Raw genomic sequence first — 109929 nt, 5'->3', positions numbered from 1 at the left:
GGACACGACGCAGCGGTGTTCTTCCTCCGGATGGGCCATCCGACCCGCTTGAGGCGCCGACGGACTGTTCCGCGGCGCAGGGCGCCGAGGCGCGGCGGCCTGCGACGGCCAGCAGCGCGGCGGGGTGGTCGGTGAGCACGGCGTCGGCGCCCAGCCGGGCGGCCTCGCGGTAGTCGGACGCGTTGTCGACCCCGAACACGACGACGGCGACGCCGGCGACGCGGTGGCAGCAGTCCACGGTCCGCCGGTCCCACAGCACCGCGTCGTGCACGGTGCCGCAGGCACGGCCGAGCGTGCAGTCCTCGGCCACGACCAGGTCGCGGCGCAGCTCGAAGCCGACCCAGCGCCCGGGCACGGGTGGCGGGGGGCAGCTGCCGGTGAGGCGGGCGGCCAGCAGCCGGCCCCTGGTGGTGTCGCGGTCCTCGAAGGTCATCACCCGGGGGTGCGCACGCCGGACGGCTCGCAGGGCCGACGGCTCGGTGGAGTAGAACCGGATGCGCTCCCACCCGCGCGTTCCCCGGCGCGTCCGGTCGTCCAGGAGCCGGGCGATCGCGCGGACCAGCCGCACGGGCTGCGGGGATTTGAGGTCGAGGATCAGCGGAGTCTGCGCAGGCACGACCGCCAGTGCCGCCGCGAGGGTCGGCAGCCGGGCCTTCCGGTGCGGAGCGCGGTAGGGGCGGCTGCCGTCCGCGGCGACGAAGGCGTGCCCGGCGTTGAGTGCGGTCAGCTCGGCGGCGGTGTGCTCACCGACCCGGCCGCAGCCGTCGGTGAGGGCGTGCAGTTCGGCCGGCCGGTAGAGCACCGGGACCCCGTCGCTGCTGACCTGGACGCTGAGCCACACCAGGTCGGCCGGCGCGGCCACCGCGGCCCGAACCGCCTCCAGGGTGTTCTCCGGAAGGTCGCCGCCCCCGGCGCGGTGGGCGATCACGAGCGGACGACGGCTGCGGTCGGCCCAGCGGTCAGGCTGCGGGTGCATGGCTGCCGCCTCCGGCCCTCCCCACCCCTCGGCCCCGGGCGTCGCCCGCCGGCCCGGGTGGCGCCAACTGGTCGACGCAGCCGCCCTGGACGGCGGAGTACCCGATGAGCACCGGGCACCGGGCGTGCTTGAGGCAGTACCGCCGGGCCGAGCGGCGGCGGAACCGGTGACCCGGGCGGTGGCCACCGACCCCCAGCACGAGGAGGTCGGTGTCGTGCCGCGAGCAGGCGACGAGGGCCGGGCCCGGCTGCCCCCGAAGGACCGCGGGCGAGAGCCGCAGGCCGTCCGGGACGTCCGCGAGGGCGGCATCGCAGGCGGCCGCGAGCCGCTTCTCGGCCGCCTTCTCGCAACGGCGGCACAGGGCATCGAGGGCCGGGAAGGAGGTCGGCTTCGAGGGGCGCGGCGCGTCGCCGCCGGGCAGCTCCCAGACCAGCACCGGGCAGAGCTCGGCCTGGTGGCGCAGCGCCTCGTACGCGGCCCGCCGCAGTGCCAGCAGGCTTCCCGGGGAGCCGTCCACACCGACCACCACACGCTTCACGAGTACCGACATGCTCCGCTCCTCAGGCTGTCCTGCTGTCCGTGGTGCGGCCCCGCAGTCCGCTGCTGTCGCCGGCCGCGGGGCCGCCTTCCACGCTAGGAGCCGGGCCCGGGCGGACGGGTCGGTCGATCGGGCGACCCGGTGGTGGATCCCGGCCGACCGACCCGACCGGTGGCGCATCAGCATCCGTTTGGGTCACCCGGCCCTCCGGCACGGCCCCGCCCCGCTGCCAGGCTTGATCGCGTGCCGCCGGCCGGCGGCCCCGGGCCACCACGAGCCGCAGCGGGCGCCGCGTCCCTGCCGGCCGCAGGAAGGAGACGGACCGATGTCGGACTACCAGCTGGTGATCAACCTCGCCGTCGCCCTCCTGCTCGGGGCGCTGATCGGCATCGAACGCCAGTGGCGGGCCCGGGAGGCCGGGCTGCGCACCACCGCGCTGGTCGCCGCCGGTTCCGCGCTCTTCGTCCTGCTGAGCAAGTACGGCTTCGTCGACCTGGGCCACGTCCGGAGTCAGACCTACGACGGCTCGCGGGTCGCCGCCCAGATCGTCTCCGGCATCGGCTTCCTGGGGGCGGGCGTGATCATGCGCGGCGGCCGCCGGGTGCACGGCATCAACACCGCTGCGACGCTGTGGTGTTCGGCGGCGATCGGTGCGCTCAGTGGCGCCGGGATGTTCCTGCTGGCCGTGGCGGGCACCGCCGCCGTCCTGCTGACCCACGTGATGCTGCGCCCCGTCGCGCGCCGGCTCGACCGCAGCCCGACGGCCGGCGACGAACTGCCCGGCGCCTACCGCCTGTGGGCGTGCTGCCAGGAGGCGGACGCGCCGCACGTGCGCCGGTTGCTGATCCAACTCCTCGACCGCACCGACTTCGTGCTGCGCACGGTGCGAACCGACCCGGACGAATCCCACGGACAGGCCACCCCCCACGGGCAGGTGGTGGCCGCGGTCGTGACGGCCTCCGGACAGTCGGACGGACCGCTGGAGGCGGTCGTCGCCCGGCTGGGTACGGAGCCGGGCGTCGCCAGCTCCGGCTGGGCCCTGCTCGACGAGGACGGCCCGGCCGCCTGGGGCCGGGACAACGGATCCGGCTCCGAGACCTGACGGGGTTTACGCCATCCGGTGGTATCGCAGGGCCGAGCGGCCCGGACCAGGGCCGGCGCCTTCTACGCTGACCCGGTAGGCGGTGAAGAGCAGTCGTCAGGCCCGGTGGCACAGGACCCGTGCGTCCCTGGACCGTTCGGGGCGGACCGTGACCGAAGGTTGCCCAGCACATGAGGTTCGACGAAGGTCCTGACCCCGTCTCCATGAGACCGTCGAGAATGTCGAGAACGTCGAGAACGTGATGCCGCGGTGAGCACACCCGATCCTTCGACGCACCCGCCCGCCGTGCCACCGCGCATCGGCGATGCGGCTGCCCTCGCCTGGCTGCTGGGGCTCAGCCTCCTCATCGTGACGCCCGATGTGCTGGCGGGCAGCTCCGTCCACCTCACGTCGATGATCATCGTGCTGTGCGCCCTGGCCGCCGGCCTGTGCTCGCTCCGCATGACCGTGGTCGCCGCGCTGCTGACCGCCACCGTCCGCCCGCTGCTCTACCTCGCCGAACCGCCCGCCTCCGTCGCGGACGGGGTGGTCAGCGCGGTGGTGACGGCGATGATCGCCGCGCTCTGCGTGGTCGGTGCCCGGCTGCGGATCCGCCGCGAGGGCGAGGTGTTCCGCGTGCGCTCCACCGCGGCCGCCCTCCAGCGCCAGATCCTCTCCCCCCTCCCGCTGAGCACAGCGCACGTGGAGGTCCACGGCCTGTACGAACCGGTCGAGGAGGACTCCTTCGTGGGTGGCGACATCTACGAGGCCATGGACACCCCGCACGGCACCCGGGTGCTGATCGGCGACGTGCGCGGCAAGGGGCTGGTCGCGATCGGTGCCGGTTTCGCCGTGCTCACCGCCTTCCGCGAGGCCGCCTGGCACCGCGCCACCCTCGACGAGGTGGTGGACGCCCTGGAGGTCGCGCTCCGACGGCACAACGACACGGCGGCCCGGGCCGGAGCGCCGGAGCGCTTCACGACCGCGCTGGTGCTGGCCTTCGACGGGTCGCCGACCGTGCGGATCGTGAACTGCGGACACATTCCTCCGTACCGGCTGCGCGGGGACGGGTGCGGACCGGTCCCGCTCGGCGCGGCCGGCGTCCCCCTCGGCCTGGCGGATCTCGTACCGGATCCCCGGCCGGTGGAGGAGTTCGAGCTGGGGCCGGAGGACCTGCTGCTGCTGTGCACCGACGGCGTCACCGAGGCCCGCGACCGGGCCGGCGAGTTCTACCCGCTGGAGGACCGCTTGCCGGCGTGGCAAGGACTCGGCCCGGCCGCAACGGCCGAGGCCCTGCGGCGTGAGCTGCACGCCTACGCCCCCGGCCGCGCCCGCGACGACGTGACGGCCCTGGTGCTCCGCCGGGTCGGCGCGACCGGGCCCGAGCCCGCGGCCGAGACCGAAAGGACGTAGGAAAGCGTGACGGATACTCCTCCCCTGCACGGCATCTTCCCGTACCTGCCCTCACCCGTGGACGAATGCGGCCGGGTGGACGAACAGGGCCTGCGGCACCTGATCGAGCACCTGATCGCCTCCGGGGTGCACGGACTGTCGCCGCTCGGATCGACCGGCGAGGTGATGTACCTGGACACCGCCCAGCGCGAGGAGATCGTACGCATCACGGTCGACGCGGCCGCGGGGCGCGTACCCGTCGTTCCCGGGGTCGCGGCACACGCGACGGCCGCCGCCGCGGAGCAGGCTCGCCGGCTGGCCGACCTCGGGGCGAACGGTGTCGTCGCGATCCGGCTCGACTACCTGCCGGTTCCCCACGCCGGGGTGACGTCCTTCTTCGCCGGGATCGCCGCCGCCACCGACCTGCCGGTCGTCCTGTACTCCAACCCCCGGCTCGGCGCGGGCCTGCCCCTGGAATGCCTGGTCGAACTGGCCCGGCACCCGACGGTGCAGTACCTCAAGGACGCGTCCGGCGACACCGGACACCTGCTGTCCGTGCAGAACGCGCTCGGGGACCGGATCAAGATCTTTGCCGCCTCCGCCCACATCCCCGCCCTCGTCCTCCAACTGGGCGGCGTCGGCTGGATGGCCGGGCCCGCGTGCGTGGCCCCGGTGGCCGCCGTGCTCCTCTACCGGCTGCACACCGAGCAGCGACCGCACGAAGCCATGCAGCTCCAGCGGGCCCTGTGGCCGCTGAACGAGCTGTTCGCCCAGTACGGCCTGGCCGCTTTCGTGAAGCTCGCCCTGCGGGACCAGGGATTCGATCTGGGCGACCCCGTCGCACCGCAGTCGCCGTGCCCACCGGAAGCCGCCCGGGCCTTCCGCCGTGCCATGCGGGCGGTGGACGAGACCGTGGCCCGGCTCACCGCCGGGACGGCCCCCTGACGCGGGGAGGGGCGATCACACCGGCCACCAGGACCGTCAGTGGTCCGAACCGAAGTCACGGATCACCACGACCGGGCAGCGCGCGTGCTGGACGCAGTGCTGACTCACCGAGCCCGCCAGCACGTTGACGAAGGCGTGGTGCTCCCGCCGGCCCAGGACCAGCAGGTCGGCGCCCGCCGACCACCCCAGCAGTTCCTCGGCGGCGTTGCCGAGCAGAACGGTCTGCCGGATCTCCACGGGCGGGTCGTCCCCGGCCACGTCGGCCACCGTGCGGGCCAGCGTGTGGCCGGTCTCCTCGCCGAGCCCGGACTCCGGCTTGGCCATCACGACCCCGTACATCGTCGGATAGACCCAGCAGGCCACGGCGTCGACCACCGCGCCGGTGGCCCGGGCCTGGCCGATCGCCCATTCCAGGGCCCGCCGGGAGGAGGGCGAACCGTCCACCCCGACCACGATCCGGCCCTCGACCGTGCTCTCGTTCACGCTGCCCATCACGCACCTCCTGGTGGCTGCCACCAGGAGGGTCCCGGCGGACACGCTCCACGCTAGGCAGCCGCGCCCCGGCCCAGGGCCCACCGACCGGTTGACCGGCGGGTGGAAAGCGCCCCAGGTGAGAGTGGGTCGGCTCGCTCCGACAATGGAGGTAGCCGTCGGCCGGACCAGGACGCCAAGCCGGACCAGGACATCAAGGAGGACCCACCATGACCACGGTTTCCGCCTACGCCGCACCCGCCGCCAAGGCACCGCTGGAGCGCACGACCATCGAGCGCCGTGCCGTCGGGGAGAGCGACGTACTGATCGACATCAAGTTCGTCGGCATCTGCCACTCCGACATCCACCAGGTCCGCGAGGGCTGGGGCGAGGCGCTCTTCCCGATGGTGCCCGGCCACGAGATCGCGGGCGTCGTGGCCGAGGCCGGGCCCGGCGTGACGAAGTTCAGGGTCGGCGACCGGGTGGGGGTCGGCTGCATGGTCGACTCCTGCCGCCGCTGCGACAGCTGCAAGGCCGGCCTGGAGCAGTACTGCGTCGAGGGCCCCGTCTGGACCTACAACGCCGTCGGCAAGGACGGGCAGCCCACCTACGGCGGCTACTCGCAGAAGGTCGTCGTCGACGAGAACTACGTCGTGCGCATCCCGCAGGGCCTGTCCCTGGACGTGGCGGCCCCGCTGCTGTGCGCGGGCATCACCACCTACTCACCGCTGCGGCACTGGAACGCCGGCCCCGGCAGGAAGGTCGCCGTCGTCGGCCTCGGCGGTCTGGGCCACGTGGCCGTGAAGATCGCGCACGCGCTCGGTGCCGAGGTCACCGTGCTCTCCCAGTCGCTGCGCAAGAAGGACGACGGTCTGCGGCTGGGCGCCGACCACTACCGCGCCACCAGCGACCCGAAGACCTTCGAGGAGCTCGCGGGCAGCCTCGACCTCATCCTGAACACCGTCTCCGCGCCGCTCGACTTCGCCGCCTACGCCTCGCTCCTGCGCCTGGACGGCACGATGGTCAACCTCGGTCTCCCGGAGGAGCCGGTGCAGATCGTGCTCCAGTCGCTGTTCGGCAACCGCCGCAGCATGAGCAGCTCGGGCATCGGCGGGATCGCCGAGACCCAGGAGATGCTGGACTTCTGCGCCGAGCACGGGGTGGCCGCCGAGATCGAGCTGATCCGCGCGGACGAGATCAACGACGCCTACGAGCGGGTGCTCGCCAGCGACGTCCGCTACCGGTTCGTCATCGACACGGCCACCATCTGACCCTGGGGCACCCCTCTAAGAGAGTTCTAAGAGCCCGGTTTGAGAGGGTTGTCCCATGAGCAGCGAGTGGAAGATCCTCGTCGTGGACGACGACCCGGAGGTCCGCGGCGCCGTCGAGGACGGCCTGGCCGTCGAGGGCTACGCGGTGCGGGGTGTCGCCGACGGCCTCGCGGCCCTCTCCGAGCTCAGCCGCTGGCAGCCCGATGCGATCGTGCTGGACATCCTGATGCCCGTCATGGACGGCCTCGCCGTCTGCCGGCAGTTGCGCGCGCTCGGCGACCGCACCCCGGTCCTGGTGCTCACCGCCCGGGACTCGGTCAGCGACCGGGTGGACGGCCTGGACGCCGGGGCGGACGACTACCTGGTCAAGCCCTTCGCGCTCGACGAACTGGCCGCACGCCTGCGCGCGCTGCTGCGCCGTGCCGTCCCCACCCCCTGTGACGACGACATGATCCGCGTGGGCGACCTGGTGGTCGACCCGGCCGGCCGCAGCGGGCGCCGCGGCGAGCGGCCGCTGGAGTTCTCCCGCACCGAGTTCGCCCTGCTGGAACTGCTGATGCTGCACCCGGGCCAGGTGCTGCCGCGCGAGACGATCGTGGAACGGGTCTGGGGCGTGGACTTCGGTCCGGACTCCAACTCGCTGGCCGTCTACATCGGCTACCTGCGCCGCAAGCTGGAGGCCGGCGGCGAGCCCCGGCTGGTGCACACCGTGCACGGCATCGGCTACCGGCTGGACGCGGCGTGAGGGCGCACGCCCGCTGGCGCCGCCGCCGGCCGCTGCGCACCCGGCTGGCGCTCGCCGGGTCGGCGGCGGTCGCGCTGGTGGCCGTCGGTGTGTCCTGGGCGGCCTTCACCATCGTCCGCTACGAGCTGCGCCACCAGCTCGACCTGCACCTCGTCCAGCAGGCCACCATGCTCCAGCAGCAGGACCGCAACCGTCCGCCGGGCGTCGTCTACGGCGAGTGCGGCTACCTGGCCGCCCCCGCCTGCACCCAGGTCGTCCCGGCCACCGCCGCCCTGGACCCGGCCCAGCCCTACCTGCTACCGGTCACCGCGGAGACCCGCCAGGTCGCGACCGGGCAGCGCCCGGCGTACTACACGGACATCCGGATCAGCGGGCACCCCGCCCGGATGTACACCGCCAGGTTCGGCAGCGCGCAGGCCGCCGTCCAGGTCGCGCTGCGCTCGGACGCGGTGGACCGCGGGGTGCAGCAGGCCGGGGAGCTGATGGCGGCCGTGGCCGGCGCCGGGGTGCTGCTGGCCGGACTGCTCGGCTACGTGCTGGCCCGCACCGGCCTCGCGCCGGTCGCCCGGCTGACCGCCACCGCCGAACGGATCGCGGCCACCCGGGACGCCGGGCTGCGGATCGAGCTGCCGCCGGGCCGGCACGAGGACGAGGTGACCAGGCTCGCGCGCAGCTTCAACACCATGCTCGGCGAGCTGGAGCAGTCGGTCACCGCCCAGCGCCGCCTGGTCGCCGACGCCTCGCACGAGCTGCGCACCCCGCTGACGGCGCTGCGCACCAACGCCGAACTGCTCGCCCGCACCGACCGGTTGACACCGGCGCAGCGGGACCGGGCGGCGGCCGGGCTGAACCGCCAGCTGCGCGAGGTCACCAGCATGGTGAACGACCTGATCGAGCTGGCCCGGGACGAGGAGCCGCAGCCGCTGCTGGAGCGGGTCCGGCCGGCCGCGCTGGTCGAGCACTGCGTGGCCGCGGCCCGCGACCACTGGCCCGCCGTCGCCTTCGACCTGGCCGTCGCACCGGACACCGTCGCGCTCACCCTGCCGGGCGTGCCGGCGCGGCTGGTCCGGCTCTTCTCCAACGTGCTGGACAACGCGGCCAAGTTCAGCCCGCCGGGCGGCCCGGTCGAGGTGACGCTGACCGCCTCGCCGCTGCAGCTGACCGTCCGGGACCACGGGCCGGGCATCGCGCCCGAGGACCTCCCCTACGTCTTCGACCGCTTCTACCGCGCCTCCGCCGCCCGGGCGCTGCCCGGCTCCGGCCTCGGACTGGCGATGGCCCGGCAGATCGCGCAGGCCCACGGCGCCGCGCTCACCGCCGAGTCGGCCCCGGGCGGCGGCGCGCTCTTCCGCCTGCGGTTCGGTCACGGTGCCACGGCCGAGGCGGCGGCGCCGTGACCCGGCCCCGGCGGACGCCCGCCGACGGCACGCGCTCACGCCTGCAGCACCGCGCCCGACGGGGCCTGCTGCGCGACCGCGCGGGTGGGCAGGTTCCAGCCGCGGATCACCGGGCGGCCGTGTTCGGTGCCGAGCCGGCACACCGCGGCGTTGTCGAGCGCGAAGTGCGCGCCGCGGGCGGCCGGGAGCTCCAGGTACCGCGCGGTCAGCACCCGCAGCAGGTGGCCGTGCGACACGAGCACCACGTCGCCGGAGTCCGACGCCTCGGCACCGCCGAGGAACGGCGCGATCCGTGCCAGCACCCGGTCACAGCGCTCGGCGACCTGCGCGAGGCTCTCGCCGGGGTGCTCCCGGTCGCCGGGGACCACGCCGTCGTGCCACAGGTCCCAGCCGGGCCGACGCCGCTGGATCTCGGCGGTGCTCACGCCCTCGTAGCCGCCGTAGTCCCACTCCCGCAGATCGGAGGTGGCCCGCAGGTCCGACAGGCCCGCCTGCACCGCCGTCTCGACCGCCCGCTGCAGCGGACTGACCAGGACGAGGGCCGGCCGGTAGGCGGCCAGCGCACCGCCCAGGGCCTGCGCCTGGGCCCGGCCGCAGTGGGTCAGCGCCACATCCGTGGTTCCGGTGTGCCGCCCGGCGCGGCTCCACTCGGTCTCGCCGTGGCGTATCAGCAGCAGATCACCCATGTCGGGACCTCTCCTCGGTCGTCCACCCGGTCGCGCGGTTCGCGACCGGGTACTCGACCACTCTCCCGCCGCGCCGAGGCTCCCCACCTCGGCCGATCGGCGGAAGCGGCGGACGACAGGCGGTCCGCCGACCGAAGATCGTCGGACCGTAACGACCCACGAAAGGACGGCAGCCATGGAGGAGCAGGACACCACGGGGGACCTGGCGGCCCGGCCGCTGGACAAGGACTCCGTCCCTGCCTGGCTGGAGCTGCAGCAGGCGGTCGAGCACGTCGACCGCAGCGGCTGGCATGCCGACGCCGAGGAGCTCGCCGAAGTCCTGGCGGACCCCAAGCTCGACCTGGAACAGGACAGCCTGGCGCTGTGGGACGGCGCACGGCTGGCCGCGTACGCCGTGCTGTACACCCCGCACGGCGCACTGGACGTCGCGCGCTTCGAGGGTGACGCAGCGGTGCACCCCGACTGGCGGCGGCGCGGCCTCGGGTCCCGGCTCGTCGCCTGGCTGGAGCAGCGTGCCCGGGCCCGGCACGCGGCGGACCCGGAGCTGTCCGCGCTGGGCGGCGAGCTGCTGCTCAACGGCAGGGCCGGGGACGAGGGGCTGCTGAAGCTGACCGAGAGGTGCGGCTTCACACCGTGCCGCTGGTGGTTCGAGATGAAGCAGCCGCTGGACGCGGACCGCCCCCCGGCTCCCCGCCCCGCTCCCGAGGGCACCCGGCTGGTCCCCTTCGAGGCGGCGTACGACGAGGCCACCCGGCTCGCGCACAACGACGCGTTCCGCGACCACTGGGACTTCGCTCCACTCGACCGGACCGACTGGCGCACCTGGGCCACCGGCGCCGGCTCGTTCCGGCCCGCGATGTCACGCCTCCTGCTCGCGGGCGAGAAGGCAGCGGGCACGGAGGAGGTGGCGGCATACCTCCTGGCGGAGGAGAGCCCGGCGAAGACGGCCGTCACCGGCAGCCGGGACTGCCACATCGGCTACCTCGGCACGCGCCGGGCCCACCGCGGCCGGGGCGCGGCACCGGCACTGCTGGCGGCGGCACTGCGCGCGGCGGGCGACGCCGGGTACGACACGGCCTCGCTGACCGTGGACACGGCCAACCCGTCGGGTGCGCTGGGCTTCTACCAGAAGTCCGGGTTCGTGGTGGACCGCGAGTTCGTCACCTATACCCGCCCGCTCGCGTCCTGACGGGGGCTCCGGTCCGCACCGGGCGGCACGGTCCGTGACCGGGGTGATCGTCGTCGCCCGATACGATGCCGCTACGGTCCGGCGCAGCCGCTGAGGACCGCGGCACAGAACAGGACCCCCGGATGAGCGACCATGACCAGCCCGCGTCGGCTCCCGGTGCACCGGGCGGGCGTTCGCGCGGCGCGGGCCACAGCCGCGAACTCCTGCTCCGGGCCGCCCTGGAGCTCTTCGCCGAGCGGGGATTCGACCACACCACCACGCGGGAGATCGGCGAACGGGCGGGCGTCGACGCGGCGCTGATCGCCCGCTACTTCGGCGGCAAGACGCAGCTCTACCTGGCCGCGTTGGAAGCCGAGTCGGGCGAGGGCGCGCCCGCGGGACTGCTCGACGAGGACCGGCTGCGCGCCCTGCTCGGCAGGTCGACCCGGCGCGGCCCCGGCCCCGTGGTCCGGGCCGCGCTGGTCGCGCACACCGACCCCGCGCTCCAGGACGCCGCCCACGCCCAGCTCTACGAGCGCCTGGTCGACCCGACCCGCCACCGCTTCGCCGAGGAGGGCGTGCCCGACCCGGAGCTGCGGGCCGAGCTGGCGGTGGCCGCCCTCGCCGGGATCCTGCTGGCCCGCCACACCGGCGCCCTCGGCACGCTCGCCACGGCCGAGCCGGAGAAGCTGTGCGGGCTGGTCGGCGAGCTGCTCGCAGCCGTCCATCCGGCACCGGCCCCACCGGACGGGCCCCGCTCGACGGAGTGAGCGGCGCTCAGAGCCGACCCCGGGCCCGGTGTCCGGCCTCGTCATCCGCCGCGGGGCCGCCCGCGGGGCCGTCCGTCTGCCCGTCCGCGGGCCCGGCCTCCGGCTGCGGGAGAGCGTCGGTGCGGCGCGAACTCCGCGCGGCCCAGCGGGTGGTGGCGAGCACACCGAGCACAAGGACGGCGACGCCGCAGCCGGTGACGACCCACCAGGCCGAGCAGCTGGCCTCGGCGAACACGGCCAGGCCGACGTGCGTCCGGTGGTGCAGTCCTGCCGACAGCAGGGCACCGGTGACCGCGATCCCCAGGGTCTGGCCGACCAGTCGGCTGGTCATCGCGATGCCCCCGGCGACTCCGGCCTGAGCGCGGGGCATCCCGGAGACGACCATGTGGGTGACGGGGGCGGCGAACATCCCGTAGCCGACACCGATGAGCAGGTATCCGGCCAGAACGAGCGGCCCGGCGGAGGATTCGGCGTGCAGGAGGGTGAAGACCAGGCCGCTGCCCGTGACCGCCGCCCCGGAGATCAGCAGGGGCAGCCGCGGCCCGTGGTTGCCGGTCAGCCGCCCCGCCAGCAGAGCGCACCCGGCGGTCGCGACGGCCATCGGCAGCATCCACAGCCCGGTCCGCAGGGCGCTGAACCCACGGGCGTCCTGGAGGTAGAGGGTGGCGAGGAAGAGGAACGCCGAGCAGGCGGCGGCAGCACCCAGGGCGATGACCACGGCCAGCGAGAACCGCACGCTGTGGAAGAACCGCAGGTCGATCAGCGGCTCGGCCGAGCGGCGTTCCCAGAGCGGCAGCACGGTCACCGAGGCAGCCGCCAGGGCGAGCGCCGCCAGGATCATCGGGTCGCCCCAACCCCGCTGCGGCGCCTCGATGATGGCGTAGCAGAGCGGTGCGAGCAGGGTCAGGACCAGCAGCTGGCCGACGGGGTCGATCCGGCGCGGCCGTGCCGCCTTCGACTCGGGCACGTAGCGGGTGGTGAGGACGAGGGCGCCCAGCGCGACCAGCAGGCTGAGCCAGAAGATCGACCGCCATCCGGTGCTCCCCACCAGCACCCCGCCCAGCAGCGGCCCGGCCACCAGCCCGATACCGGCGACGCCGCTCCACAGCCCGATGGCGCGGGCCCGTTCGCGCTCCCCGGTGAAGGTGTTGCTGATGATCGACAGCGAGACCGGAGCGAGCACCGCGCCGCCGATCGCCTGGAGCACCCGGAACACCACGAGCCACTCCAGCGAGGGCGCCAGCGCGCAGAGCGCCGAGCCGAGCCCGAAGAGCGACAGTCCGGCCTGGAAGGTGCGCCGGCGCCCGATCCGGTCTCCGGTGGACCCGGCGAGCAGCTGCAACGAGGCCAGCACCAGCCCGTAGGCGGTGAGCGTCCACTGCAGTCCCGCGACCGAGGTGTGCAGATCGCGCTGCACGGTCGGCAGGGCCACGTTCATGGCGGTGAAGTCCAGGACGACGATCAGCATGCTCATCGAGCAGGCGGCCAGCACCAGCCGGCGGCGGCGCCGGTCGGGCGCGGCCGCGGCGGTGCGCGGGGAACGGTCGGTCATGGCTTGCTCCTTCAGGCCCGTTGTGCGGACCCCGGCGACACCGGGGCCGGCCGGTTCGGGCCGGTGGTGGCCGGACCGCCCGGATGGACGCGCACGGCGACGGTGATGGCGGCCAGGACTCCCACGACGGCCAGCAGGGACCAGGTCAGCCCCACGCTCGTCATCAGGAATCCGCCCGCGGTGGCGCCGACGCCCATCGCCAGCACGACGCCCAGTCGGCGCGCCGCCCGGGCCCGTCCGCTGCCCGCCAGCGGGGAGTCATGGACCAGGGCGATCAGCGCGCCGGTGAGGCCGACGGTGATCGGGAAGTCGGGCACGTCCAGCCGGCGCACGGTCGAACAGCGCGCACCCATCGCGAGCGCGAGCAGCGCGATCACCACGTAGCGGGTGCCGGCCGCGGTGAGCGGGGCGAACGCGGCCATGGCGGTGGCGGCGGCCACCAGGGCGACCTCGACGGCCATGGCGTGGAAGAACCAGTGCTGGCGCGCGCGTCGGGTGGCGAGCCGCGCGGTCCGGGCGGCCAGCACGATGCCCAGGGCGAAGCTGACGATGGCCAGCGCGGGGCCCGGGCCGGAGGGTCCGACGGTCTTGCCGAGCGCGAGGCCGAGGAAGATGACGTTGCCCGTCATCATGGCGATGAACACCCGTCCCAGGCCCAGGTAGCTGATGGCGTCCAGCATCCCGGTCACCGCGGTCAGCCCCACCAGGGCGGCGGGCAGCGGATCACACCCGTGCCCGCGCCGGTGCAGCCCCCTGACGGCGCACCGGAACGGGCCGGTGCGCCGGGGGCGGCTGCTGCTGGTCATCGGGTGGGACATCGGACTTCCTCGGATCGGCGGATGGCACGTCGATCTCCAGTAGACCGGGCTCCCATCGGCGCCCGGGTCCTGCGGTCGGCTGGTCACCCGGGGCCGTTCTCCATCACCCCACCTATCCCCCGACCGGCCGATCCCCGGCCGTCGGCGGCGGCGCGAGGCTGGGTGGCAGCGGCCCCGGAGCTGCCCTAGTGCCGCGTCAGGCAGCCTTTGCGCGACGGGGCGAAGGTTGCCTGACGCGGCACTCGCAGCGGCCCGGGTGCCCCCTCCCCCGCACGCACCGGTCCAGCCGGTCCGTGCTGCCGCCAGCGAGAAGGGATGTCGATTCCCATGCGTACCACCACCCTTGCGGCCTGCTCCGCGGTCGCCCTGGGCGGCGCTCTGGCTCTGACCCCCGCCGTGGCCTCGGCGAGCACGGCCAAAGCCGCGCCCACCGGCGTGGCCACCGTCGCCGTCCAGCCGCGCACCGCCCACCCCGGACAGACCGTCACCGTGCTCGGCTCCTGCGCCAAAAGCCCCGGCGCCACGCTGAAGTCGCTCACCTCCAACGCCGGAAACGTGAAGATCACCGACCGCGATCCGCAGCACATCCGCGGCACCCTGCGCGTCGGCTTCGGCCCCAGCGACTACCACGTGGTCCTCGTCTGCACCAACAGCCAGGGCGGCACCCTGCTGCCCGTCACTCCCGCGCCCGCGCCGAAGCCCGCACCGCAGCAGCCCGGCCACCACCACCGTGGCGACTGCCACTTCGTCTTCCCGTACGGCGTGCACAGCTGGCACTGCAGCCGGTGACCGCCGAGCACCACCCTCACGACCGCTCGGACCGCTCGGCCCCGGTCGGGGTGCCCGGCGCCGGGTTGCGCCGCCCGCCGGGCCCGCTGACGATCACTGTGTGACCCGACCCGCAGCCGTCCACAGCAGCCGGCCGAAGCGCCCCTCGCCGAGATCGAAGCGGCCGGGCCGCGGCCTCCCGGAGGGGACCGGACGCCCGTGACCGGGCCGCTCGGGTGGCTGCTGCGCCAGCCGGAGGGCCCCTCGGCACTGCGCAGCGCGGTCTGGGTGACGGTGGCCGGGTGCACCGGCTTCTACGTCCTGACCTACGGCTTCGACCGGCCGGTCATGGGCCTGTACGCGATGTTCGGTGCGCTGCCGCTGGCCCTCTTCTCCCACCTGCCGGGCTCCGCCAGGGACCGCACCGGCCCCCAGCTCGCGGCCCTGCCGGCCGGGCTGGTCCTGGTCACCGCCGGGACCCTGCTCGCCGTCAGCACCTGGGCAGCGGCCCTTGGCCTGTTCGTGGTGAGCTTCGTGGTCTGCTTCCTGGGGGTCGGCGGCCCCCGCCCGGCGGGTCTGGCCCCCGCGCTGCAGCTCTACTACGTGCTGCCCTGCTTCCCGCCCTACGAGCCGCACACGCTCGGGCAGCGCCTGGCGGGCCTGACCATCGGCATCCTGCTGACCGTCCTCACCGACCGGCTGCTGTGGGCCGGCCCGCGGTCGGCCCCGTACCGGGTGCTGCTCGCCGAGGCGGTCGCCGCGCTGGCCGACTACTGCGAGGCGACCGTGGAGCTGCTGTCCGGCGACGCGTCCCCGGCCGGACACCAGGTGCGGGCGCAGGCGGTGGACCGGACCTTCACGGCGACCGGGATGTCCGCGGTGCCCCAGGGCGAGCGCCCCACCTCGGTCTCGGTACGGGACCACGGCCTGCTGCAGACCCGGGCCGCCGCCCGGCACATCCGCTACCAGCTGGACGACCTGGCCGAGGACGCCCTGGAGCTGAACCCCGCGGCCGCGCACCTGCTGGGCCGTACCGCGGCCGGTCTGCGGCGGGCGGCGCAGGGGCTGCGCGCGGGCGTCCCGGAGCCGGCGGACGAGGACCTGCACACCGCCCTCAAGGCCTTCCACGCCGAACGGGTGGGCTCGCTCACCGGGGCCACACCCGTGCGCCTGCGCCAGGACGCGGTCACCCGGGTGGCGGCCGAGAGCGCGCTGGTGGCCGACGAGGCGGCCCGGATCGCGCTCGGTACGGCTCCCGGCGTCCGCCGGCACCGCCCCGACGGCCCGTTCGGCTACGCCGTACTCCCCTGGTACACCTTGTGGTGGCGGCGGCTGCGCCTGCACCTGACCCCGCACTCGGTCCTGCTGCAGAACGCGCTGCGCACCGCGCTGGCCCTGGGCGGCGCGCGGCTGATCGTCGGCCTGCTGGACGTGCCGCACGGCTTCTGGGTGCTGCTGGCAACGCTCAGCCTGATGCGCACCTCGGCCGCCGACACCCGGGCCGCGCTGGTGCCCGCGCTGATCGGGACGGCCGCCGGGGCCGTGCTGGCCACCCTGCTGCTGCTCGCCGTGGGCCAGAACACCGCCTTCTACGCGGCGGCGACACCCGTCGTCCTGCTGGTGGGCTTCACCGTGGGCACGGTGCTCGGCCCGGCCTGGATCCAGGGCGCGATGACGCTGCTCCTCGTGCTGCTCTTCACCCAGATCCTGCCGCCCGACGTCCACCTGCCGGCGATCCGGTTCCTCGCGGTGCTGGGCGGCGGCGGCATCGGGGCGCTGGCCGGCCTGCTCGCCTGGCCGCGCGGCGCTCGGGGTCAACTCCGGTACACCATCTCGGACTTCACGGTCCAGGGAGCCCGCACGGCGCGGGCGGTGACCGCCCGGCTCTGCGCCGGCGGCGGCGCGGACGGGGACCCGCTGCGGGCGGGCCACCAGGCCATGGCGCTGGCCCAGGCCGTCTACGTCCAGTACCGCACCGAACGCCCCCGCTCCGCTGCCCCCGAGCCGCACTGGGAGAGCGCGATGATGCCCGGCTACCAGTCCCTCACGGGCGGCGAGCTGGTGCTCCTCGGCGCGAACGGCCGCTGCGGCCCGCTGCCGCCCGAGGCCGTCACGCACCTGACCGCCCTGGCCGACCGGACGGCGGCCGCGTGCCTGCGCGCCGCCGCGGTCCTGCGCGGGGAGGCGGAGCAGAGCGAGCCGGTGGCGACGCACGCCTACCCGGCCCAGACCTCCCCCGTCCTGCGCTGCGCCGTCCAGCAGGCCGCCGGCACACCGCCCCTGGACCTGCTGCTGATCGCCGACACCGAGGCCTGGCTCACCGCGGTCGCCCGCTCGGCCAGGCTGGGGCGCTGAACCACCCGCCGAGGACCGCGCGGGATCTCCGCCTCAGCCGGACTGGTCCTGCTCCCCCGGAGTCCTCGTCCCGGCGGCCCGGTCAGTGGCTGTTCTCGGTGGGGCGCAGGTCGGGTGGGATCAGGGTGCGGGCCAGGACCGCGGCGATCAGGGTCAGGGCGGCGGCGGTCAGGCAGGTGGTGACCAGGGCGTGGGTGTAGGCCGTGGCGATCACGGCCAGCAGGTCCTCGCGTGCGGTGCCGGTCAGCGCGTCCGCGGCGTGGACGGCTTCGCCCACCGAGTCGTGCACCGCCTGCTCGGTGGCGGCGTCCAGGTGCAGCAGCGGCAGGTTGTGGCGGTAGAGGGCGGTGGCGAGGCTGCCGAGGACGGCGACCCCCATGGCGGCGCCCAGTTCGTAGCAGGTCTCCTCGATGGCGGCGGCGCTGCCGACCTGGGCGACCGGGGTCGCGGCCATCAGGGTGACGGAGGCGACGGTGGTGGCCACGCCCACGCCGAGCCCGAGGACCGCCAGGGCGACGGCCATCAGCGGGTAGTCGACCTCGGTGAAGCGGCGGAAGATCCACGGCAGGATCAGGCCCACGGTCATCACGCCCAGGCCGCCGCCGAGCACCTGACGGATCGGGAAGCGGTGCATCAGGGTCGGAGCGGCCACCGAGGCGGCGATCAGCGCGAGCGGGGCGGGCAGCAGCCGCACCCCGGCCTCCAGCGGGTCGTAGCCCTGCGTGTACTGGAACCACTGGGTGACCAGGAAGAGGACGGCGCCGATGGCGACCATGCCCAGGAAGATCGCGGTGGTGGCGATGCTGAACGAGCGGTCGACGAAGAGCCGGACCTCCAGCAGCGGGTGGGCCAGCCTCAGCTGGCGGCGCACGAAGACGGTCAGCGTGACGGCGGCGACTGCCAACAGGAGCCAGGGCACCCAGTCGGCCGGTCCGCTCTTGCCGAGCTGTTTGATGCCGCCGGCCAGGGCGAGCATCCCGACGATCGACTGGGCGACGCCCCACCAGTCCCAGGCTCCGGCGTGCGGGGCACGGGACTCGGGCAGGAGCCACGCGCCGAAAGCGATCACGAGCAGGGCGGTGGGAATGTTGAGCAGGAACGCGGCGTGCCAGCCGTAGTCCTGGACGAGCAGGCCGCCGATCACCGGACCGAGCGCCATGCCGCCGCCGAAAACTGCGGACCACACCGCGTAGGCGAAGGCGCGCTCGCGCGCGTCGGTGAACACCTCCCGCAGGATCGACAGGGTGGAGGGCATGATCGCCGCGCCGCCCACCCCCAGCAGGGCGCGGGCGGCGATGACGTGCCAGGCGGCGGTGGCGAAGACCGCCAGCAGCGAGGCGAGCGCGAAGACGGCGAAGCCGAGCAGCAGCAGGCGCTTGCGCCCCCAGCGGTCGCCGAGCGCCCCGGCGGTCACCAGCAGGCCGGAGAGGACCAGCGCGTAGACGTCGATGATCCACAGCTGCTCGACCGACCCCGGCTGGAGGTCGGCCACCAGCGAGGGGAACGCGACGTTGAGGATCGTGGTGTCCATCGCGATCAGCAGCAGGCTCCCCGACAGGATCGTCAGGACGATCCACCGGTGCGGATCGGGAGCCGTGTGCCGCGCCACGGACTGCGGGGCGGAGGAGGTGTCCACGCGTTCATCCCGTCCGTGCGTCGAAGGACGCTGTCACTCCCCGGCGACCGGGGCGTCCTGGGCCTGGTTGTAGAGGTCCTGGATACGGTCGCCGAAGTAGGGGGCGAGCTGGTAGTCGAGCTTGTCGAAGTTGCCGATGCCGATCGAGTTGACGATCCCGACCCCGGTCTCCTCGTCGAAACCGAGGAACCACGGGCTGCCCCAGACCTTGCCGACCGCTCCCGGGCAGTACAGCGCCTGCGGCAGGGGCGGGGCGGGCGGCGTGTTCGGGTCGTCGACCGAGCGGCCGCTGCAGTAGTAGAGCTCCTCGGGCTTCTGCGACCAGTAGCCGAAGAGGTAGACGTTCGGGTGCGGGTGGATCACCTGGTTGAACGCCACGCCCTGGCCGCCGACCGTGTCCACCAGCAGGCGGCCCGGCGGGATGCTGATCACGGTGGCCGCGCCGACGTCGTAGTTCTCGTCCGCGTCCCGGTGCCACTCGGGCAGCGCGAAGAGCTGGGTCGCCATCCACAGGCCGAAGGGCGCGCAGCCGTCGTGGTAGCCGGGTGCGAAGACCCAGCTGGTGATCGGGGAGTCGATCAGGTCGGTGCAGGAGCCCTTGGTGAGCACGACGCTCCTGTTGTGGCTCTGCACCGCGACGCCGTCGCACGCCACCGCACCGATGACGGCGGGTGAGGTGAGGAAGACGGTGCCCACGGTCTGGTTCACCAGCCCGTGCCCGTGCCACGGGCTGCCGCCGTCCGGGAAGTCCCGCCGCCCGCTCGACGTGGCGGCCGGGCCGGTCACCGGCGCAGCGGCCGGGACGGCGGGCTGCACCACCGTCGGCTCGCCCCGCCGCACTGCCCGCTCGGCCGCACCCGCCGACCGGAGCCGCGGCGAACGGGGCTCGGCGCTGAGGTGCCGTGCGCTGCGCATCCGCTCGGGGGTCCAGAAGTCCGCCACCTGCCGCGGGTCCTGGTGCAGGGCGGCCACCCGCACCTCACCCGGGACAGCGGAGGCGACGGTGGACGGGGCGGGAACGGCTGCCCGGGCGCCCGCTGACAACGACAGGACGGCAGCGGCCAGCAGCGCCAGCTGCAGGCCGACGGCTCGACAGGCCCGTGTGTGAGATCGCATGACCATAAAGTCGGCGCCCCGCGCGCCGACCCTGATAGCCCGATGGGAGTCAACCAGCCTCCCTGGTCGGCAGCGGGGTCCGCTCCGCCGGACGTCTCCACCGATCGGCGGCCCGCGTTCCACCGGCCGGTCCACCGATCGGTGGATATGGCCGGCCCGCCGCCGGTTCCAGAGTGAACAGCACCGCGCATCCGCCGCTCAGAACGAGGAGCGGCACCCGGCGCAACCCCCACCCCTGCTGAAGCCTGGGGTATCCACGGAGGTATCCGATGACGAACAAGCCGATCAGGTTCGGCGCGCGGATGGTCGCCCTGGGCGTGGCCGCCACCGCGGCCATGTCCCTCGCCACGCTGCCCGCCGCCGCCGACAGCGGGCCCACCATCGACAAGCTGATGGCCGACTGCGCCAGCGGCACCGGAAAGTGCACCTTCAACGACCCGGTCGTCGACAGCGCCTACCTCGGCAACTACCGCCAGGTCTCCGACACCCTCTACAACTGCAGCACCTCGCCCGCCACGCAGGGGCTGGGCTGGTCCGACAGCGTCGGCTCCTCCGACTCCCTGGACGTGTCCGTCACCGTCGGCGGCAAGATCGCGGGCATCGTCGAGGCGAGCGTGACGGCCAAGTACGGGCACACCTGGACCACGTCCCACACCGACAGCGGCTCGCTGGGCACGACCGTCCAGCCGGGCGAGGTGGGCTGGATCTCGCGCGCGCAGGTCATGCAGCAGGTCTCGGGCAAGTGGCAGACCCACTACGACGACCCGCACTGGGGCCACTACTACTGGTTCTGGAAGGACACGATCACCAGCCCTGCCCCGAACGGCACCGACGGCGTCAGCAACGCCGTCGTCGTCAAGAGCCGCCCGATGACCGCCGCCGAGAAGGCCTCCTGCACCGCCTCGAACGGCGGGCTGACCCACGGCCCCAACCTGCACCAGGACGAGCCCTCCGGCCACACCGGAGCGCCCGGCCCGCACGACACCACCCCGCAGCCGGGCGACGCTCCGGTCGCGACACCGCCCGCCGAGAACTCCACCAAGCAGTAGTACTGCGCGGCTCGCGCCCGGTGCAGCGTCAACCGCTGCACCGGGCGCGGCGCGGCTCACCGGTGCTTCAGCTCGGCACCGGTGGGTCGGGTGGTGGACGACGCGGGCCCTGCCGCAGTGGCCTCGCCGGTGCCGCCGCGGCGGGGCAGCACGACGGTCACCACGATGGCCACCACGAACACCGCACAGCCCAGCAGGGCGGCGAGGGTGTAGCCGGCGTCGGAGGGCAGCGCGTGCCCGGCGGCGGTGTGGGCCTGGAGCACCACGGCGCTCAGCGCGCTGCCGATCGCGTAACCGACGTAGCGCAGCACCTGGTTGAAGCTGATGGCACTGCCGGTCTCGTGCGCGGGAACCGAGTTGACGATCAGTCCGGGCATCACGGCGAAGGTGCAGCCGACGCCGAGTCCGGCGATGCCCATCGCGAGGAACAGCTCCCACAGGCCGGTGCGCGCGAAGCCGAAGGCCGCCAGCGACGCGAGGGAGACCACACAGCCGACGGGCAGCACGAACCGCGTGGAGGTGTGCCGGGCCAGGACCGGTGCCAGCTTGCTGGCCGCGACGCTGGTGATCGAGAAGGGCAGCAGGATCAGGCCCGTGATGGTCACCGAGGCGCCGAAGCCGTAGCCGGCGCCGGTCGGTGTCTGCGCGAAGCGGGTGACCAGTGACATCAGCAGGTACATGCCGACTCCTGCGATCAGGCCGGTCACGTTGGCGGTCAGGACCGTGCGGTTGCGCAGTGTGCGCAGGTCGACCAGCGGGTGGGCGCAGCGCAGCTCGTGCGTGCTCCACAGGGCCAGCAGAGCCACCGCGACCGCCAGCAGCCCGAGCAGGCGGGCCGATCCCCAGCCCCAGGACTGCCCCTCGCTGAGGGCCAGCAGCAGCGCGCCCAGGGCCGCGCCCAGGAGCAGCGCGCCCAGGCCGTCCAGCCGCCGCGGGGGCAGGTGCCCGGAAGGCGGCAGGACGATCGCGGCGGCGACCAGCGCGACGGCGCTGATGAGGGCGCCGAACCAGAACCCGCCGTGGATGCCGAAGAGTTGGGTGATCAGGCCGGTCAGCGGGTAGCCGAGACCGACCCCGGCGACCGTGGTGATCGAGAGCATCGCCACGGCGGGGCGTGAGCGCTCCGCGGGCAGGCTGTCCCGTGCGGTGGCGATGGCCAGCGGGACCAGGGCCAGTCCGGCGCCCTGCAGCGCACGCCCCACCAGGAGGAAGACGAAGCCGAGCGGGAGGGCCGCCAGCAGGCTGCCGACCAGCACGACCGCGGCCGATCCCAGCATCGCCGCACGGCGCCGGGGCCCGTCGCCCAGCCGTCCGACGGTGGGTGTGGCGACCGCTCCGACCAGCATGACGATGGTCAGCGACCACTGGGCATCGGCCAGTGAGACGTGGTCCGCCTGGGCGATGCGCGGGACCAGCGGTGCGCCCAGGCTGCTGATCACGGCGACCACCATGCCCAGGAACACCAGCACGGGCACCAGCGCCCGCTCGCGCGGCGTGGCGTGGGTGAGACGGGTTTCCATGACGCTCCTCCTCTGTCATCAAATGATGTCAGCAGATGATGACATCAACTGATGACGCAAGTGTAGTGCAGCCCGGCGCCGCCTGGACACCCGCTGGACGGCTGCCCGGGACCAGGGCCGAGCGTCCTGGCGGGCCCTCCCCCGATCGGTGGATGCGAGGATCAGCCGCCCACCGGGCCGTTCCGGCGATCCGCGCGCGGCGCCGCGCTGCCAGGCTTGACCGAAGTGCCGCCGGTGCGCTGCCCGTTGCGGGCACCCGACGTGCGCCGTCCGGCCTTGCGCCCGATTCGGCCGCCTTCGCGTCCGGCACCCCGCTGGGGTTCCGCCGGCCCGGTGTGCGCGTGATCCACCCAGCCCCACCGCCCCCCAGCCCGCGTCCGGAGTGCTGCCGTGTTCCGCCCCTACCGCGACCTGTTCACCCGTCCCGGCGCCAAGCCGCTGGTCGCCGCCGGCCTGATCGCCCGGGCACCGCGCGCGATGACCGGCATCGCGATCCTCGCCATGGTCACCCAGCGCACCGGCGACTACGCCTTGGCCAGCGCCGAGTGCGCCACCTACTCCCTCGCCTGCGCCGTGCTGGCGCCGCTGGTCTCCCGACAGGCCGACCGGCACGGACAGCGCCGGGCCGCCCGGCCCGCCCTCGCCCTCGCCCTGACCGCCCTCGCCGTCCTGGCCGGGTGCAACTGGTCGGGCGCACCGGCCTGGACGGCCTTCCCCTGCGTGGCCGTGGCCGGCACGATGCCGGATGTCGCCGGGATGATCCGGTCCCGCTGGACCGCGCTGTACCGCAGCGACCCGAGACTGCACACCGCCTTCTCCGTCGAGTCGGTCTCCGACGAACTCACCTTCATCGCCGGCCCGATCTGCGCCCTGACCCTCGCCACGCTCGTCTTCCCCGAAGCGGGCCTGCTCTGCGCGATGCTCTTCGCCCTGGTCGGCGTCTGGGCCGTCACCGCCCAGCGCCGCACCGAGCCCGAGCCGGTGGCCCGGCCCACGGCGGCGGGGCGGACGGGTTCGGTGGCCCGCAACCACGGCCTGCAGGTGCTGGTGCTGTCCTTCATCGCCTTCGGGAGCATCTTCAGCGCGACCGAGGTGATCACGGTGGCCTTCGCCACCGAACGCGGGCACCCGGCCGCTGCCTCCTACGCGCTGGCCTGCTACGGCATCACCAGCTGCCTGGCCGGACTGGTGGTGGGCGCCCTGCACCCCCGGTCCGCGCTGCCGGTGCGGCTGCTGACGGGCTTCGCGGTGCTCACCCTGAGCACGGTGCCGCTGGTCTTCGTGCACAGCCTGCTCACCCTGGCGGCCGTGCTGCTGCTGACCGGAGCGTGCATCTCGCCCACCATGATCACGGCGAACCTGCTGGTGCAGCGGCTGGTGCCGGCCGCCCGGCGCAACGAGGGGCTCACCCTGCTGCTCTCCGGCCTGAGCATCGGCCTGGCCGCCGGCTCGGTGGTCGGCGGCTGGGCCGTGGTCCACCTGGGGGCCGCCCACGCCTTCGTGGTCCCGGTCGGCTGCGCCCTCTGCGCGCTGCTGACGGTGCTGGCCGGCCAGCGCACCCTGCGCCGCCACCAGCGGGCGGAGGACGAGCCGCTGCAGCCGGCCCGCGCGCCCCAGCCCGAGCAGCGCGTCACCGGAGGCTGACCGCGCCCCGATCCCGGCCGACGCCCGCTCCGGCGCGCACCGGCCCTCCCCCGATCGGTGGACCGCCGCTCCCCCCGCTCCGGCCACCGCCGGTGGGACCGGGAAGGCCCCGGCGGCTGCCTACGGTCGACGGAGGGGCGGTACGGGGACAGCCGAAACGAAGGAGCGCAGCACGGATGACGACCTCCCCGAAGCTCTACGGTGGCCCCTGCCGCCCCACGCCCGAGCCGCGCCGGGAGCAGCCCGGCGCCACACGCGCCACCACCCGCGGCCGGCTGATCCTCCTGATCAGCTCCCTGGCCGTGCTGATGGTCGGCCTGGACAGCACGGCGCTGAACATCGCGCTGCCCGCCCTGGAGCGGCACCTGCACGCCTCGGTGTGCGGTCTGCAGTGGGTGGTCGACAGCTACAACCTGGTCGTCGCCTCGCTGATGCTGCTCGCCAGCTCCACCGGCGACCGGGTCGGGCGGCGCCGCACCTTCCGGGCCGGGCTGCTGCTCTTCGGGCTGGGGTCGGCGCTGTGCGGCCTGGCGCCGGACACCGGGAGCCTGATCGGGTTCCGCGTGGTGCAGGCGCTGGGCGGCGCGATGCTGGCCCCGGTCTCACTGTCGGTCATCACCCACACCTTCACCGACCGGGCCGAGCGCAGCCGGGCGATCGGCGCGTGGAGCTGCGCCTTCGGCCTGGGCCTGGCGCTGGGCCCGCTGGCGGGCGGGGTGCTGGTGGCGGGCGGCGGCTGGCGCTCGGTGTTCTGGATCAACGTGCCGATCGTGCTCGCCCTGCTGCTGCTCACCCGCCGCTTCCTGCCGGAGTCCCGCTCGGCGGCCACCCGCCGGGCCGATCTGCCCGGGCAGGCCCTGGTGATCGCCCTGCTCGGCACGCTGACCTACGCCGTCATCGAGGCCCCGCACCGTGGTTGGGGCTCAGCGCCGATCTCCTGCTGCCTGGCGGTGGCAGCCCTCGCGCTGGCCGGGCTGATCTGCTGGGAGCGCCGGCGGCGCGATCCGCTGATCGAACTGCGGTTCTTCCGCAGCGCGCCGTTCAGCGGTTCGGTGATCGTCTCGCTGGCCGGTTTCGCGGCGCTGGGCGGCTTCCTCTTCATCACCACGCTCTACCTGCAGGACGTGCGCGGGCTCTCCGCGCTGCCCGCCGGCCTGTGGATGCTGCCGATGCCGGTGATGACCGTGGTCCTCGCCCCGATCGCGGGGCGGCTGGTGGCCCGGCGCGGACCGCGGCTGCCGATGGTGCTGGCAGGCGCGGCCATCGCGGTCAGCGGGCTGCTGTTCGCGGCCTGCCACGTCGAGTCGTCCGTGGTGCTGCTGCTGGTGGCCTTCGGGCTGTTCGGGGCCGGGATCGGCCTGGTCGACGTCCCGGCGACCGGCCTGGCGGTGGACGGCATGCCGCGGGCGCAGGCCGGAGTGGCCTCGGCGATCACCATGGTCAGCTGCCGGGTCGGGGTCGCGCTGGGCGTGGCGGTGATCGGCGCGGTGCTCTCCGCCGGGCTGCACGGCTCGCCGCAGGCCGCGAGCACGGCCGGTTTCCTGGCCGCGTCCCGGGCCGCCTGGTGGGTCGTCACCGGCTGCGGAGTCGTCGTCTGCGGGCTGGGCGCGCTGGTGACCGGCCGCTGGGCCCGGCAGACCGCACGCACGGCAGCCGAGCGGCTGGCCACCGCCGTGCCACAGCCGCAGGCTCCCGCTTCGGCCGAACGCCCTCCCACCGGCGGGTCGGCCGATCGGCGGACACCACCGCCGGTGTGACGACGCCACGATCGGCACAGCGGACACCGATACGAGGGAGGCGACACCACCATGGACCAGCCGCACGGCGCGTTCGCCGACACCCGGACCGATCCGGCGGGCGAGCAGCAGTGGCAGCTGCGGCTCGCGCTGGACATCGCCGGGCTGGCCGCCTGGAGCGTCGATCTGGAGACCGGGGAGGAGCGCTGGTTCGCCGGATCCGACGAGCTGTTCGGCATGCGGCTCGGCCCGAGCCCTACCGGACAGCGGATCCTGGCGGCACTGGCGCCCGAGTACCGGCAGCCCGTCCTCGACGACTTCACCCGGGCCTGCGCGGAGGGCCGCGGCTTCACCCACCGCTACCTCATGCGCGACAGCTCCGGGCGCGAGCGCTGGATGCAGAGCAAGGCGCAGGTCCACTGGATCGGCGACCCGCCGCGCCGCGCGCTGGTCGGGGTCACCCGGGACATCACGGCGATCGTGAAGTCGCGCGGCGAACTCGAGGAGCGCGCCGAGACCGAGGCCGAACGCGCCACCGCGGTCCAGGAACTGGCCGGCGCGCTGCTGGCCGCCACCACGGTCGACGAGGTCGCCCGCGCCATCACCGACCGCTTCTTCCAGGGTGTGGACGCGATCGGCGCGGTGGTCCTGGTCCCCGAGCACGGCAGGCTGCGGACGCTGGCGAGCGCGGGCGCCGGGGTGGCGGCCGGGCGGGTGATGGAGGGCCTGCCGGTGACCGCGGCGGTCCCGGCCGCGCGCGTCATCCAGGAGAACCGGGCCTACTACGTCCGCTCCCACCAGGAGTTCCGGGCGCTCAGCGGCGGCGATCCGCACCAGTTGCTCTCCCTCACCGCCGCCCGCTCCTGGGCGATGCTCCCGCTCTCCCGGGGCGACCGCGCACCCGGCGCGCTGATCCTCGGCTACGCGCGCCGCCATGCCTTCCCGGTCGAGGAGCGGACCCTGCTGCTCGCCCTGGCCGGGCTCACCGGACAGGCCCTGGAACGCTCCGCCCTGCTCCAGGCCCGGATCGAGCTGGCCGCCGCCGTCCAGCACGTCCTGCTGCCCGGACGCCTGCCGGAGGTCCCCGGGCTGCGCCTGGCGGCCCGGTACCTGCCCGCCCGCGCCGGGGTCACCGTCGGCGGCGACTGGTACGACGTCGTCGCGCTGCCCGACGGCCGCTGCGCCCTGAGCATCGGGGACGTCGAGGGCCACGACGTGGAGTCGGCCGCCACCATGGGCCAGGTGCGCACCGCGCTGCGCGCCTTCGCGCAGAACGGCGCCGCCCCCGGCCAGGTGCTCGCCGCCACCAACGCCCTGCTCCACTCGCTGGACAGCCCGCTGCTGACCACCTGCACCTACGCCGTGCTGGACCTGGCGCGCGGCGAGCTGACGGCCGCCACCGCCGGACACGTCCCCGGGGTGCTCGGCCTGACCGGCGGCGGAACCTGCCTGCTGGCCCCACCACCCGGACCGCCGCTGGGCGTCGCACCGGACGCCGCGTACCCCGACCAACGCTGGTCCCTGGCCGAGGTGGAGACCCTCACGCTGCTGACGGACGGCCTGCTGGAGGGCCCCGGCCTCAGCCTGGACGACGGCCTCGACCTGGTGCGCGCGGCCATCGCCAACACCGACGGCCGCGACCCCGAACACCTGGCGGACGCGCTGCTCACCGCCGCCGACGCCGTCGACCACCGCGACGACGCCGCCCTGCTGACGGTGCGCCTCACCCGCTGACGCTCCCCGGCGCCCCGGGCGGGAAGGGCTCCACACCGACCACCCGGCGGACCTTCAACGGCTCCACCAGCACGGCGACGCGCTGCTCGCCGGGGACCGTCCACTCGTAGCGCGCGGCGCCCAGATAGGCCTGGGCCAGCTCGTCCAGGATCCGGTCCGCCTGCGGGCCCTGCACGAAGCGGACCGCGCGGCCGTGGATCTGCACCCGGTCGTAGGGATCCGCCGGGTCCGCGTGCGACAGGCACACCCTGGGGTCCCGGCGCAGGTTGCGTTCCTTGATCCGGCCCACCGCCGTGTTGAACAGCAGCAGATCCCCCTCCAGGCCCACCCACATCGGACTCACCTGCGGGGATCCGTCGGCACTGACCGTGGCCACGTACCAGATGTTCGGCGCCCCGAGCCTCGCGCGCACGTCCTGCGACATCGTCACCATGCCACGGCATCTCCCCAGCACCGCACCCGTTCACGCCACCCCAAGGGGCGGCGAGCTGCCCGGGGTGCCCCTCCCCCGGTCGATCGCCCGATCGGCCGATCCGGGTCCCGGGTGCGGCGTCCTAGGGTCGGTCGTGGCGGTGGACATGCTGCAACCCGGGTCCGCCGCCGCGGGACGGTCCAGGACCGTCCGCTGGCCATCAACTCCGATGTACAGAACCGAAGGAGGCGAGTCGCATGGCCGACGTCTCACACCACACGAGTGACCTCTCCACCCACCCCGACGTGTCGGAGATGCGGGCCCGGTACGCGCGCATGCTGGACGGGCCGCAGGGAGTAGCCGTCGACGGACTGGTCTTCCTGACCGGCCTCTACCTGGCGATCTCGGCATGGGTGGTGCACTTCAACGCCACCAGCCCCGAGCTGACCGCCTGCAACCTGATCGTCGGCCTCGCGGTCGCGGCCCTCGGGGTCGGACTGAGCGTGGCACCGGCCCGGATGCGCGGCCTGACCTGGGCCACGGCCCTGGCCGGCCTCTGGCTGATCGTCTCCCCGTGGATCGCCACGGCGGGCCACCACGCCTCGGCCGGCATGATCTGGAGCAACGTGATCGTCGGCGCCCTGACCGGGGTGCTCGCCCTGATCGCGAACCGGATGGTGCGCGGCGCGGGTGAACGGCGCTCCGGCGGTGGCCGGGGTTGATCCGGCACCGTCGCCGGACAGGCCCCGGGGCCGGGCCGCCTGTAGCAGGCGGCCCGGCCCCGTCATGCCCTGGGCGGCGGGAGGGGATCAGTCCGTGCGCTGTCAGCCGAGTTCGAACCGCGCGGCGATCTGCTCGATCAGCGGCAGGTGCTCCTCCCACGAGGCACTGCCCATGCCGAGCACGAAGGCCGAACTGCGCGGCCTCATCCTCGGAATCCTCTGCGGCCGCGCAGTCATCGCCGAGCCGACACCGCCGAGCAGACCCTCAGCATCCCGGTCCGGGGACCACCACCACGGGGCAGCGGGCGTGGTTCAGGCAGTACCGGTCCACCGGCCCCGCCGAGGCACCGGCGAACGCCTGCCGGCCCCGACTGCCGCCCAGGACCAGCAGGTCGGCGCCGTGCGCCCGGGCCAGCAGTTCCTCGGCGGCGTGGCCCAGCAGCACGCTCTGCCGGACCGCGACCGGCGGCCGGACCCCGGCCACCTCCGCGACGGCCCGGGCCAGTGTCCGCCCCGCCTCCCGGTCGCAGCGGGACTCCGGTCGCAGCGTGACCACCCCGTACATCGTCGGGTAGATCCAGCAGGTCACCGCCTCCAGGACGGCCCCGGTCAACCGGGCCTGGTCGAGCGCCCAGCGCAGGGCGCGGCGCGAGGTCGGCGAACCGTCCACGCCGACCACGATCCGGCGCTCCTCGGGGCAGTCGATGGTGCGTTCGCTCTCACTGGACATCGGCGTCGACCTCGGCGGGGTGGACGAGCAGGACCGGGCCGTGCGCGTGCTTGCGGCAGTAACGGCCGACCGAGTGCGGGTGCAGGAGCGACCGCACGCCGTGGCCGCCGTCCCCGAGCACCAGCAGGTCGGTGCTGTCGCAGGCGCAGTCGACCAGGACCGGGCCCGGGCTGCCCCGGACCACCTCCGGCTCGACCTCCAGGCCGTCGGTGCGCTCGCCGAGGGCCCGGGCGCAGGCCTCGGCCAGCGTGTTGCCGGCCGCCTCCAGCCAGATCCGCCGGTACTCCGGCGGCGAGGGCCAGCGCGCCTCGGCGGCCTCGCCGCCGGGCGGCACCAGCGCGAGCACCGGCCGCAGCGGCACGCCGTGCCGCTCGGCCTCCTCCGCCCCGAGGCGCAGGGCCGCCAGGCTGCCGGCCGATCCGTCGACTCCGACGACGACCTGTCGCACCGTGCTCGACATGACTGTCACCTTCCCTCTTCGCTCCGGTGTCCGCCGGGCGCGGGCAGGACAGGCCCTGGCGCCCACCTACGGGCACGGTCAACGCTAGTGCCGCATCAGGCAACCTTCGCCCCGTCGCGACGCCCGGCACGCCCTCTCGCCGCACCGGCCGAAAGCCCAAGTACGTCCAGTACGAGGACTTCCGGCCGGCACGCCGACAGCACGCACCGGACGCCGCTCCTTGACGGGCAAAGGCTGCCTGACGCGGCACTAGGAGGGCCGCGTCCTGCGCCTGGTCCGCCGACCGGTGGACCAGGCGGTGGAGGACTGCCGGGCCGGTCAGAAGTGCACCACCGGAGCCGCGTTCGCGTCCTCCACCACCCGCCCGCGGCGGTACAGCAGCGCGCTCGCCACCAGGCCGACCGCGAAGAACCCCGCCGACCACCAGTACGCGGTGGCGTAGCTCTCCAGGCCGGCCCGGGCCAGCACGGCCGGGTCCCGCGGGTCCCGGCCGGCCAGGTAGTGGTGGGCGGCGCTGGCGGCCAGTGTGTTGAGCAGCGCGGTGCCGATCGAACCGCCGATCTGCTGCATGGTGTTGACGGTGGCCGAGGCCACCCCGGCGTCGGCGGCGGCCACCCCGGAGACGGCCAGGTTCATGGCGGGCGCGATCATCAGGCCGATCCCGAGGCCCACCGCGATCAGCGGCGGCAGCAGGTGGGCCGGATAGTCGCTGTGCAGGCCCAGGCCGGTCAGCCACACCAGACCTGCCGCGGTGATGCCCATGCCCAGCGGGACCACGGGCTTGGGCCCGAACCGCGGGACGAGCACGCCGGTGGACAGGGTCGCGGTGACCATCAGGGCGCCGACCATGGGCAGGAAGGCCAGCCCGGTGCGGATCGGCGAGTAGCCCAGGGTGAGTTGCAGGTAGTAGGTCAGGAAGAGGAAGACCCCGAACATCCCGGCGCCGACGATGAGCACGGCGAGGAACGAGGCGCCGCGCGTGCGGTCCAGCAGGACGCGCAGCGGCAGCAGCGGGTGGGCAGCCCTGGTCTGCCACCAGGCGAACGCGGCCAGCAGCAGCGCTCCGCCCACCAGGAAGCCCCAGGTCGAGGGCGAATTCCAGCTGTGCGACTCGGCGTTGGAGAAGCCGTAGACCAGGTCGAAGAGTCCGACCGAGACCAGGACCATGCCGGGGACGTCGAGCCTGGCGCTGCGGTCGCGCGGTGTGCGCTGCAGCAGGAGCAGACCCCCGACGAAGGCGACGGCGGCGAAGCCCAGGTTCACGTACAGGGTCCAGCGCCAGCTCAGGTGCTCGGTGAGGACGCCGCCGAGCAGCAGGCCGATCGCCCCGCCCGCGCCGGCGATGGCGCCGAACACGCCGAAGGCCTTGGCGCGTTCCTTGCCGTCGGTGAAGGTCACGGTCAGCAGCGAGAGGGCCGCCGGGGCCAGCAGGGCGCCGAAGAGGCCCTGCAACGCGCGTGCGCCGACCAGGAGTTCGAAACTGCCGGCCGCGCCGCCGAGCGCGGAGGCCCCGGCGAATCCGAGCAGGCCGACCAGGAAGGTGGCCCGGCGGCCGAACAGGTCGGCGATCCGCCCGCCGAGCAGCAGCAGGCTGCCGAAGGCCAGTGCGTAGCCGGTGACCACCCACTGCCGGTTGCCGTCGGAGAAACCCAGGTCACGCTGGGCGGCGGGCAGGGCTATGTTCACGATGGTGGCGTCCAGGATCACCATCAGCTGGGCGGTGCTGATCACGGCCAGCGTCCACCAGCGGCGCCGCGCCCCGCCACTGCTGGGCGCCGGCCCGGGCGGGCCGGCGGTCTCGGCGGGGGCGGGTGCGGTTGTGCGGGTCACGGTCGAAAGCTCCAGGGTGGGTGAAACGTCGTGTCAGGAGTGCAGGAGCGCGGGCAGCAGCGCGGTCTCCACATAGCTGGTCAGGTAGTCGGCGTCGGCGAAGGCGTCCTCGAACAGCGGACGGGACAGCAGCACGGCGAAGAGCATCTGCGGCAGGAAGGCCAACGCCCCCGGCAGCGCAGGCAGTTCGCCCCGGTGCACGGCCCGCTCGACGAGCGCGTGCAGCCGTCCGATCTCCGGCCCGACCAGCCGCTCGCGCAGGGCCTCGGCCAGGCCGCGATCGGCCAGCGCGGCGTGTGACAGCGCGGTCATCAACGCGGTGTTCTCCTGCGCACTGTCGGCCAGCTGCCGCACGAGCGCCAGCAGGTCGCCCTTGAGCGTGCCGGTGTCGATGATCTCCAGGTCGACCGGCCGGGTCTCCTGCAGGGCCGCGGCGACCAGCTGCGGCTTTCCCTGCCAGACCTTGTAGAGCGTGGCCTTGCTGCACCGTCCGCGCAGGGCGACGGCATCCATGGTCATCGCCTCGTAGCCGACCTCGCGCAGCACCTCCAGGGCGGCGGACAGCAGGTCCGCCTCCCGCGCGGGCGTGACCCGCGCACGGCGTACCGGCGGCTTGACGTCCTCGTCCTGCATGCCTGCCTCCAAATAGAACAGAACCGTTCCGTACTTAAACTAGGCCCTCCGACATAAAAAACGCAACCGTTCTATAACGCGGGCGGCCACGACTCCCCTGGTGGATCGGCCGATCGACGGACAGACCCCGACCGGCGCGGCTCCTACGGTGGTGAGTGACCCTGCGGACGACGAGAAGTCCCGGGGCCCGTCGATGTCAGACCGTCGATGTCAGACCGTCGATGACAGACCTCAAGGTTGGGAGAGCACGATGTCGGTACTGGTCAAGCGCGTGGTGGTCGGGGTGGACGGCTCCGAGGGCAGCCTGGCCGCACTGAAGCAGGCCGCCTACGAGGCGATCCGCCACCGTGCCGTGCTCTGCCCCGTCCTCGCCTGGGAGGTGCCGGGCGGCGAGGTGCTCCCCTCCTCGCAGCCGACCCCCTTCCCGGCCTTCCAGGATGTGTGCCGGCGCTCGGAGCGGCAGGCCGAAGAGCGTCTGGCCGAGGCCTGCGACAGCGTCCTGGCCCAGATCCCGGAGAGCCTGGAGCTCTGCCCCCGGGTGCTGCGGGCCCAGCCCGGGCCGGCCCTGGTCGCCTGCTCGCGCAAGCGCACCGACATGCTCGTGGTGGGCGTCGGCGGACACGGCCGCGGCTACCACCTGCGCCACCGCTCGGTGCGCCGGCACTGCCTCAAGCACGCCGGCTGCCCGGTGCTGGTGGTCTCCCCCGGGCAGCACCCCGAGCCGGCCGCCGGGCCGGCCACCTCGGAGCCGCGCGCCGGCCGGATCGCGACACGTACCTCCGTCCGCGAGCTGCCGGTGCCGATGAAGCTGCGGTAGGTCCGGGCCCGGACCCGGCGCGCGAAGACGTCCGACCGAACGGAAGGCAGGAGAGCCATGAGCAGCACCATCACCCGCGTCGTCGTGGGAGTCGACGGATCGGAGAGCTGCCTGCCCGCGCTGCGGCAGGCCGCCGAGGAGGCCCGTCGCCACCGGGCCGAGCTGCAGCCGGTCATCCTCTACTCCTCCGCCCAGGGCGACTACATCGACCTGCGCTGGCCGCCGGAGGGCCCGATGGCCAGGCAACTGCACGACAAGGCCTACGGGAAGCTGATGGCCTCCTGCGAGCGCGCGCTCGGCGGCCTGCCGGAGGACGTGTACTGCACACCCACCGCCGCGCTCGGACCGCCCGGACCGCTGCTGGTCAGCGCGGCCCGCGGCGAGGACGTGCTGCTGGTGCTGGGCAGTTGCCCGCACGGACCGGTGCACCGGCTGCTGAAGGGCTCGGTGAGCGGCTACTGCGTGCGGCACTGCACCGGCCCGGTCCTGCTCGTCCCGCCCGAGGACCCGCCGAGGGAACGGCCGCCGGAGCAGCACGCACCGGCCTGAGGCCCACCGGCGGACCTGGCCCGTGCTCCGACCGGGAAGTCATGATCCGGAAACCCGATGGTCCCGCCCGCTGAAGCGTGGCATCCTGCCTCGATACGACGTGATCAACTATCTTGCGGGGTGGACTCCATGAGTGCGAAGGATCCGAAGGTCGACGCGATTGAGCGGTTCTTCACCGCCTACGCTGCCGGTGACGCCGAGAGCATGAGCGCCGTGCTGGCCGAGGACATCGAGTGGACGATCCCGGGCCGCCATCCGCTCTCGGGCACGAAGCGAGGAATCGCAGAGGTGCGCAGCTTCTTCGACCAGCTCGGCAAGGCGGGCTTCAAGGCCGAGCCGATCTTCTTCGGCACGAATGACGAATACGTGGTCGACATTCACCGTGGTTGGACGACCGAGGGTGTTGGCAAGGTGGACACCACGTGGGCCCTGGTCTGGCACTTCCGTGCCGACGGCAAGGTCGACCGCGTCGTCAACCTGAGCGGCGATCAGCACCAGATGGACGCTTTCATCTGGGACAACTTCACCCTCGCCCCGCTTCCGGACCGGCTGGCCTGACGGACTCTCCCCCCGCGGTGCTGGCCAGGACCTCGGACGTCCCCCGGATGGCGGTACCGTCCCTCCTTCGGCCCGAGCCGCGGCGCGACCCTGTGCCAGCCTGGCGACAGGAGACCGCCGAACCGCCGACCGCCGGCGGAGAACCGAGAGCGCCCACCCCGACTCCCGCCTCGAGAGGCAGCCATGAGCCGGACGCCGGAAGAGCCAGCCCCCGCCCACGGCACCGCCGCGCAGCCGGGCGAGGAGCCGCCCGGCCGGGTACGGGCGGTACCGGCGGCGCTGGCAGGGCTGGCCTTCGAGTCCGCCCCGACCGGCCTCGCGGTGCTCGACGCGGCCGGACACGAGCTCGCCGCGAACCACCGGTGGGCCGCGCTGCTCGGGCCGGGCCCCGACACCCCGAGCGGTTTCGCGTGGACCGAGCGCCTGCCCGCCGCCGTGCGGGAGGCGGCGCAGGAGATCTTGGAGCGCGCCCGGTCCCGAGGCCCGGGCGCCGTGGCCGGGCGACTGCTGGCCGTGCCGACCGGGACCGCCGCCGAACGGACGCTGCTGCTCAACGTCCGCGCCACCGCCGTACCCGGGCTCTGCGTGGCCGAGGTGGGCGAGGCGACCGAGGAGGTCGCCGAGCGGCGGGTGCAGCTGCGCCTGGCGCTGGACATCGCCTCGATGGCCGCCTGGAGCGTCGACCTGGCCACCGGTGAGGACCGCTGGTTCGCCGGCTCCGACGAGCTCTTCGGCCTGCAGGAGCAGCGCTCCCTCATCCGCGACCAGCTGCTGGCGGCCTTCGCGCCCGAGCGGCAGAACACCATCGCCCCCACCTTCGCCCGGGCGGCGCTGGACGGGGACGGCGTCTTCGGGACCAGGTTCGCGATGACGGACGACGCCGGGCGCCGGCGCTGGATGCGGGTCGACGCCCGGGTCCACCAGCTGGGCCGGCCGCCGCACCGCTGGCTGGTCGGCGTCACCCGGGACATCACCGAGGAGATGACCCGCCGCGGTGCCCTGGAGGAGCGGGTGGAGGCCGAGGCGGAGCGCTCGGCGCAGATCGAGGAGGTGGCCACCGCGCTGTTGTCGGCCTCCACCGCGGGCGACGTCGCCTCGGCCGTCACCGACCGCTTCCACCAGGGGCTCGGCGCGATCGGCGCCCTGGTGCTGGTCCCGGAGAACGGGCTGCTGCGGCCCCTGGCCACCTCCGGCGCCGGCGCCCGCGCGGGCGAGGCGATGGACGGGCTCCCGGTGGCAGCCGCTGTGCCGGCCTCCCGGGTGATCCGGGAGGGCGTGCCGTACTTCGTCCGCTCGCACGAGGAGTTCCGGGCGCTGAGCGAGGGCGACCCGTACGACCTGCTGGCCGTCACCGCCGCCCGGTCCTGGGCGATGCTGCCGCTGCGCCGCGGCGAGCGGCTGCCCGGCGCGCTGGTCCTGGGCTACGCCGAACAGCGCAGCTTCCCGCCCGAGGAGCGCACCCTGCTGCTCGCGCTGGCCGGACTGACCGGCCAGGCGCTGGAGCGCTCGGCCCTGGTGCAGCAGCGGATCGACCTCGCCCAGGCCGTGCAGCACGTGCTGATGCCCGAGGCGCTGCCGCGCCTGCCCGGGCTGCGGCTGGCCGCGCGCTACACGCCCGCCAGCGACGGCATCGCGGTCGGCGGCGACTGGTACGACGCCTTCCTGCTGCCCGACGGCCGCTACGGCCTGAGCATCGGCGACGTCGAGGGCCACGACGTGCAGGCGGCGGCGACCATGGGCCCGGTCCGCACCGCACTGCGCGCCTACGCCCAGACCGAGACGAGCCCGGGGCGGGTCCTCGCGGCCACCAACGAGCTGCTCTGCGCCCTGGGCGGCAGCTACTTCGCCACCTGCACCTACCTGGTGATCGACCCCGCCAGCAACGCGCTCAGCGCGGCCACCGCGGGCCACGTGCCGGGCATCCTCGGTCTCAAGGACGGCGCCACCCGCCTGCTCGCCCCACCGCCGGGGCCGCCGCTGGGCGTCCTGCCGAAGGCCGACTACCCCACCGTGCGGCACTCGCTCGCCCCGGTGTGCTGCCTGGTGCTGCTCACCGACGGGCTGGTCGAAGGACCGCAGATCGACCTGGACGCGGGCCTGGCGCTGGCCTGCGAGGCGGTCGGCGCGCACCGGCACAGCGATCCCGAGGTGCTGGCGGCGGCGCTGCTGCGCGCCTCGCGGCTGACCGGGCACCTCGACGACGCCAGCCTGCTGGCCGCCCGCTGGGACGCACCGGGCGCCCGCGACCGGCAAGCGGGGTGACCGTGAACCTGCCTATCGTGAGGGACGGGGCCGGTCCGGCACGAGGTGGAAGGCGGTGTGAGGGTGTCCACTCCCCCTGCGCAGGTGACGGTGGTGGTGGCCGACGACCACCCGGTGTACCGCGAGGGCATTGCCCGCGGCCTGCAACTGAGCGGCCGGATCAGCGTCCTGGCCGAGGTCGGCGACGGGCGGGCCGCGCTGGAGGCGATCCGTGAACTCGGCCCGGACGTGGCCCTGATCGACTACCGGATCCCCGAACTCGACGGCATCGCCGTCATCCACGCGGTGGTCCGCGACAAACTCCCCACCCGCACCCTGCTGTTGTCGGCCACCACCGACAGCGCCGTGGTGTTCCGGGCGCTGGAGGAGGGTGCCAGCGGCTACCTGGCCAAGGACGCCAAGCGCTCCGAGATCGTCGAGGCCGTGCTCAAGGTGGCCCGCGGCAAGCAGGTGGTGGCCGAGGAGCTGACCGGCGGCCTGGTCGACGAGATCCGCATCCGCGCCGACCGCGAGACCGTGGTGCTCACCGAACGCGAACGCCAGGTGCTGCGCGGCTTCGCCCAGGGACAGAGCATCCCGCAGCTCGCCGCCGAGCTGTACCTGGGCGCGAGCACGGTCAAGACACACACCCAGCGGCTCTACGAGAAGCTCGGCGTCAGCGACCGGGCCGCCGCGGTGGCGGAGGCGATGCGGCGCGGCCTGCTGGAGTGATCCGGGGCCGGTCGGTCACCGGATCGACCGGCCCGGCCGCGCGCGTCCCCACCTCCCACCGCCGGCAAGGACACCCATGAACAGGCTCTCCCGGTCCGCCCACCCCGGCCGCCGGGCGGTGCTGGCCGGGGTGGCCGGGCTGGGAGCGGCGCTCCTCACGCCCGGCACCGCCACCGGCACCACCTGCGCAGCCGCTGCGAGCCGTCCTGCAGGAGGCCTCGGGCAGCCGCCCGCCACCGCCGGTGCCGCGAAGCGTCAGCTGCGCGGGCTGTGGATCTCGTCCCTGGACAACATCGACTGGCCGCGGCACCGCGGGCTGGGCGCGGAGCAGTTGCGGGCCGACTTCGTCGCCCTGCTCGACGAGGCGCGCGCGATCGGGTTCAACACGGTGTTCGTGCAGGTCCGGCCGACCGCGGACGCGCTGTGGCCGTCACCGTTCGAGCCGTGGTCGCAGTGGCTGACGGGCACCCAGGGCCAGGACCCGGGCTGGGACCCGCTGGCTTTCATGGTCCGGGCCACCCACGAGCGCGGGCTGCTGTTCCACGCGTGGTTCAACCCGTTCCGGGTGGCGATCCAACCGGATGCGGCCAAGCTGGTCCCCGACCACCCCGCCCGCCGCAACCCCGACTGGGCGGTCGTCTACAACGGCGAGATCTACTACAACCCCGGCATCCCCGCCGTCCGGGAGTTCGTCCAGCGGGCGATCATGGACGCCGTGGTCCGCTACGACATCGACGGCGTCCACTTCGACGACTACTTCTACCCGTACCCCGGCCGGCACGACTTCCCCGACGCCGCCGCCTTCGCCGCCCACGGGAAGGGCTTCGCCAAGCGGGCCGCCTGGCGCCGCAACAACATCGACCTGATGGTGCGGCAGACCCGCGACCTGGTGCGGGCCGCCCGCCCCGAGGCGGTCTACGGCGTCAGCCCCTTCGGCGTCTGGCGCAACAGGACGTCCGACCCGGCCGGCTCCGCCACCGACGCCCTGCAGAGCTACGACCAGCAGTACTGCGACACCCGCGGCTGGGTGCGCAAGGGCTGGGTCGACTACATCGCGCCCCAGCTCTACTGGTACCTCGGCTTCACCCCCGCCGACTACGCGGTGCTCGCCCCCTGGTGGGCCGAGCAGACCGCAGGCACCGACATCCAGCTGTGGATCGGCCAGTCCGCCTCCCGCCCCGGCGCACCCGAGCGCCCCGCCCCCTGGCAGGATCCCGCCGAACTCTCCCGCCACCTCGCCCTCAACGCCACCCTGCCCGCCATCGGCGGCGACATCTTCTTCAGCGCCCGCAGCGTCCAGCTCGACCGCATCGGCGCCATCCGCAGGCTGGCCGCCGACCACTGGCAGCGCCCGGCCCTGAGCCCGCTGCTCCCCCGCCTCGCGCACGCCGCCCCGCCCGGGCCGCCGCTGCTGTGGCCCGCGGCCGGCCCGCCCGCGCTGCGGATCTCCCCGTGCCCGGCCACCGGGCGAGGCTCCCCGCCGTTCCAGTACGCGCTGTACCGCTACGACCGCCACCCCGGGGCCGCCCCGCCCGCCGACCCGGCCCGCCTGACCGCCCTGCTGCCCGCCCTCGGCACCGACCACCACCGGCCATCACCCGGCACGCCGAGCGCCTGGTACGCGGCCACCGCCGTCGACCGCGCCGGCCGCGAGGGCCCGCCCGGCGCTCCCGTGTGGCTGCCGTCCTCCTGAGAGCGGACCGCCCCCGGACCGCCCCGGGCCGTCGCGCGGCCCTCACCCGGGCAGGTTCAGCTGCCAGGAGACCCCGAAGCGGTCGTTGACCCAGCCGAACCTGGCGCTGAAGCCGTAGGACCCCAGCGGCATCAGCTCCGTACCCCGCTCGGCGAGCGCCGCGTGCAGCCGGTCGATCTCGGCCTCGTCCTCGCACTGCACGTAGAGCGAGACCGCGGGGGTGAAGCCGAAGTCGTGGCGCACCGGGCTGTCGATGCAGATGAACCGCTGCCCGGCGAGCGAGAACGCCGCCTGGTACACCTTGCCCGCCGGGCCGGGCCCGTCGGCGCCGTAGCGGGTGAGGCTGATGATCTCGGCGTCGTCGAAGAGCGAGGTGTAGAGGGTCATCGCCTCCTCGGCACAGCCCTCGAACATCAGGAACGTGGTGATCTTCTGTGGCGTCACGATCGCCATGCCACGTGCTCCTTCACTCGCCCGGCCGCCGCACCCGGCCATACTACTGAGCGTGACCCGGCGACCGCGGGCGCGACGTGGCCCGGCCCGCGAACGTGACCGGCCGGCGGCCCGGCGCTCACCCGTCCGGCGGTCGGCGGCGGCCACCCGGCCGGGCGGCGGTCAGACTGGCAGGCACAGGCGGCTGCCAAGGAGGGTCCACGATGGCGCAGGCCCGGCCCAGCGCCGAGACTGAGCAGCTGCAGGCGCTGCTGCGCGGGCGGGACTTCCGCAGGCTGCTGCTCGTCTCCGCGCTGGTCGGCGTGCCCGTGTCGCTGGTCGCCTTCGGGTTCGTCAGCCTTGAGCACTGGCTGCAGCACGGGGTGTGGCAGTGGCTCCCGCAGCAGCTGGGCTGGTCCGGTCCGCCGTGGTGGTGGCCGCTGCCCGCGCTGCTGCTGGCCGGGATCCTGGTGGCGCTCGTGGTCACCTTCCTGCCCGGGAACGGCGGGCACGTCCCGGCCCACGGCCTGGGCATGACGGCGACCACCCCCGCGGCGCTGCCCGGGATCTTCCTGGCCGCGATCGCGGGCCTGCCGCTGGGCGCGGTCCTCGGTCCGGAGGCGCCGCTGATGGCACTCGGCAGCGGGCTGGCCCTGCTGGGTGTCGAGCGGGTGCGCCCGGACCTGCCCCCGCAGGCACGGAACGTGCTCGGGGCCTCCGGTGCCGCGGCGGCGATCTCCGTCATCTTCGGCAATCCGCTGGTCGCGGGGGTGCTGCTGATCGAGGCCGCGGGCGTCGGCGGCCCGCAGCTGTCCCTGCTCCTGCTGCCCTGCCTGCTGGCCAGCGGCGTCGGCGCACTGGTCTTCACCGGCTTCGACCACTGGTCCGGCTTCGGGATCGGGGCGCTGAACCTGCCGACCGTGCCGCCGGATCACACGCCCAGCGCGGGCGACTTCCTGTGGGGCGTGCCGCTCGCCGTCCTGATCGCGTGCTGCATGGTGCCGTCCGTGCGACTGAGCGGGCGCCTGGCCGGGCTGGTGGAGCGGCGGACCGTCCTGCTGACCGTCGCCTGCGCGACGGCGGTCGGCGGCTGCGCCGCGGTGTACGCACTGGCCACCGGCCGGTCGTCGCAGGAGGCCGTGCTGTCCGGCCAGGCCACGCTCGCCCAGCTGGCCGCGACGCCGCACGCGTGGTCGGTCGCCGCACTGCTGGCGCTGGTGGTGCTCAAGGGAGTGGGGTGGATCCTCTCCATGGGCAGCCTGCGGGGCGGCCCGATCTTCCCCTCGCTCTTCCTCGGCTCGGCCCTGGCCACCCTCCTGGTGGGGGTACCGGGCTTCGGGCCCGCCCCGGCGCTGGCGGTGGGCCTGGCGGCCGGGAGCGCGGCCGTGCTGCGGCTGCCGCTCACCGCCGTCGTGCTGGCCACCCTGCTGCTCGGCAAGGACGCCCCGGACGAGTTGCCGCTGGTGATCGTCTCTGCCGTGGTCTCCTTCGTCACCGGCGAGCTGCTGCGCGCGGCGCCCTCGGCGCGTGCGCTGCTGGCCCGGCGCTCCTCGCACCGGTAGGGCCTCCCCCAGCGGCTCAGCGCCGCCAGCGCCGCTGCTCCGCGATGCGGCGCCGGATGACGAACAGGTCGATCACCGCGATGACGGTGAACACCGCGCACAGCACGGCCAGCCCGGTGTAGAACGCGCGATCCGCGCTGGGCGCGGGCAGCGCATTCGCCGCGAGCAGCGCGAAGACGACGGTACCGAGCAGGAAGAGCGGCGCGAAGATCCGGTTCAGCACCCGCCGGGCCGCCAGGTCGCTGCTCGCCGAGCGCGGCTCCTCGCCGGTACGCCGCCACCGCCGGGCAGCGGCGCGGGCGCGGCGGTCGGCCGCCACGGCCCGCCAGTACTCGCCGACGTGCTTGTGTTCGCGGTGCGGCTGGGACACCTGGTCCTTCGTTCTCGGTGCGGGGTGGTCGTCACCGGTCCCCTACCCCGTGGCAGCGAGGGAACGCGAGCGCCGGCGGATTCGTCGTCCGATCGATCCAGGAGTGTCGATCCAGGGGTTCACGGGGCCACCTCGTCCGTGGCGGCTGCCGGGACGACCGTGCCGGTCCAGGTCGCGTTGACGTTCTTCGCCGTCACGGCGGCGCGGCGGGAGGTGGCGTAGAAGGCGGTCGCGGCGAGGAGCAGCACCACGAAGATCACCACGACACCCGCGGTGCCGCCGATCCCGTGCGCGGCCCAGTAGGCCACCGCGCCGACCAGCGCCGCCGCCGGCAGGGTGAACAGCCAGGCGACCGCCATCCGGCGGGCGACGTGCCAGCGCACCACCGCGTCCTTCCTGGCGACCCCGGCGCCCAGGATCGAGCCGGTCGCCACGTGGGTGGTGGAGAGCGAGTAGCCGAAGTCGGTGGAGGAGAGGATCACCGCGGCGGAGGCCGACTCACTGGCCAGCCCCTGCTGGGGCTCGATCTCCACCAGCCCCTTGCCCAAGGTCCGGATGACCCGCCAGCCGCCGATGTAGGTGCCCAGCGCGATCGCCGCCGCGCAGGAGGCGATCACCCAGTCCGGGGCCTTGGCCCCGCTGCCCAGGGTTCCGTTGGCGATCAGTGCCAGGGTGATGACGCCCATCGTCTTCTGCGCGTCGTTGGTGCCGTGGGCGAGCGAGACCATCGAGGCCGAGCCGACCTGGCCGATCCGGAAGCCGTGCGCGCGCGGACGCTCGGCGACCTGCCGGGTCAGGCGGTAGACCAGCCAGGTGCCGAGGGCGGCGATCGCGCCCGCGATGAAGGGCGACAGCGCGGCGGGCACGATCACCTTGGAGACCAGGCCCTGCCACTTGACGGCCGAGCCGCCCGCCGCCGCCATCGTGGCCCCGATGACGCCGCCGATCAGCGCGTGCGAGGAACTGGAGGGGATCCCGAGGAACCAGGTGGCCAGGTTCCACAGGATGCTGCCGGTCAGACCGGCGAAGACCACGGTCAGTGTCACGTCGTGCGTGTCGACCAGGCCGTTGGCGATGGTCGCCGCCACGGCCGTCGACAGGAACGCGCCGACCAGGTTGAGCACGGCCGAGATGGCGACGGCGATGCGCGGGGGGAGGGCTCCGGTGACGATGGAGGTCGCCATGGCGTTGCCGGTGTCGTGGAATCCGTTGGTGAAGTCGAAGCCCAGCGCGGTGACGACCACCAGCGCCAGGACCGCGTCGTTGCCGGTCACGCAGACGAACCTAACCTGTCGCCCGGGCCGCCCGGGTCCGCGACACCCGCTCTTCGGGGGCGCCCTGCCCGGGCCCCGGCCGCACTCGCTCCCCGGCCCCGCAGCCGTGCGGTGGCACGACTGCGGGGCCGGGCACCGAGCGGAACGGGGCCTGCCGCGGGCTCAGCGCAGGCCGGCGAAGAGGTCGTTCTCGGGCAGCGCCGCGCCGGTGGTGTCCTGGACCCGTACGAAGGTCTCCACCCCCATCAGCTCGGTGAACCTCTCCTTGCCCATCCGCAGGAAGAAGATGTTCTCGCTCTGGCTGGCGTGGGCGAGCAGCGCGTCGAACTTCTGGCCGCCGAACGCGGTGGTGTCCACCCAGGTGGTGATCTCCTCGTCGGGCAGCCCGATCTCGGGCATCGCGGCGGCCTCCGCCGGGTCCGGCTCCTCCCAGTCGGCACCGAACTCGCGCATGACCTCCCCGAAGCGCGCCATCATCGAGCGCGGGGCCGTCGTCCAGTACACCTTCGACGCGAGGCCGGTGCGCTCCAGCGCGGCCATCGTGACCCGGTTCGCCTGGATGTGATCGGGGTGGCCGTAGAACCCGTTCTCGTCGTAGGTCACCACCACATCGGGCTGGTGGCGCAGCATCAACTCGCCCAGGCGGGCGGCGGCCTCCTCCACCGGCGTGCTCCAGAACGATCCGGGCGCGTCATTGGCCGGCCAGCCCATCATGCCCGAGTCGGCGTACCCGAGCAGCTCCAGGTGGGTGACCTTCAGGACGTCGCAGCTCGCTTCGAGTTCGGTGCGACGCATCGCGGCGACGGCCGCCGGGTCGTGCCCGGGGTCGCCCGGCTTGGCTCCCCCCGGGCCGTCACCGCAGCCGCCGTCGGTACAGGTGACCAGGACCGTGCGAAAGCCCTCGGCCGCATAGCGCGCGAGAACTCCCCCCGTTCCGGTGGCCTCGTCGTCGGGGTGGGCGTGCACTGCCATCAGCGTCAAGGGCCGGTCGGCCATGAGAACCATCCTCCAGTAGGTCGGGTTACCGGGCCCCAGTCTGCGGCACCGCCGACGGTGCCCGCCCGCATATACCCGGAGGACGGGTTTTGCGGCGAGCGGGCCGAGCACTGATGAAGCGCCCCTCCCGTCCGGGCTCTGCGGGAAGCGGCTCACGTACCATGCGGGTCGGGATCCTACGAACCGTCAGGACCGGTTCGGGGTACGAAGGTACGAGCAGGGGGCGGGATGCGCGCGGGTCGGCCGAGTCGGCAGCAGTTGCGGACGAACTTCCACCAGGAGGTGGAGAACGCGCTGGCCGGTGCAGGACTGCGGTCCTGCACCGGGCTCGACGACGACACCGAGCAGGCGCTGTGGGAGATCGCCGCCGCCGAACCGGCCGACCGCGAGGGCCTGGCGGCGGCGGCCTACCGCGCCTTCGCCGGGCAGCTGGACGGCAGCAACGCGGCCCGCTGGCACGCGGACCTGCAGCGCCGGACCGCCGGAGCCGAGCCGCGGCCCGAGGAGTGACAACGGCGGTGCCCCGGCCGCGGATCCGAGGGCGGTCAGATGCCGAAGCCGCCGTAGAAGGGCCCGTAGTAGAGCAGGTAGGGATCGCGGAAGTCGGCGTCCTCCGGTTCGGTGGCTCCCGCGTCGATCCCGGGGCCGTTCTTGATCTCGTCCCTGGAGCGGTCGACATACACCTTGCGCTCCCCGATCTCGATGCGGGAGACCGTACCGGCGGGCAGCAGCACCCGCCTGCCGAAGATCCAGGGGCCGGTGTCCACCACCAGGTGCTGGCTGTCGACCTCTTCGGAGAGCTTGTCCACCTTGCCGATCGGGCCGTCGGTGGCCTCGACGTGAAAGTCGATGAGGTCGGTGCCGGCGCTGTGGCCGGAGGCGGTGCGGAACTCCCAGATGTTGACGTTCCCGGTCATGCCGTGTCCTCTCTCCGCCGTGTCGGGCCGCGCCCCTGCGGACCGGCCTGTGGTAAGGGCTCGGCTGCCCCGGCTCGCGGCGTTCATGCCCGGTTCCTCAGGACGGGCGGCCGCGGCCGGCGAGGAAGTCCCGCGCGCGGTCGACCAGGCTGGTGCCCGCGGCCAGGAGCTTCCAGTCGGGGGCACCGGGATGCGGACGGGTGGGCGCGAGCGCCTTCGCGGTGCGGACCAGGTCGCCGAGTTCGTCGAGCCGTTCGGCCGAGCAGGCGTCGACCAGGGCGGGCAGCAGGTTCCGCTCGGTGTCCTCGATGTGCGCCGTGAGCTCGGCGGCGAGCACGCCGATCAGCTCCTCGAACCGGGCCTCGGCCGGGTCCGCCTCCTCCAGTTCCTTGAGCAGCTGCTCGATCCGCTCATGGTCGGCGACTCCCCGGTCCGCCAGCGCGTCGCCCCCTGACACGTGCTCGCGCAGCGCCGGGTAGAGGAACTGCTCCTCGGCCACCGAGTGGCGGACCAGCTCGACGGTGAACTCGTCCGCCGCCTCGCGCCGTCGCCCGTCACCGGGGTCCAGGCCCCGGAGCGTCTCGAACAGCTGGCGAGCCGCCAGGTGGTCGGCCGTCAGTTCCTCGACCACGTCGGCCTCGTGTTCCATGGGGGCTCCTGTTCCTCGGTCGGCCGGGTCGGTCGTCGTGTCGTCCGACCTCGTCTCACCGCTCCCGGGCTTTCCATGCCACGCCCAACTGGTCGAGGGCGCTCGGCAGATCACGGGGGCGCAGGGTGCCCGGGGGTCGGCGGGGGCCGCCCCAGCCCGGCCCGGCGACCAGCACGACGGGGCGGCCGCGGGCGCCGTGCAGGCCCCAGCTGGTCCGGGCGACGCGCTGCACCAGGGCGCGGTCCGCGGTTCGCGCCAGCTGGGACCAGAGCAGCACGGCCGGCGGCCCGGTGCGGCGCACCGCCGCCAGCAGGGCCTCGGGCGGCAGCGCGGGGCCGAACATCCGGTACGGCAGGCCGCGTTCGGCCAGCCCCGCCGCCAGCGCCTCCAGCGGCAGCGCGTGCAGGTCGGTGGGCATCCCGGCGAGCAGCAGGGCCGGGCCGGGCAGCGGTTCGCAGCGCGCGGTGCTGCGGTGCAGGGCCCGGGAGATGTGCCAGGAGAGCAGGTGCTCCACCTCGACGTACGGTTCGCCCTCGGCGACCCACGCGCGGCCGACCGCGCGCAGCGCGGGCACCATCAGCTGGGTCCAGGCCGCGACGAGGCCGAGCCGGTCGAGCCCGCGGTCCAGGATCCGGGCCACCTCGCAGGCGTCGAGCCGGGTGGCGGCGCGGGCCAGGCCCCGGCACTCGCGCCGGGCGGCGGCGGCCGGCACCGCCCGGTCGCCGCCCTGTCGCGGTACGGCGGCGGGTGCCCCGGGCCCGGACGGTTCCCGGCGGGCGGGCTGCTCGGGGGCGGCGACAGGATGCGGGGCACCGAGGTGTTCGGGTCCGGCCAGGTGTTCGGGTCCGGCCAGGCGTTCGGGCTGGGGCTCCGCGGCAGCCAGGCGGGCGGCCTCCGCCGGCATGACGCCCCGGGCGGTGAGGCGGCACATCGTCTCCAGCACCGCGACGTCCCGCGGGCTCCACCGGCGGTGGCGACCGGGGGTCCGCTGGGCCGGGCCGATGCCGTAACGGCGTTCCCACGACCGGATGGTGGCCGGGGAGACGCCGAGCGCCCGGGCGAGGTCACCGGTGGTCAGACCCGCCTGGGCGGACACCGGCCGGTCGGGTGCGGGCGCTTGCACAGGCGTGAGCGGTGTGGGCACAGAGGTGAGCCTACGGCGTGCGGCCCGTCCCGAGCCGCGGCCCGGCCGGTCCCGTGGCGGAGGAGTCGACGAGCAGGTCGCGCAGCCGCTGCAGGGCGTTGCGGACGCGGGTCTTGACGGTGCCCAGCGGCACGCCGAGGGCGGCGGCGGCCTGCGCGTGGGTACGGCCGCCGAAGTAGACCAGCAGCAGGCTCTCCCGCTGGACCTCGCTCAGTATGCCGAGCGCGCGGCGCACCCGGGCGCACTGCGACAGGCGTTCCAGCTCCCGCTCGACCTGGTCGGCGACCTCGTCGAAGGCCGGGGTGCGGTCCCGCCGGGCGGCGGCCCGGTCGCGGTCCGTGGCGGCCTGTTCGGAGCGGACCCGGTCCACGGCGCGCCGGTGGGCGATGGTGAGCATCCATGCCAGCACCTCGCCGCGCTCGCTCCGGTACCGCGGCGCCTCCCGCCACACCTGCAGAAACACCTCCTGGGTCACCTCCTCCGCGCGGGGGCGGTCGCGCAGCAGGCTCAGCACCAGGCCGTGCACACGGTCGGCGGTGGCGACGTACAGCTCCTCGAAGGCCCACTCGTCGCCACCGGCGACGCGGGCTGCCAGGGCACGTAACGCGGCCGGGCTCTCCGCCGGCCGCTCGATCGGTCTCTGCACCCCTCGACCCTTGTGGAGTCGTGCACCATCCGGCCAGTCGCAGCGTTCGCGCATCGTTTGACCGCGGTCGGGCGCGGTGCCCGACCGCGGTCGACGCCGCAGCGGTCCGGTCAGAGCCAGGTCAGCAGCGCGTAGCCGGCCGCCGCGGCGGGCAGGCCGACGGCCAGGCTGCCCACGACGTTGAGGCCGGCCTCGGCCAGCGAGCCCTCCTCCAGCAGCCGGACGGTCTCGAAGGTGAAGGTGCTGAACGTGGTGAGCGCCCCGCAGACGCCGGTGCCCAGCAGCAGCACGGCGTCACCGGGCAGGCCGTGGGCGTGGCCGGCGCCGGTGACGGCACCGAGCACGAAGGCGCCGGAGACGTTGATGAGGAAGGTCCCCCACGGGAAGACACTGTCGTGGCGGGACTGGACGGCCCTGTCGATGAGGTAGCGCAGCGGTGCGCCGAGGATGCCGCCGAGGAACACCATCAGCACGGCCATCAGTTCTCGCCTTCCTGGTCGATCGGGGTGACGCCGTCGGCCGCGTCGACCCGGTGGGTGACGACACGGTGGGTGACGACCTCGACGGGGTCGAGGGTGATCAGGCCCTGGGCGAGGACCTCCTCGGCCTGCGGCAGGAAGGCGCGGATGCGCCGTTCCTCGTCGATGATCACGACGGCGACGGGGAGGTCCTCGGCGAGGTCGAGCAGGCGGGTGGTGTGGATCAGCGAGGTGCCGCCGAAGCCCTCGATGCCGCGGAACACGCTGGCGCCGGCCAGACCGGCGCGGTGGGCCCGGTGGACGATCTCGGTGTACACGGGGTGGTGCCGGTACTGGTCGCTCTCACCGAGGTAGACGGTCATCCGCAGCACCGGGCCGCTCAGCGGCGGGCGTGCCTCGCGGGCCGGAGCGGGTTCCGGCTGCGCGTGGTGGCGGTGGATCAACGGGCTCATCGCGGGCCTCCCTCGCTGCTGGCGGCCATCTCGCCCGCGCCGCCCGGACCGGTCTTCGGCTCGGGGCGGGCGGTCGCGGTGGCGGTGTGACCGGCCTGGGAGCGGCGGCGCGGACCGCGCCGCACCGGCAGCCGCCCGAGACGACGGGCGAGGGCGATCCCCGTCCACACCGCGGCCAGTCCCGCCACCAGGCTGGTGAGCGCGTAGGCGTCGGCGACGGCGAAGTGGCCGGTGGCGAGCAGGCCGCGCAGCTCGACGGTGTAGGTCGAGAAGGTGGTGTAGCCGCCGAGGATGCCGACGCCCAGGAACGGGCGGGCGAAGCGGTTGGGCGGCCAGATCTCCAGGACGAAGACCATCAGGACGCCGAGCAGCAGGCTGCCGGTGACGTTGATGGTGAAGGTGGCCCAGGGGAAGGTGCCCGCCGCGGTGGGCCAGGCCTGGGCGAGTTCGTAGCGGGCCACGCTGCCGAGCCCGCCGCCCAGGGCGATCACCGCGAGGACGTCCCACTGGCGGGGGCGCGGTGGGCGCTCCGGCCCGGCGGGCAGGGGGGCCGCGCTGTCCGGGTCGACGGGCAGGTCCTCGGCGGGCCGCGGCCCGCTCGTGCTGGGCGGGCGCTCGCCGCGCATGCCAACTCCTAGGAGTGTGTCGGGAAGGTGCCGGCCCGCACCGGCGCGCACCCGGGCGGCACCGCCGGCCGGTGGACGGCCGGGCGCACCGGGCGGGGTGGTGGTGTGTCGGGGCATGGCTCTCCTACCTGGGATGCGCCCGCGGGTCTCGCGGACATCAGGTAGGGACCGTTGGCGACCGGTACCGGTCGCGGTTGCGGCGAGCCCCTCCGCCGTCGTTCCGCTCCAGGATATCCCGTGTCCGGCGGGCCGCCGCCACCGGACCCGCTGCCCGCCGGGGGCCGGCCCTCAGGAGACCAGGGTCTGCTCGGGCAGTTCGGTGAGCGTCACGGTGGACAGCCCGCCGCGTTCGGCCCGCACGTCCGTCACCTCCAGCTGCGTGCCCGGCAGGAGGATGAACTCCTCCTCGCCGGTGAACGCGGAGAAGTCCTGGATGCCGGCGGCCCGCAGCGGATGCACCTCGAAGAGCGTGCGCTTGCCGCGGCTGCCGAGGAAGGAGCGCGCCACGGCGGGCTTGGAGGTGCACGAGGAGACGCCCCACCAGGTCACCGTCCGGCCCAGCGGGTACTGCGCCCGCAGGTCCAGCGGCACCCCGCGCCACAGCGGCCGGGTGCGGGCCGGGAGCTCGGCGACGGCCGCGAACAGCAGCCGCAGGTACGGCAGGTACGGCACGAGCCTGCCGCGGTCCGGGGAGCGCAGGATCGCGTTGATCTCCCGGTAGAACGTCCGGAGCGAGCAACCCGAGGTTCCTGATCTCGGCGCCGACCATGGCGCAGTCCGCGCAGAACGTGAGCGAGACGCTGAACGTCGCACTCGCCTGCGCCGCCGCGTTCCAGGCGATCCACCTGCAGAACCAGAAGGCGCCCGGCAGCATCGGATCGGTGGCCCTGGTCGGCATGGGCGCCCGGACGGGTGGGGTGCCGGCCCGGGTGTGCGCGAACCTCATGTGGACGGGCCACACGCTCTTCAACGACCACTGCTTCGAGGACTACGACGAGCTGCGCGGCACGATCACCGCGCAGCTCGACGACATCGAGCGGGCCCCCGCCACCGAGCGGGTCCGCATCACGCCGCCCACCGGCCGCACCGCACGCCGCTGACCGGTCGCGCGGGACGGGCTCGCCGGACAGGCTCTAGCGGCGCAGCTTCGGTACCAGGCGCAGCGCGGTGTTGAGCACCGAGTCGATGCCGTCCTGCGCCGGGGCGGTGGTGGCCTGGCTGAGCAGGCGGACGACCAGGCCGATCGCGGTGGGGCTGGTCATGATGCGGCGGCTGAGCAGGGGGCGGTAGCCGACCCGGCTGAAGACCTGGGCGGCGACGGCGTTGCCGAGCCGGTAGTAGCGGCCCCAGCGGTGGTCCACCTCGGCCGGGTAGTGCTGCAGCGCCTGTTCGCGGCGCAGGCCCGGCGGCCGGGTCAGGGCGAGGGCGACCGTGTCGGCCGCCACCTCGGCGGCCTCCATGGCCTGGGCGATGCCCTCACCGCTCCAGGGGCTGATCATGCCCGCGCTGTCGCCGAGCACCAGCAGACCCCGCCGGTACTGGGGGCGCCGGTTGAGGCCCATCGGCAGCGCGGCGCTGCGCGGCGGGTCCTCCGCGTGCTGCTCGTCCAGCTCCCAGTGGGCGGGCAGCTGGTCGACCCACTCGCGCAGGGTGGCCCGCAGGTCGGTGGCGCCGTGGCGGCGGTGCGGCAGGCCGCCGAGGCCGATGTTCACCCGGCCGTCGGCGAGCGGGAAGGCCCAGCCGTAGCCGGGCAGGTCGTGCCCGCTACCGGCGCAGCGCACGTCGGCCCAGAGCTGCAGATACTCGTCCTCCGCCAGGGCCCGGCTGCGGTAGTAGCGGCGAACGGCGGTCGCCATCGGGCTGCGCTGGTCGCGCTGCCAGCCCAGGGCGAGCGCGGTGCGGGCGGAGGCGCCGTCGGCGGCGATGACCAGCGGCGCGCGGAACTCGGCGGTGCCGCCCCCGGGGGTCACGGCGGTGACGCCCGTGAGGCGCCCGGCGGCGTCGGTGAGCGGGGCGGTGACCTTGGTCCCGGTGTGCAGCCGGGCACCGGCGCCCTGGGCGTGCTGGGCGAGCAGGTGGTCGAAGTCGTGGCGGGTCCGGGTGAGCCCGAAGTCGGGGTAGCCGCCGAGCGCCGGCCAGTCGACGTCGACGCGACGGCCCGAGCAGTGCAGGCGCATGCCGCGCGAGCGCCGCCAGCCCGGGGCGCCGACATCGATCCCCAGCCGCAGCAACTGGTGCACACCGCGCGGGGTCAGGCCGTCGCCGCAGACCTTGTCCCGGGGGAAGACGTCCTTCTCCAGCAGCAGGACGTCGACCCCCGCCCGGGCCAGGTGGGCCGCCGCGGCGGAGCCCGCGGGGCCGGCTCCGATCACGACGACCTGCGCGTCCTGTCGGTCGGCCATCGCCACTCCTCCCGGGGTTCGCCGGACATGTTCCCTACCGCCTACCCCGGCGCGCCGCGGACGACGCACGCGGCACCGGCTGTCCACCGGCTGGGCGAGGCGCGCACACCGCGGTGCGCCGTCCGTCGGCGCCGTCAGCGGGCGCCGTCCGTGGGCACCGTCCATGGACGCCGTCAGCGGGAGAGCCGGTCGGCCAGCACGGCGGCCTGGCTGCGGTCGACGTCGCGGGTGGCGGTGAGCAGGGTGACCCGCCCGTGGCGGGCCAGCTCGCCGAGTTCGTGCAGCGCCTCCCGGTGGTCGCAGTCGCGCAGTTCCGCGAGGTAGCGCCGGCGGAACTCCTGGAAACGCTCCGGGTCATGGCCGTACCACTGCCGCAGCTCGGTCGACGGGGCGACGTCGCGCAGCCACGCGTCGAGGTGGGCGTCGTCCTTGCGCAGCCCGCGCGGCCAGAGCCGGTCCACCAGCACCCGGGTGCCGTCCTCGGGCGAGGGTTCCTCGTAGACGCGGTGACATCTGATGTCCTTGGTGCTGGCCATGGCTGCCCTCCGTGGCAGATCGTGGTGCGGATCGTGCCGTTCGTCCGCCGCGTCGCGGCCGACGGCCTCACCGGTGCGGCTACCCCGGAGGAGCTGGTGGACCATGTCCGAGGCCGACTTTCCCGTCCGCTCGGCCGCCCGGGCCCGCACGCTGGTCGAACTGGACGGGCAGGTGGTCCGTTGCCGGGCCTGCCCGCGCCTGGTGGCCTGGCGGGAGGAGGCCGCCCGTATCAAGCGTCCCGCATTCCGTGACTGGGAGTACTGGGGGCGCCCGGTGCCCGGGTTCGGGCCCGTGGACGCCGCCCTGGCGGTCATCGGCCTGGCGCCCGCGGCACACGGCGCGAACCGGACCGGCCGGATGTTCACCGGTGACCGGGCCGGTGACCTGCTGTACGCGACGCTGCACGGGCTCGGGCTGGCCTCCCAGCCGACCGCGACCCGGCAGGACGACGGCCTGGCACTGTCCGGCGTCCGGGTCACCGCCCCCGTGCGCTGCGCGCCGCCGCAGAACCGTCCCACGCCGGGCGAGCGGGACACCTGCCGCCCGTGGCTGGCCCGCGAGCTGGAGCTGCTGCGGCCGACCGTGCGCTGCGTCGTCGTGCTGGGCGCCTTCGGCTGGCAGGCCGTGCTGCCGGCCCTGGAGTCGGCCGGCTGGCAGGTGCCCCGGCCGCGCCCGCGGTTCGGCCACGGGGTGCGGACGACCCTGGTGGCCGCCGACGACGGGGCGGGCGCACCGGTGACGCTGTTCGGCTGCTACCACGTGAGCCAGCGCAACGTCTTCACCGGCCGGCTCACCCCGGCGATGCTGCGCGAGGTGCTCGCCGCGGCGGCGCACACGGCCGGCCTGGCGGTGGACCGACCCGGCGCGGTGGCGCCCCCGCCGCCCGGCTCAGCGGGACAGCCGTAGCCGCAGGTCGTCGAGGTAGCCGTCGTAGGCCGCGGCGACGTCCGCCAGATCGATCATCGGCGGGAGGTCGACCAGGGGCTGGTGGTCGAGCAGGAACGCGGCGCTCTCCCGGACGACGCGCTGCTCGGCCTCGTCACCGGCACCCAGCTCCGCCATCACGTCGGGGGTGGCGCGGAACCGGGACTCGGCCCTCTGTTCGCCGCCGACGACCGCGACGAGGTACTCGTGGTCACCCAGCGGCTCGACCCGCAACTCCACCGGCATATCAGACATACCCGGCACTGTACGCGGCCCGTGGCGGACCACGGTTCTGGCCACGCCGCCGGACCGGGAGCCCGGGGTCTGTCCGCATGAACCCGCCCGATCGGGGCAGGCGCCCGGCACGCAGCGCTGGACCGACCAGCCTTGGGCAGCATCGAGGAGGACGCCATGAGCGGCGAGGACAAGGCCAAGAACATCGCGGAGAAGGCGAAGGGGAAGGCGAAGGAGGCGGCCGGCAAGGCCGTCGGCAACGAGCGCCTGACCGCGGAGGGGAAGGCCGACCAGGTCAGCGGCGACGTCAAGCAGGCGGGCGAGAAGGTCAAGGACGCCTTCAAGGACTGACCGGTGGCACGCGCGCCGCAGGGCCGGGCGTAGGGCCTGTCCGGCGGATGTTGCCGGGCGCGCGGGGCCGGGCTTCCCACAAACGGGTGGCCCGGCCCCGGTCGCCCGGGCCAGAATGGCCCGATGATTGCGATGGCGCCCCAGGGGCCGGTCGAGGTGCCGCAGATCGTCACCGAGTTCGCCGCCGGACGGCCCGTGCGGGCCGTGTGGCAGAACGGAGTTGGCGGCCTGACCTTCCAGGTCGGCCTGGCAGCACGGCAGTTCGTGAAATGGACGCCCGGCGCCGGCGGAATCGACCTCTCGGCCGAGGTGCTGCGCCTGCGGTGGGCGGCGAGGTTCACCGTGGTGCCCCGGGTGCTCGACGAGGGCGCGGACGAGGCGGGGTCCTGGATCGTCACCGACGGCCTGCCCGGACGCATGGCGGTCGACGACCACTGGAAGCGTGATCCGGGCACCGCGGTGCGCGCGATCGGTGCCGGGCTGCGTGCCCTGCACACCGCGCTGCCCGTCCCGGACTGCCCGTTCGACTGGTCGGCCGAACGGCGGCTGGCGGCGGTGCACGCGCGGGCGGCAGCAGGCCGGATCGACCCGGCGGACTGGCATGAGGACCTGCGGCACGTCGGCACCGCCGAGCGCGCGCTCGACCTGCTCGCCGACATCCCGCCGGTCGACGAGCTCGTCGTCTGCCACGGTGACGCCTGCGCCCCCAACACCCTGATCGGCGACGACGGCACGTGCACCGGGCACGTCGACCTCGGCGACCTCGGCGTCGCCGACCGGTGGGCCGACCTCGCCATCGCCACCTGGAGCACGCGGTGGAACTACGGTCCGGGCTGGGAGGAGACGCTGCTGGAGGCCTACGGGGTCGCGCCGGACGCCGAGCGGATCAGGTACTACCGGCTGCTGTGGGACCTGTCGGACTGAGCGCGGGCCCTCGTGTGGTGTGCGCGACGCCGCAGGTGGTCTCGCTGACCATCCGGCGCCGCACCACGCTGAGCGGGCCCAGTCCGGAGAGCGCCTCGATCACCACGGCCTGCCCCGGCGAGCTCGCCGGGTACCCCGAGGGTGGCAGCAGCGTCAGGGTCGCGGCCGGGGCCAGGAGTTCGGGAGCGAGGTCACCGAGTTCGCGCAGGTGCAGCCGCCGACCGGGCGGGTACCAGTCGCTGCCCGGGCACCAGCCGGACCCTGGGGACCGGTCGGACCCGCCGGGAGCGCCGGGCGGGAGCACCAGCGTCAGATCGCTCTCGGCCACGGCCGCGCGCACCGCGGCGCGGGTGTCGGTGACGGCGTAGCACCACTGGTCCGGGTGCTGGCCGCGCAGCCGCGGGAACCGGGCCCGCAGGACGGCCAGGATGGCGGCGACCTCCTCGGTCGCCGAGCAGGGCCACTGGACGAAGGAGAGCCGGTCCGGGTCGGGCACCGTGACGTGGTGGGCCGCCGCCGCGGTGCGCACGGCCAGCAGCAGGCCGGCCGCGCCGAGGGGCGGCGGCGGGCCGCTGTCCGTTCCGTCGGCGCCCGCCCCGAGCAGCAGGACGGTGTCGCCCCGGGCGAGGAACCCGTGCACCGTCCGCCAGGTCGCGGCGGCGTGCGCGCAGCCGGGGCCGGGTTCAACGGCGCCCGGGCGTGCGGCGGTGGACTGCGTGGGCCATCCGGGGCCGGGGCGCTCGGCGCCGGGACCGCCGGTGCAGGCGCCACCGGACACCGGCACGAACAGGCGCCGGGTGCGCAGCGCCGCGGACCAGGCGCCCATGGCCGACGCCCCGAGCTCCAGCAGCCCCGGCGCGGCGTGCACGGCGATGCCCACAGCCCGCCCGGGCCGCCCGGCGTGGTCGCTCCCGTCGAGGTAGCTGAGGGTGAACACCCTTCCACAGTCGCCCGGTTGGCCGGCGGCGCCGGTGCTCCCGAGGTCCGGGGCGCGCCCGGTGAGCCGCACGCCCGAGGAGCGGCGCCGCAGCCAGGCGGCCAGCAGCGGCGCCGCGGGGCAGACCACCGGGCCGCGCCGGGGGTGCCGGAAAGCGGTGAGCACGGCGAGGCCGCCCGCCAGGGGTGGCCGCACCGCGAACTCCTCCGTCAGGCGGGTCTTGTTCATGGCGGCCAACCTAGGGCGGCATCCCGGGTCGGCGATGGCCGACGCGCGGTTGGGAACGATCATGATCAGCCGCCCGGCCGGTGCCGTTCGCCGCTGGGCCGCTGGGCCGCTGGGCCGACCGGACTGCTGTGCCGGGCTCTTCCGGGCAACGTCTTTGACGGTTCAACAGGTTCGAAGCCGGAACACGTTCCGCGGGCGGCCCCCGGTGCGGCGCAATGGAGCCGGGCCCGGCCGCGTCGGCGGCCCGGGAAACGACTCCCCCGGAGAGAACCGCCATGAGCAGCCACGTCCATCCCGACCTCGCCGAGATCCTGGTCACCGCCTTCCAGGTCCCCACCGAGGAGGTGCGGCCCACGGCGACCCTGGAGGAGCTGGGGCTGGACTCACTGGCCGTCATCGAGCTGGCCGACGTCCTCGCCGAACGGCTCGCCGTCCAGGTCACCGAGGGCGAGCTGGCGGCCGGCAGTTCGCTGGCCGCCGTGTCCGCGCTGCTCGGCGACCGGACCGGTGCGCGATGAGGTCCGGCAGCGGCACGGCGGGCGCGGCCGTCGCGGTCACCGGCGTGGGCGCGGTCAGCGCGGCCGGTCTGGGCGCGGAGGCCTGCTGGGCCCGGGTCTGCGCGGGGCACTCGACCGCCCGCGCCGATCCGCTCCTTGCGGGCTCGGGCGCCCGGGTCTCCTGCCGGGTGCCGGAGTTCGACGCGACCGCCCTGCTCGGCGCGGGTCTCGCGCGGCGCACCGGCCCGTTCATCCAGTACGCGCTGGTGGCGGCGGGCGAGGCTATCCGCCAGGCCGGGCTGGACCCGGCCGACTGGGACGGCGCGCGGGTCGCCGTCGTCACCGGCTCGGCCTTCGGCGGCGCCCCGTCCTGGGGCGAGCAGGCGCTGCGACTGGCGGCCGGCGGCCGGGTCGCCCCGCTGGCCGTGCCGCTGTTCATGACCAACATGGCCGCCGGCCAGCTCTCGCTGGCCCTGAACGCGCGTGGCCCGAGCCTCGCGGTCGGCACCGCCTGCGCCTCCGGTGCCAGTGCCATCGGGCTGGCCGCCGGCCTGCTGCGCGAGGGCAGCTGTGACCTGGCGCTGGCCGGCGGCAGCGAGGCCGCCGTCGACCGCCTCACCGCGGCCGCGTTCGCCCGGATCGACGCGCTGGCCGCCGGGACCGGCGACCCGGCCGCCAGCTGCCGCCCCTTCGACCGGGCGCGGGACGGCTTCGTCCTCGCCGAGGGCGCGGCGATGCTGGTGCTGGAGCGGGTCGCCGACGCCCGGGCCCGCGGCGCCCGGGTGCTGGCCGAACTCGCGGGCTACGCCGCCTCGGCGGACGCCCACCACCCCACCACGCCCGACCCCGCGGGCCGGGGCCTGGAGGCGGCACTGCGCGGGGCGCTGGCCGCTGCCGGGGCCGGGCCCGGGGAGGTGGACCACGTCAACGCACACGCGACCGGGACGCCGCTCGGCGATCTGGCCGAGGCCCGCACGCTGCACCGGCTCTTCGGCCCGGACCTTCCGGTCACCGCCGCCAAGGGCGCGCTCGGTCACACCCTCGGTGCGGCGGGCGCGCTGGAGGCCGTGCTGACCGTGCTGTCGATCGATCGCGCGCTCGTGCCGCCCACCGCCAACCTGACCGAGCCGGACCCCGCCATCGGCCTCCGGGTGGTGCGCGAGGTGCCACTGCGGCACCCGATCACCCTGGCGCTGTCCACCTCGGCGGGCTTCGGCGGGCAGAACGCGGTGCTCGCCTTCGCCGCACCATGACCGGCGGCGAGCGCCGCAGGGTGCTGCTCTTCCCCGGGATCGGCGCGGTCGTCCCCGGCAGCCTGGGCGACTGCGCCGACCCACGGGCGGCCCGTGCCCTGCTGGAACGGGCCGCCGCACCGCTGCCGCCCGCCACCACCGACGCCTTGGCACAGCTGCTGCTGGCCGGTCGTGTCTCGCCCGCGCAGGACGGGCTGATCGACCAACTCGCCTGCTACGTCCAGGCACTGGCCTGGCACCAGGTCACCCCGTGCCCGCCGGGCACGCTGCTGCTGGGCCACAGCCTGGGCGAGCTGGCCGCCTTCGCCGCGGCCGGCGTGTTCGAGCCGGCCGACGGCGTGCGGCTGCTCCTCGCCTGCGACCGGGCGCGGCGGGAGACCGGCGTGGGGCAGGGCCGGCTGCTGGTGCTGCGGCTGGCGGCCGATCGGGCCGCCGGGCTGCTCGCCGCCAGCCGGCTGCCGGGGCTGGCCGTGGCCTGCGACAACGCGCCCGAGCAGACCGTGGTCAGCGGTCCGCCGGCGAGCATCGAGGCGCTGGGCGCACGAGCCGCCGCAGCCGGTGTGCGCGCGACCCGGCTGCCCACCCGTACGCTGTTCCACAACCCCGCGCTGCGGCCGGCCGCGCACCGGGTCGCGGAGCTGACCGCCCACCTCGCCTACCGTCCCGCCCGGCGGCCGGTGCTGTGCATGCTGACGGGCCGTCGCTACCGCTCGGCCGCCGGCTTCCGGGCCGGGGCGACCCACCACCTGACCGAGCCGGTGCCCTTCCGGCGCCGGATCGAACAGCTGCGGGCCGCGGGGGTGGTGGAGCTGACGGAGCTGGGCCCACGGCCGCTGCTGAGCCGGGCCGCCGCGCTCACCGCGCTGACAGGTGGGCGTCCCAAGGAGTGAGTACCGTCTCCAGCAGCCGGCGGTGGGTCGCGATCAGTCGGCGGGCAGGTCGACGGGGACCCGGACGGTCGCCATCGAGACGAGACCGTCCTTGACCACCACCTCCGGGCTGTCCCGCTCGCCCGCGAGGTGGATGGACACGGACGGTCCGCGCTCGCCCCGCAGCCACGCGATGTCCTCGCCCGCCTGGAGCCGGTCCAGCGCCTGCGCCCAGGAGCCGGAGCCGGGAGTGCCACAGCGCGAGCGCCAACCGCCCGGTCACGAACGGCGTGTCGACGACGATCTCGGCTGCGAGCCCGCCAGGGACACCCTCCAGGGACACCCGCCAGCGGGCCGAGCACGGTGATGCGGACGGGGTTCCCCCTCGTCGTCGCAGAAGAGGGCCAGGTCCGACTGCCCACCGGTCCGCATCGCGCCTCCCCGCCTCGTCCGGGCGAGCTTGGCGCATCCGGGTCCGGCCCGCCGGCGAATTCTCAGTCCTCCCCCGCCGGTGGTTCGCCGAACGGGGGCGGTGGCTTGGGGATGCCCGCCAGGCCGCCGTCCGGGACGGACAGGCCGCCGTCGAGCAGCAGGGCGTGACCGGTGAGGTAGCCGGCGGCGGGCGAGAGCAGGAAGAGCGCCGCGGCGGCCACCTCGGCGGGCTCGGCCCAACGGCCGAGCGGCACATGGGCGAGCAGCCAGTCGTTGAGCGGGCCCTCGGCGTGCGCGAAGGAGGTCAGGTCGGTGCGGGTCCAGCCGGGGCAGAGCGCGTTGACCCGGATGCCCTGGCGGGCCCAGCCGGTGGCCAGACTGCGGGCGAGCGAGATCTGCGCCGCCTTGGTCGCGGCGTAGGCCTCCAGCAGGGGTGCGCCGATCACCCCGGCGACCGAGGACATCAGCAGCAGGCTGCCGCCGCCGGCCGCCGACAGGTGGCGGTGCGCCTGCCGGCACACCGCGGCGGTGGCGTTCAGATTGACCGCGACCACCTCCTGCCAGGCCGCTTCGGGCAGCAGCTGCAGCGGGAGCAGCAGCGGTGTGCCGTCGGGCGCGGTGGGCAGGATGCCCGCGTTGTGCACCACGCCGTCCAGGCCGCCGAGCAGTGCCGCGGCCGTGTCGACCACCTCGGCGGCGCGTCCGGGCTCGGCCAGGTCGCCGGGGGCGAGCACGGGCGCGGGCCCGAGCCCGCCGATCCGGTCGGCGCTCTCCTTCAGGGCCTCGGCGGTGCGCGCGCCCAACGCGAGCCGTGCGCCGGCCTCGGCCAGCGCGAACGCGACCGCGCGGCCGATGCCCCGGGAGGCGCCGGTCACCAGGATCCGGGCGCCGTCGAGACGGAAGCTGTCGAGGGTCGTCATGAGCTGCTCCTCGGGTCGGGGTCGAACTGGACGTCGGGGTCGGGCCGGCGAGCGAGGCCGGACTGGCGGGCCAGGCCGGACTGGCGGGCGAAGTCGGGCCCGAGGGCCAGGGGATCGGGCCGGTCGGCGCGGGCCGGTGCGCCGGTCCAGGTGAGCAGCGAGCTGCCCCAGGTCAGGCCGGCGCCGAAGACGCAGAGCAGGACCAGCGAGCCGGTCCGCAGCCGGTGCTCGGCGGCGGCCGTGGCCAGGGCGAACGGCGCGCTGGCGGCACCGATGTTGCCGGTGCGGTCGCCGGTGACGATCAGCCGGTCGGGCGGGATGCCGATCTTCTCCCCCAGCCGCCGCAGCAGGACGGGGTTGGGCTGGTGGGCCACCACCGCGTCGATCCGGTCGATCGTCAGGTGGTGGCGGGTCAGCTCGTCCTCGACCAGTGCCGGGAAGACCGCGGTGATGAAGTCGCGCACCGCCCGCCCGTCCATGTGGATCCGGTGGCCGCCGTCGGCCAGGCTCGCGGCGTCGGCGGGGCGCCGGCTGCCGCCCGCCGGGATCAGCACGTGGTGCGCGCCGGTGCCGTCCGAGCCCAGCCGGAAGCCGTGGAAGCCGCCGCCCGGCGGCACCGGGCCGAGGATCGCCGCTGCGGCACCGTCGGCGAACAGGACGGCGGTGCCCCGGTCGGCCGGATCGACGAACTTCGAGTACGCCTCCACCCCCACCACGGCCGCGTACCTGCTGCCGGAGTCGCCGCGCAGCCAGTCGTGGGCCACCCTGGCGGCGAACAGCCAGCCCGAGCAGGCCGCACCGACATCCAGCGCGCAGGCACGGGCGGCGCCGATCCGGGCCTGCACCCGGCAGGCGGTGGCCGGACCGAGTTCGTCGGGGGTGGAACCGGCGCACACCAGCAGGTCCAGCTCGGCCGGGTCGATCCCGGCGGCGTCGCAGGCGGCGCGCACCGCCTCGGCGGCCAGGTCGGAGGCCGCCTGGTCGGCCGCGGCCGCGTGGCGTCGCAGCACTCCGGTGCGTTCCTGGATCCAGGCCGCGGTGACCCCGGCGGCCCGGGCCACCTGCTCGTTGGTACGCACCCGTGGGGGCAGGTGGGTGCCCATGCCGAGGATGCCGACGGCCCGGTCGGCGCCCGCGGTCATCGCCGCTCCCCGGTGACGGGCCAGGTGAGCGCCGCGGCGAGCCCGGCGGCGTAGTCGGGATCGGCCAGCGGGCTGGCGGAGTTGGCGAGCTCCGGGTCCAGCTGCTCGACCAGGAGCGGCAGTTGGGGAGCGAGGACTTCGACGAGGTGGTCCTCGGCCGCGGCCAGGGCGCGGGCACGGCCGGGGTCGAGCAGCCCGACGGCGAGCAGGGCCTCGGCCGAGCGGCGGGCCTGGCGCACGCCGTACAGGGCGGCCACCATGGCGTGCAGCGCCGGGTCGAGAGCGGGCGCCGACGTCGGTCCCACCTGGCCGACCGGTCCCGTAGAGCCGGCGACGGACCGGGCGGCCAGCTGCAGGGCGGCGGCCCAGCCCAGCGCCTGGGCCCGGTCCAGCAGCGGGTTCCACAGCGCGAGGTCGCGGCGGCCCGCCTCCCGGCCGGCCGCCAGGTCGCGCTGCAGGTGCTCGGCCAGGCGGTACCGCAGGGCGGCAACGGTGCCGGGCCACCAGGCGGGGTCGAGCGGATCGGCCGGCACGGCGGGCGGGGGTGCCTGCGGCGGCCCCTCGGCCAGCGCCCGGCCGGTGTCCAGCAGGATCAACGTGTTGTCGCCACCGGCGTGTTCGAAGGAGCGGGCCAGTCCGAGGTAGCCGGCCAGCAGATTGCGGTCCATGAACCCTGCGAGACCGCAACGATGTTGACAGTTCATCAGGATGTCTGCCGCACCTCGGGTCGCGAGCACCTTGTGCAGCGCGAGGGTCTGGTCGACGGCCGCCCAGGGCGCGAAGGCCGGGCCACCGCCGTCGGCGGCAGCGGTGGCGGCGGTGGCGGCGGTGGCGGTGGCGGCGGTGGCGGCGGTGGCGGTGGCGGTGGCAGCAGCGGTGGCGTGGCCGAGCGCCGGTGCGACCGCGCAGCGCAGGGCGAAGGCCTCGGCGAGGGCACCGGCCACCGCGCGCAGCTGGGGCCGGTGCCCGAGCACCGGCTGCCCGCCCGCGAACGCACCGTGCGAGCGGCGATGGGCGCTGAACTGCCAGGTGAGGGCGGCCGATCGGCTGGCGACAGCGGCCATCGCGGCCGGCAGGGTGGCCCACAGCAGCCGGCCCACTTCGAGGGTGCGGCGCAGCCGGGCACCCGGCGAGCCGAGCGGGTCGCGCAGCACGCCGTCCGGACCGATGACGGCGCCGTCGGCCAGCCAGCGCGCCGCGTCCAGCCGCGGGCCGGTGAACCGCACCGCGGCGTACGGCAGTGGCAGCGCGCCGACGGCGAGCGGGCTGGAGACCAGGACCCCGGGAGCCGGGCGCCCCTGTGCGTCGGTGATGTCGACCAGGAACGAGAAGACCCCGCAGTCCCGGCCGCCGGCCATCAGCCGGGCACAGACGACCGCCTTCTGCGGCAGGCCGCCGGCGGCCACGCTGGAGAACTTGGCCGCCCGTTCGTCGGGGGTCTCCAGTCGGAAGGTCCCGGTCGCCGGGTCGTGAACGGCGGTGGTACGGATGTTCAAGTGGCTTCCGGAGTCGCCGAGTTCGGTGACCATGAAGGAGCCCTTGGCCCAGGCGTGGGCCAGCTCCCCCGCGGGATCGGCATCCGGCGTGCCCAGTCGGGCCACCGAACCGGCGCACAGGATGTAGTGCGACAGGAAGGTCTGGTACAGCGGGGGGTCGGCCAGCGCGGTCACCGCACTGACGGTGGCGAGCAGTTCGGGGTCGCGCGCGGCCTCCAGGGCCGGTGGGAGCACCGCGGCGAGCCGGCGCAGTCCCAGGTGGGCGGAGGTGTCGAGGGCCAGCGGGTCGGCGCCGGTCCCGGTGCCCGGCCCGGCGGGGCGGACGGCCGCGGCCAGCAGGCTCTCCCACCGTTCGGCGGGCGGGCGGACGGCTGTGACGGAACGGCGGCGGGTGTGTGCCGGGGTCGGCGGCTGGATCATCCGTGCTCCTCGTGGGGGCGGCCCGCAGGCACGGGCAGGTCGGGCCGGCGGGCAGCGTCGCCGACCGGGGTCAGGGCGCGGGCCGCCGGCTCGGTGCGCAGCACGGCCCGTGCCAACGCCTGTCCGGTGCCCATCTCCACCACCAGGTCGCCCGGCTGGACGGCGGCGCGCACCACGGGCGGCAGGACGGCAGGGCGCACCAGGCAGTCGGCCAGCCCACGTGGGAGTTCGGCCGCACCGCGGTAGGCCCGCCCGGCGACCGCCGAGTGGACCGGGAGCACCGGCGGCCGGTGCGGCAGGCTCATGGCGAACCGCTCGAAGGTGCCGGCCTGTCGCCACAGCGCGGGATGGTGCGCGATGAACGGCAGTTGGAGCCGGGTGGCCGGCAGACCGGCGGCTCGGGCCGCGGCCTCGAAGGCGGCGAGCGGGCCCGGTGGTGCGGAAACCACCGTCTCCTCAGCATGGTTGACACAGGCGACCACCACCTCTGGTGCCTGGCACAGCAGTTCGGCGAGCCTGTCGGCCGAGGCCGCGAGCATCGTCAGCCCGCCGGGCGCGGTGTGCAGCAGCATCCCGAGCCGGGCCGCCAGCCGGGCGCCGTCGGGCAGCGAGAAGCCGCCGGCGGCGGTCAGTGCGGGGATCTCGCCGAAGCTGACGGCGAGCAGCAGCGCGGGCCGCACACCCCCGGCCAGCCGGGCCCGGTGCACGGCGAGGCTGATCCCGAACAGGGCCAGCTGGGCGGTGCCGGGAGCCTGGCCGGCCAGCCAGTGGGCGGGCGGCGGCTCGGCGCCGAGCAGCCTGGTGCGCAGCGGTGGCAGGCCCAGTTCGCGCGCCACCGGATCGACGCGGGTGAACACCTCCGCCAACGCGTCGCGCAGCCCGGGCAGCCGGTCGGCCGCCCGCCACGCCGCGGACAGTGACAGGTCGCCCTGTCCGCCGAAGGCGTGCACGATCCATGGGGGTGCGAGTGACTGGTTCACCGTGGGTGCCCTTTCCGTGCCGCGTGCTGCGGGCCGCCGGCCGACCGGTGCCTTCCATGGAACGCGGTCCGGCTCCCCGGCGGCAGCCGCCCGGGCATCGACTGTGTTGAGCACCGCGCGGCGTTGCACGGGCCGGCCGCACGCGGAACGGAGCGCCTGAGGTGACGTGGCGTCAGGCGAGGTGCCGGTGTGGCGGCTTGGCGCGGCGCACGGGTGGGCTCCGCTGCGACCCGCGCTCCGGCGCGCCCCTTCGCCACGCGGCTGAGCCGGGAGGAGGCGAGCCCGCGGGCCGCCCCGGCACCGCTACGATGCGCTCGCCGGATCAGGCCGCGCGGCCACCGGGCCCCGCCCCCACGACCGCAAGCAATCAGGCCCGTCGACGCAGCCCGCTGCGCACTGCGCACTGTTTTGCCCCCGCCCTCCAGCGCCTGCCACCTGCTGCCACCCATGTTCGCCGCCGCCGCGAGGAGGAAGAGACATGACCGCCACCGCACGCACCCCCAACCCGCACCTGCGGACCCTGCTCCAGGAGGCCGGCTGGAGCGGCGAACGCCTGGCCCGGGCGGTCAACCGGGCCGGCCTGGTCGACGGCCACCGGTACACCTACGACCGCACGGCGGTGGCCCACTGGCTCCAAGGGTCACGCCCGGCGCCGCCCGTGCCCCAACTCGTCGCCGAGGTGCTCTCCCGGGCACTCGGGCGCCCGGTCCCGGTCGAGCAGACCGGGCTCGGGCGGGACGGCGCACCACCCGCGCCGGCCGAGCCCGACGGCCCGGGAGGGGCGGCGCTCGTCACGCTGGCCCGCTGCGAGACCGACCCCGCGGCCCTGGTCTATACCCTGACGCACCGTCAGTTCGTGTCGGCCGAGGAGCCTGCGGGGATCAGCGAGCCCGGGACCGGGGATCCCGCTGCCGACGCGCCGGGCACGAGCGCCGCCGCGCCGGCCCGGATCGGCACCGCACACCTGCGCGCGGCCCAGGATCTGCTGCGATCCGCGCTGGCCGGCGAGCAGTCCGCCGGTGCGGCGTTCTACCGCCGCACCGTGGCCGGTTTCCTGGCCACCGCGATGGCCGACTGGCTGCGCGCCTCCTCCCCGCCCGGCATTCGCCGCGAACTTCTCTGCTGTGCATCGGAGTTGTCCTACCTCACCGGCTTCGCCTACTTCGACGCCCAGCGCCAGGGCGCCGCCCAGGGCTACTACCGGGCCGCCGCCTCGCTCGCGGCGCAGGCCGCCGACCCGCGCCGGCACAGTCTGGCGCTGCGGGCCCTGAGCGTGCAGGCGCACTACCTGGGACACCGGCGCCACGCCCGCGACCTGGCCGAGGCAGCAGCCGCGCAGCTGGACCGGCTGCCCGACCGGCAGGCCGCCTTCGTCCTCGGCCAGCAGGCGCTCGGCGCCGCCGGCTGCCGGGACCGGGCTGCGGCCTTCGCCCTGCTGACCCGGGCGCACCGGCTGCTGGAGCACGCCGACGAGCCGGAGCCGGGCATCGGCGGCTACCACTGGGCCTCCTACGCGCACCAGGAGGCGGAGGCGCTCGCCGCCCTGGGCGACGGCGAGGGGGCACTGCGGGCGCTCGCACTCTCGGCACGCGAGCGCCCGGCCGGGGAACACCTGGCCAGGGCGGTCACCACGGTGCGAGCGGCCCAACTCCATCTCGCCCACGGCCACCTGGAACGGGCCTGCGCCGTGCTCTCCCGACTGCTCGACCAGCAGCCACTGGTGACCTCGGAGCGACTGGCCGGCACGCTGGCCACCGTGTGCGCGGCGCTGCGCCGCCACACGGGCAGCACCGGGGTGCGGGCCCTGCTGGCCCGGCTCGACCTGCCGGCCACGGCGGGCCCCGCCCACCCCGGACGCACCGCCGTCCCGGCGCCGGCCTGGCGTTGACCCCGGGCCGGCGCCGCCCGTGGCGGGCCTATCAGGCGAACTGGCCCGGCTGGTAGGCGCCGGCGGGCTGCTGGATCATGACGTTCCCGCGGTTGAAGGCGTTGATCAGGGTGATGGTGCACACCAGGGCCGCGAGCTGGTCCTCGTCGTAGTACTTGGCGGCGTTCGCCCAGGCCTCGTCCGTGACTCCGCCGGCCGCATCGGCGATCCGGGTGCCCTGCTCCGCGAGCTCCAGGGCGGCACGCTCGGCGTCGGTGAACACCGTCGCCTCCCGCCAGGCCGCGACCAGGCTCAGGCGCGTCCAGCTCTCCCCCGCGTGCGCGGCGTCCTTGGTGTGCATGTCGACGCAGAAGCCGCAGCCGTTGATCTGGCTGGCACGCAGCTTCACCAACTCCTGCGTCGCGGCCGGCAGCGTGGAATCGGCGAGCACCCTGCCCGCCGCCACGAGGTGCTTCCCGAACTTGACCGCGACCTGGTTCTCGAAGACGTTCAGCCGAGCATTCATCGTGCGCTCCCGTGTCGTTGTTGCTGATGCCCTCTGGGACAGAGCAGCGCGACCGACTGTGACACGCACGGATGTGACGCCCGCCTCACCGGACGATCACCGAGGCCGCCGCAGGACGGGGCCTCCTCAGGACCCGGCGGGGGCGTCCTCGATGTCCGAGATGAGCTTGGTGCTCAGGTCGCTCTGCACCGCCAGCCGGGTCTTCCCGGCGTCCGGGCCGGTGCCCCAGGTGAGGGTGACCGTGGTGAACAGGTGGCCGGCGCCCGAGTCCTGGTAGCTCACCTCCCAGGCGGTGGGGACGTCCTGGGCGCGCAGGACACCGTCGGCGTGGTTGGCCTCCTCCCAGGCGGCCAGGCGCTGCCGGAGGTCCTGCGTGAGGTAGTGGGCGCGGAGCTGCTCCGACAGGTCGTCGGTGCCGTCGGAGACGGCGTCGATGTACGCACCGTAGAAGTCGGCCACCCGGTCGACCGCGGAGTCCGGGCTTCCGCTGCGGGTCACGGTGGTCGCCTGCGTGTCCGTCATGGCTCTCTCCTTCTGCCGGGATGATCACATGTCCACGGCCGGACGGAGCCGACCACAACGGTCAACGAGCCCGGGCTCTCCAGGTAACGGCCTCCGTGCTCAAGGCTCCTGACGCTGCACCAGACAGAACGGGTGCCCCGCCGGGTCGGTGAGGACCCGCCACCGCTCGCCGCCGGGCTGGTGCTCCGGCTTGCCCGCACCGAGCGCCATGAGGCGCGCCTCGGCCTCATCCAGGTCCGCGACCGCGAAGTCGAGGTGGGACTGCTGGGGAACGGACTGGTCGGGCCAGCGCGGCGCCCGGTAGTCGTCGATGCGTTGAAAGCCGATGAAGAGCCCGTGCTCGCCGTTCACACCCGCGAAGTCGGCGTCGGACTTCGGGTGGGGCTCGAGGCCGGTGGCCTGCTGGTAGAACGCCATCAGCGCCAGCGGATCGGCGCAGTCGAGCGTGATCGCGGTCAACGTCATCGTCGGGGTCACGGCTTCTCCAGGCAGGCGCTGATCATTCGATCATGCTGCCTGGCCCACGTGGTGCCTTCAACCCCCGACCGCCCGGCGCCGGTGCTCAGTCCTTCACGACCTGGTAGATGCCGTAGACGACTCCCGGGATGTGGCCCAGCAGCTGGAGCAGGAAGGCCCAGAGCACCTTCAGGCTCGGGCCGTCCTTGATCAGCACCGCGAGCCACGGCAGGACGAAGCAGAGCAGGACGAGAAGGACTTTGATCATGATCGTCCTCGTTTCGAGGCGTTCCGGTCGTGACACCGCAGGGCTTCCTTCATCGTCCCACCGCAGGTCGCCGGGTTCATCCCCCATCTGGCGTATGGAGCCGCTCTTCCCTCGTGATCGGCCCTAGTGTGCGAGAGGTGGACAGGGAGGCGGACGGTCGGCACCACCGCGAGGGACCTCGCCGTCGCTCCCGGGCGCGCAGGGCAGGGCGTACACCGGCGCGTGCGCCGGGGCGGCCGGCCTCCCGCACCATGCGCCCGTCGCCCGGGGCGCGGCTCCGGTCGGCCGCGACGGTCCCGCGCGGCCTGGCCGTGGCGGCCGGGTACGCGTGGCGGGTGCTGCTGCTGGGGGCGCTGGGCTACGCCGTCTTCGTCGTCCTGCAGCGGGTCGAGTTCGTGGCGGCGGCGGTCTTCGTCGCGCTGGTCCTCACCGCCGTGCTGCGCCCGCTGACGAACCTGCTGGCCCGCGGACTGCCGCGGGTGCTGGCCCTGGTGCTGACGGTGGTGGCCGCGGCGGCCGTCCTCGCCGGGCTGCTCGCGCTGGCGGTCGCACTGGAGACGAGCCACTCGGCGGAGCTCGGCACCGAGTTCCACGGCGGCCTGAACCGCATCGAACGCTGGGCACAGGGTCCACCGCTGCACCTGCCCGCGCACACGGTCGCCGACCTGCCGAGCAAGGTCGGCAAGTTCCTCTCGGCCCACCGTTCGGCCCTGGTCAGCACGGCGCTGAGCAACGCGGGCCGGATCTTCGAGGTGGTCACCGGGACCGCCCTGGCACTGTTCTGCGCGATCTTCTTCATCTACTCCGGCGACCGGATGTGGGACTGGTTCGTGGCGCAGCTGCCCACGGGGGGACGTCCGCGCTGCGACCGGGTGGGCCGCGTCGCATGGCGGACCTTCGCCGGCTACACCCGCGGCATCATGATCGTGTCCGCCAGCAACGCGCTGCTGGTCGCGGTCGCGCTGCTCGTGCTGCAGGTACCGCTGGTGCTGCCGTTGACCATGCTGGAGTTCCTGGCCAGTTTCGTCCCGCTGGTCGGCTCGCCGGTCGCCCTCGCGGTCGCCTCCACCGTCGCGCTGGCCACCCGGGGGCCGTGGACGGCGTTGCTGGTACTGGCTCTGATCGTGGTGATCGGCCAGATCGAGGGGCATGTGCTGCAGCCGCTGGTGATGAGCTGGGCAGCGCGGATCCACCCCGTCGCCGTCGCGCTCTCGGTCGCTGCGGGCGGCCTGGTGGTGGGCGTGGTGGGGGCGGTGGTGGCGGTGCCGGTGGTGTCGGTCGCCTGGGCGGTGTTCGGCGAACTGCGCAAGGGGTCAGGCGGCGGGGCCGAGCCATGACGGTGGGGCCGGGCTACGCCCGCCGGGCGGAAGGTCGCCGGGTGTGACGGTTTCAAGGCGTAGCTCATCAACCGTTTACGGTGCTCGTACCGTCCGCCTCGCATCATGGAGGAGAGGCAGGCCCCGCTCGGCATCCGGCAGACGGGCCGTCCAGAGGCCGCCGCCAGAGATGTCATCGGCACGGATGTCACAGGTGGGGCTGTCATGAACGAACAGCAGCAAGCAGGGGCACCGGACGGATTCGGCAACGCGCAGACCAGCGGCCACACCGGCCCGCCGCCCGGCGGCTGGGGCCCTCCGCCACGGCCCGACACCGCGGTCCCCGGGCCGCCCCCGCAGCACGCGGCGCCGCCGCCGCCGAACTACCCGCCGGGCCCGCTGCCGGGCTGGGGCTACTACCCGCCGCCACCGCCGCCCCGGCGGCGGCACCCGGGCCGCCGGGCGGTCGCCCTGGCAGCCGCCCTGGTGCTCGCGGTGGGCGCCGGTATCGGCATCGACCAGGCGCTGCGGTCCGGGAACAGCTCCAACGGCACGTCGTCCTCCACCTCGCAGGTGACGCCGACCGCGCTCACCCCGGCCGACGCGGTCAGCAAGGCCGAGGCCGGCCTGGTGATCATCAACACCACGGTCGGCTACCAGGACGCGAGGGCCGCCGGCACCGGCATCGTGCTCAGTGCGAACGGCGAGATCCTCACCAACAACCACGTGATCGACGGCGCCACCGCGATCCAGGCGACCGACGTCGGCAACGGCCGCACCTACACCGCGACCGTGACCGGCTACGAGCGCAACGGCGACCTCGCCGTCCTCCAGCTCAAGAGCGCCTCCGGCCTGACCACCGCCAAGCTGGGCGACTCCGCCAAGGTGGCGGTGGGCGACGCGGTGACCGCGATCGGCAATGCCGGCGGCACCGGCACCCCCTCCGCCGCCGTCGGTAACGTGACCGCGCTGGACCAGTCGCTCACCGCGAGCGACGAGGCGACCGGCTCCAGCGAGCAGCTCAGCGGCATGATCCAGGTCAACGCGGACGTCGAGCCCGGCGACTCCGGCGGCGCGCTGGTCGACTCCACCGGCGCGGTGGTCGGCATCGACACGGCCGGCTCCCAGTCGCAGGGCGGCGCACAGCAGGGCCCGCAGCAGGGCTTCGCGATCCCGATCGACACCGCGCTCCCGATCGCCCACCAGATCACCGCGAGCAAGTCGAGCACCGCGGTGCACATCGGCCCGACCGCCTTCCTCGGCCTGGAGGTCTCCTCCGGCTCGGCGAACGGCCGCGGCGGCGGGAACGGCACTGGGAACAACGGCGGGAACGGCAGCGCGAACGGCTCGGACAACGGCGCCGTCATGGTCGCCGGGGTGATCGCGGGCTCGCCGGCGGCACAGGCCGGTATCACCCAGGGCGACGAGGTCACCGCGGTCGACGGCCACACCCTGTCCGGCCCGGACTCGCTCACCGACCTGATGGTCGGCCAGACCCCGGGCAAGCAGGTGAGCGTCCAGTGGCTCGACACCGACGGCACCCAGCACAGCACCACCCTCACCCTGGCCACCGGCCCGGCCGACTGACCGACCGCCTGAACGCCTGCCAGCTGACCGAAGCCGGCCCGCCCGCAACCCGCGGCCGGGCCGGCTTCGGCCGTGCACTACCGTGACCGCCCATGAGTACCGACGGCTGGCTGGCCGACACCCGGACGTCCTACGACACCGTCGCCGCCGGCTACACCGACCAGGTGCGCGACCTGCTCGACCGGACGCCTTACGAGCGCGCCGTCCTGACGCTCTTCGCCGAGTTGGTGGCGGCCACCGGCGGTGGGCCGGTCGCGGACGTGGGATGCGGGTCGGGGAGGATCACGGCGCATCTGCACGGGCTGGGCGTGGACGCGTTCGGGATCGACCTCTCGCCCGCGATGATCGAGCTGGCCCGCCGGGACCACCCGGGGCTGCGGTTCGAGGTCGGTTCCATGACGGATCTCGACCTGCCCGACGCCTCGGTGGCCGGCCTGGTCGCCTGGTACTCGCTGATCCACCTCCCCGACGAGGAGGTCGGCCCGGTCCTCGCCCACTTCCGGCGGGTGGTGCGCCCCGGCGGCCCCCTGCTGCTCGCCTTCCACGTCGGCGACGGATCACGACTGAAGACGCAGGGCTACGGCGGGCATCCGATGAAGGTCCACATCCATCTGCGCCGCCCCGGCCGGCTGGCCGAATGGCTCGAGGGTGCCGGTTTCGCGGTCGAGGCGCAGCTGACGCTCCGCTCGGCCGAGAGCCCGCTCGGCGGAATTCTCTTTGCCCGGTGTCCGACTGACGCCAATGAGGACAGGATCTGACCTCATTGGCCCCTAGCGTTGTCGTCAGCAAGGGAACGAGAACGACGGAAGGCTGGGACCATGAACGACGACACGTTGGCGACCACTGGCGAGCGGGCGGACCTGCTGGCGGTGCTGGCCAAGCACCGGCACTTCCTGCGGTTCACCACCCGTGACCTCACCGATGAGCAGGCGGGCCTGCGGACCACGGCCAGCGAGCTGTGTCTGGGTGGGCTGATCAAGCACGTCGCCTCGACCGAGCGGGGCTGGGCGGAGTTCATCGTGAAGGGCCCCTCGGCGATGGGCGACTTCAGTGCCATGACCGAGGAGGACTTCGCGAACTGGGGCGACGGCTTCCGGATGCTGCCGGGCGAGACGCTGGCCGGGGTGCTGGAGGAGTACGCCGAGGTGGCCCGCCGGACCGACGAGTTGGTGGCCTCGCTGCCCGACCTCGAGGTCACGCATCCGCTGCCGAAGGCTCCGTGGTTCGAGCCCGGCGCGCAGTGGTCGGCTCGGCGGGTGCTGCTGCACGTCATCGCCGAGACCGCGCAGCACGCCGGTCACGCGGACATCATCCGGGAGTCGCTGGACGGTGCCAAGAGCATGGGGTGACCGGTGCCGCCGGTTGCTCGGCGCGGGGGCGGTGGTCCGCCCCCGCGCCGAGCGACCGGGTGGGGCTGTGCTCGCGTCCGACGGGCTGTCATAGTCGGTCGGAACGAGGGGCAAGGGGGGCTCTGCGATGTCCAGGGGGAACGACGGGCGGACGGGGATCGGGACAGGTGTGCTGATCGTGGCCGCGTTGGCGGCGCTGATCGGGGTGCTGTTCCTGACCGACGACCACCCGGACGCGTCGGGCACCGGGCACGACCCGGTGGCGATCAACCTGCCGAAGACCGTCGAGCACCAGCGCGAACTGGGCTCGTCCAGCAACGTCCTGACCGATTCGGGCGACATGACGTCCGGGCTCACCTCCTCCGGTCTCTCCGCCTCCGGACTGACCGAGCTGAACCAGGGCGTCTACGGCGACTCCCCGGGCGCCGCCGGCAACTGGGCGGTGACGACGTCGCGCAACAGCGGCCAGGCGGGCCCCTGGCTCGCCGCCCATGCCCCGTCCGGCCAGGGCGTCGCCGTCACCCACCCGCGGCTGTCGATCGCCGGCGCCACGGCGTGCTACCAGCAGCGGGACGGCCGGAGCATGTGCACCTGGTACGACGAGAACTACTTCCTGATGGTCACCGGCCCCGCCGGCCCGCAGGCTCTCCAGCAGGTGCTGCTCCGGATCTACGACGGCAGCGAGGTCTGAGCAGCCGTCGACGGCTCAGCCGGGGACGGCGCGAGCGGGGCCGCCGACCGTGTCCGGGCGCTGGTGCGGGTGCGGTAGCCCACGGCGACGACGAGGCTGCCGGCCAGCACGGTCACCGCGACGGCGCGCAGGCCCAGGTCCATGCCGGCGGTGAAGCGGGCGACCTCCTGCGGCGTGCCGGGGACCCCGGTGGAGCGGGAGGCGAGCAGCGAGCCGACCACCGCGACGCCCAGCGCCGCGCCGACCTCGCGCGCGGCGGTGTTCAGTCCGGCACCCAGGCCCGCCTGGGCGGGCGGGAGTTCACCGACGACGGTGGCGGTGAGGGCGGGTGCGCACAGGCCCAGGCCGATCGACAGCAGGAGCAGCCAGGCGGCGTAGACCGGGTAGGCGGTGTGCGCGTCGCAGGTGGAGACCAGCAGCAGCCCGGCGCCGATGAGCGCCAGCCCACCGGCCGCCAGCGGACCCGGGCCGCGGTTCGGGGCGATGCGCGCGACGAGCCTGGGGACGAGGATCATGCCCAGGGTGACGGGCGCCACGGCCACCCCGGTCAGCGCCGGCGAGTAGCCCTTGGCGTACTGCAGGAACTGCGCGTTGACGAAGAACAGCGCGAACAGCCCGAAGAAGCTCAGCCCGGTGCCCAGCACCGCCGCGCGCAGCCGGGCGGAGCGGAAGAGCCGGGGGTCGAACAGCGGCTGCGCCGCACGCCAGGCGTGGCCCGTGAAGCAGGCCGCCAGCAGGGCCGCGACCGCGAAGGCGCCCAGCACCCGCGGGGAGGTCCAGCCCTGGTGCGGTCCCTCGACGATCGCGTCGACCAGGACGAGCACGGCCGCGGTGAGCAGCACCGAACCCACCGGGTCCACCACGGCCTTCGGGTTGCGGGCCGTCTGCGGCACCCGGACGGTGACGAGACGGCCCAGCAGCACGGCGAGCACCGGCATGACCGCGAACAGCGCGCGCCAGCCGAGGAACTGGCCGGCCAGACCGCCCGCCAGGTTCCCCGCCAGGCCGCCGAGCCCGACCGACAGCGTCCAGGCGGCCAGTGCCCGGCCGCGCTCGGCCGGCCCGGACAGCTGCACGACCAGCGACAGCGTGGCGGGCATCAGCAGGGCCGCTCCGGCCCCGCAGACCGCCCGGCCGGCGATCAGCCAGTCCATGCCGGGCGCAGCCGCGCTCGCTCCGGTGCCCAGGCCGAAGAGCAGCAGCCCCGCCAGCAGCGCGCGCTTGCGCCCGTACCGGTCGCCGAGGGCGCCGGCCGGGATCAGCAGGCCGGCGAAGACGACCACGTACGCGTCGACCGCCCACAGGAGCTGGCCCGGCGTCGGATGCAGGGCGCCGGCGGCGAGTCGGGGGATCAGCAGGTTCACCGCCGCGACCATGCTCTGCGCCAGCGCCACGCAGGCGCAGAGCACCAGGAGCAGCGAGCGGGGCAGGGCCGGTGCGGCAGCGGCTGCTTGTGCGGGTACGGCAGCGGGTGCTTGTGCGGCTGCGGCAGCGGGTGCTTGTGCGGCTGCGGCAGGCGGGGTCGGCGGGGTCGGGCCGGGCGGAGCGGAGTGGACGGGGCGCGGCGGGGCAGGGCGAGGCACGGTGGCTCCCGGGAGCAGGGTGATGGTGGGGTCGGGAACACCGTAGAGTCGTCCGGGACCTGTCGACCAGTGCAACTTTTGCAAGGAGACATTGCGTGTGACGCAATCCAACCTGGACCTCAATCTGCTGCTCGCGCTGGACGTCCTGATCGAGGAGTCCAGCGTCCGCGGCGCCGCCGCCCGGCTGCACCTGTCCGAACCGGCCATGAGCCGCACGCTGGGCCGGATCCGCGCCGCGCTCGGCGACCCGGTCCTGGTGCGGGCCGGGCGCGGGATGGTCCCGACCCCGGGCGCCCTGGCCATCCACGCCGACGTGCGCGAACTGGTGGAACGCGCCCGCGCGCTGTTCCTGTCCACCGGGCACACCGACGTGCGCACCGCCCTGCGGACCTTCACCGCGATCGCCTACGACGGGCTGCCCGCGATGCTGCTCCCCGCGCTGCTCGCCCGGGTCCGCGCCGAGGCGCCCGGGGTGCGGCTGCGCTTCCTGACCGAGGGCCACCAGGACGACCCCGTGCTGCGCGAGGGGGTGGCGGACCTCGAAATCGGCGTCATCGACAACCAGTTGCCCGAGGTGCGGGTCGAACACCTCTACGACGAGCGGATGGTCGGCGTCGTCCGCGCGGGGCACCCGCTGCTGGCGGCGACCGTGACACCCGAACGGTTCGCCGCCGCCGAGCACCTGATCGTCTCCCGCCGCGCCCGGATGCAGGGGCCCGTCGACCGGGCCCTGCGCGATCTCGGCCTCACCCGAACCGTGTGCGCGACGGTCGGATCGCTCAGCTCCTCGCTGTTCGTCCTGCGCGAGACCGATCTGGTGGGCCTGATCCCGGGCCAGAACCGGGCCCTGGCCCAGGCGCTGGACCTGACCACCTTCCCTCTGCCGCTGCCACTGCCGCCGCTGCCCTTCGGCATGGCCTGGCACCCCCGCCACGATGCCGACACCACCCACCGCTGGCTGCGCACCGCCGTCCGGGAGCTGCTGCTCGACCGGTTCGAGGACCCGGGGCCTGCCTGACAAGCCCGCGACCCTCCCCCGCGCTGATCCGACGCGATCCTCCGGACACGTCGTAAACTCGCTGAATGATCTTCATCGTCGTGAAATTCCCGGTCAAGCCGGAGTACACCGACTCCTGGCTCTCCCATGTCGAGGCCTTCACCCGGGCGACCCGCGCCGAGCCCGGCAACCTGTGGTTCGAGTGGTCGCGCAGCGCGGAGGAGCCCGACACCTACGTGCTGGTCGAGGCGTTCCAGGACGGCGCGGGCGAGGCCCACGTCAACTCGGACCACTTCCGGGCCGGGCTGGAGACCATGCGCCCGCTGGTCCAGCGGGCGCCGCAGATCGTCAGCACCGTCATCGAGGGTGCCACCGGCTGGAGCAGGATGGGCGAGCTCGGGATCGACTGAGGCACCGTCCGGAGCTCCTGCTGAATCGCTGGTTCCGCTCGGGACCGAAGGGTGGAGGCGAAGGGGCAGAAGCGCGGAGGATTCGGAATCGAAATCCGCCAATGATCCCCATCATTCCGTCGCATTCGCGCCAACCTCCCCGCCACGACCGCCGGTCCGGGCCGGGGACCCCATGCTGGGGTCCCCGGCCAGCAGGCCGCCCCGGCCCGGCATCAAGGAGGCACCCGTGTCCGTGTCCCGCCCGAAAACCCGCACCCTGCTGTCCCTGGCGGCCACCGCCGCCCTCGGCCTCGGCGGGATGATCGGCACCGCCGGCACCGCCACAGCCGCCGCCACCGCCGGCGGGACCAGCACGACGGTCACCCTCCCCGCCGGGGTCACCACGGCGCAGGTGTCGAGCGGTGCGGCGCACGCCACCATCACCAGGACGCCGCAGACCGCGCAGACCAACCTGACCTGCACGCTGACCTCCAGCACCCCCATCCACACCAGCAGCATCGTCTACGGCTCGGCGAGCATCTCCTGCACCGCCCCCGTGGCCCAGCTGACCATGACCGCCAGCCTCTACAAGAACGGCGCGCTGCTCATCACCGGCGACCTGATGGAGACCTGGTCGGCCAAGATGCTCTCGGCGAACGCCTACACCGCCTACGCCCCGGGGAAGTACCAGACCGGTTCCCAGGGAACGGTCACCTACCCCAGCGGCTACAACCCGCCCACCGGCGGTTGGGGCACCACCTACAGCCCCACGGCGACCCTGTGACCCGCTGAGCCGCCGAGCCGCTGCCGGCCCCGGTGCCACCGGGCGTGCGGCGGGTGGCACCGGGGTCAGGCTGCGCCCCGGCCCTCCCGCGGCAGGCTCGCGAGGACGCCGAGGACCAGCACCGCCACCGCGCCGGCGAAGACCGCCCCGGCCGTGCGCAGCCCGGTGACCGTGATCAGCACGCCCACACCGATCGCGGGCAGCGCCAGCATCGCGTAGAGCACGGCGAAGAGCGCCGAGAACGCCTGGCCGCGGACCCGGGCGGCGACCCGGCCGGTGATCAGCGCGATGCCGTCGCCGAGTGCCAGGCCGGTGGCCAGGCCGACGGTCACCGCCGCGGCGATCAGCGGGGCCAGGGCCGCGGTCAGCATCGCGGTGGCGATCAGCGCCGCGGCGACCAGCAGGCCCAGGCAGGCGGCGGGCAGCACCGGCCGGGGCGTCAGCACCCGGGCCAGCAGCTGGCCGAGACCGGTGCAGACGAAGGCGATCGAGACGGTGGCCCCGGAGAGCACCGGGGTGCTCAGCTTCAGCACCTCGCCGAAGAAGAGGCCGGTGGTCGCGGTGAGGACGCCCAGGACCGCGAACCCCGCGCCCGCGCCCAGCGCGCAGCGCAGGAAGGGCCCGCGGACCTCGGCGGGAACCCTGGGCAGCGAGAGCGCCAGCAGGCGGCCGTCCGGGCGTCGGATCACGGTCTCCGGCACGCCCGCCAGCGACAGCAGGGCCACCAGGACGAGGACGGCGTCGACGATCCACACCAGCCGCAGCGGGTTGCCCGCCCACTGGGCCAGCGCCCCGGCGAGCAGCGGTCCGCCGGCCAGGCCGCCCATGTTCGCGGCCAGGGCGATCCGGCCGGCCCGCACCTGCCGCTCAGGGGGCGCGAGTTCGGTCAGATGGGCGGTCGCCGCCCCGGTCACCAGAGCGGCGGACAGGCCCGAGAGCACCCGTCCGAACAGGAGCAGCCCCAGACCGTCCGCGGCCAGGAAGACCCCCGCGGCGGCGCCGGCCAGCAGCAGCGCGGCGGCGGTCACCGGGCGGCGGCCCAGGCGGTCGGAGAGGGAGCCGAAGCAGAGCAGCCCGGCCACCACGCCCAGCGCGTAGACCGCGAAGGCGACCGTGACCATCAGTGAGGAGAAGTGGAAGGCCGCCTCGTAGCGCGGGTAGAGCGGGGTGGGGATGGTGGTGCCCATCATGGTGACCCAGAAGGCGGCGGCGACGATCGCGGTGGCCGCGCCGGACCGGGCGTGGCGGCTGCGAGCGGCGCTGGGGTCGTCGGTCGTGGTCATCGGTTCTCCGGCGGAGGGTGCCGAGCGGGGGCGAAGGGCCGTGGGCCGGCCCGCCTTTGCGGTGTCCGGGCCCGCCGACGGCACGCTCGGATCGAGCCTACCGGCGCCCGGCCCGCGCAGCCCCTCCAGCGGCGGACGGCTCACTGCGGGGGCGGGCTGTCCCAGGAGTAGGAGTCGGGCCGGTTGTGGGTGCCGCCGGAGTTCTGGTTGTGGATGGTGGCGTCGGCGGTGTACGAGGTCCTGTCGTCGAAGACGACCAGGCAGCGCAGGTGCGCCGTCTCCTCGCGGGCGGTGTCGTGGACGTGCGGGGTGCACGACACCGAGGCGACCGGCCGGTGGTCCTGGGTGGTGATGTGGGACTTCATCGCGTTCTGCAGGGCCACGTAGGCGTCGGTGTTCGGCCCGCAGCCGGCCGCCGCGCACGCCACGGCGGCGGCCACCGCCAGGGCCCGCGCTCCCCGCAGCCGCAGCCGTATCCGTATCCGCATCCGCATCCGCATCCGGGCCCGGGAACGCCCGGGCAGCGGGTCTACTCGCACCGGCGAACTCCTGATCACTGGTCGAAAGGCCCCGATGCTAGCCGAAACGGCTGAAGCCGCCGGCCCGGCCCCAGGTCGCGGTGGGCTGCGGGCCGGTGGCGGGCGGCTGGCTATCATGACGGCCGGAGCGAGCAGGGACGGGGATTCGTGGTGGCATCGGTTCAGGGCGACGCGGCCGGCGCGGAGGCGCACGAGGGACTGCTCGTCGGCGGTCGGTACCGGTTGGTGCGCCGGCTGGGGGCGGGCGGCTTCGGCCGGGTGTGGCAGGCCGCCGACGAGGCGCTCGGCGTCGAGGTCGCGGTCAAGGAGGTCTGGCTCGCACCGGCGATGACCCAGGCCGAGCGCGGCGAGCGCCTGGAGCGCGCGCAGCGCGAGGCCCGCAGCGCCGCCCGGCTGCGCGATCACCCCAACGTCGTCGCGGTCCACGACGTCCTGGTCGAGAACGGCGCGCCGTGGATCGTGATGCAGCTGATCCAGGGCCGGTCACTGGCCGACCTGCTGCGCGAGGTCGAGTCGCTCCCGCCGGAGCAGGTCGCCCGGATCGGCCGGGCCATGCTCGCGGCGCTGGGCGCCGCCCACGCGGCGGGCGTGGTGCACCGCGACGTGAAGCCGGCCAACATCATGCTGACCGACGACGGCCGCGTCCTGCTCACCGACTTCGGCATCGCGCAGCAGGCCGAGGACACCGCGCTCACCGCGACCGGCGCCATCATCGGCTCCGTGGAGTACATGGCGCCCGAGCGGATCCAGGGTCAGGACAACGGTGCCGCCGGCGACCTGTTCTCCCTCGGCGTCGCGCTCTACCAGGCGGCCGAGGGCCTGTCGCCGTTCCGCCGGACCACTCCGACCGCCGGGCTGCTCGCGGTGATCTGCGACCCGGCCCCGCCACCGCGCCGCGCAGCGGGCCTCGCGCCGCTGATCGAGGGCCTGCTGGCGAAGGACCCGGCCCAGCGGCTCACCGTCACCGGGGCCACCGCGCTGCTCGACGCGGCCGACCAGGGCGCGGGCCAGGGCGCGAGTCCGAGCGCGGGTCCGAGCGCGAGTCCGGGCCAGGGCGCGAGTCCGGTGGCGGCACCCGCCCGGGAGCTCCCTGCACCGGCGGCGCAGGCTCCGACTCCCATACCCGCCATGCCGGTTGCACCACCGGCCGCACCGTTCGCGGCACCGGTCACCGTACCGGTCACTTCGCCGGTCAAGCGCCGCGCCTCGCGCGGGGCGATCGCGGCGGCCGTCGGTGCCGGGGTCCTGGTCTGCGGGGTGGTCACCGCCCTGGTCGTCCGGGGTGCCACCGGCGAGGTGCCCGGCGGCTCGGTCCTCGGCCTGGGCGGCTCGTCGCTGAAGTCGAAGCTGCTGCAGGCCGGTGACCTGCCGACCGGATTCCAGAGCGACTGGGGCGCCGGCGACATGGGCTATCTGCGTCCCGTCGGCGGCAGTTGGCCCTCGGCCTGCGACGCCAGGAACCAGGAGGCCCGCTGGGACCGCACCTCCGACAACACCGTCGAGTACACCGCCGTGGCCGGCGGCGCCTCCCCGGCGGCCTCCGGCGGCGGCTCGTACGGCGAGTCGGTGCAGAAGGTCTCCGCCGACCAGGCCGCCGAGTACGTCCAGGCCGCCAAGGAGGTGTCCGACTGCCCCGCCTACACCGTCGACCTGGCGGACTCCGGCGGCGCGAAGCAGCGGTGCACGGTGACCACGACGGCGCTGCAGGCGCCCACGATCGCCGGGGCCACCGGGGAGGTGGTCGCCCGCCGCGAGACCTACAGCTGCGCGGACGCCGCCGACGCCACCTCCTACGCACCGGTCGTCCTGGAGAAGCTCACCACCAGTCGCGACGACTACCTGGTCGAGTTCTTCCTGCAGCCCAGCGAGAACGGTGCGGACGGCGCGCTGGACCCGCAGCCGATGCTGGACAAGGCGCTGGCCAAGCTGTCCTGACGCCGGGTCAGCCGATCACGGCGATCCCGACGAGCGCGAGGGCGAACGACACCACGCAGAGGCTCCGCTGCCGGCGGTCCCAACGCGCCCACCCGCCCCGGCCCCTGCTCGCCGCGGCGACCCCGGCCAGGCCGGCGGTGAAGATCGCGAACCCCACCACGAAGCGCACTGTGCTCCTCCTCCCCCGAGCAGCCGAGCGCTCCCCCTGAGCGCCGGTGTCCCGAATCGTAGCGGCGGCGCCGGACCGGTCAGGAATCGAGAAGCACCGGTCGTGGGCCCGCAACTAGCGTGAAGGACATGACTTCCATCGAATACCTCACCCTCGACGTGGCCGACACCGCGGCCGCGCACGACTTCTACACCGACGCCTTCGGACTGGCGGGCCAGGTGCGCCTACGGGAGTCGCAGGAGGCCACGACGGGCTTCCGCGGGTTCACGCTCTCGCTCACGGCGGCCCAGCCCTCCGACGTCAACGCCCTCGTCGACGCCGCCCTCGCCGCCGGTGCCGCACCGCTGAAGCCCGTCACGAAGTCGCTCTGGGGCTACGGCGGCGTCGTCCGGGCCCCGGACGGGGCGATCTGGAAGGTCGCGACCTCGGCGAAGAAGGACACCGGCCCGGCCACCCGGCGGTTCGACCAGCTGGTGCTGCTGCTGGGGGTCGCGGACGTGGCCGCCAGCAAGCAGTTCTACGTGGCGCACGGGCTGACCGTGGCGAAGAGCTTCGGCCGGATGTACGTGGAGTTCGCGGGCGGGTCGAGCCCGGTGAAGCTGGGCCTGTACCGGCACCGTGCCCTGGCCAAGGATGCCGGTGTCTCCCCCGAGGGCACCGGCTCGCACCGGCTCGCGATCGGCGGCACGGCCGGCCCCTTCACCGACCCGGACGGCTTCGCCTGGCAGGCCGCCTCGCCTGTCCTCGCCTCGTGAGGCACCACGGGTGCGACAAGGCGCACGCCGAAGGGCCCCAGTGCGCGGCATCCCCGCACCCCGCACGCCGAAGGGACCCGGTGCGCGGGATGCGCGCACCGGGTCCCTCGGGGGTGGCCCCGCCGGACACGTCCGGGGGCCGCTGATCGGGTGATCAGTAGTTGTGGTGGACCTGCCAGTAGGCCCAGGCCTGGTTCGGGCTGCCGTAGCGGCTGTTCATGTAGTCGTACGTCCACTTGATCTGGGTGGAGGCGTTGGTCTGCCAGTCGGCGCCGGCGGAGGCCATCTTGTTGCCCGGCAGGGCCTGGCCCAGGCCGTAGGCGCCCGAGGACGGGTTGGTGGCGGTGACGTTCCAGCCGCTCTCGTGGGAGACGATCTGGTCGAAGGAGGCCAGCTGGTCGGCGGGGACGATGCTGGCGGCGATCTGCTGCGGGGTGGCGGCAGAGGCGGCGGTGGGGGCCACGGCGGCGCCGATGGCGACGATGCCGGCGGCGGAGGCGAGAAGGGCGGCGGACTTGCGCATGCGGGTGGAGATCACGGGCATGTGGAGTTCGACCTCACATCAGTTGGGCGCCTTGCCCAGGAGGGTCCGCAGGCTCGACGACGCGGCCTTGCGGTCATGGGTTCGGCACCGGGGCGGTCTCGCTGTGGAGAGACCACCGTTCGGGAGCTGCGGCGGTGGACGGGCCTCCGCCGCATCTGGCGACTTCGCCATTGTTAGCGGGGTCGGGGGCGCGATCCAAGGGGTGCCGATACGACGGTGCGTCGTAGCCGGCGGTGGCCACGGATGCCGTCCGAGCCGCTCCGCTACCCCTGCCTCCAGGGCTCAAACCTCGTCCTCAACGGCCCGACGACCTGCGCGACCACCGCGCTGACCTGCACAGACTCCGATCGACTGGTCCGCGGCCGAAATCCGTCGCGCCGCCGGCCCGCGCGGCGGGGAGCGTCGTGCGCCGAAGCCGCGGACGCGCTACTAGGAAGGGTCGTAGTCCTCGGGGCCGCGTGAGGACCATCACGGGACGGCAGGCCCCACGAGCGCTTTTCGTCACCGATGGTGACCGCCGGTCCCAGGCCGCGTTCAGGTCCTGATGCCAGGGATTGACTACCCAGCGTCTTGACGCGTTGACAGGTACAGGAGTTGAATACGGCGCAGTTCAGTCCGTGTTGGTATGACTCCACTGCTCCGCATGCGCGGGACCGGGCCCCCACCTTGTCCGCCGTTCCCGCGCCCCTCCTGCCTGGGAGCCGCAGATGAGCCACGAACTGCCGCGTCGGCGCACCTTCCGACGCGTTCGCTTCTTGACCCGTTCCCGAAGCCACCGAACAGAGCGCACCAAGGGCCACGCCGGCCGCAGGCTGGCGGTGCTCGCCACCCTGAGCCTGCTGCTGGCGCTCGTCGCCCGGGCGCCCGAGGCCGGCGCGGTGCCGGTACCCGCCCCGCCGGCGGGGTGGACGACCGTGTTCAGCGACGACTTCTCCGGCGCGGCCGGCGCGCCGCCCTCCGCGGCGAACTGGACCTACGACACCGGACCGGGCTCGAACTTCGGCACCGGTGAGATCGAGACCATGACCGACTCGACCGCCAACGTCCACCTCGACGGCAACGGCCACCTCGACATCACCGCCCTGAACAACGGCGGCAGCTGGACCTCGGGCCGGATCCGCACGCCCGGCGCCGTCGTCGGCGCACCGGCCGGCGGCAAGCTGGAGGTCACGGCATCGATCATGCAGCCGAACCCGGGCAGCGGACTCGGGTACTGGCCCGCGTTCTGGATGCTGGGCCCCGGGCAGTGGCCCGAGAACGGCGAGATCGACATCATGGAGGACGTCAACGCCCTCTCGCAGGTCGCCGGCACCATCCACTGCGGCACCGCCCCGGGCGGGGTCTGCAACGAGAACAACGGCATCGGCAGCGGCCTGCGCGCCTGTCCGGGCTGCCAGAACGACTACCACACGTACGCGATGATCCTGGACCGCACCAACACGGCCGCGGAGTCGATCACCTGGTACCTCGACGGCACCGCCTACTTCAGCGTGTCCGAGAGCCAGGTCGGCACCGCCACCTGGCAGCAGGCCTTCGACCACAACCTGTCCATCATCTTCGACCTGGCGATGGGGGGCGGCTTCCCCAACGGCGTCTGCGGCTGCACCACGCCGACCGCCGCCACCACCTCCGGGGCGACGATGAGCATCGCCTCCGTCGCGGCCTACACCACCACCGGCGGTGGCGGGGGCGGCGGTTCGGCGATCACCGGCTACGGCGGCCTGTGCCTGGACGACCGCTCGGCGTCGACCGCCGACTACAACCCCGTACAGGTCTACACCTGCAACGGAACCGCCGCCCAGCAGTGGACGGTCGTCCAGGCCGGCAGCACCCTGCACGTCCTGGGCAAGTGCCTGGACGTGGACGCCGCCGGCACCGCCAACGGCACCCTGGTCGACCTCTACGACTGCAATAACACCGGTTCGCAGGTGTGGATACCGCAGTCCGACGGCTCGCTGTACAACCCGCAGTCCAACAAGTGCCTGGACGACACCGGCTGGTCCACCACGCCGGGCACCCAGACCGAGATCTGGGACTGCACCGGCGGCGCCAACCAGAAGTGGAACCTGCCGAGCTGAGCGCGGTCCGCTCCCCCGGGGCAGGCCGGTCGGTGACCCCGACCGGCCTGCCCGTCGGCTCAGCCAGCCGGTGACGGCTGCGCCGGGTCCCGCCACCAGAGGTGCACCTCGGTGCCGGGCTGCCGCTCGGAGAAGCGGCCCGCGGCGGAGGCCTGCCGCAGCAGCGCGCGCAGGTCCGCCTCGAAGCCGTCGCGCTCGGCGCCGAACAGGTGCGGGGTCGAGGCCGACATCGAGAACACCCCCGCGACCACGTCGTCGCAGTCGCGCTCCAGCGGTTGCCCGCCGGGGACGACCAGGCGCCGCGGACCGGCGAACCCCGCGCGGGCGAACACCGCCGCCTCGCCCCCGGGCGTCCCGTGCGGCAGCACCCCTTGGCCGGCCCGCCGCTGCGGGCCCAGGTAGCGCCGGACCAGCTCGTCGATCGCCGCACGGGGCACCGCCGGGTGCGGCAGGCCCGCGACGTCCCGGACCTCCCCCTTGAGGTCCGATACGTGCACCAGCGCCCCGCCCGACCGCAGCATGCTCCGCACGGCCGTCGCCACCCGGTCCTGGTCCATCCAGTGGAAGGACTGCCCGAAGACCGCGACGCAGAAGGTGCCGAGCGCCGGTCCGGCGGGCAGCTCCTCGGCCCGGGCCCGGACCCAGCGCGCCTTGCCCGCCAGCGCCTCCTCGGCGGCCACCCGCCCGGCCTCGGCGATCATCCCGCCGTCCGGGTCCACCCCGACGACCTCGTCGAACAGGTGCGCCAGCGCCAGGGCGAGGGTGCCCGGACCGCATCCCACGTCCAGCAGGCGCCCGCGCCCGTCGAGCCGCAGCGCACCGGCGAGCGCGTCCGCCAGCCCGGGGGCGTAGGGCAGCCTCCCCCGCCGGTAGTAGGCGGCCGAACCCGCGAACAGCGTCTCGTCCCACTCCCAGCCGTCGACCACGCCCTGTCCCCTCTGTCTGTTGGACCGCCGCTCTCCCCGGCCCCACGCTACGCGGGCGGGCTGCTGCGGGTGGCTGATGCGCAACCGATACAGGCCCAAGCAGCAGCGGATGCACACCCATCGCGGAGCCGACACCTCCCGAAGCCACCGTGGTGGCGACACGCAGACCGGCGTGTCCAGCACCCGGAGGTGGCCGTTCATGAGCGCAGTCCGTACCCGAGGAGGCCGGCTGTGGCCGGTGGGCGGGGTCGCCCTCGCCGCCGGGGCCGTCCTCGCCTGCACCCTCGCCCCCGGCGCCGGGCACCGGGCCCCCGCCCCGGTCCAGGCACTGCCCGCCTGGACCGGCCTGCCCTGGCCGGTCCAGGGCCAGACGAGTGTGACGGTGGAGGGGGTGGGCCGGATCGGCTCGCGCGGGGAGCAGCGCCCCGTGCCGATCGCCAGCGTGACCAAGGCGATGACGGCCTACGTCGTCCTCCAGGACCACCCGCTCAAGGGCCCCGACAGCGAGGGTCCCACCATCACCGTCGACCAGCAGGCCGCCGACGAGTCCTACTCCAGGGACGAGTCCACCGCCCCGGTGCGGGCCGGCCAGCAGTTCACCGAGCGGCAGCTGCTGCAGCTGATGATGCTCCCCTCGGGCAACAACATCGCCCGGCTGCTGGCCCGTTGGGACGGACGCCTTCGTGACGCGGCCACGACGGCGTGATCTGGCTGAAGACCGGCTCCAGCACGGCCGAGCTGTTCCCCGTGCCGCTGCCCGACGTCGTCCGGGAGACCGTCGAACACACCGGTCTGAAAGCCGAAATGACGGTCCGTCAGGCGGCTATGGTGACCACCGACCCGCGCCGCCTGGACCGCATCCTGGCCAACCTGCTGACCAACGCCCATCGCCACGGCCACGCCCCGGTACGGATCACCCTGGACGGAAGCACCATCACCGTCCGCGACCACGGCCCCGGCTTCCCGCCCGAGCTGCTCACCCACGGCCCGCGCCGCTTCCACACCGGAGCCCCCGAACGCGGCCGGGGCCACGGCCTGGGCCTGACCATCGCCCTCGGCCAGGCCGCCGTCCTGGGCGCCCGGCTCGACCTCGCCAACGCCCCCGACGGCGGCGCCACGGCCACCCTGCACCTGGGCTAGAGCCTGGGGCCTGGTGGTCCGGGGGCAGGGTCAGGCCTGGGCCGAGCGGCGGCGGACCAGTTCGGCGGTGCAGCGGCCGGCCACGCTGCGGTCGGCGTCGATCTCGTGGGCGAGGGCGGACCGGTCACGGAGGGCCTGGGCCCGCTCGTGGTGGCCCTGGCTCGCCAGGATGCGGGCGTGGTAGTCCATCGCGTAGGGGTCGCCGAGGTCCGCCGCGCGTTCGAAGGCCCCGACCGCCCGTTCCTCGTGGCCGTGGTCGCGGCAGGCGACACCGAGGGCGGTGATCGGGAGGGTGACGTCCTGGCCGGAGCGCCGAGTGCGCAGTTCAGGGGCCTGCCGGGCTGCCCGGGGGCGGCTCGGTCACGAGTCGCTTGCGGCACCTCGGTCCGGTGCGCCCATGTCGCCCGTCGCGGGGGTGCCCTCGGCGCGCGCGTAGCGCAGGTACACGGTGCCCTTCGAGCTGGCCACCGGGGGTGCGAGGAGCGTGACGTTGGTGGGCGCTGCGCCGTCGTCGAACACCTTCTTGCCGACGCCGAGCACGATCGGGTGCAGCCAGAGGTCGAGACGGTCGAAGAGCTTCTCGCGCAGGAGGGTCTGCACGAGGTTCAGGCTCCCGACGACCTTCACGTGCTCGTGCCGGTCACGGATCTCCCGCACCGCCCTGGCGAGGTCCGGGCCGAGCAGCGTGGACCCGGCCCACGGGAGGTCGGGCGTGCCGCGGGAGGCCACGTACTTGGGGATGCGGTTGAAGAGCGCGGCGAACGCGTTCTCCTCGCCGCCCTGCTGGTGGGGCCAGTAGGCGGCGAAGATGTCATACGTCCGCCGGCCGAGCAGCAGGGCGTCCGTGCCCTCGTAGGCGGCAAGGATCTGCGACCCGGCGACCTCGTCCACCAGGGGCGCCTGCCAGCCGCCGAACGGGAACCCCTCCGGGTCCTCGTCGGGGCCGCCGGGCGCCTGCCCGACGAGGTCGAGGGTCGCGAACATCGCGATGTGGACGAGGCCCATGGCTCACTCCCGATGAGTCGGTTGCTTCCGCTTCACCCAGCCTGGCGGAACGAGCCCGGAACCGCATCGCCCGTGCGCGGTGAGGTCACCTGGTGGCGAGGAGTTCCAGCGTGTCGATCACGCGGTTCGAGAAGCCCCACTCGTTGTCGTACCAGGCGACCACCTTGACGTGGCGGCCGTCGACACGGGTGAGGGCCGAGTCGAAGATCGCCGAGGCGGGATTGCCGGTGATGTCGGACGACACGAGCGGGTCGTCCGAGTACTCGAGCACGCCGGCGAGCGGTCCCTGCGCGGCAGCGCGGTAGGCCGCCAGCACGTCCTCACGCGTCACGTCGCGAGCGACGGTCGTGTTGAGTTCGACGATCGATCCCACCGGAACCGGCACCCGGATCGAGTCGCCCGACAGCTTGCCGTCGAGCTGCGGCAGCACCAGGCCGATCGCCTTGGCAGCGCCCGTCGTAGTCGGCACGATGTTGACGGCGGCGGCGCGGGCGCGGCGGGCGTCGCGGTGCGGCCCGTCCTGCAGGTTCTGCTCCTGCGTGTAGGCGTGCACCGTCGTCATGAAGCCGTGCTCGATGCCGGCGAGATCGTCGAGCACCTTGGCCAGCGGGGCGAGCGCGTTGGTCGTGCACGAGGCGTTCGAGACGATCGTGTGCACGTCCGGGTCGTAGGCGTCCGTGTTGACCCCGAACGCCAGCGTGACATCGGCACCGTCCGACGGCGCACTGACCAGCACCCGCTTCGCGCCGGCGTCGAGGTGGGCGCGAGCGTCCTTGGCCGACGTGAAGCGGCCGGTCGCCTCGAGCACGAGGTCCACGCGGAGTTCGGCCCACGGCAGCTGCGCCGGTTCGCGCTCGGCGAGCACCGCGATGCGACGGCCGTCGACGACCAGGGCGTCCCCGTCGACGGTCACCGGGCGGCCGAGCCGGCCGCCGGTGGTGTCGTAGGCGAGCAGCCGCGCGAGGGTGGCGGGCTCCGTGAGGTCGTTGACCGCGACGATCTCCAGGTCGCTGTCACGTTCCAGCAGTGCCCGCAGCACGTTGCGTCCGATGCGGCCGAATCCGTTGATGGCGATGCGCGTCATGAGTGGTGTCCCTTCGGTTCCCCACCAATGTCGCGCGCGGCATCCGCCGGTGACAGCGGCGCGATCGCCAAGGTTCAAAAGGATCGCGCCAGGCGGCGGGCTACTCGCCCTGGGTGAAGGTGCGCCGGTACTCGCTCGGTGTCGTGCCGAGCACCCGGTGGAAGTGCAACCGCAGATTGGCACCGGTGCCCAGACCGGTGTCGGCGGCGATCTGCTCGACGTGCCGCTGCGAACGCTCGAGCAGCTCACGGGCCAGGTCGATGCGGGCGCGCATGACCCACTCCATCGGCGTGTATCCCGTGTCCTCGACGAAGCGCCGCGAGAAGGTGCGCGGCGACACCGCGGCATGCCGGGCGAGCAGTTCGAGGGTGAGGGTCTCGCCCAGCCGGTGCAGCGCCCACTCGCGGGTGGCGGCGAACCGCTCGCCCAGTGGCTCGGGCACGCTGCGCGGCACGTACTGCGCCTGGCCACCGCTGCGGTAGGGGGCCGCGACCAGGCGCCGGGCCGCGTGGTTCGACGCGGCCACTCCGAGGTCGCCGCGCAGGATGTGCAGGCACAGGTCGATGCCCGATGCCGCGCCGGCCGACGTCAGCACGCTGCCCTCGTCGACGAACAGGACGTTCTCGTCGACCCGGACGAGCGGATGCTTGGCCGCGAGGGCCCGCGCGTAGTGCCAGTGCGTCGTGGCGCGCCTGCCGTCGAGCAGGCCCGTGGCGGCGAGTGCGAAGGCGCCCGTCGAGATGGCGGCGAGCCGCGCGCCCCGGTCGTGGGCGGCGATCAGCGCGTCGACGACGGCCTGCGGCGGGTCGTCGCGGCCCGGGAACCGGTAACCGGGGACGAAGACGATGTCGGCCCACGCGAGCGCGTCGAGCCCGTGGGCGACGTGGTACGACAGGCCGTCACCGCCGGTCACCAGACCCGGCGCCGCCCCGCACACCCGCACCTCGTACGGCATGCTCGCGCGGGTCGTGAACACCTGTGCGGGAATGCCGACATCGAGCGGCTTCGCACCTTCGAGCACGAGGACGGCAACGTGTTGCCGGGGTGAGGCTGGCATGGGGACGAGGGTACGCAGCGGAGCCGCGTGTCCGAGCGGCGCGGTCACGCGGCTTCGACCCGCCCGGGTCGCGGGATCCGGCGCACCACCGCGTGCAGCACCCATTCCAGCGGGCCCCGGCGGAGCGGGGAGTCGCGCCACAGGTGCTGCCAGGCCGCGGCACCGAGCACGGCGGCGGCGGTGAAGCCCGCGAGGAGGCTCCAACTGCCGCCCTGGTCCTCCAGGTCGAACGCCAGCGCGAGGACCAGGCCGTGCGCGACGTACAGGGTCAGGGCCATCGTCCCGACGTCGGCGAGCGGGCGCAGCAGCCGCGCCGCGGCGGGGAGGCGGGCGACGGCGACGGCCAGGGCGATCAGGGCGCAGCCGGTGCCGGCGTTGCCGAGGATCTCCAGCGGGGTCTGGCTGTAGGGCTCGGCGATGAGCAGCCAGTGCCAGGAGGTGGTGGGGATGGCGCCCTCCTGGGCCGCGAGGACGGTGTGGACGGGGTCGGGGGTGGGCAGGGCCCAGGGCTGGTGGACGGCGATCGAGGCCAGCAGCCGTTGCCGCCCGCCGCACCGCTCGATGGCCAGCCAGGCTCCCGCGTACCCGGCGGTCGCCGCCGCGATGCCCGCGCACGCCACCGGCAGCCAGTGCGCCGCCGGGCGCTGGGGGTGGGCGAGGCGGGCCAGCAGGAGGCCGACCAGCAGGTAGGGCAGGTAGGTGAGGGCGGGATAGCCACCGGTCAGCAGGAGTTGGTCGAGCGCGGTGCCCAGGCCGGTGGGGCTGGCGAGGTCGGCCAGGGTCGGGACTTCGCCGTGGGCCGCGGTGTCGAAGCCCACGACCGGACCGAGCAGGTAGGACAGGACGGGCCCGAGCACCACGCTCGCGGCGGCGACCGCGGCCAGCTGCGGGGTGCGCAGGCGCAGGAGGGGCTCGGCGGCGAGGAAGTAGACGGCGTAGAAGGACAGGATGACGAGGAAGCCCGGCCGCAGCGAGGCCAGGCCCAGCCCCAGGAGCAGCAGGCAGGCGCAGCGCAGCAGGGTGCGACGCCACAGGAGGGCCGGCGAAAGGGTGGTGCGGGCGCGGGAGAGCGCGAGCGAGAAGCCGGCGATGAGGACGAACAGGGCCGAGGAACGCGCCTCGGCCGCGACGAGGAGATAGCCCGCGCCGCTGCGGTAGGGGTCCGGGCCGACGTGCACGGCGAACATCCCCAGGACGGCCAGACCGCGCGCCGCGTCCAGCCCCAACAGCCTTTTGTCACCCATGCCCTGCTAACGCCCCGGGGATGCGATCGGAAATCGAACCGGCGTCACTTCCGGGACGTCCGTGGCGGGACTTCGGTGAGCCACGCCGGACACTTCCTGAGGCAGGATGGGCGGCATGACAGCTGACAACGCATATCTGCTGGACAACCGGCAGCGCGAGGCCGGGCGACGCTTCGAGGCGTTCGCCGAGCTCTTCGACCCGTGGACGCTCGCGCACCTGGAGCGGCTGGGGCCGATGACGGGCCTGCGCTGCTGGGAGGTCGGGGCCGGCGGTCCCTCGGTGCCGGCCGCACTGGCCGCCCGGCTCGGGCCGACCGGGCAGGTGCTGGTGACCGACCTCGACACCACCTGGCTGACGGAGCCGGCCGAGGGCGGGCCCGGCGACGCGCCGGTGCGTGTGCTGCGCCACGACGTGGTCAACGAGGAACCGCCCGGCGGGGACTTCGACCTGGTGCACGCCCGGCTGGTGCTCGTCCACCTGCCCGAGCGCGCCCGGGTGCTGCGCACCCTGGCGGCGGCGGTGCGGCCGGGCGGCTGGCTGGTCATCGAGGATGCCGATCCCTCGCTGCAGCCGCTGGCCTGTCCCGACGAACGCGGCCCGGCCGAGGAGTTGGCCAACCGGATCCGGCGCGGTTTCCGGGCCCTGCTCGCCGAACGCGGCGTCGACCTCGGCTTCGGCCGCACCCTGCCGGCCCTGCTGCGCGGCGCCGGGCTGCGCGAGGTGGCGGCCGAGGCGTACTTCCCGGTCACCTCGCCGGCCTGCCGCGAGCTGGAGGCCGCCACCGTCCGCCAGTTGCGCGAACAGCTCGTGGCGGCCGGGCTGGCCGCGCCCGAGGAGATCGAGCAGCACCTGGCGAACCTGCGCCACGAGGACGACGGTGCGGAACTGGACGTCACCACCGCGCCGTTGATCACCTGCTGGGGCCGCCGCGCGCTGCGGTGACACGCTTACCGCCGGGTTCTGGGCCGAGGCCGGTGCGCTGCTGCGGGACTTCCCCGGAACGCTGCCCGAGCTGCCGGCCGCCGGCGCGGGCCGGGCCCGCCGGTCGGCCCGGGTTCGCAGGCCAGGGCGGGCGGCAGGCGGTCGGGGCCGCCTTGTGCAACCTTGGAGGAGGGGTGATCAGCCGCTTTTTGCGAGAGGAGTGGGCCATGTCATCGAAGCGACGCCGCAAGAAGAAGGGCCGCTGCAAGCACAAGGCCAATCACGGTCGCCGGCCACAGTGCTGAAGGCCCTGGGCCCGGTACTCGCTGTCACCGGGCCCTCGGCGGCAGCGACGTCGCCGCGCCCTCGGCGGCACCGACCGCGCGGACGCGCGTCGGCGACGGGCCGCGCGGGCGGATAGGGTCGCTCAGGACGGGAGGTTCGATCATGCTGGCGGGTCCAGGATTCTGGGATACGGAGATCGCGCGGGCGGGCTGGTCACGGGTGACGGCGCCGGACGTCCGGGCGTTTCCCGAGACGGCGGCGCGCGGCAGCGTGTGGGGCAGGAACTTCTACCTGCGCGGTTCCGAGCGGCTGGTCATCGAGTGGTCCGACCCGGTGATGCTCACCGCGGTGCTGCTCAACGGCCAGCAGCGCACGGTCACGACGGCCGAGGAGCTGGCGGCCTTGATCCGGCCGGGCGGCGGGCGGCGCGAGCTGGGCTGAGGCGGAGGGCGGATCCGGTGGACCCGCCCGGTGACGGGGTCAGGGCCGCTGCCCGCCGGGGCTGGATTCGGTCCGCGCGTCGCGCGTCGCGCCGGACGGCGCCGTACGGGCGGCGTAGCGCAGGCAGGACGCCACGACGACCAGCGGCCACAGCGTCTGGAATCCCGTCAGGACGCGTTCGGCCAGGCCCGCGGTGCCGTGGCCGCGCAGCGCGTAGAGGAACCACAGCGCGATGACCAGCGTCATCGCCATCGCCGCGTTCGAGACCAGCGGCCGGAGCACCCGCGGGCCCGGGCGCCCGTACTGGGCTGCCAGGCCCGGCCACACGCCCATGGCCACCACGCCGAAGGCCGCGGACGCGCTGTGCCGGGCGGACGGGCCGGCCGCCGACTCCGGGGCGAGGGCGACCAGCACCGAGGCCAGTCCCCCGCAGGCCAGTGCCACCCTGCCGGGTGTCGAGACCACCCGCAGTCCGTACGCGGTGGCCCAGTGGCAGAGCCCCAGGGCGAAGAGCACGCCGGTCATGATCCAGCTGTAGGCGGCGGTGGTGCCGGCCAGCGCGCTGATCGTGTCGGAGACCGGGTCGTAGCCGGGGCTCTGCAGCGCACCCGCCGCCAGCCACCCGCCGACCAGCAGAACGGGGGCGACTCCCGACGAGATCACGGTCCAGCGGGGCACGCTTCGCATGCGCCCACCCTAGGGAGGAAAGCGCCGATATCCACCCGTACACGCAGATCTCGGGCGGAGGAGGTCACCGGCCCCGCGGTGCGGATACGCCGGCCGGGTGAGGGCCCGGGTGGGCCGGCCGGACGGGCCGGCCCACCGTGGCGGGGTCAGTTCGGGCAGATGCCGCGGGTGTAGTCGACCGTGGCGGCGGCCTGCGAGTACTGCCACTCGGGGGCCAGCAGGTTCGTGTCCAGCTGGGCAGCCGCGCTCGGGCTCTCCACCAGGTAGCCGAAGTCCTGCAGCCAGGCGGGGTACAGGTTCTTCGAGCCGACGAAGAACGCCGAGCCGTCGACCGTGACCACCTTGTGGTGCAGCGCGAACGGGTGGCCGTCGGCCCAGTTCGCGGTCGGGGCGGCGCGGAACGAGGCGAGCTGGAGGTTCTGGCACATGGTGGCCTTCGCGCCCGCCGCGTTGCCGCTCTGCGCCGCGATCCGGGCCTGGAGCTCGTCGCTGATCTCCGACAGGGACTTGATCTGCGAGTACCCACCGCTGCCGACCGCGCCGCGGTTGGCCGGGTCGCTCACCACGATCCGCACCTTCACGCCGGCGGCCAGCTTGGCGGCGAGCAGGTCGTACAGGCGCAGGTCGTAGCGCGGCATCGGCGGGCAGGTGCCGTTGAGGTCCTGCTGGGAGATCTCGATGTGGCTGGTCGCACCGGCCACCAGGGCGCGCAGCGCGCTCTCCTCGGGGTTGACCGTCTCGTAGTCGCGGTCGCCGTTGGTGTTATCGTGCAGCGCGACCGGGCCGCACTTGGCGTCGGCGGTGGCCGGCAGGTCCGGCTGGTAGGTGGAGGCCTGGTCCGCGCCCTGGATGCCGACGCCCAGGCCGCCGATCGCGATCACCGGCAGGTCGCCGGTGGCCGGGACGGGCCCGGGGTTGGCGTCCTTCTCCAGGTTCGGCAGGCAGGACGCGCCGTTGCTGGCGGCGAACCAGGCGCTCGACAGGACGCCGGTGTTCTTGCAGGTCCAGCCCCACAGGGTGTCGAGGTAGGCACCGGCCGAGGCGGCGGCGGGACCGGTCAGCGCGAGGTCGACGTCGGACACCGGGTGGGTGGTGTCGATGTAGTCGTCCTTCCAGTCGTTGATGCCACCGGTGATCACGCTGCGGCCGTCCACCACCAGCAGCTTGGAGTGGTTCCAGGACAGGGCGGTCCTGGAGGTGGTCATCGACGCGACGTTCAGCGTGACGCCGGCGGCGGCCGGGCCGAGCCTGGCCAGCAGGTCGTTGCGGTAACTGGTGGGCAGTGCGGTGATGTTGTAAAGGGGGGCGGCCCCGACCAGGACCCGCACGGTGAGCTTGTTGCCCGCCGCCACCGAGGCCTTCAGGCCCGCCACGATCGCGTCCTGGAACTCGCCGTTGGGGAACGGGGCGAGGGTGGAGATGTCGACCGTGCGGGTGGCGGCGGCGATGTTCGCCGTCATCTTGGCCAGCAGCTTGTCGGTGCCGACCCGGTCGGCGCAGGTCGGGTCGCCCCAGCAGTTCGGGGTCTGCAGCAGCCAGCCGGCCGGGTCGTCGGCGGGGGCGTCCAGGTTGTTGCCGCTGGTGCGCTGCCAGACCGTTCCCTCCAGGCCGGGCGAGACCTGACGCAGCATCTGCTCGACGGCGTCCAGGTGCGGGGTGCCGGCGGGCGCGGGCGTCCCCGCGGCGGCTATCGGCGCGTCGGCGAAGGCGGGAGCGGCAGGCAGCGCGGCCAGCGCCGCGCCGAGGGTCAGGGCGGCGCTGGCGGCCAGCGTGGCGCGGGTGGCGCGGCCGAGGCGGTGGGACGGGCGACGGAGCACAGGCAGTCCTTCAAGAAGTGGCAATGTTCACCTGAGAGGCTCCTTAAAAATACCTGACAGTAACCTGAGCTGGTGTCAGAGGGCCGTCAGGATCCGTCCACTGGTGCCTGACGGCCCGTCAGGGGCGCCGGAAGCCCCGTCAGGGGGCGTCGCCCTGCCAGTCCCAGCGGCGCGGATCCGCGGGGCGCGGGCCGTAGAGGGCGTGACCACCACGGCCGTACGCGCCGATCTCGGTCGCCAGGGCGGCGCCGGCGGCGAGCCGGTCCGCGCTCCAGCCGGTGACGTCGAGCAGCAGCCCGTCCAGCGGACCCGCCACCAGCTCCCGGTACACCCGCCCGGGGCGCGGGCCGGGGTCGGGATCGTCGTGATCCGCCCCGTAGACCCGGCCCCGCATCAGCGCCTCGTCGTCCATACCCGCCAGGGTTCCAGCCGCCACCGACAACCGCCCTGGTCCCGAGCGGGTCAGCCGCCCCAGCGGATCGCGGCGGCGCCCGCGAAGTCGCCCGCGTGGGCGAAGCCGCCCAGCACGACCAGGTCGCCGCCCTTGACCTGGCCGGAGCGGACGGCGCGGTCCAGGGTGATGGGGATCCCCGCGCCGAACAGGTTCCCGCAGCTGTCGAAGGTGTCGGGGTGCCGCTCCTTGGGCAGGCCGAGCGCCTTTCGCCAGTTGCTGAGGAAGGCGCGGTTGGGCTGGTTGGTCACCAGCGTGTCGATCGCGCCGGTCGGCAGCCCGAGCCGGTCGCACAGCTCGGTGACCACCTCCGGCACCAGGCGGTTGCCGCGCTCCATGACCGTGGCGACGGCCTCCTCGGTGAAGCCGATCCGCAGCTGCGACTCGCCGGGCTCCCAGTACTTGCGGCCGTCCTCCAGGACCGCGGTCATGTCGCCGCCGTAGTCGCCGATGTGACGGGTCACCACGCCCAGCACCGGGGCCGCGGCGGAGGTGGTCAGGTAGCCGACCCCGCAGCCGTCGCCGGGGATGGCGGCCTGGGCCAGCCTGCGCACGTCGGGCTGGGTGAACAGCTGCCCGGCCGCGCTCTGGGCGTTGCAGATCAGTGCGCTGGTGGCGTCCGTGCTGGTGAGGATGGTGCGGGCCAGCTCGATCATCTGGACGAAGGAGGCGCAGCCCGCGTTGGCCACGTCGAGCAGCCACCGGGGCTTGAGCCCCAGGCGGCGCGCGACCTCGGTGCCGGCGCCCACGAACGGGATGTCGGGCAGCTGGCTGTGCATCAGCAGCACGTCCACGGAGCGGATCTCGTCGCGGCCGTGGCGCTCGATGAGCGGCTGCACCGCGCGCTCCACCAGGTCCGCGTTGCTCTCACCGGCCACGTGGTGCCGCAGCGGGGGGACGCGGAACATCGGGTTGTCGCGGAGCTTGTCCTCCGCGCCGGGGTACTCGGTGTAGAACGCGGCCGGGACGGGCTCGCCGGGCAGATGGCCGGCGACGTCCATGAGGCTGACGGTGGTCATCGCACCACCGCGCGCGGCGCGCTGCCGATCGGCAGGCCGCCCTGGTGGCGGTGCTCCAGGATGGCCTTGAGGTTGGCCAGCTCCACCGTGTGGCCGGCGTAGAAGAGGTCCCAGTAGTCGCCCACCCACGGCCGGTCCGGGCGCGGTGCCAGTTCCGGGCGGGGGTTGCGGTCGTAGTGGGGGTGCCGGCAGTTGGTCCAGGTGATCACCGAGCCGGGGCGGCCCAGCACCAGCTGGGCGGGCACCACCCGCATCAGGTAGATCATCCAGAGCTCCTCGCCCTGGTCCCAGGCGCAGTGGAAGTCCACCGTCATGGCCTCGGCGTTGGCCGCCACCTTGCAGTAGATCCGGGTGTCCTGCTCGAGCAGGTCGTCGCCGATCCAGAGGCCGGGGGTCTGCGTGGGTGCGAAGTTGCGCAGGCTGAAGGTCCACTCCTCCAGGTGGTGGCCCTGCCGCAGGTACTCGTAGGCCTGCTCGGGCGGGCAGTCGACGTGGGTCTCGATGGTGCAGTAGCGCCCGTAGACCTGCTGGTGCGAGTACTCCGGCCGGGTGAGCTCCGCGCAGCGGGCCACCAGCTGCTGCTGATCGGTGTTCTCCACCCGGGTCAGGCCCGGGATGCCTGCCAACTCGGGCGTGTCAGCCGACATGGACGGGTCCGAACTCATCTGCGGTCTCCTCGTGCTGGGCCGGCTCGGTGCCGGCGGATATCGGGGTCGGTGGTGTGGCGGTTGTCGCCGGGGTCAGGAAGGGCAGGAAGGGCGGCGTCTCGGCGGGGTCGACGTCGAGCGTCACGAACGCGGGGCCGCCGCGGGTGTTGGCGTGCAGCAGCGCCCGGCGCAGCCGCGGGCCGTCCTCGGCCCGGGTCACCGCGAGGCCCGGGAACATCGCGGCCGCGCCTGCCGCGAGGTCGGCGGGGCGGAAGCGGCTGCTCGGGTGCGGTGCGCCGAGGAAGATCCGCTCACGGGTGGCGCACATGGCGTGGCCGTTGTTGTTGAGGATCACGAAGGTGACGGGAGCCTGGTACTCGACGGCGGTGTGCACCTCCATGCCGTGCATGAAGAACGACCCGTCACCGGCGATCACATAGGTCCGCCGTCCGGTGGCGAGCGCCGCGCCGATGCCCGCACCGAAGGTGTATCCCATGCCGCCCATCCCCACGGCCACCACGAAGCGGCCCTCGGCCGGGGCGGGCAGCAGGTGGATCACACTGGCACCGGCGTTGCCCGCGTCGACGAAGACGTGCGCCTCGGGCGGCAGCGCCGCCTCGATGGCGGCGACCGCCGCCCGGCAGGAGGTGCCGCCACGGCCGTGCTCGGGTGCCGGGCGCGGCACCGGGCCGGCGTGGTCGGGCGCCGGACGCGGGTGGGCGGGCAGGTCCTCGGCGAACTCGCGCAGGGTCGCCCGGACCTCGCCCGGCACCGCGGTCCCCGGCACGAACGGGGGCTCGGGGTCGATGCAGACCACCGGGGTCCCGGACAGGGCGGCGTCGAGTCCGGCGCGTGCCACGTCCGGCAGCCGGGTGCCGACCAGCAGGCAGAGGTCGGCCCGCCGCAGGCAGTCCACCACGTTCTGATGGCCCATCACCCCGGCCACCCCGGCGAAGCGCGGGTCGTCGTTGCGGAACACGTCCTTGGCGTCCGGGGTGACCGCCACCCAGGCGCCGAGCCGGCCCGCCAGCTCGGCCAGTTCGGTGCGGGCGCCGGCCGCCGCCACGCCCTCGCCGGCGATGACGAGCACGGTCCGCGCGCCGCGCAGCAGCTCGGCGGCCCGGCGCCGGGCCGCCGCGGCGGCAGGCGCGGGCGCGGGTGGGGCGGGGAAGGTGGCGGGAGCCGGCCGCCGGGGGCGGACCAGGGCCTGCTGGACGTCCTTGGGGAGCAGCAGCACCGCCGGGCCGCGCGGGGCGCGCTCGGCGGCGGCGAGCGCCTGCTGGAGCAGCTCCGGTACCGCCTGCGGGTCGTCGGCCCAGGCGCAGAACCGGCTGACCGGCGCGAACAGCTCCCGCATGTCGAAGGAGCCCGCCCTGCCGCTGGCGTCCTGGAAGGCCCCGCGCCCCCGCGAGGTGGTCGGCGGCTGCCCGACCAGGGCCAGCACCGGCACCCGTGAGGCGTACGCCTCGGCCAGCCCCGACACCAGGTTCGTCGCGCCGCCGCCCGAGGTGACCGCCACGACCCCGATCCGCCCGGTGGCCCGGGCCTGGCCGTCGGCCATGGTGGCGGCGGCGAACTCGTGCTTGGCGACCACGGTGCGGATCACGCCGCCGGTGCCGAGGAAGGCGTCGTAGAGGTCCTCGATGTTCGCGCCGCCGACGCCGAACACCTGCCGCACACCGTGGGCGGCCAACTCGCCCGCCAGCTGGTCGACGAGTCGGATCCTGGCCGTCATACGGGGCTCCTGTCCTGGTGGTCCGCCGACGCTGGGGAGACGACCAGGCCGGCCGGCGACAGCGCCTGGAAGCGGTGGCGGTACTCGTTCGGGGTGACCTCCAGCGCCCGGCCGAAGGAGCGGAAGAACGTCTCCTGGGCCGGGAACCCGCAGCAGTGCGCGATCCGGCCGACCGGCAGGTCGGTGGTCTCCAGCAGCTTGCGGGCGCGGGCGATCCGCATCTGCTCGATGTACTGGCCCGGGGGGACGCCCACCTCGCGGCGGAACACCCGGGCGAAGTTGCGCACGCTCATGTGCGCCCGCTCGGCGATCGTCGGTACGTGCAGCGGCCGTTCGAGGTTCTGCAGGATCCACTCCTGCGCGGCGCGGATCGGCGCCCGGTCGGCGAGCTGTGCCTCCAGCACCGAACTGAACTGCGACTGGCCGCCGTTGCGCTTGAAGAAGAGCACCAGGTACCGGGCGATCTCCAGCGCGGCGCTCGCGCCGTGGTCGGCCTCCACCAGCGCGAGCGCCATGTCGATGCCGGTGGCCACGCCGGCCGAGGTCACGAACCGGCCGTCCCACACGAAGATCGGTTCCGGATCGACCGTCACCTCGGGGTAGCGGCGGGTCAGGTCCGCGCAGTACGCCCAGTGCGTGGTGGCGCGCCGGCCGTGCAGCAGACCCGCCTCGGCGAGCAGGAACGCCCCACCGCACACGGAGGCGACCCGGCGCGATCTGCCGGCCGCCTCGCGGATCCAGGCGACCAGCTCCCGGTCCTCCAGCGCCTCCTTGAGGCTCCAGCCGCCGGGCACGAGCAGGGTGTCGATGGGGCCGTCGGCCGCCGCCAGCGGCTGGGCCGCGATCACCATGCCCGAGGAGGTCCGCACCAGCGGCGCGTCCGCGGAGACGAACTCGATCCGGTAATCGGCACCCAGCTCCGGCAGTTGCCGGTTCACGGTGTCGAACACCTCGATCGGCCCCGCGACGTCGAGCGCCTGCGCACCGGAGTAGAGCACCACCACAACACGTCGTTGAGACACCGTCACAGCCTGCAGCCATGATGGGGTGGCGGCAATGACGGCTTACTGACGAATTCGGCCAGCCGGCCGGCCATGGCGCGGCCGGGGTGCGCTTATTCCCTTTCAGCGCAGTGGAGTTGAGAGGACGTCAGGAGAGGGCGTGAGGTATGTCATGTCCGCGAAGCCCTGGTCGCGGCTCTTCCCCGGGCGAGGTCGAAGGCCGCGGCGGGGTCGCGCTCCCTGGTCCACGGCTCCGCGCCGCACCACGGGCCGATCAGCCTGAACTGCTCCAAGGCGGCGTCATGGCTGCCCGCCTGGAGCAGGAAGGAGGCCAGCAGGTGGCGCAGTCGGGGCAGTTGCCGGTCGCCCTCGCGGGCCTGGCCCAGCGAGCGGGCGACCTGCGCCAGCAGTTCCCTGGCCGCGGCCGAGGAGGGCAGCGCCGAGCGGCCCGCGCGCTGGGCCAGCTCGTTCAGCGCATCCAGGTAGATCCCGGCCAGCGGGCTGCCGGCCGGCGCCCGGCGCACCGCGTCCTCGGCGAACGCCATCATGAGCCGGTGCGAGCCCGCCCACTTGGCGCACCAGTACTCCAGCGCCTGCCGGTGGCCCAGGTAGTGGTGCGGGGCCCGCAGGACGAGCTGGTCCCAGAGCGGGACGAACTCCTCGTGGTCGTGGCGCAGCGCGCGGGCGGCGGTGACCATGACCACCCAGGGCCCCGGATCCTCCGGTGCCAGCGGAGCCGCCTGCTGCGCGGTCTCCAGCGCGGCCTTCGCCAGCACCAGGAACCGCGCCATCCGGTTGGCGGGCACGCTCTGCCCCGAGCCGTCGCCGCGGGCCTCCCAGGCGCGGTGCAGGAGCAGTTGGGCCTGCACGGTGGTGGCGGTACAGCTGTCCGGTCGAGCGCGCAGCCAGTCCTCCAGCCAGGCGTCACGGTGGGCGGCTATCTCCTGCAGCAGCTCGATCCGCGCCCAGCGCTCGTCCCAGTCCTCGCCCGCGGCCGCCACGAAGGCGGCCGCCGAGCGCCAGTCGCCCTGCAGCGCGTCGTGCGCGATGGCCTCGATCTCCTTGGCCCGGTGGACGGGCAGCTGCGGCCCGGCCCGCCGCGCGTCGAGCGCCTCGCGCGGCGGCAGCCCGTGGGCGACGGGGTCGAACCGCGCGCGGATCCAGCGCGCGCGGACGGTGCGGTTCAGGGCCGGGGCGATCCGCCAGCCGAGCGGGACCGCGACGGAGAGGACGAGCAGGATGAGGAGGGTCACGACCAAGATCTTCCCGGTCGTTGATCACCTATGACAACACCAGCCGCTCGGCCAGGGCCCGGGCGAAGCGCAGCGCGCCGCCGTCGGCGAACGCCAGACTCAGGCTGGGCTCGCACAGCTCCAGTTCCAGCACCACCGGCCTGCCGTCGTCGCCGCGGATCAGGTCGACGCGTCCGTAGAGCAGCGGCTGCGCCAGGCCCAGGTGGGCCGCCGCCGCCTCGAGTGCGGCCAGCGCGACGGCGCGTTCGTCCTGGTCGGCCTCCCGTGCCCGGCGGACGTCCTGGGTCGGCGCGTTGACCGTGCCGTCCGCCAGGAGCAGGGCGCTCTTGCGGATGGCGTGGCTGTAGGCGCCGTTGAAGTAGATCATGTCGGTCTCGCCGTCACGGTCGATCGACGCCAGGTAGGGCTGCACGATGACCTGGCAGCCCTTGTCGAGCAGCCGGCCGATGTACTGGCCCGCCTCGGCCGCCAGCGCTCTGGTGAAGCGCTGGACGTCCTTGGAGTAGGCGCCGACGGTCGGCTTGACCACCAGCTCGCCGGCGCCGGGGTGCGCCGCCAGGAACTCCCCGAGGGCCGCCAGCGGATCCGCCCCGGGCTCGACGAAGGTGCTCGGCACCACCGGCACGCCGCGTGCGGCGAGATCGGCCAGGTAGTGCTTGTCCAGGCTCCACCGCACCACCGGCAGCGGATTGAACAGCGGCGCCAGCTCGGTGACGCGCTCGCACCAGGCCAGGAACTGCGGCAGGCGCTCCACGTAGCTCCAGGGCGAGCGCAGCAGGACGGCGTCGAACCGCGACCAGTCGACGGCCGGATCGTCCCAGGCGCACACCTCGACGGGCAGGCCGGTCGCCCGGCAGGCGTCGAGCAGCAGCGGCATGTCGAAATCGAGCGGAAGGCTCTCTGCATCGGTGACCATGACAAGGGTGCCCACAGTGCGAATCCAATACTGGGTGGGGGTGGATGGCTTCCGGTGGCGGGGCCGTGCAGGGCTACCAGGGCAGGACCTCGCCCTGGTGGACGTAGCTGCCGGTGGGACCGTCGGCGTCGAGCAGGGCCATCCGGACGCTGGTCCGGGCGCCCTCGGGGATGTCGAGGTCGCCGGCGCCGTCGTTCATGTCCGTCCTGGTGTAGCCCGGGTGCACCGAGTTCACCTTGACCGGCGTGTCGCGCAGTTCGTAGGCCAGGTGCACGGTCCAGGAGTTCACCGCGCTCTTGGAGGCGCTGTAGGCCGGCAGCGATTTGAACATGTCGCTGTAGGCGTAGGAGCCGGGATCGCTGTGCGTGCCGAGCGACCCCAGCAGGCTGGAGACGTTGACGATGCGTCCGGCCGCGGCCCTGCGGATCATCGGCAGGAAGGCCGTGGTCACCTCGACCACGCCGAACAGGTTGGTGTCGAAGGTCTCGCGCCACTGGTGCAGCGGCTGTTCGGAGGGCTGCCGGCCGTACTCCTCGATCCGGATGCCGGCGTTGTTGACCAGGATGTCGAGCCGGCCGTACCGGCTCTCGACCGCCGCCGCGGCGGCCCGGATGCTGTCGGTGTCCGTCACGTCGAGGACGACCGGCTCCACGGCCAGGCCCTCGCCGCGCAGCCGCAGCGCCGCTTCGCCGACCGCCTCGGCGTTGCGGCCGGCGAGCAGGACCTGCACGCCCTGCTCGGCCAGTTGGCGGGCGATCTCGAAGCCGATGCCGCGGTTGGCGCCGGTGACGAGGGCTGTCTTGGCTGGCTGCCCGGACACGTGGGACTCCTTCACTGAGGGGGTGCTTCACTGAGGGGGTGCGGAAAGCGGTGGCCGCCTGCGGCCGGCGGCCGGCGAGCCCGGCCCGGTCAGAGCGCCGACAGGAACTTCGCCACCGGCGGCCCGAAGCGGCCGGTGTCGACGAGGAAGGCGTCGTGCCCCTCGCGCGACTCCAGCGGCAGGAACTGGACGTCCGCGCCGCCGGCGCTCAGGCCCTCGGCGATCTGCCGCTGCTGCTGCACCGGGAAGAGGATGTCGGTCTGCACGCCCATCACCAGCGCCTGTTCGACGCGCAGCCGGGACAGCGCCTCGTCGGCCGTGCCGCCGCAGGACTCGCCGAGGTCGAACCGGTCGATGCAGCGGCTCAGGTAGAGGTAGCTGTTGGGATCGAAGCGGTGCGCGAAGCGGTCGGCCTGGCACGCCAGATAGCCCTCGACCTCGAACTCAGGGCCGAACTCAGGACCCGAGTCCGGGCCGGACTCAGGGCTGGACTCGGGCCCCGGCCCCTGCCCCACGCGGTCCTGCGGTTCGCCGCGGCGCTCGGCGCTCAGGCGGGCCCGGCCGAAGCGGCTGTCCCACTCCTGCGGCGAGCGGTAGGTCATCATGCCCAGCTTGCGTGCCGTGCGCATGCCGCGCTGCGGGTAGTGCTCCTCGTCGTAACTGCCCTGGTGCCACTGCGGATCGAAGCGGATCGCCTCGCGCTGCAGCGACCGGATCGCGATCGCGAACGGCAGCGCGTGGACGGCTCCGGAGATGCTGATGTGACTGCCCGTCAGGCCGGGGTGGCGGGCCAGCAGGGAGAGCGCGCTCATCGCACCCATGGAGGTGCCGATCACGCAGGCCAGCCGCTCGATGCCGAGCGCGCGCACCGCGAAGGCCGCCGTGTCGGCGATGTCCTCCATCGAGAGCTCCGGAAACGTCAACCGGTAGGGCTCGCCGGTGCCCGGGTCGATGGACGGCGGCCCGGTCGAACCCTTGCAGCTGCCGAGGGAGTTGACGCAGATCACGTGCCAGCGATCGGTGTCGACGGGCCGGCCCGGCCCCAGCATGGCCTCCCACCAGCCGGGGCTCGGGTCGTCGGGGTGGGAAGCGGCGTGTGCATCGGGCGAGAGGCCGGTGAGGAGCAGGACCGCGTTGTCGCGTTCCGCGTTCAGCCGCCCGAAGGACTCGTACGCGATGCGCGCACCGTGCAGTGCACCGCCGCGCTTCATCGCGAAGCCGTCGGGCAGGTCGATGAAGCGGGTTGCCGGGGGGATGAATTCTCTCATGCACCTAGTCCCTCGTCCCAAGCCCCAGGTTCAGGCGCCGCCGGAACCGCTGTCCAGCGCCGCCAGCCATTCGTCGTCCGAGCCCTCGTTCATCCCTTCGAGCAGGAAGGTGGACAGGTAGCGCTCGCCGGTGTCCGGCAGCATCGCGAGCAGCACCGAGCCCTGCGGCGCGCCCTCGGCCACGCGCAGCGCCGTCGCCAGGGTGGCGCCGGCCGAGATGCCGGCGAAGATGCCCTCCTCGGCGGCCAGGCGGCGCGCGGTGTCGCGCCCGAGCACCTCGTCGACGGTCAGCAGCTCGTCGATGACGCTCTGGTCGAGCACGCTGGGCACGAAGTCGGGGGCCCAGCCCTGGATCCGGTGCACGTTCCACCCCTGGCCGGAGAGCACCGCGGCGTTGTCCGGCTCGGCGGCGATCACCCGCACCTCGGGACGCGCGCGCTTGAGCATCTGGCCGACGCCGGTCAGGGTGCCGCTGGTGCCGAAGCCGGTGACGAAGTAGTCCAGCCGCTTGCCGGCGAAGTCGCTGAGGATCTCCGCCGCCGTGGTCTCGCGGTGGTAGGCGGGGTTGGCCGGGTTGTCGAACTGCCGGGCCCGGAACCAGCCGTGGCGCTCCGCGAGCTCGTCGGCGATCTTGTTGCCGCCGCTGCTGCCCAGCGCGCCGGGGAACAGGATGACCTTGCCGCCGTAGGCGCGGATCAGCTTGCGCCGCTCCATCGAGTAGGTGTCCGACATCACCGCGACGAACTTGTAGCCGCGGGCCGCCGCCACCATCGCCAGCGCGATGCCGACGTTGCCGGAGGTGCACTCGGCGATCGTGTCACCGGGCTTCAGCAGGCCCTTCGCCTCGGCGTCCAGGATGACGGCCAGCGCCAGGCGGTCCTTGACCGAGCCGCCGGGGTTGAAGGACTCCACCTTCACGTAGACCGTGGTGTGCGCGGGGGCGAGCCGGTGCAGTCTGACGATGGGCGTGCGGCCGATCGTGTCGGTGATGCTGTCGTAGAGCGGCATGCGGTGACTCTCCTTCAGGGAACCTCGGAGACGGGTGGGTTGACGGGGACGGGTAACTAGCCGGCCTGCGCGGTCGCGGTCTCGAAGACCGGGGCGATCATGTCGAGGATGACGGAGACCGCGTGGGCGCTGATGTCGTCGTCCTGCGGGGCGTTGAACTCCGCCACCTCCACGCCGACGAGCTGCGCCGGCGGGATCGCCTCGAACAGGGCCCGGATCTGGGTGGGCAGCATCCCGTCCGGGACCTTGTAGTCGGCCGGCACGTAGCCCGGCTCCAGCACGTCCCAGTCGATGTGCACCCATACCGGCGCACCGCCCACGGCGGCCAGGATGTTCTGCGCCGACGCCTCCTTGGGCGGGATGACCCGCACGCCGTGCTTCCGCAGCAGCTCGCGCTCGGGCTCGTCGATGTCGCGGGCGCCGACCAGGACGGCCTGCTCGGTGCGCAGTCCGGCGCCGTGACCGCTGTCCCAGAGCCCGCACGCGCCGGAGAGCACCATGCCGCCGAGGTAGCCCGTGTCGGTCGTCTCCGGCGTGTTGAAGTCGCCGTGCCCGTCGATGTACAGCACCACGGCCTCCGGCCGCTCCCGCGCCACCACCGGCAGGGTGGCCAGGCTCGCCGAGCAGGTGTTGGAGACCAGGACCGGGAGCCGGCCGCCGGTCAGGCTCTCGGTGACCGCCTGCCCGAGCCCCACCAGGGTCTCCCCGGCCTGGGGCAGGCTGACGGTCCAGTCGTCGTCGGCGGCCGGCGCGGGCTCGCCGATGGCACGGCCGGTGACCGGATAGCGCTGTTCCAGGGCCCGCGCGACGCGGGCCGCGCCCTCGATCAGTCGGGCTTCCCGGTCCGCGACCCGGCCCTGCGTGACGATGAGGTCAATCATTGATCAGTGTCCTCTTCCGAGTTTTTCGTGGAATTCCGCCCGGCGGAATTCCGTGGTCCGTGGTGCACCCGGCCCGGGCCGTGCTTCAGGGCTCGCGGGACAGGAAAGGGCATTTGTCGGTCCGCTCGGCGTTCTCCTCGATCAGACCGTACTGGAGCCATTCGACGCCGCCGGCGCCGTAGGAGCCCAGTTGCCAGGAGTGCGCGGCGCCGTCGTAGCGGGCGATTCTCCTGCGGATGTTCGAGCGGACCTTGCGGCCGCTCGGGGTGTCGCCCGCGAAGATGTCGAACCGTTCGCGCGGGTTGATGACGAGAATGAAGTGGTCACCCAGATTCCGGCTGCGGCGCACCTGGTGCGCGGGGCTGCTCATGTTGCAGAACAGCGGCATGCCGTTGAAACACATCGACCAGGAGTCGGAATGCGGATCCGTGCCGACTTCGGCCGGCCAGGGTGCGGGGTCGATCTCGTGCAGCTCCTGGAGGACCCGCCAGCCGAAGGCGTGGTACTCCTCGACGGACCGGGCCGCCACGGCGTCCGGTAAGAATGCGGCGATCAGTGGATATGAGGTGTCCAGGCTGCCGTCCCAGGCTCTGGACAGTTCGACGTACTCCGCGAGGCCGTCCGCCAGGTGCTGGAGGCCGCCTCGGGCGGTGTTCTCCACGAAGACGAATCTCAGCAACTGTTTTCGGAATGCATTCCGCGAGAAGACGCAGGGAAAACCGGGATCGGCCAGCCTGGATTCGACGTCGCGCAGGACTTCGCGGTGCCAGTCGGCACCGACGGCGCCGACCTGTGCTTGAGGGATGATGATCGAGTGCTTCTCTGACTTCTCCAACTAAGGCGTCCGTTCCTCACTGGAGGGCCCGCACTTTCGTCAGCGGGTGCTTCGTCAGCCGCGCGGGCTGATATGAGCGCAGCTCAGCGTCGCGAGGGAACAGGACAGCCGGCGACCGATGATGTCTTCCGAGCCAGCAGGCGGTGAAATGTATCGAGTGAGGTTCCCCGTTGCCACATTCGATCTCCGCTCCTTAACCAGCTTATTGCGGCCATTGGGCGTAACGAGACGCTACCCTGTCACGCCCCTAGATCACCAGTCAAGACTTGTCCGGTCGCCGAGACGGAGATGATCTCCGTGCGATGTTCTTCGTGGCACATACAGAACAGGGGGTGGGAACGTTGTGCCAAATGGCTTGTTTTGGTTACGAATCAGGGCCGCGCCGTCCTATTGATATGTCCGGTTTTTCACCTGCTGGCCGGAACGTGGAGTTGTAAGGAACGGTGAGCGCTATCGCATGATGTCGGGTATCGCTACTGGTCAGCCGGGCGGCGCCGAGCACGGGTCACCCAGCCGGCGGGCAAACCCGCGAGCACATCGAACAGCCCGTCGAAAGAACCGGTCAGGCCACCTTGACAGGAGTCACCCCGCGTGGCGGTGCGGTCACTGCTCCGCGACGACGGCGGCGAGGCGGCGCACGGCGTCGTCGACGTCGGCGGCCGAAGGCGCCGCCACGTAGCTGATCCGCACGTGTGGCGCACTGCTGTCCGTGGGGTAGTAGTTGTCCCCCGGGGTGAGGGAGACGCCGCAGGCCAGTGCCGCCGCCACCAGCTGCCCGCCGTCCAGGTGGCCCGGCAGCGCCACCCAGAGGTGATAGCCGCCGTGCGGAACAACGGCGAGGGACTGCGGGCCGAACGTCGCCGAAACCGCTTCGACTGCGACCTTTCGCCGGTGTTCCAGGGCCGATCCGAGCGTGGCCAGCGCGCGTTTCCACCCGGGCGCGGTCACCACGTCGAGCGCGGTGTACTGCAGTGGTGCGGGGACGAACATGGTGTCGATGACATGGGCGGAGCGCAGCCTGGCCATCACCGGGCCGCGGGCCGCCAGCGCACCGACCCGCAGGTTCGGCGAGGTCACCTTGGTCAGCGAGCGGATGTGCACGACCGTGCCGTCCGGGTCGTCGGCGATCATCGGCAGCGGGGGCGGCCCGGCGTCCGCGTGCACCATGTGGCGGGCGAAGTCGTCCTCGACGACGAAGACCCCGTGCCGGCGCGCGATGGCGCGGATCTCCTGCTGCCGGCCCACCGAGAGGCTCGCGCCGGTCGGGTTCTGGAACAGCGGCTGGACGATGACCAGACGCGCCCGGGTGCGGGTGAGCGCCTCGTCGAGGTAGTCGGGCCGGATCCCCTCGTGGTCGAGCGGGACCGGGATCGTGCGCAGTCCCGCGGCGTGCGCCGCCGCGATCGTGCCCGGGTAGGTCGGCGACTCGATGACGACCGGGTCGCCCGGCTGGCCGAGCGCGCGCAGGGTGGTCGCCAGCGCGCTCTGTCCCGCACCGCACACCAGGACGTCGTGGCGGCCGAGCCCGCCGCCGATGTCGGCGGCGAACCAGTCGCGCAGCTCGGTCACCCCTGCCACGGGCGGGCGGTCCCACGCCTCCGAGCGGCGCGCGGTGCGCGACAGCGCGGTACCGAGGGTGGCGAGCGGCTGGAGCTGGGGGTGCAGGTAGCCGCCGTTGAGATCGACGACGTCCGGCCCCGAGGTCGAGAGCGTTCCGAGCAGCGCGGGCGTCTTGAAGCCGCGCGGGGTGCCGGCCGAGGAGTCGATGCGGTTGGTCAGCTCCAGGGCCGCCTCCTGCCAGGAGGTGTCCCCGACCCGGGTCACCGGACGCGACTCGGTGCGGTAGGTGCCGGCGCCCGGACGGGAGACGATCAGCCCGCGCCGGGTCAGCAGGGCCAGCGCCTGCGAAACCGTAGTAGCGCTCACCCCGAACCGGCGCACCAGCTCGCGGTGCGTAGAGATGCGGGTCCCGGCCGGTAGCCCCTCGATCTCGCGGGCGAGGATGCCGGCCAGCTCCTGCGAACTGCTACTGTCATTCATGAAGACAGATCGTAGCGCTATCGCCCCGGCCGCAGTATCGCCACTGCCGCAGACCGTGTCGCCGCTGTCGAAGGGCACCGTGTTCGCCCTGCTCGGCGTGCTGAGCTTCTCCTTCAGCTTTCCCGGCACGGTGTGGGCACTGGACGGGTTCGGCCCCTGGAGCGCCGCCGGTGTCCGTGGCGTGCTGGCCGCCGTCATCGCGATCTCCGCACTCGTCGCCACCCGGGCACCGATCCCGGCGCGCGCCGACTGGCCCGCCCTCGCGGTGGTCGGCGGCGGCTGCGCGATCGGATTCCCGCTGCTCACCACGCTCGCCCTGCAGACCTCCTCCACCGCGGACTCGGCGGTCGTCATCGGCGCGCTGCCGATGGCCACCGCGACCATCGCGGCGCTGCGCACCCGGCGCTATCCCTCGAAGAAGTTCTGGATAGCGGCCGGCGTCGGTGCGGTCACCGTCATCGCCTTCGCCCTCTCGCAGAACCACGGCGAGCCGACGGTCGCGGACCTCTACCTCTTCGCCGCGCTGCTGGTCTGCGCGGCCGGCTACGCCGAGGGCGGGCGGCTCTCGGCCCGCATGGGGGGCTGGCGCGTGATCGCCTGGGGCGTGGTGGCCGCCGCTCCCGTCAACCTCGTGGTGGCCGCCTGGGCGCTGCCGCACGAGCCGGTGCACCTGACGGCGAAGGCGATCGCCGGCATGGCCTACATCGCCGGCATCTCGCAGTTCGGCGGATTCGTCGTCTGGTACCAGGGCATGGGCCTGATCGGCGTCGCCCGGGCCAGCCAACTCCAGCTGGCGCAGCCGCTGTTGACGCTGGTCTGGGCCGTGCTGCTGCTCGGCGAGCATGTCAGCCCGGCCGTGCCGCTGACCGCGGTGGTCGTGCTCACCTGCATCGTGGTCACCCAACGCGCCCGGGCGGCCTAGGCCGTGTCTCACAATTCGCGTCGGATCAGCGCGCGGCTCCCCCAGCCTTCGGCCGGGAGGTACCCCCACCACCCAGCCTGGCGGCTGGGTGGCGCCCGGCTGGGCGTGCCGGCGAAGCGTCCTCGTACTGGGTCGTACGTGGATGATTCGCCGGTGCGTCCAGGCGGGATGCCCGGCGTCGCGCGCCTGGCGGGAATTGTGAGACACGGCCTAGGAGTTGCCCGGTCGCTGGCGGGGTGCCCGCCAGGGCTCCCCCGACTCCCCCACCGACTCTTCCAGTTCCTCCAGCCTGCGGCCCCTCGTCTCCTTGAGGAACCTGACCGCGAAGGGGACGGAGAGCGCGGCGAAGGCGGCGTAGACGATGTAGGACGCCGTCAGGTTCCACTGCGCCATCAACGGGAAGCTCACGGTGACGGCCCAGTTGGCCAGCCACTGGAACAGCACCGCCACGGCCAGGGCCAGGGCGCGGAGCCGGTTGGGGAACAGTTCGCCGAGCAGGACCCAGAGCACCGCGCCCCAGGAGAAGGCGAAGCACAGCACGAACGCGTGGGCGGCCACCAGCGCCACCTGGCCCTGCAGCGCCGGCAGGGCCAGGTGGCCACCCGATCCGCTGCCGCCGCTGAACGCCCAGGCGACCGCGGCGAGCGAGACGGTCATGCCGACCGAGCCCGCGACGATCAGCGGCTTGCGGCCGACCCGGTCGACCAACGCGACGGCGATCAGGGTGCCCACGATGTTGGTGACGGACGTCGACAGGCTGATCAGCAGGGAGTCGCTCTGGCTGATGCCGGTCGACTGCCACAGCACCGAGGCGTAGTAGACGATCACATTGATGCCGACGAACTGCGAGAGCACCGACAGCCCGATCCCCAGCCACACCACCGGCAGCAGGCCGAAGCACCCGCCGCACAGGTCGCGCAGCCGCGGGCGGGTGGCAGCGGAGCGGCGGAGCGAGGCGCGGATGTCCTCGATCCGGTCCACCGCCTGCTCGCCGCCCTCCAGCCGGGCCAGCACGGCCGCAGCCTCCGCCACCCGACCGCGGGCCGCCAGCCACCGGGGGGACTCCGGGATCCGCAGCGTCAGGACGAGGTAGGCCAGCGCTGGCACGGCGCAGATGCCCAGCATCCACCGCCAGGCCGGCAGGCCGCCCAGCCCGCCGGTGGTGTCGCCGCCGGCCGCGCAGGTCAGGGCGTAGTCGACCAGCTGGGAGCAGCAGATGCCCAGCACGATCGCCAACTGCTGGAAGGAGCCGTAGCGTCCGCGTCGGGCGGGCGGGGCGATCTCGGTGATGTAGGTCGGGGCGATCACCGAGGCGATGCCGATCGCGATCCCGCCCAGCACCCGCCACAGGGCCAGGTCCCACAGGGCGAAGGGGAACAGCGAACCGACGGCGCTGATCACGAACAGCACCGCCGCGATCTGCATGACCCGCAGGCGCCCCAGCCGGTCCGCCAGCGCCCCGCCCGTCCAGGCGCCCGCCGCCGCGCCGAGCAGGGCGGCGGAGACCGTCAGGCCGATCGCGGCGGTCCCGGCGTGGAAGTGGCGTTGGATCGCGGTGATCGCGCCGTTGACGACCGCGCTGTCGTATCCGAAGAGGAAACCCGCCATCGCGGCCGCACCGCAGACCAGCGAGACCCGCTGCCTCCGGACCCCCGGGGCGCCGTGGGCACCGTGGGCACCGGAACGGATGTCGGCCGAGGTCGTCATCGGTGCTCGTCCTCTCGGTTCGCGGGCTGCACGGGTGTGCCCCCGGACCGGGCCCGCCGCCGTTCACGCGGCGCGGTTCCCGACCCGGGGGCAACCGACGGGTCACTCTCGCCATGACCCTCACCCCACCGTACGAACGCCCTCGCGCTGCGGCGGTCAGCCGATCGGTGGACCGCAGGGAGGAGGCGCGGCGCCGAGCACACCGGCACCGGAGCCGGAGCAGCGCGGACCCGGCCTGCGGGGCTTCACCGTCGGGCCGGCGACTTCGCCGTCGGGACGGTCCACCGGGCGGGCGTTCCCGAGCAACTGCCGGCGGTCAGCGTGGCGCCGGAGGCCCGGAAG

Annotated in this window: 112 protein-coding genes and 2 pseudogenes (2 of these 114 cut by a window edge); 47 read left to right on the top strand and 67 right to left on the bottom strand. The window is 74.1% G+C overall.

The genetic code is table 11. From position 1 onward, the window contains the following. On the bottom strand, positions 1 to 976 hold the 5' portion of the coding sequence (locus OG294_RS37695; protein WP_327071081.1) for a glycerophosphodiester phosphodiesterase family protein. 179 nt of this gene lie to the left of the window's left edge; only the first 976 of its 1155 coding nucleotides appear in the window; its start codon is at positions 974 to 976; its stop codon lies off the left edge, out of view. Next, a complete protein-coding gene (locus OG294_RS37690) occupies positions 960 to 1526 on the bottom strand; it encodes a universal stress protein (protein ID WP_327071080.1) in 567 nt (188 codons plus the stop codon). The genes OG294_RS37695 and OG294_RS37690 overlap by 17 nt, the downstream gene beginning before the upstream one ends. Positions 1527 to 1839: 313 nt before the next feature. Between OG294_RS37690 and OG294_RS37685 the strand changes: the two genes are divergently transcribed. From OG294_RS37685 to OG294_RS37675, 3 genes are all read left to right on the top strand, one after another. Continuing rightward, positions 1840 to 2616 carry an MgtC/SapB family protein gene (locus OG294_RS37685; protein ID WP_327071079.1) on the top strand — a complete coding sequence of 259 codons (777 nt, stop codon included), beginning with the start codon at positions 1840 to 1842 and terminating at the stop codon, positions 2614 to 2616. 249 nt (positions 2617 to 2865) lie between these two features. Next, the gene (locus tag OG294_RS37680; RefSeq protein WP_327071078.1) at positions 2866 to 4008 is read left to right on the top strand and encodes a PP2C family protein-serine/threonine phosphatase; all 1143 of its coding nucleotides are present in this window, start codon (positions 2866 to 2868) and stop codon (positions 4006 to 4008) included. Positions 4009 to 4014: 6 nt separating this feature from the next. Then, positions 4015 to 4932 carry a dihydrodipicolinate synthase family protein gene (locus OG294_RS37675; RefSeq protein WP_327071077.1) on the top strand — a complete coding sequence of 306 codons (918 nt, stop codon included), beginning with the start codon at positions 4015 to 4017 and terminating at the stop codon, positions 4930 to 4932. A 36-nt stretch (positions 4933 to 4968) separates the two neighbouring features. On the opposite strand, the gene OG294_RS37670 is transcribed toward OG294_RS37675, so the two are convergent. Further along, entirely contained in the window at positions 4969 to 5424 is a 456-nt protein-coding gene (locus OG294_RS37670; protein WP_327071076.1) for a universal stress protein, read from the bottom strand. 209 nt (positions 5425 to 5633) lie between these two features. Here OG294_RS37670 and OG294_RS37665 point away from each other — a divergent pair, with 209 nt between their 5' ends. Genes OG294_RS37665 through OG294_RS37655 form a run of 3 tightly spaced genes read left to right on the top strand, consistent with a single transcriptional unit; the run spans position 5634 to position 8816 of the window. Continuing rightward, on the top strand, positions 5634 to 6674 hold the full coding sequence (locus OG294_RS37665) for an NAD(P)-dependent alcohol dehydrogenase (protein WP_327071075.1): 1041 nt from the start codon (positions 5634 to 5636) through the stop codon (positions 6672 to 6674). 55 nt (positions 6675 to 6729) lie between these two features. Then, a complete protein-coding gene (locus tag OG294_RS37660; RefSeq protein WP_327071074.1) occupies positions 6730 to 7419 on the top strand; it encodes a response regulator transcription factor in 690 nt (229 codons plus the stop codon). Beyond that, the gene (locus tag OG294_RS37655) at positions 7416 to 8816 is read left to right on the top strand and encodes a sensor histidine kinase (RefSeq protein WP_327071073.1); all 1401 of its coding nucleotides are present in this window, start codon (positions 7416 to 7418) and stop codon (positions 8814 to 8816) included. Before OG294_RS37660 ends, OG294_RS37655 begins: the two co-directional genes overlap by 4 nt. A gap of 35 nt (positions 8817 to 8851) precedes the next feature. On the opposite strand, the gene OG294_RS37650 is transcribed toward OG294_RS37655, so the two are convergent. Beyond that, positions 8852 to 9502 (bottom strand): histidine phosphatase family protein, encoded by a 651-nt coding sequence (locus OG294_RS37650; RefSeq protein ID WP_327071072.1) that lies wholly within the window; start codon positions 9500 to 9502, stop codon positions 8852 to 8854. Between the two features lie 175 nt (positions 9503 to 9677). Here OG294_RS37650 and OG294_RS37645 point away from each other — a divergent pair, with 175 nt between their 5' ends. Continuing rightward, positions 9678 to 10691, top strand: a complete 1014-nt coding sequence (locus OG294_RS37645; protein WP_327071071.1) for a GNAT family N-acetyltransferase — start codon at positions 9678 to 9680, stop codon at positions 10689 to 10691. 122 nt (positions 10692 to 10813) lie between these two features. Next, positions 10814 to 11440 carry a TetR/AcrR family transcriptional regulator gene (locus tag OG294_RS37640; RefSeq protein WP_327071070.1) on the top strand — a complete coding sequence of 209 codons (627 nt, stop codon included), beginning with the start codon at positions 10814 to 10816 and terminating at the stop codon, positions 11438 to 11440. Positions 11441 to 11447: 7 nt separating this feature from the next. On the opposite strand, the gene OG294_RS37635 is transcribed toward OG294_RS37640, so the two are convergent. Together OG294_RS37635 and OG294_RS37630 are read right to left on the bottom strand one after the other, a co-directional pair. Beyond that, positions 11448 to 12992, bottom strand: a complete 1545-nt coding sequence (locus OG294_RS37635; RefSeq protein WP_327071069.1) for an MFS transporter — start codon at positions 12990 to 12992, stop codon at positions 11448 to 11450. Positions 12993 to 13003: 11 nt separating this feature from the next. Then, positions 13004 to 13810, bottom strand: a complete 807-nt coding sequence (locus OG294_RS37630) for a YoaK family protein (RefSeq protein WP_327071068.1) — start codon at positions 13808 to 13810, stop codon at positions 13004 to 13006. A 327-nt stretch (positions 13811 to 14137) separates the two neighbouring features. Between OG294_RS37630 and OG294_RS37625 the strand changes: the two genes are divergently transcribed. Both OG294_RS37625 and OG294_RS37620 read left to right on the top strand, forming a co-directional pair. After that, entirely contained in the window at positions 14138 to 14599 is a 462-nt protein-coding gene (locus OG294_RS37625) for a hypothetical protein (RefSeq protein WP_327071067.1), read from the top strand. Between the two features lie 198 nt (positions 14600 to 14797). Further along, positions 14798 to 16933, top strand: a complete 2136-nt coding sequence (locus OG294_RS37620; RefSeq protein ID WP_327071066.1) for an FUSC family protein — start codon at positions 14798 to 14800, stop codon at positions 16931 to 16933. 82 nt (positions 16934 to 17015) lie between these two features. On the opposite strand, the gene OG294_RS37615 is transcribed toward OG294_RS37620, so the two are convergent. Both OG294_RS37615 and OG294_RS37610 read right to left on the bottom strand, forming a co-directional pair. Beyond that, on the bottom strand, positions 17016 to 18569 hold the full coding sequence (locus OG294_RS37615) for an MFS transporter (protein WP_327071065.1): 1554 nt from the start codon (positions 18567 to 18569) through the stop codon (positions 17016 to 17018). Positions 18570 to 18602: 33 nt separating this feature from the next. Next, positions 18603 to 19685 carry a trypsin-like serine peptidase gene (locus OG294_RS37610; RefSeq protein ID WP_327071064.1) on the bottom strand — a complete coding sequence of 361 codons (1083 nt, stop codon included), beginning with the start codon at positions 19683 to 19685 and terminating at the stop codon, positions 18603 to 18605. 269 nt (positions 19686 to 19954) lie between these two features. On the opposite strand from OG294_RS37610, the gene OG294_RS37605 reads away from it, so the two are divergent. Then, positions 19955 to 20734 carry a hypothetical protein gene (locus OG294_RS37605; protein WP_327071063.1) on the top strand — a complete coding sequence of 260 codons (780 nt, stop codon included), beginning with the start codon at positions 19955 to 19957 and terminating at the stop codon, positions 20732 to 20734. Positions 20735 to 20790: 56 nt separating this feature from the next. On the opposite strand, the gene OG294_RS37600 is transcribed toward OG294_RS37605, so the two are convergent. After that, complete coding sequence (locus tag OG294_RS37600; RefSeq protein ID WP_327071062.1) at positions 20791 to 22254, bottom strand: MFS transporter; 1464 nt, start codon at positions 22252 to 22254, stop codon at positions 20791 to 20793. Between the two features lie 390 nt (positions 22255 to 22644). Between OG294_RS37600 and OG294_RS37595 the strand changes: the two genes are divergently transcribed. From OG294_RS37595 to OG294_RS37585, 3 genes are all read left to right on the top strand, one after another. Beyond that, positions 22645 to 23898 carry an MFS transporter gene (locus OG294_RS37595; RefSeq protein ID WP_327071061.1) on the top strand — a complete coding sequence of 418 codons (1254 nt, stop codon included), beginning with the start codon at positions 22645 to 22647 and terminating at the stop codon, positions 23896 to 23898. 176 nt (positions 23899 to 24074) lie between these two features. Beyond that, a complete protein-coding gene (locus OG294_RS37590; RefSeq protein WP_327071060.1) occupies positions 24075 to 25655 on the top strand; it encodes an MFS transporter in 1581 nt (526 codons plus the stop codon). 51 nt (positions 25656 to 25706) lie between these two features. Beyond that, entirely contained in the window at positions 25707 to 27368 is a 1662-nt protein-coding gene (locus OG294_RS37585; RefSeq protein WP_327071059.1) for a SpoIIE family protein phosphatase, read from the top strand. Here OG294_RS37585 and OG294_RS37580 read toward each other — a convergent pair. Continuing rightward, positions 27358 to 27801 (bottom strand): PPOX class F420-dependent oxidoreductase, encoded by a 444-nt coding sequence (locus OG294_RS37580; RefSeq protein ID WP_442789289.1) that lies wholly within the window; start codon positions 27799 to 27801, stop codon positions 27358 to 27360. The genes OG294_RS37585 and OG294_RS37580 overlap by 11 nt on opposite strands. A gap of 236 nt (positions 27802 to 28037) precedes the next feature. Between OG294_RS37580 and OG294_RS37575 the strand changes: the two genes are divergently transcribed. Further along, positions 28038 to 28502 (top strand): SPW repeat protein, encoded by a 465-nt coding sequence (locus OG294_RS37575; protein ID WP_327071058.1) that lies wholly within the window; start codon positions 28038 to 28040, stop codon positions 28500 to 28502. 265 nt (positions 28503 to 28767) lie between these two features. Here the strand turns inward: OG294_RS37575 and OG294_RS37570 are convergent, their stop codons facing one another. From OG294_RS37570 to OG294_RS37555, 4 genes are all read right to left on the bottom strand, one after another. Further along, positions 28768 to 29232 (bottom strand): universal stress protein, encoded by a 465-nt coding sequence (locus OG294_RS37570; RefSeq protein WP_327071057.1) that lies wholly within the window; start codon positions 29230 to 29232, stop codon positions 28768 to 28770. Then, positions 29222 to 29692 (bottom strand): universal stress protein, encoded by a 471-nt coding sequence (locus tag OG294_RS37565; protein ID WP_327071056.1) that lies wholly within the window; start codon positions 29690 to 29692, stop codon positions 29222 to 29224. Before OG294_RS37565 ends, OG294_RS37570 begins: the two co-directional genes overlap by 11 nt. A 318-nt stretch (positions 29693 to 30010) precedes the next feature. Next, on the bottom strand, positions 30011 to 31522 hold the full coding sequence (locus OG294_RS37560; protein WP_327071055.1) for an MFS transporter: 1512 nt from the start codon (positions 31520 to 31522) through the stop codon (positions 30011 to 30013). Positions 31523 to 31555: 33 nt separating this feature from the next. After that, positions 31556 to 32155: a TetR/AcrR family transcriptional regulator gene (locus OG294_RS37555; RefSeq protein WP_327071054.1), complete on the bottom strand. Its 600-nt coding sequence runs from the start codon at positions 32153 to 32155 to the stop codon at positions 31556 to 31558. Positions 32156 to 32405: 250 nt separating this feature from the next. Between OG294_RS37555 and OG294_RS37550 the strand changes: the two genes are divergently transcribed. The 6 genes and pseudogenes from OG294_RS37550 to OG294_RS37525 form a co-directional block, all read left to right on the top strand. Then, positions 32406 to 32972 (top strand): universal stress protein, encoded by a 567-nt coding sequence (locus OG294_RS37550; protein WP_327071053.1) that lies wholly within the window; start codon positions 32406 to 32408, stop codon positions 32970 to 32972. Positions 32973 to 33029: 57 nt separating this feature from the next. Continuing rightward, positions 33030 to 33521: a universal stress protein gene (locus tag OG294_RS37545; protein WP_327071052.1), complete on the top strand. Its 492-nt coding sequence runs from the start codon at positions 33030 to 33032 to the stop codon at positions 33519 to 33521. Between the two features lie 129 nt (positions 33522 to 33650). Further along, a complete protein-coding gene (locus tag OG294_RS37540) occupies positions 33651 to 34079 on the top strand; it encodes a nuclear transport factor 2 family protein (protein ID WP_327071051.1) in 429 nt (142 codons plus the stop codon). A 183-nt stretch (positions 34080 to 34262) separates the two neighbouring features. Next, positions 34263 to 36341 carry a SpoIIE family protein phosphatase gene (locus OG294_RS37535; RefSeq protein ID WP_327071050.1) on the top strand — a complete coding sequence of 693 codons (2079 nt, stop codon included), beginning with the start codon at positions 34263 to 34265 and terminating at the stop codon, positions 36339 to 36341. A gap of 63 nt (positions 36342 to 36404) precedes the next feature. Next, positions 36405 to 37052, top strand: coding sequence for a response regulator transcription factor (locus OG294_RS37530; protein WP_327071049.1), 648 nt, complete (start codon positions 36405 to 36407; stop codon positions 37050 to 37052). 76 nt (positions 37053 to 37128) lie between these two features. After that, a pseudogene (locus OG294_RS37525) lies at positions 37129 to 38421 on the top strand (glycoside hydrolase family 10 protein); the annotation flags it as partial. A gap of 366 nt (positions 38422 to 38787) precedes the next feature. Here OG294_RS37525 and OG294_RS37520 read toward each other — a convergent pair. Beyond that, on the bottom strand, positions 38788 to 39198 hold the full coding sequence (locus OG294_RS37520; protein WP_327071047.1) for a VOC family protein: 411 nt from the start codon (positions 39196 to 39198) through the stop codon (positions 38788 to 38790). 203 nt (positions 39199 to 39401) lie between these two features. On the opposite strand from OG294_RS37520, the gene OG294_RS37515 reads away from it, so the two are divergent. Next, positions 39402 to 40739, top strand: a complete 1338-nt coding sequence (locus OG294_RS37515; protein WP_327071046.1) for a chloride channel protein — start codon at positions 39402 to 39404, stop codon at positions 40737 to 40739. Between the two features lie 16 nt (positions 40740 to 40755). On the opposite strand, the gene OG294_RS37510 is transcribed toward OG294_RS37515, so the two are convergent. From OG294_RS37510 to OG294_RS37500, 3 genes are all read right to left on the bottom strand, one after another. Continuing rightward, positions 40756 to 41109: a hypothetical protein gene (locus tag OG294_RS37510; RefSeq protein ID WP_327071045.1), complete on the bottom strand. Its 354-nt coding sequence runs from the start codon at positions 41107 to 41109 to the stop codon at positions 40756 to 40758. 119 nt (positions 41110 to 41228) lie between these two features. Further along, positions 41229 to 42383, bottom strand: a complete 1155-nt coding sequence (locus OG294_RS37505) for an inorganic phosphate transporter (protein WP_327071044.1) — start codon at positions 42381 to 42383, stop codon at positions 41229 to 41231. Positions 42384 to 42545: 162 nt separating this feature from the next. Next, positions 42546 to 43379, bottom strand: a complete 834-nt coding sequence (locus OG294_RS37500) for a PIG-L family deacetylase (protein ID WP_327071043.1) — start codon at positions 43377 to 43379, stop codon at positions 42546 to 42548. Between the two features lie 228 nt (positions 43380 to 43607). Here OG294_RS37500 and OG294_RS37495 point away from each other — a divergent pair, with 228 nt between their 5' ends. Continuing rightward, the gene (locus OG294_RS37495) at positions 43608 to 43889 is read left to right on the top strand and encodes a hypothetical protein (RefSeq protein ID WP_327071042.1); all 282 of its coding nucleotides are present in this window, start codon (positions 43608 to 43610) and stop codon (positions 43887 to 43889) included. A gap of 35 nt (positions 43890 to 43924) precedes the next feature. On the opposite strand, the gene OG294_RS37490 is transcribed toward OG294_RS37495, so the two are convergent. From OG294_RS37490 to OG294_RS37455, 8 genes are all read right to left on the bottom strand, one after another. Beyond that, positions 43925 to 44296 carry a PRC-barrel domain containing protein gene (locus OG294_RS37490; protein ID WP_327071041.1) on the bottom strand — a complete coding sequence of 124 codons (372 nt, stop codon included), beginning with the start codon at positions 44294 to 44296 and terminating at the stop codon, positions 43925 to 43927. Positions 44297 to 44393: 97 nt separating this feature from the next. Beyond that, positions 44394 to 44945, bottom strand: coding sequence for a hemerythrin domain-containing protein (locus tag OG294_RS37485; RefSeq protein ID WP_327071040.1), 552 nt, complete (start codon positions 44943 to 44945; stop codon positions 44394 to 44396). A gap of 55 nt (positions 44946 to 45000) precedes the next feature. Next, positions 45001 to 46089: a MerR family transcriptional regulator gene (locus tag OG294_RS37480; protein ID WP_327071039.1), complete on the bottom strand. Its 1089-nt coding sequence runs from the start codon at positions 46087 to 46089 to the stop codon at positions 45001 to 45003. Positions 46090 to 46099: 10 nt separating this feature from the next. Next, entirely contained in the window at positions 46100 to 46735 is a 636-nt protein-coding gene (sigK, locus tag OG294_RS37475) for an ECF RNA polymerase sigma factor SigK (RefSeq protein WP_327071038.1), read from the bottom strand. Between the two features lie 110 nt (positions 46736 to 46845). Further along, positions 46846 to 47214, bottom strand: coding sequence for a fluoride efflux transporter CrcB (crcB, locus tag OG294_RS37470; RefSeq protein WP_327071037.1), 369 nt, complete (start codon positions 47212 to 47214; stop codon positions 46846 to 46848). Beyond that, the gene (locus OG294_RS37465; RefSeq protein WP_327071802.1) at positions 47214 to 47576 is read right to left on the bottom strand and encodes a DUF190 domain-containing protein; all 363 of its coding nucleotides are present in this window, start codon (positions 47574 to 47576) and stop codon (positions 47214 to 47216) included. Before OG294_RS37465 ends, crcB begins: the two co-directional genes overlap by 1 nt. An 86-nt stretch (positions 47577 to 47662) precedes the next feature. Further along, positions 47663 to 48292, bottom strand: coding sequence for a fluoride efflux transporter FluC (locus tag OG294_RS37460; RefSeq protein WP_327071036.1), 630 nt, complete (start codon positions 48290 to 48292; stop codon positions 47663 to 47665). Between the two features lie 288 nt (positions 48293 to 48580). Then, positions 48581 to 49105, bottom strand: coding sequence for an ADP-ribosyltransferase domain-containing protein (locus OG294_RS37455; protein ID WP_327071035.1), 525 nt, complete (start codon positions 49103 to 49105; stop codon positions 48581 to 48583). On the opposite strand from OG294_RS37455, the gene OG294_RS37450 reads away from it, so the two are divergent. Next, the gene (locus OG294_RS37450) at positions 49060 to 49392 is read left to right on the top strand and encodes a hypothetical protein (RefSeq protein ID WP_327071823.1); all 333 of its coding nucleotides are present in this window, start codon (positions 49060 to 49062) and stop codon (positions 49390 to 49392) included. The two genes, OG294_RS37455 and OG294_RS37450, sit on opposite strands and share 46 nt — an antisense overlap. Positions 49393 to 49425: 33 nt before the next feature. Here the strand turns inward: OG294_RS37450 and OG294_RS37445 are convergent, their stop codons facing one another. Next, positions 49426 to 50694: a geranylgeranyl reductase family protein gene (locus OG294_RS37445; RefSeq protein WP_327071034.1), complete on the bottom strand. Its 1269-nt coding sequence runs from the start codon at positions 50692 to 50694 to the stop codon at positions 49426 to 49428. 173 nt (positions 50695 to 50867) lie between these two features. Then, positions 50868 to 51230, bottom strand: a complete 363-nt coding sequence (locus OG294_RS37440; protein WP_327071033.1) for a DUF488 domain-containing protein — start codon at positions 51228 to 51230, stop codon at positions 50868 to 50870. A gap of 103 nt (positions 51231 to 51333) precedes the next feature. Here OG294_RS37440 and OG294_RS37435 point away from each other — a divergent pair, with 103 nt between their 5' ends. Beyond that, positions 51334 to 52137: a uracil-DNA glycosylase gene (locus OG294_RS37435; protein WP_327071032.1), complete on the top strand. Its 804-nt coding sequence runs from the start codon at positions 51334 to 51336 to the stop codon at positions 52135 to 52137. On the opposite strand, the gene OG294_RS37430 is transcribed toward OG294_RS37435, so the two are convergent. Continuing rightward, positions 52120 to 52410, bottom strand: a complete 291-nt coding sequence (locus OG294_RS37430) for a hypothetical protein (RefSeq protein ID WP_327071031.1) — start codon at positions 52408 to 52410, stop codon at positions 52120 to 52122. The genes OG294_RS37435 and OG294_RS37430 overlap by 18 nt on opposite strands. Before the next feature lie 156 nt (positions 52411 to 52566). On the opposite strand from OG294_RS37430, the gene OG294_RS37425 reads away from it, so the two are divergent. Beyond that, a complete protein-coding gene (locus OG294_RS37425) occupies positions 52567 to 52740 on the top strand; it encodes a CsbD family protein (RefSeq protein ID WP_327071030.1) in 174 nt (57 codons plus the stop codon). A gap of 123 nt (positions 52741 to 52863) precedes the next feature. Further along, on the top strand, positions 52864 to 53664 hold the full coding sequence (locus OG294_RS37420; protein ID WP_327071029.1) for an aminoglycoside 3'-phosphotransferase: 801 nt from the start codon (positions 52864 to 52866) through the stop codon (positions 53662 to 53664). Here OG294_RS37420 and OG294_RS37415 read toward each other — a convergent pair. Next, on the bottom strand, positions 53627 to 54829 hold the full coding sequence (locus OG294_RS37415) for a hypothetical protein (protein WP_327071028.1): 1203 nt from the start codon (positions 54827 to 54829) through the stop codon (positions 53627 to 53629). The two genes, OG294_RS37420 and OG294_RS37415, sit on opposite strands and share 38 nt — an antisense overlap. A 275-nt stretch (positions 54830 to 55104) precedes the next feature. Here OG294_RS37415 and OG294_RS37410 point away from each other — a divergent pair, with 275 nt between their 5' ends. The 3 genes from OG294_RS37410 to OG294_RS37400 are packed head-to-tail and all read left to right on the top strand — an operon-like array spanning position 55105 to position 57469. Further along, a complete protein-coding gene (locus OG294_RS37410) occupies positions 55105 to 55347 on the top strand; it encodes an acyl carrier protein (protein ID WP_327071027.1) in 243 nt (80 codons plus the stop codon). Then, positions 55344 to 56579: a beta-ketoacyl-[acyl-carrier-protein] synthase family protein gene (locus OG294_RS37405; protein WP_327071026.1), complete on the top strand. Its 1236-nt coding sequence runs from the start codon at positions 55344 to 55346 to the stop codon at positions 56577 to 56579. Before OG294_RS37410 ends, OG294_RS37405 begins: the two co-directional genes overlap by 4 nt. Next, entirely contained in the window at positions 56576 to 57469 is an 894-nt protein-coding gene (locus tag OG294_RS37400; RefSeq protein WP_327071025.1) for an ACP S-malonyltransferase, read from the top strand. Before OG294_RS37405 ends, OG294_RS37400 begins: the two co-directional genes overlap by 4 nt. A gap of 33 nt (positions 57470 to 57502) precedes the next feature. Here the strand turns inward: OG294_RS37400 and OG294_RS37395 are convergent. The 5 genes and pseudogenes from OG294_RS37395 to OG294_RS37375 form a co-directional block, all read right to left on the bottom strand. Continuing rightward, positions 57503 to 57673: pseudogene (locus tag OG294_RS37395) on the bottom strand (DUF5959 family protein); the annotation flags it as partial. A 269-nt stretch (positions 57674 to 57942) separates the two neighbouring features. Continuing rightward, on the bottom strand, positions 57943 to 58800 hold the full coding sequence (locus OG294_RS37390; protein WP_327071024.1) for an SDR family NAD(P)-dependent oxidoreductase: 858 nt from the start codon (positions 58798 to 58800) through the stop codon (positions 57943 to 57945). Beyond that, complete coding sequence (locus OG294_RS37385; RefSeq protein ID WP_327071023.1) at positions 58797 to 59942, bottom strand: 3-oxoacyl-ACP synthase III family protein; 1146 nt, start codon at positions 59940 to 59942, stop codon at positions 58797 to 58799. The genes OG294_RS37390 and OG294_RS37385 overlap by 4 nt, the downstream gene beginning before the upstream one ends. Further along, complete coding sequence (locus OG294_RS37380; RefSeq protein WP_327071022.1) at positions 59939 to 61858, bottom strand: acyl-CoA dehydrogenase family protein; 1920 nt, start codon at positions 61856 to 61858, stop codon at positions 59939 to 59941. Before OG294_RS37380 ends, OG294_RS37385 begins: the two co-directional genes overlap by 4 nt. Continuing rightward, positions 61855 to 62838, bottom strand: coding sequence for an acyltransferase domain-containing protein (locus tag OG294_RS37375; RefSeq protein ID WP_327071021.1), 984 nt, complete (start codon positions 62836 to 62838; stop codon positions 61855 to 61857). The genes OG294_RS37380 and OG294_RS37375 overlap by 4 nt, the downstream gene beginning before the upstream one ends. A gap of 478 nt (positions 62839 to 63316) precedes the next feature. Here OG294_RS37375 and OG294_RS37370 point away from each other — a divergent pair, with 478 nt between their 5' ends. Continuing rightward, positions 63317 to 64726, top strand: coding sequence for a hypothetical protein (locus OG294_RS37370; protein WP_327071020.1), 1410 nt, complete (start codon positions 63317 to 63319; stop codon positions 64724 to 64726). Between the two features lie 31 nt (positions 64727 to 64757). Here the strand turns inward: OG294_RS37370 and OG294_RS37365 are convergent, their stop codons facing one another. The 4 genes from OG294_RS37365 to OG294_RS37350 form a co-directional block, all read right to left on the bottom strand. Continuing rightward, entirely contained in the window at positions 64758 to 65231 is a 474-nt protein-coding gene (locus OG294_RS37365; protein ID WP_327071019.1) for a carboxymuconolactone decarboxylase family protein, read from the bottom strand. A gap of 126 nt (positions 65232 to 65357) precedes the next feature. Further along, positions 65358 to 65753 carry a hypothetical protein gene (locus tag OG294_RS37360; RefSeq protein WP_327071018.1) on the bottom strand — a complete coding sequence of 132 codons (396 nt, stop codon included), beginning with the start codon at positions 65751 to 65753 and terminating at the stop codon, positions 65358 to 65360. Between the two features lie 99 nt (positions 65754 to 65852). Then, the gene (locus tag OG294_RS37355) at positions 65853 to 66218 is read right to left on the bottom strand and encodes a VOC family protein (protein WP_327071801.1); all 366 of its coding nucleotides are present in this window, start codon (positions 66216 to 66218) and stop codon (positions 65853 to 65855) included. A 97-nt stretch (positions 66219 to 66315) separates the two neighbouring features. After that, a complete protein-coding gene (locus tag OG294_RS37350) occupies positions 66316 to 66477 on the bottom strand; it encodes a YqaE/Pmp3 family membrane protein (protein WP_327071017.1) in 162 nt (53 codons plus the stop codon). 251 nt (positions 66478 to 66728) lie between these two features. Between OG294_RS37350 and OG294_RS37345 the strand changes: the two genes are divergently transcribed. The 5 genes from OG294_RS37345 to OG294_RS37325 all read left to right on the top strand — a co-directional run bounded on the left by OG294_RS37345 (position 66729) and on the right by OG294_RS37325 (position 71420). Beyond that, positions 66729 to 67814: an AI-2E family transporter gene (locus OG294_RS37345; protein ID WP_327071016.1), complete on the top strand. Its 1086-nt coding sequence runs from the start codon at positions 66729 to 66731 to the stop codon at positions 67812 to 67814. 204 nt (positions 67815 to 68018) lie between these two features. Further along, a complete protein-coding gene (locus OG294_RS37340) occupies positions 68019 to 69380 on the top strand; it encodes a S1C family serine protease (RefSeq protein ID WP_327071015.1) in 1362 nt (453 codons plus the stop codon). Between the two features lie 92 nt (positions 69381 to 69472). Next, positions 69473 to 70138 (top strand): class I SAM-dependent methyltransferase, encoded by a 666-nt coding sequence (locus OG294_RS37335; protein WP_327071014.1) that lies wholly within the window; start codon positions 69473 to 69475, stop codon positions 70136 to 70138. Positions 70139 to 70198: 60 nt separating this feature from the next. Further along, positions 70199 to 70729 (top strand): DinB family protein, encoded by a 531-nt coding sequence (locus tag OG294_RS37330; protein WP_327071013.1) that lies wholly within the window; start codon positions 70199 to 70201, stop codon positions 70727 to 70729. Positions 70730 to 70856: 127 nt separating this feature from the next. Beyond that, positions 70857 to 71420 carry a hypothetical protein gene (locus OG294_RS37325; protein ID WP_327071012.1) on the top strand — a complete coding sequence of 188 codons (564 nt, stop codon included), beginning with the start codon at positions 70857 to 70859 and terminating at the stop codon, positions 71418 to 71420. Here the strand turns inward: OG294_RS37325 and OG294_RS37320 are convergent. Then, the gene (locus tag OG294_RS37320) at positions 71399 to 73003 is read right to left on the bottom strand and encodes an MFS transporter (RefSeq protein ID WP_327071011.1); all 1605 of its coding nucleotides are present in this window, start codon (positions 73001 to 73003) and stop codon (positions 71399 to 71401) included. The two genes, OG294_RS37325 and OG294_RS37320, sit on opposite strands and share 22 nt — an antisense overlap. 91 nt (positions 73004 to 73094) lie before the next feature. Between OG294_RS37320 and OG294_RS37315 the strand changes: the two genes are divergently transcribed. The 3 genes from OG294_RS37315 (at position 73095) to OG294_RS37305 (ending at position 75173) form a co-directional block, all read left to right on the top strand. Further along, positions 73095 to 74021, top strand: a complete 927-nt coding sequence (locus tag OG294_RS37315) for a LysR family transcriptional regulator (RefSeq protein WP_327071010.1) — start codon at positions 73095 to 73097, stop codon at positions 74019 to 74021. A 65-nt stretch (positions 74022 to 74086) separates the two neighbouring features. Then, on the top strand, positions 74087 to 74410 hold the full coding sequence (locus OG294_RS37310) for a putative quinol monooxygenase (RefSeq protein WP_327071009.1): 324 nt from the start codon (positions 74087 to 74089) through the stop codon (positions 74408 to 74410). A gap of 226 nt (positions 74411 to 74636) precedes the next feature. After that, positions 74637 to 75173, top strand: coding sequence for a hypothetical protein (locus tag OG294_RS37305; protein WP_327071008.1), 537 nt, complete (start codon positions 74637 to 74639; stop codon positions 75171 to 75173). A 65-nt stretch (positions 75174 to 75238) separates the two neighbouring features. Here OG294_RS37305 and OG294_RS37300 read toward each other — a convergent pair whose 3' ends face one another. Together OG294_RS37300 and OG294_RS37295 are read right to left on the bottom strand one after the other, a co-directional pair. Beyond that, positions 75239 to 76456, bottom strand: coding sequence for an MFS transporter (locus tag OG294_RS37300; protein ID WP_327071007.1), 1218 nt, complete (start codon positions 76454 to 76456; stop codon positions 75239 to 75241). 140 nt (positions 76457 to 76596) lie between these two features. After that, entirely contained in the window at positions 76597 to 76995 is a 399-nt protein-coding gene (locus OG294_RS37295; protein ID WP_327071006.1) for a hypothetical protein, read from the bottom strand. Positions 76996 to 77145: 150 nt separating this feature from the next. Between OG294_RS37295 and OG294_RS37290 the strand changes: the two genes are divergently transcribed. Next, complete coding sequence (locus OG294_RS37290; RefSeq protein WP_327071005.1) at positions 77146 to 78930, top strand: serine/threonine-protein kinase; 1785 nt, start codon at positions 77146 to 77148, stop codon at positions 78928 to 78930. Between the two features lie 7 nt (positions 78931 to 78937). Here OG294_RS37290 and OG294_RS37285 read toward each other — a convergent pair whose 3' ends face one another. After that, the gene (locus OG294_RS37285) at positions 78938 to 79099 is read right to left on the bottom strand and encodes a hypothetical protein (RefSeq protein WP_327071004.1); all 162 of its coding nucleotides are present in this window, start codon (positions 79097 to 79099) and stop codon (positions 78938 to 78940) included. Positions 79100 to 79227: 128 nt separating this feature from the next. Between OG294_RS37285 and OG294_RS37280 the strand changes: the two genes are divergently transcribed. After that, positions 79228 to 79854 (top strand): glyoxalase, encoded by a 627-nt coding sequence (locus OG294_RS37280; RefSeq protein ID WP_327071003.1) that lies wholly within the window; start codon positions 79228 to 79230, stop codon positions 79852 to 79854. A gap of 154 nt (positions 79855 to 80008) precedes the next feature. Here OG294_RS37280 and OG294_RS37275 read toward each other — a convergent pair whose 3' ends face one another. Beyond that, complete coding sequence (locus OG294_RS37275; RefSeq protein ID WP_327064448.1) at positions 80009 to 80398, bottom strand: lytic transglycosylase domain-containing protein; 390 nt, start codon at positions 80396 to 80398, stop codon at positions 80009 to 80011. Positions 80399 to 81153: 755 nt separating this feature from the next. On the opposite strand from OG294_RS37275, the gene OG294_RS37270 reads away from it, so the two are divergent. Next, on the top strand, positions 81154 to 82476 hold the full coding sequence (locus tag OG294_RS37270) for a ricin-type beta-trefoil lectin domain protein (protein ID WP_327071002.1): 1323 nt from the start codon (positions 81154 to 81156) through the stop codon (positions 82474 to 82476). A gap of 59 nt (positions 82477 to 82535) precedes the next feature. Here OG294_RS37270 and OG294_RS37265 read toward each other — a convergent pair whose 3' ends face one another. Further along, positions 82536 to 83402: a class I SAM-dependent methyltransferase gene (locus tag OG294_RS37265; RefSeq protein WP_327071001.1), complete on the bottom strand. Its 867-nt coding sequence runs from the start codon at positions 83400 to 83402 to the stop codon at positions 82536 to 82538. A 199-nt stretch (positions 83403 to 83601) separates the two neighbouring features. On the opposite strand from OG294_RS37265, the gene OG294_RS41275 reads away from it, so the two are divergent. Next, positions 83602 to 84108 (top strand): hypothetical protein, encoded by a 507-nt coding sequence (locus tag OG294_RS41275; protein ID WP_442789288.1) that lies wholly within the window; start codon positions 83602 to 83604, stop codon positions 84106 to 84108. Further along, a complete protein-coding gene (locus OG294_RS37255) occupies positions 84105 to 84542 on the top strand; it encodes a sensor histidine kinase (RefSeq protein ID WP_442789287.1) in 438 nt (145 codons plus the stop codon). The genes OG294_RS41275 and OG294_RS37255 overlap by 4 nt, the downstream gene beginning before the upstream one ends. Positions 84543 to 84572: 30 nt before the next feature. On the opposite strand, the gene OG294_RS37250 is transcribed toward OG294_RS37255, so the two are convergent. From OG294_RS37250 to OG294_RS37230, 5 genes are all read right to left on the bottom strand, one after another. Then, positions 84573 to 84731, bottom strand: a complete 159-nt coding sequence (locus OG294_RS37250; RefSeq protein WP_327071000.1) for a hypothetical protein — start codon at positions 84729 to 84731, stop codon at positions 84573 to 84575. Positions 84732 to 84902: 171 nt separating this feature from the next. Further along, the gene (locus OG294_RS37245) at positions 84903 to 85547 is read right to left on the bottom strand and encodes a dihydrofolate reductase family protein (RefSeq protein WP_327070999.1); all 645 of its coding nucleotides are present in this window, start codon (positions 85545 to 85547) and stop codon (positions 84903 to 84905) included. Positions 85548 to 85632: 85 nt separating this feature from the next. Next, a complete protein-coding gene (gene gap / locus OG294_RS37240) occupies positions 85633 to 86631 on the bottom strand; it encodes a type I glyceraldehyde-3-phosphate dehydrogenase (RefSeq protein WP_327071800.1) in 999 nt (332 codons plus the stop codon). A 100-nt stretch (positions 86632 to 86731) separates the two neighbouring features. After that, positions 86732 to 87688, bottom strand: coding sequence for a GlxA family transcriptional regulator (locus OG294_RS37235; RefSeq protein ID WP_327070998.1), 957 nt, complete (start codon positions 87686 to 87688; stop codon positions 86732 to 86734). Positions 87689 to 87732: 44 nt separating this feature from the next. Further along, positions 87733 to 88932 carry a DUF418 domain-containing protein gene (locus tag OG294_RS37230; RefSeq protein ID WP_327070997.1) on the bottom strand — a complete coding sequence of 400 codons (1200 nt, stop codon included), beginning with the start codon at positions 88930 to 88932 and terminating at the stop codon, positions 87733 to 87735. A 115-nt stretch (positions 88933 to 89047) separates the two neighbouring features. Between OG294_RS37230 and OG294_RS37225 the strand changes: the two genes are divergently transcribed. Together OG294_RS37225 and OG294_RS37220 are read left to right on the top strand one after the other, a co-directional pair. After that, complete coding sequence (locus OG294_RS37225) at positions 89048 to 89875, top strand: class I SAM-dependent methyltransferase (protein WP_327070996.1); 828 nt, start codon at positions 89048 to 89050, stop codon at positions 89873 to 89875. A gap of 426 nt (positions 89876 to 90301) precedes the next feature. After that, positions 90302 to 90580, top strand: a complete 279-nt coding sequence (locus OG294_RS37220) for a hypothetical protein (RefSeq protein ID WP_327070995.1) — start codon at positions 90302 to 90304, stop codon at positions 90578 to 90580. A 39-nt stretch (positions 90581 to 90619) separates the two neighbouring features. Here the strand turns inward: OG294_RS37220 and OG294_RS37215 are convergent, their stop codons facing one another. The 15 genes from OG294_RS37215 to OG294_RS37145 form a co-directional block, all read right to left on the bottom strand. Next, positions 90620 to 91267: a DUF998 domain-containing protein gene (locus tag OG294_RS37215; RefSeq protein ID WP_327070994.1), complete on the bottom strand. Its 648-nt coding sequence runs from the start codon at positions 91265 to 91267 to the stop codon at positions 90620 to 90622. Positions 91268 to 91413: 146 nt separating this feature from the next. Beyond that, positions 91414 to 93084, bottom strand: a complete 1671-nt coding sequence (locus tag OG294_RS37210; RefSeq protein WP_327070993.1) for a phospholipase — start codon at positions 93082 to 93084, stop codon at positions 91414 to 91416. Positions 93085 to 93223: 139 nt separating this feature from the next. After that, positions 93224 to 93496, bottom strand: coding sequence for a hypothetical protein (locus OG294_RS37205; RefSeq protein WP_327070992.1), 273 nt, complete (start codon positions 93494 to 93496; stop codon positions 93224 to 93226). A 50-nt stretch (positions 93497 to 93546) separates the two neighbouring features. Further along, positions 93547 to 94554, bottom strand: coding sequence for a 3-oxoacyl-ACP synthase III family protein (locus tag OG294_RS37200; RefSeq protein ID WP_327070991.1), 1008 nt, complete (start codon positions 94552 to 94554; stop codon positions 93547 to 93549). Then, positions 94551 to 95219 (bottom strand): SRPBCC family protein, encoded by a 669-nt coding sequence (locus OG294_RS37195; RefSeq protein WP_327070990.1) that lies wholly within the window; start codon positions 95217 to 95219, stop codon positions 94551 to 94553. Before OG294_RS37195 ends, OG294_RS37200 begins: the two co-directional genes overlap by 4 nt. Next, positions 95191 to 96936, bottom strand: a complete 1746-nt coding sequence (locus OG294_RS37190; protein WP_327070989.1) for a thiamine pyrophosphate-binding protein — start codon at positions 96934 to 96936, stop codon at positions 95191 to 95193. The genes OG294_RS37195 and OG294_RS37190 overlap by 29 nt, the downstream gene beginning before the upstream one ends. After that, on the bottom strand, positions 96933 to 97958 hold the full coding sequence (locus tag OG294_RS37185; protein ID WP_327070988.1) for a GlxA family transcriptional regulator: 1026 nt from the start codon (positions 97956 to 97958) through the stop codon (positions 96933 to 96935). Before OG294_RS37185 ends, OG294_RS37190 begins: the two co-directional genes overlap by 4 nt. Positions 97959 to 98107: 149 nt before the next feature. Beyond that, a complete protein-coding gene (locus OG294_RS37180) occupies positions 98108 to 99190 on the bottom strand; it encodes a hypothetical protein (RefSeq protein WP_327070987.1) in 1083 nt (360 codons plus the stop codon). 28 nt (positions 99191 to 99218) lie between these two features. Beyond that, complete coding sequence (locus OG294_RS37175) at positions 99219 to 100121, bottom strand: ATP-grasp domain-containing protein (RefSeq protein WP_327070986.1); 903 nt, start codon at positions 100119 to 100121, stop codon at positions 99219 to 99221. A gap of 58 nt (positions 100122 to 100179) precedes the next feature. Continuing rightward, positions 100180 to 100926, bottom strand: a complete 747-nt coding sequence (locus OG294_RS37170) for an SDR family oxidoreductase (RefSeq protein WP_327070985.1) — start codon at positions 100924 to 100926, stop codon at positions 100180 to 100182. Positions 100927 to 101015: 89 nt separating this feature from the next. After that, positions 101016 to 102194 (bottom strand): homoserine O-acetyltransferase MetX, encoded by a 1179-nt coding sequence (metX, locus tag OG294_RS37165; RefSeq protein WP_327070984.1) that lies wholly within the window; start codon positions 102192 to 102194, stop codon positions 101016 to 101018. Between the two features lie 30 nt (positions 102195 to 102224). Beyond that, positions 102225 to 103202: a cysteine synthase A gene (gene cysK, locus OG294_RS37160; RefSeq protein ID WP_327070983.1), complete on the bottom strand. Its 978-nt coding sequence runs from the start codon at positions 103200 to 103202 to the stop codon at positions 102225 to 102227. A 56-nt stretch (positions 103203 to 103258) separates the two neighbouring features. Next, positions 103259 to 104083, bottom strand: coding sequence for an arginase family protein (locus OG294_RS37155; protein ID WP_327070982.1), 825 nt, complete (start codon positions 104081 to 104083; stop codon positions 103259 to 103261). Between the two features lie 85 nt (positions 104084 to 104168). After that, positions 104169 to 104918: a YqcI/YcgG family protein gene (locus tag OG294_RS37150; protein ID WP_327070981.1), complete on the bottom strand. Its 750-nt coding sequence runs from the start codon at positions 104916 to 104918 to the stop codon at positions 104169 to 104171. Positions 104919 to 105521: 603 nt separating this feature from the next. Then, on the bottom strand, positions 105522 to 106958 hold the full coding sequence (locus OG294_RS37145) for an aminotransferase-like domain-containing protein (RefSeq protein WP_327070980.1): 1437 nt from the start codon (positions 106956 to 106958) through the stop codon (positions 105522 to 105524). Here OG294_RS37145 and OG294_RS37140 point away from each other — a divergent pair. Beyond that, complete coding sequence (locus tag OG294_RS37140) at positions 106957 to 107880, top strand: DMT family transporter (protein WP_327070979.1); 924 nt, start codon at positions 106957 to 106959, stop codon at positions 107878 to 107880. The two genes, OG294_RS37145 and OG294_RS37140, sit on opposite strands and share 2 nt — an antisense overlap. 210 nt (positions 107881 to 108090) lie before the next feature. Here OG294_RS37140 and OG294_RS37135 read toward each other — a convergent pair whose 3' ends face one another. After that, positions 108091 to 109587 (bottom strand): sugar porter family MFS transporter, encoded by a 1497-nt coding sequence (locus OG294_RS37135; protein ID WP_327070978.1) that lies wholly within the window; start codon positions 109585 to 109587, stop codon positions 108091 to 108093. Between the two features lie 245 nt (positions 109588 to 109832). Then, positions 109833 to 109929: the final stretch of an RICIN domain-containing protein gene (locus OG294_RS37130; protein ID WP_327070977.1), read on the bottom strand. It continues 839 nt past the right edge of the window; only the last 97 of its 936 coding nucleotides appear in the window; the start codon falls outside the window, past its right edge; its stop codon occupies positions 109833 to 109835.

Origin of the sequence: Kitasatospora sp. NBC_01302 (assembly GCF_035976515.1) — a bacterium.
GTDB lineage: Bacteria > Actinomycetota > Actinomycetes > Streptomycetales > Streptomycetaceae > Kitasatospora.
This window is presented reverse-complemented; position numbering and strand designations above follow the sequence as displayed.

What these genes read in the sequence shown, in the direction of transcription:
- OG294_RS37690 (WP_327071080.1), bottom strand. Translation starts at nt 1,526, where the DNA reads ATGTCGGTACTCGTGAAGCGTGTGGTGGTCGGTGTGGACGGCTCCCCG.
- OG294_RS37685 (WP_327071079.1), top strand. Translation starts at nt 1,840, where the DNA reads ATGTCGGACTACCAGCTGGTGATCAACCTCGCCGTCGCCCTCCTGCTC.
- OG294_RS37670 (WP_327071076.1), bottom strand. Translation starts at nt 5,424, where the DNA reads ATGGGCAGCGTGAACGAGAGCACGGTCGAGGGCCGGATCGTGGTCGGG.
- OG294_RS37665 (WP_327071075.1), top strand. Translation starts at nt 5,634, where the DNA reads ATGACCACGGTTTCCGCCTACGCCGCACCCGCCGCCAAGGCACCGCTG.
- OG294_RS37660 (WP_327071074.1), top strand. Translation starts at nt 6,730, where the DNA reads ATGAGCAGCGAGTGGAAGATCCTCGTCGTGGACGACGACCCGGAGGTC.
- OG294_RS37650 (WP_327071072.1), bottom strand. Translation starts at nt 9,502, where the DNA reads ATGGGTGATCTGCTGCTGATACGCCACGGCGAGACCGAGTGGAGCCGC.
- OG294_RS37645 (WP_327071071.1), top strand. Translation starts at nt 9,678, where the DNA reads ATGGAGGAGCAGGACACCACGGGGGACCTGGCGGCCCGGCCGCTGGAC.
- OG294_RS37640 (WP_327071070.1), top strand. Translation starts at nt 10,814, where the DNA reads ATGAGCGACCATGACCAGCCCGCGTCGGCTCCCGGTGCACCGGGCGGG.
- OG294_RS37635 (WP_327071069.1), bottom strand. Translation starts at nt 12,992, where the DNA reads ATGACCGACCGTTCCCCGCGCACCGCCGCGGCCGCGCCCGACCGGCGC.
- OG294_RS37630 (WP_327071068.1), bottom strand. Translation starts at nt 13,810, where the DNA reads ATGTCCCACCCGATGACCAGCAGCAGCCGCCCCCGGCGCACCGGCCCG.
- OG294_RS37625 (WP_327071067.1), top strand. Translation starts at nt 14,138, where the DNA reads ATGCGTACCACCACCCTTGCGGCCTGCTCCGCGGTCGCCCTGGGCGGC.
- OG294_RS37610 (WP_327071064.1), bottom strand. Translation starts at nt 19,685, where the DNA reads ATGCGATCTCACACACGGGCCTGTCGAGCCGTCGGCCTGCAGCTGGCG.
- OG294_RS37605 (WP_327071063.1), top strand. Translation starts at nt 19,955, where the DNA reads ATGACGAACAAGCCGATCAGGTTCGGCGCGCGGATGGTCGCCCTGGGC.
- OG294_RS37600 (WP_327071062.1), bottom strand. Translation starts at nt 22,254, where the DNA reads ATGGAAACCCGTCTCACCCACGCCACGCCGCGCGAGCGGGCGCTGGTG.
- OG294_RS37590 (WP_327071060.1), top strand. Translation starts at nt 24,075, where the DNA reads ATGACGACCTCCCCGAAGCTCTACGGTGGCCCCTGCCGCCCCACGCCC.
- OG294_RS37585 (WP_327071059.1), top strand. Translation starts at nt 25,707, where the DNA reads ATGGACCAGCCGCACGGCGCGTTCGCCGACACCCGGACCGATCCGGCG.
- OG294_RS37580 (WP_442789289.1), bottom strand. Translation starts at nt 27,801, where the DNA reads ATGGTGACGATGTCGCAGGACGTGCGCGCGAGGCTCGGGGCGCCGAAC.
- OG294_RS37575 (WP_327071058.1), top strand. Translation starts at nt 28,038, where the DNA reads ATGGCCGACGTCTCACACCACACGAGTGACCTCTCCACCCACCCCGAC.
- OG294_RS37570 (WP_327071057.1), bottom strand. Translation starts at nt 29,232, where the DNA reads ATGTCCAGTGAGAGCGAACGCACCATCGACTGCCCCGAGGAGCGCCGG.
- OG294_RS37565 (WP_327071056.1), bottom strand. Translation starts at nt 29,692, where the DNA reads ATGTCGAGCACGGTGCGACAGGTCGTCGTCGGAGTCGACGGATCGGCC.
- OG294_RS37555 (WP_327071054.1), bottom strand. Translation starts at nt 32,155, where the DNA reads ATGCAGGACGAGGACGTCAAGCCGCCGGTACGCCGTGCGCGGGTCACG.
- OG294_RS37550 (WP_327071053.1), top strand. Translation starts at nt 32,406, where the DNA reads ATGTCGGTACTGGTCAAGCGCGTGGTGGTCGGGGTGGACGGCTCCGAG.
- OG294_RS37545 (WP_327071052.1), top strand. Translation starts at nt 33,030, where the DNA reads ATGAGCAGCACCATCACCCGCGTCGTCGTGGGAGTCGACGGATCGGAG.
- OG294_RS37540 (WP_327071051.1), top strand. Translation starts at nt 33,651, where the DNA reads ATGAGTGCGAAGGATCCGAAGGTCGACGCGATTGAGCGGTTCTTCACC.
- OG294_RS37535 (WP_327071050.1), top strand. Translation starts at nt 34,263, where the DNA reads ATGAGCCGGACGCCGGAAGAGCCAGCCCCCGCCCACGGCACCGCCGCG.
- OG294_RS37520 (WP_327071047.1), bottom strand. Translation starts at nt 39,198, where the DNA reads ATGGCGATCGTGACGCCACAGAAGATCACCACGTTCCTGATGTTCGAG.
- OG294_RS37515 (WP_327071046.1), top strand. Translation starts at nt 39,402, where the DNA reads ATGGCGCAGGCCCGGCCCAGCGCCGAGACTGAGCAGCTGCAGGCGCTG.
- OG294_RS37500 (WP_327071043.1), bottom strand. Translation starts at nt 43,379, where the DNA reads ATGGCCGACCGGCCCTTGACGCTGATGGCAGTGCACGCCCACCCCGAC.
- OG294_RS37495 (WP_327071042.1), top strand. Translation starts at nt 43,608, where the DNA reads ATGCGCGCGGGTCGGCCGAGTCGGCAGCAGTTGCGGACGAACTTCCAC.
- OG294_RS37490 (WP_327071041.1), bottom strand. Translation starts at nt 44,296, where the DNA reads ATGACCGGGAACGTCAACATCTGGGAGTTCCGCACCGCCTCCGGCCAC.
- OG294_RS37485 (WP_327071040.1), bottom strand. Translation starts at nt 44,945, where the DNA reads ATGGAACACGAGGCCGACGTGGTCGAGGAACTGACGGCCGACCACCTG.
- crcB (WP_327071037.1), bottom strand. Translation starts at nt 47,214, where the DNA reads ATGGCCGTGCTGATGGTGTTCCTCGGCGGCATCCTCGGCGCACCGCTG.
- OG294_RS37465 (WP_327071802.1), bottom strand. Translation starts at nt 47,576, where the DNA reads ATGACCGTCTACCTCGGTGAGAGCGACCAGTACCGGCACCACCCCGTG.
- OG294_RS37460 (WP_327071036.1), bottom strand. Translation starts at nt 48,292, where the DNA reads ATGCGCGGCGAGCGCCCGCCCAGCACGAGCGGGCCGCGGCCCGCCGAG.
- OG294_RS37450 (WP_327071823.1), top strand. Translation starts at nt 49,060, where the DNA reads ATGGCGCAGTCCGCGCAGAACGTGAGCGAGACGCTGAACGTCGCACTC.
- OG294_RS37445 (WP_327071034.1), bottom strand. Translation starts at nt 50,694, where the DNA reads ATGGCCGACCGACAGGACGCGCAGGTCGTCGTGATCGGAGCCGGCCCC.
- OG294_RS37440 (WP_327071033.1), bottom strand. Translation starts at nt 51,230, where the DNA reads ATGGCCAGCACCAAGGACATCAGATGTCACCGCGTCTACGAGGAACCC.
- OG294_RS37435 (WP_327071032.1), top strand. Translation starts at nt 51,334, where the DNA reads ATGTCCGAGGCCGACTTTCCCGTCCGCTCGGCCGCCCGGGCCCGCACG.
- OG294_RS37430 (WP_327071031.1), bottom strand. Translation starts at nt 52,410, where the DNA reads ATGTCTGATATGCCGGTGGAGTTGCGGGTCGAGCCGCTGGGTGACCAC.
- OG294_RS37425 (WP_327071030.1), top strand. Translation starts at nt 52,567, where the DNA reads ATGAGCGGCGAGGACAAGGCCAAGAACATCGCGGAGAAGGCGAAGGGG.
- OG294_RS37420 (WP_327071029.1), top strand. Translation starts at nt 52,864, where the DNA reads ATGATTGCGATGGCGCCCCAGGGGCCGGTCGAGGTGCCGCAGATCGTC.
- OG294_RS37415 (WP_327071028.1), bottom strand. Translation starts at nt 54,829, where the DNA reads ATGAACAAGACCCGCCTGACGGAGGAGTTCGCGGTGCGGCCACCCCTG.
- OG294_RS37410 (WP_327071027.1), top strand. Translation starts at nt 55,105, where the DNA reads ATGAGCAGCCACGTCCATCCCGACCTCGCCGAGATCCTGGTCACCGCC.
- OG294_RS37405 (WP_327071026.1), top strand. Translation starts at nt 55,344, where the DNA reads ATGAGGTCCGGCAGCGGCACGGCGGGCGCGGCCGTCGCGGTCACCGGC.
- OG294_RS37400 (WP_327071025.1), top strand. Translation starts at nt 56,576, where the DNA reads ATGACCGGCGGCGAGCGCCGCAGGGTGCTGCTCTTCCCCGGGATCGGC.
- OG294_RS37390 (WP_327071024.1), bottom strand. Translation starts at nt 58,800, where the DNA reads ATGACGACCCTCGACAGCTTCCGTCTCGACGGCGCCCGGATCCTGGTG.
- OG294_RS37385 (WP_327071023.1), bottom strand. Translation starts at nt 59,942, where the DNA reads ATGACCGCGGGCGCCGACCGGGCCGTCGGCATCCTCGGCATGGGCACC.
- OG294_RS37380 (WP_327071022.1), bottom strand. Translation starts at nt 61,858, where the DNA reads ATGATCCAGCCGCCGACCCCGGCACACACCCGCCGCCGTTCCGTCACA.
- OG294_RS37370 (WP_327071020.1), top strand. Translation starts at nt 63,317, where the DNA reads ATGACCGCCACCGCACGCACCCCCAACCCGCACCTGCGGACCCTGCTC.
- OG294_RS37365 (WP_327071019.1), bottom strand. Translation starts at nt 65,231, where the DNA reads ATGAATGCTCGGCTGAACGTCTTCGAGAACCAGGTCGCGGTCAAGTTC.
- OG294_RS37360 (WP_327071018.1), bottom strand. Translation starts at nt 65,753, where the DNA reads ATGACGGACACGCAGGCGACCACCGTGACCCGCAGCGGAAGCCCGGAC.
- OG294_RS37355 (WP_327071801.1), bottom strand. Translation starts at nt 66,218, where the DNA reads ATGACGTTGACCGCGATCACGCTCGACTGCGCCGATCCGCTGGCGCTG.
- OG294_RS37350 (WP_327071017.1), bottom strand. Translation starts at nt 66,477, where the DNA reads ATGATCAAAGTCCTTCTCGTCCTGCTCTGCTTCGTCCTGCCGTGGCTC.
- OG294_RS37345 (WP_327071016.1), top strand. Translation starts at nt 66,729, where the DNA reads ATGCGCCCGTCGCCCGGGGCGCGGCTCCGGTCGGCCGCGACGGTCCCG.
- OG294_RS37340 (WP_327071015.1), top strand. Translation starts at nt 68,019, where the DNA reads ATGAACGAACAGCAGCAAGCAGGGGCACCGGACGGATTCGGCAACGCG.
- OG294_RS37335 (WP_327071014.1), top strand. Translation starts at nt 69,473, where the DNA reads ATGAGTACCGACGGCTGGCTGGCCGACACCCGGACGTCCTACGACACC.
- OG294_RS37330 (WP_327071013.1), top strand. Translation starts at nt 70,199, where the DNA reads ATGAACGACGACACGTTGGCGACCACTGGCGAGCGGGCGGACCTGCTG.
- OG294_RS37325 (WP_327071012.1), top strand. Translation starts at nt 70,857, where the DNA reads ATGTCCAGGGGGAACGACGGGCGGACGGGGATCGGGACAGGTGTGCTG.
- OG294_RS37310 (WP_327071009.1), top strand. Translation starts at nt 74,087, where the DNA reads ATGATCTTCATCGTCGTGAAATTCCCGGTCAAGCCGGAGTACACCGAC.
- OG294_RS37300 (WP_327071007.1), bottom strand. Translation starts at nt 76,456, where the DNA reads ATGACCACGACCGACGACCCCAGCGCCGCTCGCAGCCGCCACGCCCGG.
- OG294_RS37280 (WP_327071003.1), top strand. Translation starts at nt 79,228, where the DNA reads ATGACTTCCATCGAATACCTCACCCTCGACGTGGCCGACACCGCGGCC.
- OG294_RS37275 (WP_327064448.1), bottom strand. Translation starts at nt 80,398, where the DNA reads ATGCCCGTGATCTCCACCCGCATGCGCAAGTCCGCCGCCCTTCTCGCC.
- OG294_RS41275 (WP_442789288.1), top strand. Translation starts at nt 83,602, where the DNA reads ATGAGCGCAGTCCGTACCCGAGGAGGCCGGCTGTGGCCGGTGGGCGGG.
- OG294_RS37250 (WP_327071000.1), bottom strand. Translation starts at nt 84,731, where the DNA reads ATGGACTACCACGCCCGCATCCTGGCGAGCCAGGGCCACCACGAGCGG.
- OG294_RS37245 (WP_327070999.1), bottom strand. Translation starts at nt 85,547, where the DNA reads ATGGGCCTCGTCCACATCGCGATGTTCGCGACCCTCGACCTCGTCGGG.
- gap (WP_327071800.1), bottom strand. Translation starts at nt 86,631, where the DNA reads ATGACGCGCATCGCCATCAACGGATTCGGCCGCATCGGACGCAACGTG.
- OG294_RS37235 (WP_327070998.1), bottom strand. Translation starts at nt 87,688, where the DNA reads ATGCCAGCCTCACCCCGGCAACACGTTGCCGTCCTCGTGCTCGAAGGT.
- OG294_RS37230 (WP_327070997.1), bottom strand. Translation starts at nt 88,932, where the DNA reads ATGGGTGACAAAAGGCTGTTGGGGCTGGACGCGGCGCGCGGTCTGGCC.
- OG294_RS37225 (WP_327070996.1), top strand. Translation starts at nt 89,048, where the DNA reads ATGACAGCTGACAACGCATATCTGCTGGACAACCGGCAGCGCGAGGCC.
- OG294_RS37220 (WP_327070995.1), top strand. Translation starts at nt 90,302, where the DNA reads ATGCTGGCGGGTCCAGGATTCTGGGATACGGAGATCGCGCGGGCGGGC.
- OG294_RS37215 (WP_327070994.1), bottom strand. Translation starts at nt 91,267, where the DNA reads ATGCGAAGCGTGCCCCGCTGGACCGTGATCTCGTCGGGAGTCGCCCCC.
- OG294_RS37205 (WP_327070992.1), bottom strand. Translation starts at nt 93,496, where the DNA reads ATGGACGACGAGGCGCTGATGCGGGGCCGGGTCTACGGGGCGGATCAC.
- OG294_RS37200 (WP_327070991.1), bottom strand. Translation starts at nt 94,554, where the DNA reads ATGACCACCGTCAGCCTCATGGACGTCGCCGGCCATCTGCCCGGCGAG.
- OG294_RS37195 (WP_327070990.1), bottom strand. Translation starts at nt 95,219, where the DNA reads ATGAGTTCGGACCCGTCCATGTCGGCTGACACGCCCGAGTTGGCAGGC.
- OG294_RS37190 (WP_327070989.1), bottom strand. Translation starts at nt 96,936, where the DNA reads ATGACGGCCAGGATCCGACTCGTCGACCAGCTGGCGGGCGAGTTGGCC.
- metX (WP_327070984.1), bottom strand. Translation starts at nt 102,194, where the DNA reads ATGAGAGAATTCATCCCCCCGGCAACCCGCTTCATCGACCTGCCCGAC.
- cysK (WP_327070983.1), bottom strand. Translation starts at nt 103,202, where the DNA reads ATGCCGCTCTACGACAGCATCACCGACACGATCGGCCGCACGCCCATC.
- OG294_RS37155 (WP_327070982.1), bottom strand. Translation starts at nt 104,083, where the DNA reads ATGATTGACCTCATCGTCACGCAGGGCCGGGTCGCGGACCGGGAAGCC.
- OG294_RS37140 (WP_327070979.1), top strand. Translation starts at nt 106,957, where the DNA reads ATGAAGACAGATCGTAGCGCTATCGCCCCGGCCGCAGTATCGCCACTG.
- OG294_RS37145 (WP_327070980.1), bottom strand. Translation starts at nt 106,958, where the DNA reads ATGAATGACAGTAGCAGTTCGCAGGAGCTGGCCGGCATCCTCGCCCGC.
- OG294_RS37135 (WP_327070978.1), bottom strand. Translation starts at nt 109,587, where the DNA reads ATGACGACCTCGGCCGACATCCGTTCCGGTGCCCACGGTGCCCACGGC.